Source organism: Nocardia sp. NPDC059228, assembly GCF_042754245.1.
Classification (GTDB): Bacteria; Actinomycetota; Actinomycetes; order Mycobacteriales; family Mycobacteriaceae; genus Nocardia.
On the sequence record NZ_JBHZAL010000013.1, the window covers coordinates 1 to 110,639 of the forward strand.

Annotated in this window: 123 protein-coding genes, 2 pseudogenes and 1 riboswitch (1 of these 126 running past the window's edge); of the genes and pseudogenes, 56 read left to right on the top strand and 69 right to left on the bottom strand. The window is 68.8% G+C overall.

The features are described 5' to 3' along the window. From ACFXKA_RS20615 to ACFXKA_RS20635, 5 genes and pseudogenes are all read left to right on the top strand, one after another. Positions 1-324, top strand: a 324-nt coding sequence (locus ACFXKA_RS20615) for a hypothetical protein (protein WP_379428446.1), incomplete at its 5' end; no start/stop codon positions are given. 501 nt (positions 325-825) lie between these two features. Beyond that, positions 826-1,014 (top strand): annotated as a pseudogene (locus ACFXKA_RS20620) (DUF4158 domain-containing protein); the annotation flags it as partial. A gap of 152 nt (positions 1,015-1,166) precedes the next feature. Next, positions 1,167-1,430: a hypothetical protein gene (locus tag ACFXKA_RS20625; protein ID WP_379428447.1), complete on the top strand. Its 264-nt coding sequence runs from the start codon at positions 1,167-1,169 to the stop codon at positions 1,428-1,430. Positions 1,431-1,493: 63 nt separating this feature from the next. Continuing rightward, entirely contained in the window at positions 1,494-2,105 is a 612-nt protein-coding gene (locus tag ACFXKA_RS20630) for a hypothetical protein (protein WP_379428448.1), read from the top strand. Positions 2,106-2,255: 150 nt separating this feature from the next. Then, on the top strand, positions 2,256-2,765 hold the full coding sequence (locus ACFXKA_RS20635) for a hypothetical protein (protein WP_379428449.1): 510 nt from the start codon (positions 2,256-2,258) through the stop codon (positions 2,763-2,765). A 221-nt stretch (positions 2,766-2,986) separates the two neighbouring features. Here the strand turns inward: ACFXKA_RS20635 and ACFXKA_RS20640 are convergent, their stop codons facing one another. Continuing rightward, entirely contained in the window at positions 2,987-3,577 is a 591-nt protein-coding gene (locus ACFXKA_RS20640; RefSeq protein WP_379428450.1) for a hypothetical protein, read from the bottom strand. A gap of 152 nt (positions 3,578-3,729) precedes the next feature. Between ACFXKA_RS20640 and lspA the strand changes: the two genes are divergently transcribed. Further along, entirely contained in the window at positions 3,730-4,368 is a 639-nt protein-coding gene (gene lspA, locus ACFXKA_RS20645; protein WP_379428451.1) for a signal peptidase II, read from the top strand. A gap of 57 nt (positions 4,369-4,425) precedes the next feature. Then, entirely contained in the window at positions 4,426-4,575 is a 150-nt protein-coding gene (locus ACFXKA_RS20650) for a hypothetical protein (RefSeq protein ID WP_379428452.1), read from the top strand. Positions 4,576-4,805: 230 nt separating this feature from the next. Here ACFXKA_RS20650 and ACFXKA_RS20655 read toward each other — a convergent pair whose 3' ends face one another. Then, positions 4,806-5,414 carry a recombinase family protein gene (locus ACFXKA_RS20655; RefSeq protein ID WP_379428453.1) on the bottom strand — a complete coding sequence of 203 codons (609 nt, stop codon included), beginning with the start codon at positions 5,412-5,414 and terminating at the stop codon, positions 4,806-4,808. A 164-nt stretch (positions 5,415-5,578) separates the two neighbouring features. On the opposite strand from ACFXKA_RS20655, the gene ACFXKA_RS20660 reads away from it, so the two are divergent. Continuing rightward, complete coding sequence (locus tag ACFXKA_RS20660; RefSeq protein WP_379428454.1) at positions 5,579-5,767, top strand: hypothetical protein; 189 nt, start codon at positions 5,579-5,581, stop codon at positions 5,765-5,767. Between the two features lie 76 nt (positions 5,768-5,843). Here ACFXKA_RS20660 and ACFXKA_RS20665 read toward each other — a convergent pair whose 3' ends face one another. The 9 genes from ACFXKA_RS20665 to ACFXKA_RS20705 form a co-directional block, all read right to left on the bottom strand. After that, on the bottom strand, positions 5,844-6,749 hold the full coding sequence (locus ACFXKA_RS20665; RefSeq protein ID WP_379428455.1) for a phosphatidylinositol mannoside acyltransferase: 906 nt from the start codon (positions 6,747-6,749) through the stop codon (positions 5,844-5,846). A 278-nt stretch (positions 6,750-7,027) separates the two neighbouring features. Next, complete coding sequence (locus ACFXKA_RS20670; RefSeq protein WP_379428456.1) at positions 7,028-7,393, bottom strand: MerR family transcriptional regulator; 366 nt, start codon at positions 7,391-7,393, stop codon at positions 7,028-7,030. 648 nt (positions 7,394-8,041) lie between these two features. Further along, on the bottom strand, positions 8,042-8,266 hold the full coding sequence (locus ACFXKA_RS20675; RefSeq protein ID WP_379428640.1) for a hypothetical protein: 225 nt from the start codon (positions 8,264-8,266) through the stop codon (positions 8,042-8,044). Positions 8,267-8,470: 204 nt separating this feature from the next. Further along, complete coding sequence (locus tag ACFXKA_RS20680; RefSeq protein ID WP_379428457.1) at positions 8,471-9,253, bottom strand: tyrosine-type recombinase/integrase; 783 nt, start codon at positions 9,251-9,253, stop codon at positions 8,471-8,473. 271 nt (positions 9,254-9,524) lie between these two features. Next, positions 9,525-9,818, bottom strand: a complete 294-nt coding sequence (locus ACFXKA_RS20685; protein WP_379428458.1) for a hypothetical protein — start codon at positions 9,816-9,818, stop codon at positions 9,525-9,527. A gap of 1,113 nt (positions 9,819-10,931) precedes the next feature. Next, a complete protein-coding gene (locus ACFXKA_RS20690; RefSeq protein ID WP_379428459.1) occupies positions 10,932-11,312 on the bottom strand; it encodes a DUF2784 domain-containing protein in 381 nt (126 codons plus the stop codon). Positions 11,313-11,331: 19 nt separating this feature from the next. After that, positions 11,332-12,108 (bottom strand): O-methyltransferase, encoded by a 777-nt coding sequence (locus ACFXKA_RS20695; RefSeq protein WP_379428460.1) that lies wholly within the window; start codon positions 12,106-12,108, stop codon positions 11,332-11,334. Positions 12,109-12,401: 293 nt separating this feature from the next. Beyond that, positions 12,402-13,862 carry an SDR family NAD(P)-dependent oxidoreductase gene (locus ACFXKA_RS20700; RefSeq protein WP_379428461.1) on the bottom strand — a complete coding sequence of 487 codons (1,461 nt, stop codon included), beginning with the start codon at positions 13,860-13,862 and terminating at the stop codon, positions 12,402-12,404. Between the two features lie 115 nt (positions 13,863-13,977). After that, a complete protein-coding gene (locus tag ACFXKA_RS20705) occupies positions 13,978-14,355 on the bottom strand; it encodes a hypothetical protein (protein WP_379428462.1) in 378 nt (125 codons plus the stop codon). 27 nt (positions 14,356-14,382) lie between these two features. On the opposite strand from ACFXKA_RS20705, the gene ACFXKA_RS20710 reads away from it, so the two are divergent. Both ACFXKA_RS20710 and ACFXKA_RS20715 read left to right on the top strand, forming a co-directional pair. Next, entirely contained in the window at positions 14,383-15,528 is a 1,146-nt protein-coding gene (locus ACFXKA_RS20710) for an acyl-CoA dehydrogenase family protein (RefSeq protein WP_379428463.1), read from the top strand. Then, positions 15,512-16,177, top strand: coding sequence for a TetR/AcrR family transcriptional regulator (locus ACFXKA_RS20715; RefSeq protein WP_379428464.1), 666 nt, complete (start codon positions 15,512-15,514; stop codon positions 16,175-16,177). Before ACFXKA_RS20710 ends, ACFXKA_RS20715 begins: the two co-directional genes overlap by 17 nt. 84 nt (positions 16,178-16,261) lie before the next feature. On the opposite strand, the gene ACFXKA_RS20720 is transcribed toward ACFXKA_RS20715, so the two are convergent. Then, positions 16,262-17,314 (bottom strand): saccharopine dehydrogenase family protein, encoded by a 1,053-nt coding sequence (locus ACFXKA_RS20720; RefSeq protein WP_379428465.1) that lies wholly within the window; start codon positions 17,312-17,314, stop codon positions 16,262-16,264. Positions 17,315-17,447: 133 nt separating this feature from the next. Here ACFXKA_RS20720 and ACFXKA_RS20725 point away from each other — a divergent pair, with 133 nt between their 5' ends. Continuing rightward, positions 17,448-18,317 (top strand): AraC family transcriptional regulator, encoded by an 870-nt coding sequence (locus ACFXKA_RS20725; protein WP_379428466.1) that lies wholly within the window; start codon positions 17,448-17,450, stop codon positions 18,315-18,317. Here ACFXKA_RS20725 and ACFXKA_RS20730 read toward each other — a convergent pair. Continuing rightward, complete coding sequence (locus ACFXKA_RS20730) at positions 18,314-19,225, bottom strand: NADP-dependent oxidoreductase (RefSeq protein ID WP_379428467.1); 912 nt, start codon at positions 19,223-19,225, stop codon at positions 18,314-18,316. The genes ACFXKA_RS20725 and ACFXKA_RS20730 overlap by 4 nt on opposite strands. A gap of 267 nt (positions 19,226-19,492) precedes the next feature. Here ACFXKA_RS20730 and ACFXKA_RS20735 point away from each other — a divergent pair, with 267 nt between their 5' ends. Together ACFXKA_RS20735 and ACFXKA_RS20740 are read left to right on the top strand one after the other, a co-directional pair. Continuing rightward, positions 19,493-19,903, top strand: coding sequence for a winged helix-turn-helix transcriptional regulator (locus ACFXKA_RS20735; RefSeq protein ID WP_379428468.1), 411 nt, complete (start codon positions 19,493-19,495; stop codon positions 19,901-19,903). A 22-nt stretch (positions 19,904-19,925) separates the two neighbouring features. Continuing rightward, on the top strand, positions 19,926-20,762 hold the full coding sequence (locus tag ACFXKA_RS20740) for an LLM class F420-dependent oxidoreductase (RefSeq protein ID WP_379428469.1): 837 nt from the start codon (positions 19,926-19,928) through the stop codon (positions 20,760-20,762). Positions 20,763-20,822: 60 nt separating this feature from the next. On the opposite strand, the gene ACFXKA_RS20745 is transcribed toward ACFXKA_RS20740, so the two are convergent. Next, positions 20,823-21,401 carry a YdeI family protein gene (locus tag ACFXKA_RS20745; RefSeq protein WP_379428470.1) on the bottom strand — a complete coding sequence of 193 codons (579 nt, stop codon included), beginning with the start codon at positions 21,399-21,401 and terminating at the stop codon, positions 20,823-20,825. A 77-nt stretch (positions 21,402-21,478) separates the two neighbouring features. Here ACFXKA_RS20745 and ACFXKA_RS20750 point away from each other — a divergent pair, with 77 nt between their 5' ends. Continuing rightward, positions 21,479-22,717: a serine hydrolase domain-containing protein gene (locus ACFXKA_RS20750; protein ID WP_379428471.1), complete on the top strand. Its 1,239-nt coding sequence runs from the start codon at positions 21,479-21,481 to the stop codon at positions 22,715-22,717. Between the two features lie 806 nt (positions 22,718-23,523). Then, positions 23,524-24,114 (top strand): TetR/AcrR family transcriptional regulator, encoded by a 591-nt coding sequence (locus tag ACFXKA_RS20755; RefSeq protein ID WP_379428472.1) that lies wholly within the window; start codon positions 23,524-23,526, stop codon positions 24,112-24,114. A 215-nt stretch (positions 24,115-24,329) separates the two neighbouring features. Here the strand turns inward: ACFXKA_RS20755 and ACFXKA_RS20760 are convergent, their stop codons facing one another. Continuing rightward, positions 24,330-24,455 (bottom strand): hypothetical protein, encoded by a 126-nt coding sequence (locus tag ACFXKA_RS20760; protein WP_379428473.1) that lies wholly within the window; start codon positions 24,453-24,455, stop codon positions 24,330-24,332. Positions 24,456-25,317: 862 nt separating this feature from the next. Here ACFXKA_RS20760 and ACFXKA_RS20765 point away from each other — a divergent pair. After that, complete coding sequence (locus tag ACFXKA_RS20765; protein ID WP_379428474.1) at positions 25,318-25,476, top strand: hypothetical protein; 159 nt, start codon at positions 25,318-25,320, stop codon at positions 25,474-25,476. 47 nt (positions 25,477-25,523) lie between these two features. On the opposite strand, the gene ACFXKA_RS20770 is transcribed toward ACFXKA_RS20765, so the two are convergent. Further along, positions 25,524-25,892: a hypothetical protein gene (locus tag ACFXKA_RS20770; protein ID WP_379428475.1), complete on the bottom strand. Its 369-nt coding sequence runs from the start codon at positions 25,890-25,892 to the stop codon at positions 25,524-25,526. Between the two features lie 154 nt (positions 25,893-26,046). Beyond that, on the bottom strand, positions 26,047-26,220 hold the full coding sequence (locus tag ACFXKA_RS20775; RefSeq protein ID WP_379428476.1) for a hypothetical protein: 174 nt from the start codon (positions 26,218-26,220) through the stop codon (positions 26,047-26,049). Positions 26,221-26,863: 643 nt separating this feature from the next. On the opposite strand from ACFXKA_RS20775, the gene ACFXKA_RS20780 reads away from it, so the two are divergent. Continuing rightward, a complete protein-coding gene (locus ACFXKA_RS20780) occupies positions 26,864-27,112 on the top strand; it encodes a hypothetical protein (protein ID WP_379428477.1) in 249 nt (82 codons plus the stop codon). 608 nt (positions 27,113-27,720) lie between these two features. Here ACFXKA_RS20780 and ACFXKA_RS20785 read toward each other — a convergent pair. From ACFXKA_RS20785 to ACFXKA_RS20795, 3 genes are all read right to left on the bottom strand, one after another. After that, the gene (locus ACFXKA_RS20785; protein ID WP_379428478.1) at positions 27,721-27,909 is read right to left on the bottom strand and encodes a hypothetical protein; all 189 of its coding nucleotides are present in this window, start codon (positions 27,907-27,909) and stop codon (positions 27,721-27,723) included. A 393-nt stretch (positions 27,910-28,302) separates the two neighbouring features. Continuing rightward, positions 28,303-28,614, bottom strand: coding sequence for a hypothetical protein (locus tag ACFXKA_RS20790; protein ID WP_379428479.1), 312 nt, complete (start codon positions 28,612-28,614; stop codon positions 28,303-28,305). A 333-nt stretch (positions 28,615-28,947) separates the two neighbouring features. Next, the gene (locus ACFXKA_RS20795; RefSeq protein WP_379428480.1) at positions 28,948-29,718 is read right to left on the bottom strand and encodes an alpha/beta fold hydrolase; all 771 of its coding nucleotides are present in this window, start codon (positions 29,716-29,718) and stop codon (positions 28,948-28,950) included. 143 nt (positions 29,719-29,861) lie between these two features. Between ACFXKA_RS20795 and ACFXKA_RS20800 the strand changes: the two genes are divergently transcribed. Continuing rightward, on the top strand, positions 29,862-30,689 hold the full coding sequence (locus ACFXKA_RS20800) for a helix-turn-helix domain-containing protein (RefSeq protein WP_379428631.1): 828 nt from the start codon (positions 29,862-29,864) through the stop codon (positions 30,687-30,689). Between the two features lie 71 nt (positions 30,690-30,760). Here the strand turns inward: ACFXKA_RS20800 and ACFXKA_RS20805 are convergent. Beyond that, positions 30,761-30,901, bottom strand: a pseudogene (locus tag ACFXKA_RS20805) (DUF4158 domain-containing protein); the annotation flags it as partial. Positions 30,902-31,035: 134 nt separating this feature from the next. Here ACFXKA_RS20805 and ACFXKA_RS20810 point away from each other — a divergent pair. After that, positions 31,036-31,176: a response regulator transcription factor gene (locus ACFXKA_RS20810; RefSeq protein WP_379428481.1), complete on the top strand. Its 141-nt coding sequence runs from the start codon at positions 31,036-31,038 to the stop codon at positions 31,174-31,176. Positions 31,177-31,290: 114 nt separating this feature from the next. On the opposite strand, the gene ACFXKA_RS20815 is transcribed toward ACFXKA_RS20810, so the two are convergent. From ACFXKA_RS20815 to ACFXKA_RS20830, 4 genes are all read right to left on the bottom strand, one after another. After that, a complete protein-coding gene (locus tag ACFXKA_RS20815) occupies positions 31,291-31,566 on the bottom strand; it encodes a hypothetical protein (RefSeq protein WP_379428482.1) in 276 nt (91 codons plus the stop codon). Continuing rightward, positions 31,563-32,726 carry a Rieske 2Fe-2S domain-containing protein gene (locus ACFXKA_RS20820; RefSeq protein WP_379428483.1) on the bottom strand — a complete coding sequence of 388 codons (1,164 nt, stop codon included), beginning with the start codon at positions 32,724-32,726 and terminating at the stop codon, positions 31,563-31,565. Before ACFXKA_RS20820 ends, ACFXKA_RS20815 begins: the two co-directional genes overlap by 4 nt. A gap of 138 nt (positions 32,727-32,864) precedes the next feature. After that, the gene (locus ACFXKA_RS20825) at positions 32,865-34,007 is read right to left on the bottom strand and encodes an NADH:flavin oxidoreductase (RefSeq protein WP_379428484.1); all 1,143 of its coding nucleotides are present in this window, start codon (positions 34,005-34,007) and stop codon (positions 32,865-32,867) included. 224 nt (positions 34,008-34,231) lie between these two features. Then, entirely contained in the window at positions 34,232-34,963 is a 732-nt protein-coding gene (locus ACFXKA_RS20830) for a GntR family transcriptional regulator (RefSeq protein WP_379428485.1), read from the bottom strand. Positions 34,964-35,324: 361 nt separating this feature from the next. Here ACFXKA_RS20830 and ACFXKA_RS20835 point away from each other — a divergent pair, with 361 nt between their 5' ends. Further along, positions 35,325-36,668: a hypothetical protein gene (locus ACFXKA_RS20835; protein ID WP_379428486.1), complete on the top strand. Its 1,344-nt coding sequence runs from the start codon at positions 35,325-35,327 to the stop codon at positions 36,666-36,668. Positions 36,669-37,132: 464 nt separating this feature from the next. Here ACFXKA_RS20835 and ACFXKA_RS20840 read toward each other — a convergent pair whose 3' ends face one another. Continuing rightward, the gene (locus ACFXKA_RS20840; protein ID WP_379428487.1) at positions 37,133-37,735 is read right to left on the bottom strand and encodes a hypothetical protein; all 603 of its coding nucleotides are present in this window, start codon (positions 37,733-37,735) and stop codon (positions 37,133-37,135) included. Positions 37,736-38,091: 356 nt separating this feature from the next. Here ACFXKA_RS20840 and ACFXKA_RS20845 point away from each other — a divergent pair, with 356 nt between their 5' ends. Continuing rightward, on the top strand, positions 38,092-38,385 hold the full coding sequence (locus ACFXKA_RS20845) for a hypothetical protein (RefSeq protein ID WP_379428488.1): 294 nt from the start codon (positions 38,092-38,094) through the stop codon (positions 38,383-38,385). Here the strand turns inward: ACFXKA_RS20845 and ACFXKA_RS20850 are convergent. The 10 genes from ACFXKA_RS20850 to ACFXKA_RS20895 all read right to left on the bottom strand — a co-directional run bounded on the left by ACFXKA_RS20850 (position 38,382) and on the right by ACFXKA_RS20895 (position 44,596). Further along, the gene (locus ACFXKA_RS20850) at positions 38,382-38,678 is read right to left on the bottom strand and encodes a hypothetical protein (RefSeq protein ID WP_379428489.1); all 297 of its coding nucleotides are present in this window, start codon (positions 38,676-38,678) and stop codon (positions 38,382-38,384) included. The genes ACFXKA_RS20845 and ACFXKA_RS20850 overlap by 4 nt on opposite strands. Beyond that, the gene (locus ACFXKA_RS20855; protein WP_354833076.1) at positions 38,675-39,013 is read right to left on the bottom strand and encodes a hypothetical protein; all 339 of its coding nucleotides are present in this window, start codon (positions 39,011-39,013) and stop codon (positions 38,675-38,677) included. The genes ACFXKA_RS20850 and ACFXKA_RS20855 overlap by 4 nt, the downstream gene beginning before the upstream one ends. Next, on the bottom strand, positions 39,010-39,396 hold the full coding sequence (locus tag ACFXKA_RS20860) for a hypothetical protein (protein ID WP_379428490.1): 387 nt from the start codon (positions 39,394-39,396) through the stop codon (positions 39,010-39,012). The genes ACFXKA_RS20855 and ACFXKA_RS20860 overlap by 4 nt, the downstream gene beginning before the upstream one ends. After that, positions 39,396-40,007 (bottom strand): hypothetical protein, encoded by a 612-nt coding sequence (locus ACFXKA_RS20865; RefSeq protein ID WP_379428491.1) that lies wholly within the window; start codon positions 40,005-40,007, stop codon positions 39,396-39,398. The genes ACFXKA_RS20860 and ACFXKA_RS20865 overlap by 1 nt, the downstream gene beginning before the upstream one ends. A gap of 30 nt (positions 40,008-40,037) precedes the next feature. Further along, entirely contained in the window at positions 40,038-40,379 is a 342-nt protein-coding gene (locus ACFXKA_RS20870) for a hypothetical protein (protein WP_379428492.1), read from the bottom strand. Positions 40,380-40,581: 202 nt separating this feature from the next. After that, positions 40,582-41,646: an ATP-dependent DNA ligase gene (locus ACFXKA_RS20875; protein ID WP_354833068.1), complete on the bottom strand. Its 1,065-nt coding sequence runs from the start codon at positions 41,644-41,646 to the stop codon at positions 40,582-40,584. Then, positions 41,643-42,743: an ATP-dependent DNA ligase gene (locus ACFXKA_RS20880; protein WP_379428493.1), complete on the bottom strand. Its 1,101-nt coding sequence runs from the start codon at positions 42,741-42,743 to the stop codon at positions 41,643-41,645. Before ACFXKA_RS20880 ends, ACFXKA_RS20875 begins: the two co-directional genes overlap by 4 nt. 51 nt (positions 42,744-42,794) lie before the next feature. Next, positions 42,795-43,190: a cold-shock protein gene (locus tag ACFXKA_RS20885; RefSeq protein ID WP_379428494.1), complete on the bottom strand. Its 396-nt coding sequence runs from the start codon at positions 43,188-43,190 to the stop codon at positions 42,795-42,797. 43 nt (positions 43,191-43,233) lie between these two features. Further along, a complete protein-coding gene (locus ACFXKA_RS20890; protein WP_354833064.1) occupies positions 43,234-44,337 on the bottom strand; it encodes an SPFH domain-containing protein in 1,104 nt (367 codons plus the stop codon). A gap of 37 nt (positions 44,338-44,374) precedes the next feature. Beyond that, on the bottom strand, positions 44,375-44,596 hold the full coding sequence (locus tag ACFXKA_RS20895; protein WP_354833062.1) for a hypothetical protein: 222 nt from the start codon (positions 44,594-44,596) through the stop codon (positions 44,375-44,377). Between the two features lie 160 nt (positions 44,597-44,756). Between ACFXKA_RS20895 and ACFXKA_RS20900 the strand changes: the two genes are divergently transcribed. Both ACFXKA_RS20900 and ACFXKA_RS20905 read left to right on the top strand, forming a co-directional pair. Beyond that, positions 44,757-44,930 carry a hypothetical protein gene (locus ACFXKA_RS20900; RefSeq protein WP_354833060.1) on the top strand — a complete coding sequence of 58 codons (174 nt, stop codon included), beginning with the start codon at positions 44,757-44,759 and terminating at the stop codon, positions 44,928-44,930. 89 nt (positions 44,931-45,019) lie between these two features. Continuing rightward, entirely contained in the window at positions 45,020-46,597 is a 1,578-nt protein-coding gene (locus ACFXKA_RS20905) for a DHA2 family efflux MFS transporter permease subunit (protein WP_379428495.1), read from the top strand. 81 nt (positions 46,598-46,678) lie between these two features. Here ACFXKA_RS20905 and mraY read toward each other — a convergent pair whose 3' ends face one another. Beyond that, on the bottom strand, positions 46,679-47,767 hold the full coding sequence (gene mraY, locus ACFXKA_RS20910; protein WP_379428496.1) for a phospho-N-acetylmuramoyl-pentapeptide-transferase: 1,089 nt from the start codon (positions 47,765-47,767) through the stop codon (positions 46,679-46,681). A gap of 82 nt (positions 47,768-47,849) precedes the next feature. Here mraY and ACFXKA_RS20915 point away from each other — a divergent pair, with 82 nt between their 5' ends. The 3 genes from ACFXKA_RS20915 to ACFXKA_RS20925 all read left to right on the top strand — a co-directional run bounded on the left by ACFXKA_RS20915 (position 47,850) and on the right by ACFXKA_RS20925 (position 50,155). Next, on the top strand, positions 47,850-48,689 hold the full coding sequence (locus ACFXKA_RS20915) for a helix-turn-helix transcriptional regulator (RefSeq protein ID WP_379428497.1): 840 nt from the start codon (positions 47,850-47,852) through the stop codon (positions 48,687-48,689). 187 nt (positions 48,690-48,876) lie between these two features. Beyond that, the gene (locus ACFXKA_RS20920; RefSeq protein WP_379428632.1) at positions 48,877-49,278 is read left to right on the top strand and encodes a nitroreductase family deazaflavin-dependent oxidoreductase; all 402 of its coding nucleotides are present in this window, start codon (positions 48,877-48,879) and stop codon (positions 49,276-49,278) included. Positions 49,279-49,390: 112 nt separating this feature from the next. After that, positions 49,391-50,155 (top strand): glucose 1-dehydrogenase, encoded by a 765-nt coding sequence (locus ACFXKA_RS20925; protein WP_354833050.1) that lies wholly within the window; start codon positions 49,391-49,393, stop codon positions 50,153-50,155. 67 nt (positions 50,156-50,222) lie between these two features. On the opposite strand, the gene ACFXKA_RS20930 is transcribed toward ACFXKA_RS20925, so the two are convergent. Together ACFXKA_RS20930 and ACFXKA_RS20935 are read right to left on the bottom strand one after the other, a co-directional pair. Continuing rightward, the gene (locus ACFXKA_RS20930; protein ID WP_354833048.1) at positions 50,223-50,936 is read right to left on the bottom strand and encodes an MgtC/SapB family protein; all 714 of its coding nucleotides are present in this window, start codon (positions 50,934-50,936) and stop codon (positions 50,223-50,225) included. A 201-nt stretch (positions 50,937-51,137) separates the two neighbouring features. Continuing rightward, positions 51,138-51,313: riboswitch (M-box (ykoK) riboswitch) on the bottom strand. Positions 51,314-51,385: 72 nt separating this feature from the next. Next, positions 51,386-52,609, bottom strand: a complete 1,224-nt coding sequence (locus ACFXKA_RS20935) for an MFS transporter (protein ID WP_379428498.1) — start codon at positions 52,607-52,609, stop codon at positions 51,386-51,388. 87 nt (positions 52,610-52,696) lie between these two features. Here ACFXKA_RS20935 and ACFXKA_RS20940 point away from each other — a divergent pair, with 87 nt between their 5' ends. After that, the gene (locus ACFXKA_RS20940; protein ID WP_379428499.1) at positions 52,697-53,038 is read left to right on the top strand and encodes an ArsR/SmtB family transcription factor; all 342 of its coding nucleotides are present in this window, start codon (positions 52,697-52,699) and stop codon (positions 53,036-53,038) included. On the opposite strand, the gene ACFXKA_RS20945 is transcribed toward ACFXKA_RS20940, so the two are convergent. Next, positions 53,035-53,655 carry a TetR/AcrR family transcriptional regulator gene (locus tag ACFXKA_RS20945; RefSeq protein ID WP_379428500.1) on the bottom strand — a complete coding sequence of 207 codons (621 nt, stop codon included), beginning with the start codon at positions 53,653-53,655 and terminating at the stop codon, positions 53,035-53,037. The genes ACFXKA_RS20940 and ACFXKA_RS20945 overlap by 4 nt on opposite strands. 60 nt (positions 53,656-53,715) lie before the next feature. Here ACFXKA_RS20945 and ACFXKA_RS20950 point away from each other — a divergent pair, with 60 nt between their 5' ends. Then, a complete protein-coding gene (locus ACFXKA_RS20950) occupies positions 53,716-54,225 on the top strand; it encodes an SRPBCC family protein (RefSeq protein WP_379428501.1) in 510 nt (169 codons plus the stop codon). Positions 54,226-54,282: 57 nt separating this feature from the next. On the opposite strand, the gene ACFXKA_RS20955 is transcribed toward ACFXKA_RS20950, so the two are convergent. Then, positions 54,283-54,909, bottom strand: coding sequence for a TetR/AcrR family transcriptional regulator (locus ACFXKA_RS20955; RefSeq protein WP_354833038.1), 627 nt, complete (start codon positions 54,907-54,909; stop codon positions 54,283-54,285). Between the two features lie 97 nt (positions 54,910-55,006). Between ACFXKA_RS20955 and ACFXKA_RS20960 the strand changes: the two genes are divergently transcribed. Next, positions 55,007-55,393, top strand: coding sequence for a DUF6221 family protein (locus tag ACFXKA_RS20960; protein WP_379428502.1), 387 nt, complete (start codon positions 55,007-55,009; stop codon positions 55,391-55,393). A gap of 96 nt (positions 55,394-55,489) precedes the next feature. Here ACFXKA_RS20960 and ACFXKA_RS20965 read toward each other — a convergent pair whose 3' ends face one another. After that, positions 55,490-55,894, bottom strand: a complete 405-nt coding sequence (locus ACFXKA_RS20965) for a hypothetical protein (RefSeq protein WP_379428503.1) — start codon at positions 55,892-55,894, stop codon at positions 55,490-55,492. A 601-nt stretch (positions 55,895-56,495) separates the two neighbouring features. Here ACFXKA_RS20965 and ACFXKA_RS20970 point away from each other — a divergent pair. Continuing rightward, positions 56,496-56,936: a hypothetical protein gene (locus ACFXKA_RS20970; RefSeq protein ID WP_379428504.1), complete on the top strand. Its 441-nt coding sequence runs from the start codon at positions 56,496-56,498 to the stop codon at positions 56,934-56,936. Positions 56,937-56,965: 29 nt separating this feature from the next. Here the strand turns inward: ACFXKA_RS20970 and ACFXKA_RS20975 are convergent, their stop codons facing one another. Together ACFXKA_RS20975 and ACFXKA_RS20980 are read right to left on the bottom strand one after the other, a co-directional pair. Next, on the bottom strand, positions 56,966-57,280 hold the full coding sequence (locus ACFXKA_RS20975; protein ID WP_379428505.1) for a transcriptional regulator: 315 nt from the start codon (positions 57,278-57,280) through the stop codon (positions 56,966-56,968). Further along, a complete protein-coding gene (locus tag ACFXKA_RS20980) occupies positions 57,277-57,741 on the bottom strand; it encodes a hypothetical protein (protein ID WP_379428506.1) in 465 nt (154 codons plus the stop codon). The genes ACFXKA_RS20975 and ACFXKA_RS20980 overlap by 4 nt, the downstream gene beginning before the upstream one ends. A gap of 242 nt (positions 57,742-57,983) precedes the next feature. Between ACFXKA_RS20980 and ACFXKA_RS20985 the strand changes: the two genes are divergently transcribed. Continuing rightward, positions 57,984-59,240, top strand: coding sequence for an MFS transporter (locus ACFXKA_RS20985; RefSeq protein ID WP_379428507.1), 1,257 nt, complete (start codon positions 57,984-57,986; stop codon positions 59,238-59,240). On the opposite strand, the gene ACFXKA_RS20990 is transcribed toward ACFXKA_RS20985, so the two are convergent. The 8 genes from ACFXKA_RS20990 to ACFXKA_RS21025 all read right to left on the bottom strand — a co-directional run bounded on the left by ACFXKA_RS20990 (position 59,216) and on the right by ACFXKA_RS21025 (position 69,059). Then, positions 59,216-61,084 (bottom strand): Na+/H+ antiporter, encoded by a 1,869-nt coding sequence (locus ACFXKA_RS20990; RefSeq protein WP_379428508.1) that lies wholly within the window; start codon positions 61,082-61,084, stop codon positions 59,216-59,218. The genes ACFXKA_RS20985 and ACFXKA_RS20990 overlap by 25 nt on opposite strands. Positions 61,085-61,202: 118 nt before the next feature. After that, complete coding sequence (locus ACFXKA_RS20995; protein ID WP_379428509.1) at positions 61,203-61,568, bottom strand: hypothetical protein; 366 nt, start codon at positions 61,566-61,568, stop codon at positions 61,203-61,205. 310 nt (positions 61,569-61,878) lie between these two features. Further along, positions 61,879-62,769, bottom strand: coding sequence for an alpha/beta fold hydrolase (locus ACFXKA_RS21000; RefSeq protein ID WP_354833020.1), 891 nt, complete (start codon positions 62,767-62,769; stop codon positions 61,879-61,881). A 294-nt stretch (positions 62,770-63,063) separates the two neighbouring features. Further along, on the bottom strand, positions 63,064-64,398 hold the full coding sequence (locus ACFXKA_RS21005) for a pyridoxal-phosphate dependent enzyme (RefSeq protein WP_379428510.1): 1,335 nt from the start codon (positions 64,396-64,398) through the stop codon (positions 63,064-63,066). Then, entirely contained in the window at positions 64,398-65,825 is a 1,428-nt protein-coding gene (locus ACFXKA_RS21010; protein WP_379428511.1) for a decarboxylase, read from the bottom strand. The genes ACFXKA_RS21005 and ACFXKA_RS21010 overlap by 1 nt, the downstream gene beginning before the upstream one ends. Then, entirely contained in the window at positions 65,822-67,072 is a 1,251-nt protein-coding gene (locus ACFXKA_RS21015; protein WP_379428633.1) for a heavy-metal-associated domain-containing protein, read from the bottom strand. Before ACFXKA_RS21015 ends, ACFXKA_RS21010 begins: the two co-directional genes overlap by 4 nt. A gap of 2 nt (positions 67,073-67,074) precedes the next feature. Further along, the gene (locus tag ACFXKA_RS21020; protein WP_379428512.1) at positions 67,075-68,355 is read right to left on the bottom strand and encodes an aminotransferase class V-fold PLP-dependent enzyme; all 1,281 of its coding nucleotides are present in this window, start codon (positions 68,353-68,355) and stop codon (positions 67,075-67,077) included. Between the two features lie 128 nt (positions 68,356-68,483). Continuing rightward, positions 68,484-69,059, bottom strand: a complete 576-nt coding sequence (locus ACFXKA_RS21025) for a DUF2599 domain-containing protein (protein ID WP_379428513.1) — start codon at positions 69,057-69,059, stop codon at positions 68,484-68,486. A 237-nt stretch (positions 69,060-69,296) separates the two neighbouring features. Here ACFXKA_RS21025 and ACFXKA_RS21030 point away from each other — a divergent pair, with 237 nt between their 5' ends. Next, positions 69,297-69,755, top strand: a complete 459-nt coding sequence (locus tag ACFXKA_RS21030) for a hypothetical protein (protein ID WP_354833010.1) — start codon at positions 69,297-69,299, stop codon at positions 69,753-69,755. A gap of 90 nt (positions 69,756-69,845) precedes the next feature. On the opposite strand, the gene ACFXKA_RS21035 is transcribed toward ACFXKA_RS21030, so the two are convergent. After that, positions 69,846-71,576 carry a GMC oxidoreductase gene (locus ACFXKA_RS21035; protein ID WP_379428514.1) on the bottom strand — a complete coding sequence of 577 codons (1,731 nt, stop codon included), beginning with the start codon at positions 71,574-71,576 and terminating at the stop codon, positions 69,846-69,848. A 100-nt stretch (positions 71,577-71,676) separates the two neighbouring features. Between ACFXKA_RS21035 and ACFXKA_RS21040 the strand changes: the two genes are divergently transcribed. After that, positions 71,677-72,354, top strand: coding sequence for a MerR family transcriptional regulator (locus ACFXKA_RS21040; protein ID WP_354833006.1), 678 nt, complete (start codon positions 71,677-71,679; stop codon positions 72,352-72,354). A 20-nt stretch (positions 72,355-72,374) separates the two neighbouring features. Here ACFXKA_RS21040 and ACFXKA_RS21045 read toward each other — a convergent pair whose 3' ends face one another. The 4 genes from ACFXKA_RS21045 to ACFXKA_RS21060 form a co-directional block, all read right to left on the bottom strand. Then, positions 72,375-73,745 (bottom strand): family 1 glycosylhydrolase, encoded by a 1,371-nt coding sequence (locus tag ACFXKA_RS21045; RefSeq protein WP_379428515.1) that lies wholly within the window; start codon positions 73,743-73,745, stop codon positions 72,375-72,377. A 322-nt stretch (positions 73,746-74,067) separates the two neighbouring features. Continuing rightward, the gene (locus ACFXKA_RS21050) at positions 74,068-75,387 is read right to left on the bottom strand and encodes a family 1 glycosylhydrolase (protein WP_379428516.1); all 1,320 of its coding nucleotides are present in this window, start codon (positions 75,385-75,387) and stop codon (positions 74,068-74,070) included. A 7-nt stretch (positions 75,388-75,394) separates the two neighbouring features. Continuing rightward, positions 75,395-76,219, bottom strand: coding sequence for a class I SAM-dependent methyltransferase (locus ACFXKA_RS21055; protein WP_379428517.1), 825 nt, complete (start codon positions 76,217-76,219; stop codon positions 75,395-75,397). Beyond that, a complete protein-coding gene (locus tag ACFXKA_RS21060) occupies positions 76,216-76,734 on the bottom strand; it encodes a hypothetical protein (RefSeq protein WP_379428518.1) in 519 nt (172 codons plus the stop codon). The genes ACFXKA_RS21055 and ACFXKA_RS21060 overlap by 4 nt, the downstream gene beginning before the upstream one ends. A 108-nt stretch (positions 76,735-76,842) precedes the next feature. On the opposite strand from ACFXKA_RS21060, the gene ACFXKA_RS21065 reads away from it, so the two are divergent. From ACFXKA_RS21065 to ACFXKA_RS21075, 3 genes are all read left to right on the top strand, one after another. Further along, positions 76,843-77,601, top strand: a complete 759-nt coding sequence (locus ACFXKA_RS21065; RefSeq protein ID WP_379428519.1) for an RNA polymerase sigma factor — start codon at positions 76,843-76,845, stop codon at positions 77,599-77,601. A gap of 116 nt (positions 77,602-77,717) precedes the next feature. Continuing rightward, a complete protein-coding gene (locus ACFXKA_RS21070) occupies positions 77,718-78,167 on the top strand; it encodes a helix-turn-helix domain-containing protein (protein WP_379428634.1) in 450 nt (149 codons plus the stop codon). Between the two features lie 84 nt (positions 78,168-78,251). Continuing rightward, positions 78,252-78,995, top strand: coding sequence for an aquaporin (locus ACFXKA_RS21075; RefSeq protein ID WP_379428520.1), 744 nt, complete (start codon positions 78,252-78,254; stop codon positions 78,993-78,995). On the opposite strand, the gene ACFXKA_RS21080 is transcribed toward ACFXKA_RS21075, so the two are convergent. Both ACFXKA_RS21080 and ACFXKA_RS21085 read right to left on the bottom strand, forming a co-directional pair. Continuing rightward, entirely contained in the window at positions 78,992-79,963 is a 972-nt protein-coding gene (locus ACFXKA_RS21080) for an aldo/keto reductase (RefSeq protein WP_379428521.1), read from the bottom strand. The two genes, ACFXKA_RS21075 and ACFXKA_RS21080, sit on opposite strands and share 4 nt — an antisense overlap. Positions 79,964-80,051: 88 nt before the next feature. Further along, entirely contained in the window at positions 80,052-80,801 is a 750-nt protein-coding gene (locus ACFXKA_RS21085) for an IclR family transcriptional regulator (RefSeq protein WP_354832991.1), read from the bottom strand. A gap of 206 nt (positions 80,802-81,007) precedes the next feature. Here ACFXKA_RS21085 and ACFXKA_RS21090 point away from each other — a divergent pair, with 206 nt between their 5' ends. The 12 genes from ACFXKA_RS21090 to ACFXKA_RS21145 all read left to right on the top strand — a co-directional run bounded on the left by ACFXKA_RS21090 (position 81,008) and on the right by ACFXKA_RS21145 (position 92,519). Next, entirely contained in the window at positions 81,008-82,045 is a 1,038-nt protein-coding gene (locus ACFXKA_RS21090; protein WP_379428635.1) for an NrtA/SsuA/CpmA family ABC transporter substrate-binding protein, read from the top strand. 1 nt (position 82,046) lies between these two features. Next, positions 82,047-83,033 carry an ABC transporter permease gene (locus ACFXKA_RS21095; protein WP_379428522.1) on the top strand — a complete coding sequence of 329 codons (987 nt, stop codon included), beginning with the start codon at positions 82,047-82,049 and terminating at the stop codon, positions 83,031-83,033. Next, positions 83,030-83,800 carry an ABC transporter ATP-binding protein gene (locus ACFXKA_RS21100; RefSeq protein ID WP_379428523.1) on the top strand — a complete coding sequence of 257 codons (771 nt, stop codon included), beginning with the start codon at positions 83,030-83,032 and terminating at the stop codon, positions 83,798-83,800. Before ACFXKA_RS21095 ends, ACFXKA_RS21100 begins: the two co-directional genes overlap by 4 nt. Beyond that, positions 83,797-84,822, top strand: coding sequence for an ABC transporter substrate-binding protein (locus ACFXKA_RS21105; RefSeq protein ID WP_379428524.1), 1,026 nt, complete (start codon positions 83,797-83,799; stop codon positions 84,820-84,822). Before ACFXKA_RS21100 ends, ACFXKA_RS21105 begins: the two co-directional genes overlap by 4 nt. Before the next feature lie 97 nt (positions 84,823-84,919). Then, positions 84,920-86,149: an LLM class flavin-dependent oxidoreductase gene (locus ACFXKA_RS21110; protein ID WP_379428525.1), complete on the top strand. Its 1,230-nt coding sequence runs from the start codon at positions 84,920-84,922 to the stop codon at positions 86,147-86,149. Beyond that, on the top strand, positions 86,146-87,315 hold the full coding sequence (locus ACFXKA_RS21115; RefSeq protein WP_379428526.1) for an LLM class flavin-dependent oxidoreductase: 1,170 nt from the start codon (positions 86,146-86,148) through the stop codon (positions 87,313-87,315). Before ACFXKA_RS21110 ends, ACFXKA_RS21115 begins: the two co-directional genes overlap by 4 nt. A 46-nt stretch (positions 87,316-87,361) precedes the next feature. Continuing rightward, positions 87,362-88,309, top strand: coding sequence for an ABC transporter substrate-binding protein (locus tag ACFXKA_RS21120; protein ID WP_379428527.1), 948 nt, complete (start codon positions 87,362-87,364; stop codon positions 88,307-88,309). A gap of 397 nt (positions 88,310-88,706) precedes the next feature. Further along, complete coding sequence (locus ACFXKA_RS21125) at positions 88,707-90,236, top strand: ATP-binding protein (RefSeq protein WP_354832978.1); 1,530 nt, start codon at positions 88,707-88,709, stop codon at positions 90,234-90,236. Next, positions 90,233-90,667, top strand: coding sequence for a roadblock/LC7 domain-containing protein (locus ACFXKA_RS21130; protein ID WP_354832976.1), 435 nt, complete (start codon positions 90,233-90,235; stop codon positions 90,665-90,667). The genes ACFXKA_RS21125 and ACFXKA_RS21130 overlap by 4 nt, the downstream gene beginning before the upstream one ends. After that, a complete protein-coding gene (locus ACFXKA_RS21135; RefSeq protein WP_354832974.1) occupies positions 90,664-91,011 on the top strand; it encodes a DUF742 domain-containing protein in 348 nt (115 codons plus the stop codon). Before ACFXKA_RS21130 ends, ACFXKA_RS21135 begins: the two co-directional genes overlap by 4 nt. Then, on the top strand, positions 90,986-91,582 hold the full coding sequence (locus tag ACFXKA_RS21140) for an ATP/GTP-binding protein (protein WP_354832972.1): 597 nt from the start codon (positions 90,986-90,988) through the stop codon (positions 91,580-91,582). Before ACFXKA_RS21135 ends, ACFXKA_RS21140 begins: the two co-directional genes overlap by 26 nt. A gap of 145 nt (positions 91,583-91,727) precedes the next feature. Further along, positions 91,728-92,519, top strand: a complete 792-nt coding sequence (locus ACFXKA_RS21145) for an alpha/beta fold hydrolase (protein ID WP_379428528.1) — start codon at positions 91,728-91,730, stop codon at positions 92,517-92,519. Here ACFXKA_RS21145 and ACFXKA_RS21150 read toward each other — a convergent pair whose 3' ends face one another. Further along, on the bottom strand, positions 92,520-93,308 hold the full coding sequence (locus ACFXKA_RS21150) for a helix-turn-helix domain-containing protein (protein ID WP_379428529.1): 789 nt from the start codon (positions 93,306-93,308) through the stop codon (positions 92,520-92,522). A 293-nt stretch (positions 93,309-93,601) separates the two neighbouring features. Here ACFXKA_RS21150 and ACFXKA_RS21155 point away from each other — a divergent pair, with 293 nt between their 5' ends. From ACFXKA_RS21155 to ACFXKA_RS21175, 5 genes are read left to right on the top strand one after another with little or no spacing between them, the layout of a single operon-like run. Then, positions 93,602-94,783, top strand: a complete 1,182-nt coding sequence (locus tag ACFXKA_RS21155) for a 2-deoxy-scyllo-inosose synthase (RefSeq protein WP_379428530.1) — start codon at positions 93,602-93,604, stop codon at positions 94,781-94,783. A 7-nt stretch (positions 94,784-94,790) separates the two neighbouring features. Continuing rightward, the gene (locus tag ACFXKA_RS21160) at positions 94,791-96,092 is read left to right on the top strand and encodes a DegT/DnrJ/EryC1/StrS family aminotransferase (RefSeq protein WP_379428531.1); all 1,302 of its coding nucleotides are present in this window, start codon (positions 94,791-94,793) and stop codon (positions 96,090-96,092) included. Beyond that, on the top strand, positions 96,089-97,294 hold the full coding sequence (locus ACFXKA_RS21165) for a GNAT family N-acetyltransferase (RefSeq protein WP_379428532.1): 1,206 nt from the start codon (positions 96,089-96,091) through the stop codon (positions 97,292-97,294). The genes ACFXKA_RS21160 and ACFXKA_RS21165 overlap by 4 nt, the downstream gene beginning before the upstream one ends. A gap of 27 nt (positions 97,295-97,321) precedes the next feature. After that, a complete protein-coding gene (locus tag ACFXKA_RS21170) occupies positions 97,322-98,461 on the top strand; it encodes a cytochrome P450 (protein WP_379428533.1) in 1,140 nt (379 codons plus the stop codon). A 28-nt stretch (positions 98,462-98,489) separates the two neighbouring features. Continuing rightward, positions 98,490-100,109, top strand: coding sequence for an MDR family MFS transporter (locus ACFXKA_RS21175; protein ID WP_379428534.1), 1,620 nt, complete (start codon positions 98,490-98,492; stop codon positions 100,107-100,109). Positions 100,110-100,446: 337 nt separating this feature from the next. Here ACFXKA_RS21175 and ACFXKA_RS21180 read toward each other — a convergent pair whose 3' ends face one another. From ACFXKA_RS21180 to ACFXKA_RS21195, 4 genes are all read right to left on the bottom strand, one after another. Further along, positions 100,447-100,656, bottom strand: coding sequence for a hypothetical protein (locus tag ACFXKA_RS21180; RefSeq protein ID WP_354832956.1), 210 nt, complete (start codon positions 100,654-100,656; stop codon positions 100,447-100,449). 307 nt (positions 100,657-100,963) lie between these two features. Next, entirely contained in the window at positions 100,964-101,536 is a 573-nt protein-coding gene (locus ACFXKA_RS21185; RefSeq protein WP_379428535.1) for a dihydrofolate reductase family protein, read from the bottom strand. A 61-nt stretch (positions 101,537-101,597) separates the two neighbouring features. Next, the gene (locus ACFXKA_RS21190) at positions 101,598-102,332 is read right to left on the bottom strand and encodes an SRPBCC domain-containing protein (RefSeq protein ID WP_379428536.1); all 735 of its coding nucleotides are present in this window, start codon (positions 102,330-102,332) and stop codon (positions 101,598-101,600) included. Between the two features lie 2 nt (positions 102,333-102,334). Beyond that, a complete protein-coding gene (locus ACFXKA_RS21195) occupies positions 102,335-102,952 on the bottom strand; it encodes an ArsR/SmtB family transcription factor (protein ID WP_379428537.1) in 618 nt (205 codons plus the stop codon). A gap of 465 nt (positions 102,953-103,417) precedes the next feature. Here ACFXKA_RS21195 and ACFXKA_RS21200 point away from each other — a divergent pair, with 465 nt between their 5' ends. Next, positions 103,418-104,596, top strand: coding sequence for an NAD(P)/FAD-dependent oxidoreductase (locus tag ACFXKA_RS21200; RefSeq protein WP_379428538.1), 1,179 nt, complete (start codon positions 103,418-103,420; stop codon positions 104,594-104,596). Positions 104,597-104,622: 26 nt separating this feature from the next. Here the strand turns inward: ACFXKA_RS21200 and ACFXKA_RS21205 are convergent, their stop codons facing one another. After that, positions 104,623-105,846, bottom strand: coding sequence for a site-specific integrase (locus tag ACFXKA_RS21205; protein WP_354832944.1), 1,224 nt, complete (start codon positions 105,844-105,846; stop codon positions 104,623-104,625). Between the two features lie 23 nt (positions 105,847-105,869). On the opposite strand from ACFXKA_RS21205, the gene ACFXKA_RS21210 reads away from it, so the two are divergent. After that, positions 105,870-107,087, top strand: a complete 1,218-nt coding sequence (locus ACFXKA_RS21210) for an epoxide hydrolase family protein (RefSeq protein ID WP_379428539.1) — start codon at positions 105,870-105,872, stop codon at positions 107,085-107,087. A 113-nt stretch (positions 107,088-107,200) separates the two neighbouring features. Here the strand turns inward: ACFXKA_RS21210 and ACFXKA_RS21215 are convergent, their stop codons facing one another. After that, entirely contained in the window at positions 107,201-107,629 is a 429-nt protein-coding gene (locus tag ACFXKA_RS21215; RefSeq protein WP_379428540.1) for a nitroreductase family deazaflavin-dependent oxidoreductase, read from the bottom strand. A gap of 57 nt (positions 107,630-107,686) precedes the next feature. Next, entirely contained in the window at positions 107,687-107,881 is a 195-nt protein-coding gene (locus ACFXKA_RS21220) for a hypothetical protein (protein WP_379428541.1), read from the bottom strand. Positions 107,882-107,992: 111 nt separating this feature from the next. Here ACFXKA_RS21220 and ACFXKA_RS21225 point away from each other — a divergent pair, with 111 nt between their 5' ends. Further along, positions 107,993-108,865 (top strand): class II glutamine amidotransferase, encoded by an 873-nt coding sequence (locus tag ACFXKA_RS21225; RefSeq protein WP_379428542.1) that lies wholly within the window; start codon positions 107,993-107,995, stop codon positions 108,863-108,865. Between the two features lie 29 nt (positions 108,866-108,894). On the opposite strand, the gene ACFXKA_RS21230 is transcribed toward ACFXKA_RS21225, so the two are convergent. Continuing rightward, on the bottom strand, positions 108,895-109,692 hold the full coding sequence (locus tag ACFXKA_RS21230; RefSeq protein WP_379428543.1) for a HugZ family protein: 798 nt from the start codon (positions 109,690-109,692) through the stop codon (positions 108,895-108,897). A 36-nt stretch (positions 109,693-109,728) separates the two neighbouring features. Beyond that, a protein-coding gene (dinB, locus tag ACFXKA_RS21235) for a DNA polymerase IV (protein WP_379428544.1) crosses the window boundary here: on the bottom strand, positions 109,729-110,639 show its 3' portion. Its footprint extends 319 nt past the window's final position; the window shows 911 of its 1,230 coding nt (coding positions 320-1,230); the start codon falls outside the window, past its right edge; it ends in the stop codon at positions 109,729-109,731.

Genomic DNA, 110,639 nt, shown 5'->3' on the forward strand with positions numbered 1-110,639 from the left:
GCTGGCGCGCTCGCCCCGGCGGCGAACGCCACGGACCTGGCCGAAGGGGTGTCGTGCAACGATCGCAGTTGCCGCAACGACACCGACGACGTCTATCGCGTGCAGGCCCGGGTGCGGTGCACGGGCACCGTTGGCCCGCACGAGATCTCGTTCTTGGTCAACAGCCACTCCACCCAACAGGTGAGTGCTTCATGCCCGGATGAGTGGTTGTTACGCCACCACGGAACCATGGACTGGAACAGTGTGACGGGCATCGACTACCTCAGCGCCACGGTAGACAACAGCAGCCGCCGGCGCCCCGCCCCAGAGTCCAGCGGGTCCTGATCCGGGACGAACTCCACCAGGGATACGGGTTCCCGCAGCATCACGATGCTGCGACCGATCGGTGTCTTTCCAGCGCAACTGACCCTCCGGCCGCGGGCGGTCGGCCAACGTTGTCCCAACCCGATTCGAGGCAGGCCACCGCTTCCGCAGCGGCGTGGCGAAAGGCCTGATCAGGCTGCCGTGCCTACGCTATTTCTCGGTCACCTCTCCGCTGGTGGCCATCTGTGAAGTGGGTGGATACCCGCCCGCCCGGTTCTTCTCCCGGAGGCCGGGCGGGGCCACAGACCGCCTCTGCCGGATCGATGACCGTCGATGCTTGTCAGCATTGTTCGGGATGCGTAGCGGCGACCGGTGTTTCACAATCTTTGCTTACCGGCGTTTTAGGCCCGTGAGGCCCAGTGGCGAGAAAAGTCACGCTTAGCCGTTGGTGGGGCGGGACCGATCGTTATTGTTCGGTGAACTGCGAGCGGTGTTGTGGCGCTGGTGGTTTCATGTGCGGCTGTGCGTGATGAGGGCGCTGTGGAGTACGGCCGGTTTCCGGCGCTGTCGCGGGTGGAGCTGGAGCGGTTCTTTCATCTGGACGATGAGGACCGCAAACTGATCGCCGACCGCCGGCGCGACTACAACAAGCTCGGATTCGCCGTGCAGTTGGTGACAGTGCGCTACCTGGGGATGTTCCTGCCCGACCCCCTGCTGGCCATCCGATTCGCGGCCGGATCGACCAGGGTGTGCTGGCTCGCCAGGTTCAGGTGGCCGAGCTTCCCGAAGTGGTCAAGTTCCTGGCTCTCGGAGCCTCTGACATGCATGCTCTTGCCGCGGCCGGTCGCGAGCTCGGGGTGACCGTGAACCATCATCTGGATGAAGGAATCATCGACTTCGCACCGGGGTCCACCACCAAGTGGGAAGCGTTGCGCGCAGCGGGAATTACGCGGTACATCGCTTTCGGCAACGACCTCAACGACATCGAGCTGCTGGGCAATGCCACCCGGGCGATCCGGGTCGGCGCACATCCGAGCCTCGACGATGTGGCCCACACGACTGTTGGTGCGGATCCTGAATCAGTGGCCCGGGAGATCGTGGGTATCGCCGACAGCGTCCTACTCTGATCACTGTTACCGCTGCGGCTGGTGTGGCTCGGGTGAAAGAAGCGGCTACAGTACTCTGCCCGTGTGGACGGTACGGATGAGGTGAGGAGTCTTCCCGACTGGCGGGTGCTCGTCGTCGGGGGCGCGTCGGGGATGGGGAAGACCGGTGTCGGCCGGGCATTGGCACGACGGTATGACGTCCCCGTCGTGGAGGTCGACGACATCGTGGAGGCCCTCCTCGCGGTGACACTGCCCGAGCACTTGCCGGAGGTCCATTTCTGGCGCACTCACCCGGAGGCCGCCCGTCAGGCGCCCGAGTCGGTGGTCGAGCGGCAGATCGCGATCGCCGAGGCGCTTGCGCCTGCGATCGAGGCGGTGGTGGCCAACCATGTGGGCACCGACACCCCGGTGATCCTGGAAGGGGACTACGTCCTGCCCGGACCGGCGACGCCCGAAGGTCCCGTCCGTGCCGTCTTCCTCCACGAGGACGACGAGGGGCAGGTGACGGCCAACTACCTGCGCCGGGAGCCGAAGGCCGGACCGCAGCGCCATCGCGCACGCGTCAGCGTGCTGTACGGCCGGTGGCTCGCCGCGCAGGCGCGGGCGGCCGGCGTGCCGGTCGTCGCGCCGCGTCCGTGGGAGGACCTGGCCGGCCGTGTCGCCGAGACGGTGGGGGTGCCTCTACTAACACCGTGACATCGGCCCGAACCGCCGCTACCCAGAGTCTTCCGAGGAGCCCGTCGGCTTGATCGATCTGAAGGTGATGGTCAGCACCTTCACCCTTGGTCGGCCCGAATAGACGGTCCCTTGCTGCAGAACACGACCACGACCAGTACCGCCCATGCGGTGCCTTCGAACAAGCGTTTCGGCGAGACTGCGCGGGCCGAGATCGGGCAGCTGCTCGCCGACCGGGCCCGCCAGGCCGGTGAGCAGTTCATCAAGCAGCGCTACGCCGCACGGCTGGTGCGCCCGCGCAGCGAGATCTTCCGGTTCACCCCCGCCGAGGTAGTTGGCGTGCTGTCCGCCGCGCAGGAGTACGTGGAGCGGGAGCTGCCGCGTGAGAAGGCCGACAAGGCCGCGGTGGCACAGCTCGAAGAGGCGCCCCCGGACGAGGAGGTGCTGGCGCCGACCGCGGACATGACGATGCTGCACCGCCAGCTCCACAACATGCTCACCGAGAAGGCCCGGCTGGAGAACCAGGTCAAAGACGCCGAGAACGAGATCTCCCGGATGACCTCGGCGTTGAAAATCGCGATCGGCAAGACCAGTGGCATCGCGATGTGGCGGATGGGCAAGTCTCGGGCGAGGTTCAACGCCGAGCGACTCCAACGCGAAGCCCCCGATCTGCACCAGTAGTATCAGACCCTGCAGTTCGACGGTGCCCGCTTCAAAGCCGACCAGCCGAAGGAGTACGAGAAGTACATGGACACCACGCCAGTGAGGGTCTTCGAACTGCTCGACGAATCCTGACCCTCCCCTCGTCCCCGAAATACTGTGCGCGCCCGGCCGATCCCTCGGCCGGGCGCGTTGCATTCGGACAACCCGGTTCACCGGCCAACGCCGTGTGGCACCCTGGCCTACGGGCTGTCGGTTTGCGTGGCGGTGAAGTCGACCGGTTCGAGCAGGGGAAACTTGCTGGCCCATGCCTTCAACGCACCGGGCTCGCTCACCAGTCGCCTCGCCAGTTCCCGGCCGTAGGGGTGCACGATCTCCGCGGCCACTGTCACCGGCAACGAGTTCGCGTCCTCACCGGGGAGAAACCATTCGTGGTCGATACCAGTGACGAGCAGCGAGAGCTCTTCGCCGGGTACGCCGGTGATCTCCAGCCGCTCTCCGATCCGTGGCAGCACCTGACCGTAGGCGTTGAACGAGATCCCGTCTTCACCGTCAGGCATTTCGACCAGGATCCAGACCCGGTAGCGCAGCAGCCCGTCGGTGCTGAATGTGCTGTCAGACATCGCCTCCCCCTTCGTGTCGAGTGCAGCATGCCACTCACGCAGTCGCTGTTCAGGAGAACGAACCGACTCCAGCTTGTCGAGGTGGTGGGTGAGTAGTCCGGTCAAGGCTTCATCGGCGGGTTCCGGGCCCGCCACGCAGGACCGGTCAGTGAAGTCGGCGAAGTCCTCCTCCAGGCTTCGCATTTCGCGCACCCCTCCCTGATCGAACACGACTCGTCCAGGGCAGGCCCCAGCCCTCTCGGTTCAGGGCTCGCTGCGCCGGGCGGCCCGCTGCTCGCACGCGCACTCCGGATAGTCCAGTGGCGGGGTGTACACCGTCGCGCCACAGGTCCGGCACTGCATCAATAAGGAATGATGTCAGGGTGAGTACCGATCGGCCGCGCGAATCCGGCGCAGAGGAACCAGACACATCGCCAGGGGAGATCAGCCCCGCGGCCGATGCCGGGACTTCCCCCGCGCAGCCGTTGCGTCTGCCCGTGCTCCTGCTCATCGCGGTGGTGCTGCTGGGCCTGGATCTGCTGACCAAGACCATCGTGGTCGCGACCATGACGCCCGGTAAGCCGATCTATCTCATCGGCGACAGCGTGCGCCTGACCCTGTTCCGCAATCCGGGCGCCGCGTTCTCCATGGCCACCGGCATGACCTGGCTGCTGACCCTGGTCGCGGCGGCCGTGGTGATCGGTGTCATACGCATCGGCCGGACCCTGCGCTCGCTGCCGTGGGCCATCGGCCTGGGCATGGTGCTGGGCGGCGCGCTCGGCAATCTCATCGACCGTCTGTTCCGCGCGCCCGGCCCGCTGCAGGGTCATGTGGTGGATTTCGTGGCGGTCGGCTGGTGGCCGGTGTTCAATGTGGCCGATTCGTCGATCGTGTGCGGGGCCATTCTGCTGGTGGCGCTGACGGTGTTCGGGTTCGAACCCGACGGCACCGCGACGCCATCGACGGCGTACCGCAGGCGGAACAGGCGTTCGCGGTCGGAAATGGGCGTACCGACACCCTAACGCCGGATCGAACACGTGTTCGTCTAGGCTCTGGCGCGTGGCGCAGTCGGTGATCGAGTGAAGCTGGTGGCCGGCGGGGTGTCGGTGTTCGAGGTCCTCGCCGTCGAGGGCGAGACCGCGACGGTGGAATCGGTCTCGACCGATTCGCCTGGCCGCTACCCATTCCTCGCACGTGCTGCGGAATTGGTTCCGGCCCAAGCAGACTGACGTCCGGCGGCTGGTAGCGGGGCATACGCTCATTGGAATGCAGACGATTGCGCGTTCGGCGAGGCTGAAGTTTCCGCGCCAGCTCAACGGTGGGGATATCCCCGGTATGTTCGCCCGCTTCGGTTTGGTAGCTGTGCCCGACAAGGGCGACACGTGGTACGTACATGCAGAACCAAACCGTCCCCTCGTCACGGTCCACGCTCTCGCCGGTCCTCAGACGCCTTCCCGGTTCAGCATTGTGATGCTGGCGCAGGTGTTGGGACCGGTACGTCGGAGGTGTCGAGTTCGGCGGCCTTCACTTCTGCGTGGACCACAGCGAGGCTGACGCCCACACCGCGGGAGATCTCGCGCAGGGACTGGCCCTCGGCTCGGCGGGCGAGGATGGCGCGGCGCTTGTCGTCATCGACCACACGCGGGCGGCCACCGAGGTTGCCGCGCCGGGCGGCCGCCTCCAGTCCGTCGCGGGTCTTGCGGACGATGTCGCGGCGGCGGTCCTCGGCCAGCGCGAGCGCCAAGTCCAGGAGGAAGTTTCGTTCGGTGTGTTCGCCGGCGGCGATGCCGTCGAGGATCTTCACTGCAATGCCCTGTTCGAACAGGGCCGCGAGCACGGTGAGGCCTTCGAGGAGGTTGCGGCCGAGACGGTCGGCTTCCTGGACGGTGAGCATGTCGCCGGGGCGCATGTAGTCCAGCGCGGCCTGCAGGCCGGGCCGTTCGGCGAGTTTCAGCTTCCCGGAGCGCTTCTCCTCGAAGACCTTCACGCAGATCGGATCCAGGGCGTCGTGCTGGCGCGCGGTCTCCTGCGCCGAAGTGCTGACCCGGACCAGGCCGACGAGCGCCATCTTGCCTCCCGAACGTTCAGAAAACGTGTTCGTTAACCGGTTCCGAGCCTACCAGTTGATGAACGGGTTTCCGAACGATCGGCGATCGAGAAGTCCCTGTTCGCCGCTCGCGGCGGGTTGATCTTGTTCGGGTTCGTCAGACGATTGACATCGAGCCGGGGGCGATGCTGGCCGCCGTGGATGCCGGCGCGGCCGGATACATCCTCAAGGACCTCAGCGAGCTGGCTCTGGCCGACGCGGTCAAGGCCATCGCCGCGGGCCAGTCACGTCTGGAATCGCACACCGCGCCGATGCTGATGCGCCAGGCACGCGGCCGTGGCGATCATCGGCGCGGTCCTGATAAGCCCGCTTGAGGATCCGGTGCAGGCAGCGTCCGCGGGACCGGGGCCGGGTCAGGTCGGGTGCGCGCTGATGGACGGTTGGGCCGGATCAGTGGTGCGGATTACTACGCGCCTGCTCGCGGATGAGCTGGTCGGCGGTCCACAGCGGTTGCAGCATGTGCCAGTCGGCGGGGTGCGCGGCGATTGCGGCGGCGAACCGGTCGGTCAGAGTCTGTGTCGTGGGCTGCACGCCGCCGGCAGTGTCGATCGCAGCGCCCACGTGGAAACCCCAGCCGTCGGGGGTGAACCAGCAGTGCACCGGCAGCAGCGGCGCACCGGTGTCGATCGCCAGCCGGGCCGGGCCTGCCGGCATGCGGGCCGGTTCGCCGAAAAAAGTGACCGACACACCCGCACCGGTCAGGTCGCGATCAGCGAGCAGCCCGACGATCCGTCCCTGCTGCAGCCGCGCGGTCAGCTGCGCGAACGGCGGTGCGGCGCCGCCGGTGAGCGGGACGATTTCGTATCCCAGGCGCTCACGGAACCGGACGAAGCGCCGGAACAACGACTCCGGTTGCAGCCGCTCGGCGACGACGGTCGGTGTGCAGACCCGCTGTACCAGCCACACTCCCGCCAGATCCCAATTGCCGCTGTGCGGCAGCGCCAGCACGGCCCCGTGCCCGTGCTCGACTGCCTCGTGGACGTGTTCGAGCCCGGTGGCCGCGGTTTCGACGATCGCGGCCAGCCACACCGGATCCATCGACGGCAGCCGGAACGCTTCGCACCAGTAGCGGGCGTAGGAGCGCAGGCTCGCGCGCACAATTTCGTCGGGCACCTGCGCCGGGGTGGTGGACAGCACCCGGGCCAGATTTCGGCGCAGCTGAACCGGTCCACCTCCCCGGGCCGCGCGGTCGGCCGCGACCTCGAACGATCGCATCGCCCACCGCTGCGGCAGGGCCCGCACCAGGCGCCAGCCAGCCGCGTACCCGAGATCCCACGCGCGGGCGGTCAGGGTCACTGACCAGCACCGGCCCCTGCTGAACACCGGCAGATCGTGGTGGCATCCGGCTGTGCACAGGTGTCGGTAGGTTCGGCGAGGTCACCGAACAGACGCGGGCACCGACGATTGTCGCCTTCCATCTCTCGAGTGTCCTCCCCATCATGTGGAGACGGCGCTACACAGAACCGGGCAATGGCCGTGGATCGGGGCCTGGGTTGTATGCATTCTGCCGGTGTCACTCGCGCAGGCACCAGGCGGTGGCTCGACCAGTCCCCGCCCGAGCGGAGGAGTCTCGATCAGTGCCCTGGATCGTGTGTTTCGTGCTCGTCGAGGGCGTGTTGCAGGGTGGTGTTGAGGGCTTGGGCCTCGGCGAGCTGGTCTTCGAGGATCACGATTCGGCACGCCCCTTCCAAGGAATTGCCGGCGTCGATCAGCTCGCGCACGCGCGCGGCGATACGCAGCTGATAGCGCGAGTAGCGGCGATGCCCGCCGGCGGAGCGTTGCGGGGTCAAAAGGCGTGCGGCGTCGAGGGTGCGCAGGAACGCCTGGGTGACGCCGAGGATCTCCGCCGCGCGGCCCATGCTGTAGGCGGGGAAATCTTCGTCGTCGAGTCTGTCTGTCCCACCCGCGCCGCCGGTGGGAGTCGTATCTGGTTGCTGCACAGCACCTCTCGGGGTTGTGAAACGACGGGAGGCCCCGGCGCGGGTGCGCCGGGGCCTGGGGTCTACATGAATGAAAGGGTCGAACTGTTCATCGGCCTCCACAGGCCGATGGCGTACACCGCACCCGAGACGTCTCGGGTCGCGGAACAGGATTGTCGACTACTCAGTGGCCACCACCTCCATACGTTCGGGTCCTGCCTGCGAAAATCGTTGCCTTGCTGTGCCCCGCCCCTCCGGCGGCGGTCCAGCAGCCAGAGGGCCAGCCGGATTCTCGCCTGCCCCGGAGGGGGCGGGGGTACCGCATACCAGGCAGTTCACCTGCCCAGTCACTCGATCTCTCACTTGAACGACAGTGAAATTACACAGCCACATACGGAATGTCTAGAGTTTCCACTACAGAATTTTTTCCGGGCACTGCCGATCGGCCAGCGGACGTCGCGCTGCTCGTGCGTGAGGTGCTGTCCAGTAGTAAGCCGCGTCGTATGCCGCCGCAACCCGCACGGTTCGAACCAGCCGCGGCAGTATCTCGAAGATCAACATCGCCAGTAAACGCACTACTTTGCCGCATACCGCGCTGACCGAACCGGCCAGCGCTGGGCATCGGAAGATCAACGGGCAGAGCGTCGTACGACCGCCGGCAGTGCACGCTCATGCCGATGAGCGAGTGATCCGAGTGGCTAGGGCGATGAGTACTGGCTGCGCCTTGCCTGGTGTGTCGGCGGGCGTTTCAGGGCTGGTATAGGCCTTTGAGGAATGCGACCGCGCCGGGTCGGCGTTGCCGATCGCGGCCCACTCACTGTCGTAGTCGTCACGGTGATCGATGACCAACCGGATCGCCTTGGTCCTGGTCGCTTCGTCGTACTTCGCAGGCATGATCTGCCCATCCTTCCCAAGAAAGAAGGTGAGCACCAAAGCCGGGGCGATTCACCGTGCCACACAGCCCCTCTCACCGGTTGACGGTCCTGTCGAGTTGAGTGTTCGTCGCTACGGCACTGCCTCGGCCGCAGCGAACCGGCCGAGGCAGTGGCGATGGGATCGGATCGCTGGATGCGTCCGGTCGGTTGCGGTGTCGGTCACTCACCTCGAGTCGATGGCTCGGATGTGCCTGTCCACGTTCGACACCAGCGGGTGCGGCTCCGCGGTGAGGATCGATAGGGCGGCGGCGACCTCGAGAACATCGGACTTCACATACGTCGCGGTCGTGCCACCTGCCTTGCCGTTATGTCCCGCATAGGCCCGGGCCACCGCGAAACCGAAGGTGCGTTCCACCCACGTCAACGTGGTGTGCCGCAGCCAGTGCCTGCTGATGCCCTGAACGGCCACCCAGGGCAGGATCTCGCCGACTCGGGTCCAGATGTAGTCGTATCGACGGGAACTGATCGGACGACCGTTGCGATAGCGCAGCAGCTGCCCGGATCGAGGAGCACCACGCTCTTGGGCATGGGCGAGCAGGTGACGCATCAAGGTCGGTGACACCGGCTGCCAGTGCTCGGTCTGGCCCTTCTCGCGCAGCAGGACCAAGCATTGGTCCTCGTCCAGATCATGGGGCCGCAGAGCCAGCGCACCGCCACGGCGGCAGGCGGTTTCGATATGCAGGCGCAGAACGAGTGAGTCGAGTTCCGGATCGTCACCGGAGGTCGCCGCGGCTGTGCAGATCTCAGCGAGCCGGTGGGGCGGGATCGCGTAGCGATGCGAGGGCTGACGAGCAGGTTTCGGCACCTGCCGGGCTGGATTGTCCGCACGCCGTATCCAGCCGCTGTCCTCGGCATAGCGATACACACAGCGGACCGCGCCGACGAAATGCTCGACCGCGCTACCTCCGCCCCGTGACGCGCGGCTCGCACGCGCGCTGGCCTGCACCTCGCGCGCTCCTCGAGGTCGAGCTTGGAGATCTCATCGAGTCGGCGGTCGTGCCAGTGCTTTTCGAGCCAGGACAGGTGGGTGTCGTAGGTGCGGAACGTGCCCGGTGTCAGCGTCGTGCGGACCTTCGGGACGACCTCGGCGAACGTCGGGGCCGAGGACCTGCACACCAGATCTGCGGGGGCGATGCCCATATGCGACAACAACAGCCGAGCCGCCGCCACCGTCTCCGCAGACGCACCCGCCGACGCGGTGGCGGTGCCGGGCGCACTCATCGGGACAGTCCGTCCAGAACAGGACCGAACACCTCGGCCAGCGCCACCGGCGTGTAGATAGCCAGACGCTTGCGGGATGGGTTGGCGAGCAACAGAACCTGATCACCGAGGAACAGATTCACCCGCCGCCGCCCGCGATACGGGATCCGGACGAAACCGGCCCGGACCATCATTGTCGCGCCTGGTGTCACGTCCGTCGCGGGCTCGGCGACCAGCACCGCGCCCTCGGTGCGCAGGCCCAGCCGGTGCCCTTCGGACCAGCCCAGCGCCGCGAAAAGCTGCCGGTCCACAATCCGGCCCCGTGACCGACCGTCGAGAGCCCATAGGCCAGATCCGACGGACGAAGCGGGGAGGCGGCGGCGCGATCATCGGGCCGTGCAGCAACTCCTGCAACGGCGCCTGCGGTGGCACCAGCAGCGGGATCATCGCGCGACTCCGGCCGCGCACAGGCACGCGAGCGCCGCGCCGGCAGTGGAGGTTCGGGGCATACCTGACAGATATCGTTGCAGGTCAGGGGGATTCGTCATGGTCATCCTCCGCGTGTGCGAGCGCACTCGAACACGCATTCCTCGGATGTGTCACCCATGCCACGATCTTGTGCGCGAGGCGGGACTTGAACACGTGCGGAGCAGGCGGGAAGTCGACGCCCAGGCGTGATTGCTTCCCCGTCGAGCTCTGGGCCTTCGGAATGCGCCACTCCGGCAGGCACGCTGTGAATGGGGAGTCAGGCCTGGAGTTTGGTCAGGAAGGGCAGGCAGAGTTTGCTGAGATGGTCCTGCCGGATCTGCGCGCAGTAAGGTCTGGACCAGAGGCTGGTGGCCAAGTTGGCCGCGCGGGAACAAGCTGGTGCGGGCTCGCCATAGTCGGTCGGGTCGGGTGCGATTGCTGAATCCGCCTGCTCGCCGACCATGAGGTTGTTGCCGTGCAGGACGATCCGGCGCTCCTGTAGAAAACCGGAAACTCCCGAAAAGCTCTCGCTCGGCTCCTACCCGGGCCACTCGGATGTGATGCGGCATCACGGGCCCCAGCGTCGGCTTCTCGCCCGACACTGCTCGCTTGGCACTCGACTTGGCTTGCTGACCGTGGGCTGCCGGTCTTGTACAGATCCGACCCATCCATTCGGTGGTTCGGGCAGACGAGCGGACTCGCCAAGGAGTCTCTGTTCGGCCAGCTCAGATGCGGTTTCCATCTTGCCAAGAACTTGCCAAGACAGCGCTGAACAGGTCGGACTGAACGGCACTGGACGGACGGAACGCTTCCGGCGCGCCGCCGATCCGTGCGCCCCTCCGCGTATCGAATCCGCGGCCTGCGGCGGTGATCCAGAACTCCGGATCACCGGTCCATCGGGCTGGCGCCCTCAGCCCGCAATGGGACCGAATGATGTGTCTAGCTGCGCAAACGTGTCAGTTCGTCACGGTGTTTCTCGCGCCGCGGCGGCGTCTGAACCACGCCAGCCCGGTCCATGAAGCCAGCACGCACAGCGCCACCAGGATTCGCACCAGGTCGAGTGCGTCGCGCGGGTAGAGCACGCCGGTGATGTAGTAGTCGATGAACCCGCTCGAGGGCAGGCCCGCCTCGCCGGCCCGATGCCGAGCCCAGTTCTCCAGATTCGTCAGCGGGCACTCGATGGTGAACAGCACCGTGCTGAATCCCCAGCCGAAGGCGAGCAGGTGCAGCCAGATGGTGCGCGGCCAGCGCCAGGCGATGAAACCGCCCACCACCACGTAGGCCACGAACAGGAAGTGCACGATCGCGGTCGTGTCGGCCAGCAGCCGGTAGCCCATGACCCCAGGATAGAAGTGATCAGCCCAGGTACTCCGATTCCAGGACAAGATCTTTGAGCAGCGACTGGTATTCGACATGGGTGTCGTGCTCGATGGTCCGCCAGCTCGCGCCCTCGGCCTCGTGCAGGTAGCGGCGGTACTCCGGGGCGCCCGGGATACGCACATTGTCGGCGACCGCGATGCTGCCCGGATGCAGCCAGCCGGCCGCCAGGATGGTTTTCAGATCGGGCAGGTACGCGCTCTTGTCATGATCTATGAAGATGAAATCGAGTGCGCCGGAACCGAATCCGTACTCGCTCGCGAGCCGCTCGACCGTCTTCCCGCCGTCGCCGATCGTGCCCACCACCACGCTCACCCGGTCGGCGAGCCCGGCATGTGCCAGCAGGGTCCGGGCGATCTCGGCATTGTCGGGATTGAGCTCCACCGACACCAGGCGCGCCCCGGGGGAGAGGGCCCGCCCGATCCGGACCGCGCTGTACCCGCAGTAACCGCCCAGCTCGAGCGCCAGTTTCGGCGCGGCCCGCTGCACGGCGGCGTCGAGGATCAGCCCCTTCTCGTCCCCGACGTTCACCAGCATGCTCCGCGTACGGGCGAAGCCGTCGTAGGCCGCGAGCACGCTCTCCGGATCACCCGCGGTGGAATGGGTGAGTACGTAGTCCCGGGCGGCGTCCTCGCGGCCATCGCCCACCTGCCCGGTCCGCATGAAAGTCGGCCCGCCCAAGGCGAATCGAATCACCGACCAGCGCAGGAACGGCAGTCGCTCCCGCAGCGTGGTGGTCAAGGATTTTCCACTCATGAGATCGTCCGTTCTCGTAGTGGGGGAGTGCGTCGATTATGGTCCTGCGCTGGGACGTTGGGGTAGGGCGGGGTGCTGTCCGAGAGGCCTGAGCACGGATAGGGAGTCTCCTTCGGCGGGAAAGGGGGCCTGAACCGGCATGGCGTCGTTGAATAGTGGATAGAACATATCGATACGGACATATGCGCATCTAAACATGAATAATCCCCTCATTAGAAAAGTCCTGAACCAGCCCCATCACCCTCAAAAGCAGCCAAGAGGGGAGGTGCCAGGGCAGGCCCAGGTGGGGTGAGTTACCAGTTGGAGGGTTCGTAGTCCTTGAGGAAGCATCCGTAGAGGTCGTCGCCGGCTTCGCCGCGGACGATCGGGTCGTACACGCGGGCCGCGCCGTCGACCAGGTCGAGGGGTGCGTGGAAGCCTTCCTCGGCCAGGCGGATCTTGGTGTAGTGCGGCCGCTCGTCGGTGATCCAGCCGGTGTCGACGGCGGTCATCAGGATCTTGTCGCCCTCGAACATCTCGCGCGCGCTGGTGCGGGTCAGCATGTTGAGTGCGGCCTTGGCCATGTTCGTGTGCGGGTGGCCGGCGCCCTTGTAACCGCGTGCGAAAACGCCTTCCATGGCGGACACATTCACCACGTACTTGCGCCGGGCCGACGCCGCGGCCATGGACGGGCGCAGCCGGGAGATGAGGATGAACGGTGCGACCGAGTTGCACAGCTGCACTTCGAGCAGTTCGGTGGCGTCGACCTCGCCGACGGTCTGGACCCAGCTGTTGGTGTGGGCGAGGTCGGGGACGAGTCCGCCCGCATCGATGGCGACGCCCTGCGAAATGCGTTCCGGCGTGGCCGATCCGGCGACCAGGGCCAGGTCGGTGATGTCGGCCGCGGTGAGGTCGGGTGTGAGGGAGGCGGTGAGTGCGGTGGGGTGCGCCTGCATGGTCTTGCCGAAGCTGATCACGTCGGGCAGTTCGCCCGCGGGTAGGGGCCCGTTCTCGGCTTCGACCAGGGCGCTGTAGGCCCCGGCGGTGCGGCGCACGGTCTGTGCGGCGTTGTTGATGAGGATGTCGAGTGGGCCCTGTGCGGCAATGTCATCGGCGAGTGCGACGACCTGTGCGGGGTCGCGGAGGTCGATGCCGACGATCCGGAGCCGGTGCAGCCAGTCGGCGCTGTCGGGCTGGGCGGCGAAGCGGCGAATGGCGTCGTTGGGGAAGCGGGTGGTGATGGTGGTGTGTGCGCCGTCGCGGAGCAGGCGCAGGGCGATGTACATGCCGATCTTGGCGCGGCCGCCGGTGAGGAGGGCGCGTTTGCCGGTGAGGTCGGTGCGGGCGTCGCGTTTGGCGTGGCTCTTGGTGGCGCAGTCGGGGCAGAGCTGGTGGTAGAAGGCGTCCACGCGGGTATAGCGCTGTTTGCATATGTAGCAGGGGCGCGGTCGCAGCAGGGTTCCGGCGCTGGCTCCGGTGGTGGTGGAGCTGATCGGGATGCCGGCGGTTTCGTCGTCGATGCGGTTGGGTGAGCCGGTGGCGGTGGCGGCCACGACTTCGCGGTCGGCTTCGGAGATGGCGTCGCGGGCGGCGATGCGCTTGTTGCGCTTGAATTTCTTGAACATGTGCGCGACGGCCCGCTGCACGGTGACGGAGTCCGGGTGTTCCTTGTCGAGCTGTCCGGCCTGTTCGAGGACGCGCAGGCAGATGGCGAGGTCGCCGGGGTCGATGGCCGGTGCGTCGGACTGTGGTACCGGGGTGGTCTGCTCGGCCATCGGAAGCTGCGGTGATCCTTCGTGCGCGGGGTGGTGGACGAGCCATTCTCTCAAAGGGCCGGATATGGGAAACGCCCGGCCGTTGCGGGGCCGGGCGTTGTGGTGTGGGGTGCGGTCAGTTGGCTGTTGTGCCGAGGGGTGCGAGGGCGTCGGCGTCGTCGTCGCGGCCGAGTTCGCGGGCGCGTTCGGCGAGCCGGGTTTGCAGGCGGGCGGGGATCTCGTCGCGGACCTGAATGAGGGCGTGCCACACCGTGTCCGGAGTCTCAGTGGTGAGGGCGGTGAGGAATTCCTCGATGTAGTCCATGTCGTCGATGAGGGCCAGGACGCGGGTGCGGCCCTCATGGTCCTGGGCGGGGGGATCGAGGCGAGTGGGGACACGCGGATCTTCTCGACCTTGGCCGAGGTGAATCAGTCCCGGTCGGGCGATTGTTGACGCATTGTTGACACGCCGCCAATAGCCGTGCACGCTGAGGGGCGAGGCGCTCAGGCGCACCCTTTTCAGGCAAGCGAGGAACGGACGATGGCACGCCCCGCATGGAGCGACGACGAGGTCGAGGCGGTACGAGGATTGGCGAGCACCTTCTTCGAGAAGGAGGTGATTCCGCACGAGGAGAAGTTCATCGCCCAGGGGCATCCCGACCGCGCGCTCTACAACCGCGCCGGTGAACTGGGCCTGCTGTGCGCGGCCATCCCGTCCGAATACGGTGGTGGCGGTGGCACTTTCGCCCACGAAGCGGCGATCATCGAGGCCCAGGCGCACTGCGGTGACGGTTCACTGGGCATGTCGGTGCACTCCTCGATCATCGCGCCCTACCTTCACGAGTTCGGGTCCGAGGAACTCAAGAAGCGGGTGCTGCCGAAGGCGGCCAGTGGTGAGATGGTGCTCTCGATCGGCATGACCGAACCGGGAACCGGCTCGGACCTGCAGAACATCAAGACCCGCGCGGTGCGTGAGGGCGACGAGTACGTCATCACCGGGTCGAAGATCTTCATCTCCAACGGGTGGCTGTGCGACGGCATCATCATCGCCTGCAAGACCGACCCCGCCCTGGGCGCGGCCGGTGTCTCGCTGATCTTCGCCGAAGTGGGCGACGACACTCCGGGTTTCACCCGCGGCCGCATCCTGTCCAAGATCGGCGGCAAGGGACAGGACACCGCCGAGCTGTTCTTCGACGGCCTGCGGGTGCCGGTGTCGAACCTGCTGGGCCCGGCCGAGGGCCAGGGCTTCTATCAGATGATGCAGATGCTGGCCCAGGAACGCCTGGTCACCGCGATCATGGCGGTGGCGATGACAGAGAAGGCGGTCGAGCTGACCGTCGACTACACCAAGGGCCGCGAGGCGTTCGGCAAGCCGCTGTTCGCCATGCAGAACACCCGTTTCGAGCTGGCGGAGTGCGCGACCATCGCCAAGGTCGGGCGCGTGTTCCTCGACGACTGCATCACCAAGCATCTGCGTGGTGAGCTGGACATCCCCACCGCGGCCATGTCGAAATACTGGTTGACCGACCAACTCGGTAATGTGGTGGATCGCTGCCTGCAGTTCTTCGGCGGCTATGGATACATGACCGAATACCCGATTTCCCAGCTGTACACCGGCGCTCGGGTCCTGCGAATCCTCGCGGGAGCCAACGAGGTGATGAAGGATCTCATTGCCCGCTCACTCTGATATCGACATCGAGCCGCCCGCGTCCGAGGACGCGGGGGACGCGCCGTCGCGGCGTCGCCGGCTCGAACCCGACGAACGCCGGGCGCAGATCCTGTCCTGCGCCATCGACATGTTCGGCGAACGTCCGTACGCGGCCGTGTCCACCGCCGAGCTGGCCCAGCGGGCCGGGGTGGCGCGCGGGCTGATCAATCACTACTTCGGCAACAAGCGGGACCTGTATCTCGCGGTGGTGCGGCGGATGGTGACGCTGCCGCGGCCGGAGAAGATGATCGTGCCCGCCGGGACCACCCGGGAGCGGGTGGACGCCAGCGTCTCGTGGCTGCTGGACACCATCGGTGAGCACGGCAGCACCTGGGTCAAGGTCACCGGGCACGAGGGCGTCGGCGACGACCCCGAGGTGCAGCGCATCCTCGACGAGGCCGACTACGCTGCGGCCGACCGCATGGTGCAGATGATGGGGCTGAGCGAGTCGCTGCACTCGGCCGAATTGCGGGCGCTGGTGCGCTGTTACGGCGGGCTGGTGAAAGCGGCCGGGCGCGAGTGGATCGTGCGCGGCAGCCTGACCCGCGAGCAGGTGCACCACCTGCTCGCGGACGCGCTGCTCACGCTGGTCAGCGACACCTTCCCGAAGGTCGACGCGGGACGCTGAGTGCGATGTCCGGCACCGATCGATCGCGGTGCCGGACATGGTGATCGCGGTGCCGGGCACCGGCGTCCGGGTGCGGCACGGAGTTCAGACGGCGGCGAGCTCCTCGACCTGCCAGGTCACCCCGGTGGTGGCGAGGTGGTCGAGGAAGCTCGCGGCGTCGAATGCTTGTGCCGGGGCGAGGGTTCCGGCGGGAGCGCCGTCGGCGACCAGTCGGCGTGCGGCCTCGACGGCGATGACCGCGGTGGAGGCGTAGGCGTTGAACCCGGTCACCCAGCCGCGGGCGCGGCGGCCGTCCACGCCGGTGGCCTCGGCGAGCATGAACCAGCGGGCGGCGTCGAGCGCGGCCGCGTCGGGGACTTCCGGAAGGCTTTCGGCGACTTCGGAATTCAGGCTCGCGAACAGCTCGCCGACCTCGCTGCGGATCACCCCGCGCACGCGGGGCGTCTCGAGATGACGGGGGATGGTGTAGACGCCCGGCAGCGCGAGAGTACTCATGGGCACTGGCTCGGCCTCGCCCGGTTCGAGCAGGGTGGATTCCGGTTCCTGCACCGATTGCCAGCTGCCGTCGCGATATTCGATCTGCTCGGTGACCATGATGGCGGCCATCGAGCGTGCGGTGCCCCGGGACGCGGCGCCGGGGCGGCGCAGGTCGGCGATGACCACCTCGGTGATCGGCGCCCCGAGGCGGGCAGCGGTGAGCGAGGCGATGAGATCACCGGGTACGCCGTCGTCGGTGACGGCCGGAATGACCGTGACCCCGGCCTGTTTCGCGGGTTCGTCGTAGGTGGTGAGGATCTTGTGCAGGTAGGCGGGCTCGCCGGTGGTGTCGAGGTAGGGGCGGCGGGCGGCGATGGCGGCGCGCACGACCGGTTCGCCCCAGCGGGTGAAGGGTCCGGCGGCATTGATCACCGCGTCGGTGCTCGCGAACGCGGCGGTGAGGGCGGCGGTGTCGTCGAGGTGGGCGACGTGGATCTCGGCGTCCGGGATCGCGGCCTGGTCGGCGATGCGGCGCAGGCGGTCCGGGTCGCGGCCGACCAGGACCGGGGTGAGGTCGCGGCGGACGAGCTCGGCCGCGACGAGAGAACCGGTGAAACCGCTGGCGCCGTGCACGGCAATACGCATGGGAGACAACTCCATCGAGTGAAGGGTGCGAGCCGCTCTATCGGCTCGCAGTTCACGCTATGGATCACGATCCGGACGATCCATGCTCGAAAGTCCGGTCCCGATATCCGATCGTCCGGCGACGGTGGAATGGCGGTACGGTTGGGTGGTGGACATTCTCAGCGACGCGGTCGCCGCGATGCGGCTGGGCACCCCGCACTCCAACCGGACCGTCAAGCACGCGCCCTGGCGCACGCATTTCCCGGCGCAGGGCAACAGCGCGGGATTCCATGTGGTGCTGCAGGGTTCGTGCTGGCTGCTGCCCGACGGCCGGGAACCGGTGCACCTGCAGGTCGGTGACGTGGCGTTCATGCCGCGCAGCCGCGGCCACGCCATCGCCGACAGTCCCGAACCCGGACGTGACGGGGGCGAGTCCGGCGCGGAGACCGTATTGCTGTGCGGCGCCTATTCTCTCGACGACTCGCGCCCGCACCCGGCGCTGGCGGAACTGCCCGAGGTGATCCATCTGCCCGCCCGCGTCGGCCATCACAGCCCGTTGCGTGCCGCCATCGATCTGCTCGGTCACGAGCTCGACACCCAGGACGGGTCCGGGGCGATCGCGCCGCTGCTGGAGGTGTTGTTGCTGTTCATGCTGCGCGCCTGGCACGATGCCCACCCCGTCGGCACCGGATGGGTTGCGGCACTGCGGGATCCGGCCGTGCACACCGCCCTGCAGGCCATTCACGCCGAGCCGGGCGCGCCGTGGACGGTGCAGTCCCTCGCGGCCCGCGCCGGGGTATCGCGCTCGGTGTTCGCGCAACGCTTCACCGCTACCCTCGGCACCGGCCCGCTGACCTACCTGACCTGGTGGCGCATGACCTGCGCGGCGCGGCTGCTGCGCGAGTCGGACGCCCTGCTGCGGGTGGTCGCGGAAAAGTCCGGCTACACCTCCGAATACGCGTTCGCCAAAGCATTCAAACGCGAATTCGGGGTGGCTCCCGGACAATTCCGCGCCCAGGGCCGACCCGAAGCCGCCTAGGGGAGCAGCACCAGCCGCCCGCGCAGGCCGCCTTTCTCGAAGCGAGTGTGCGCGGCGGCGGCCTCGGCCAGTGGGAAGGTCTCCGCGACGCGCAGGGTGAGCGTGCCCGCCTCGACCAGATCCACCAGTTCGGCCAGGCGGCGGCCGTCGGGGGCCTGTTGCACCGTCGTCACTGTGATCCCGCGCTCGGCGGGCGGGGTCACCGGCGGCAGCAACGCCACGAACGCGCCGCCGTCGCGCACCAGCGGCAGCAGTGACGCACCCAGCAGCGCGGCATCGATGACGGCGTCGACGCCGCCCGCGCCCACCCGCTGCCCCAGATCCTCACCGCGCGTAGCGAATTCGCTCGCACCCAGTGACGTCACCAGGTCGTCGTCCCCGGGCCCGGCCACGGCGATCACCGTCGCGCCCCGTGCCGCGGCCAACTGCACCGCGTATCCGCCGACACCGCCGGCCGCGCCGGTCACCAGCACCCGGGCTCCGGGGGCCGCCGCCACGGCCAGGTCCGCGGTGATCGCATTGAGCGGCAGGGTCGCCGCGGCGGTCAGATCGACGCCGGTCGGGGCGGCGGCGACCAGCTCGGCCGCGATCGTCACGTACTCGGTGTAGGCGCCGTCGAAGGTGGCCAGCCACGGAATCAGCCCGACCACCGGCCGACCCGGCTCGGCATCGGCCACACCCGGACCGGCCGCCTCGATCCAGCCGGAGAATTCGACGCCGGGCACGTAATGGTCGCGCTCGGGCAGCAGCGCGGCGAACGCCCCGGCCCGCGCCCCGATATCGACCGGATTGACCGGGGCGGCAGCGATCTTCACCAGCACCTCACCCGGTCCCGGGACGGGTACGGGGGTGTCGATCAGGTCGAGGACCTCCGGACCGCCGAAACGGGAGAAAGCAACAGCACGCATGGGAATGCTCCTGTGACTGCGAAGGAATGAAGGTCCACCGGTGGGACGCCGCCGCGCCGGGTGGGGCGGGGCGTGGATTCACCGTAGGCCGGTGTCCGGGCGCCCGGCCAGTAGGCACCGAAAAGTACCCAGGTCACCGGTGAGAGCGCGGATCGCGACCCGGACCGGTCCCGGCGGGCGGGAATGCGCACGCCACCGCGTCGGCTGTACCTGCACAGCCAGTTGTCGATCCGGGCTCGCGGGCGGGCCCGCACCAGGGGAGTGACGATGCCGACCACCACCGCCGCGCAACGCCGGGAACAGGCCAAAGTCGAGTACAACGCCTTCCTCGCCGCCTGCCCCACCAACCAGATGCTCGGCACCATCGGCGACAAGTGGACCTGCCTGATCCTGGCCGCGCTCGGCCCGGGACCGCGCCGATACGGCGAGATCGGCGCGACCGTGGCCGCGGTCAGCAACAAGATGCTCACCCAGACCCTGCGGACCCTCGAACGCGACGGCCTGGTGGCGCGGCGCATGACCGCGCAGGTACCGGTGCGCGTGGACTACTCGCTGACCCCGCTCGGGCAGAGCTTGCTGGTGATCCTGACCCGGCTGCAGCAGTGGGCCGAGGGCCACATGGAGGAGGTGCTCGCCGCGCGCGCCGAATTCGACAGCGCCGGCGGGAATGCGTCGTGATCTTGATGTGTTGGCCGCTGATATGGCATTCGACTACCTGGGCAAGTTCGGTGCATGGCAGTTCTACACGCAGTTCACCCCCGAAGCGGTGCGTGAACTCGAAGAGTTCGGCTACGGCGCGGTCTGGCTGGGCGGATCACCGCCGGCCGACTGGGACGGTTACGAGAAACTGCTCGCCGGGTCGGAATCGATCGTCGTGGCCACCAGCATCGTCAACGTGTGGGGCTCCACCGCCGAGGCGGCCGCGGACACCTACCTGCGGCTCGCGGAGAAATTCCCCGGCCGGTTCCTGCTCGGCATCGGCGTCGGTCACCCCGAGCACACCGGCGCCTACACCAAACCCTATGACGCCCTGGTGAACTACCTCGACATCCTCGACGCTCGCGGCGTCCCGCAGGAGGGACGCGCACTGGCCGCGCTGGGCCCGCGGGTGGCGGGACTCGCGCGCGAGCGCAGCGCCGGCGCCCTGCCGTATCTGACCGTGCCCGAGCACACCGCCGAGCTGCGCGGCATCCTGGGCCCCGACAAGCTGCTGGTCAGCGAGCACAAGGTGGTCCTCGACGAGGACAGCGCGCGGGCGCGGGTCGCCGGCCGCGAGAAGGCCGGGTTCTATCTGGGCCTGGTCAACTACGTGAACAACCTGCGCCGCTTCGGTTTCGACGAGACCGACCTGACCCAGCCCGGCAGCGACCGGTTCGTGGATGCGGTCGTCGCGCACGGCAGCGCCGCCCAGATCGCCGACCGGCTCGCCGAACACGTGCACGCCGGTGCGAACCATGTCGCGCCGCAGGTCGTGGGCGGGGACTATCTCGAGGTGCTGCGCACCCTCGCGCCGCTGCTGGCCGAACGACTGAACTGAATCCGGCACGAACCGATTCTGGGTGCCCGCTATGATCCGGGCACCCGGAATCGGCTGGTTTCAGTGTGATTCGAGGCTGTCGAGCGTCTTGTCGAGGCGCGAAGCGCGGGTTGTCGCGGTTCTCGCCCGCAGCAACTCCAGCACGATCGCATACTGGCGGGTCCGGTCCAGGGCGTCGAACACCTGCCGGGCGCGGGGCCGATCGGCCAGCGCGGCAGCCAGATCCGGCGGCACCGTGAAGTTCGCCTGCGACGGGTAGGCCGCGGCCCACCGCCCGTCCGCGCGGGCCGCTTCGACCTCGGCGAGTCCCGGCGCGCGCATGCGCCCGGCGGCGGTGAGGTGGGCGACCTTGTCGACATTGACCTGCGACCAGTGGCTGCGCGGGCGGCGCGGCACATACTTCTGCAGGTAGTAGTCGGCGTCGATGGCCTTGCGCTGCCCGGAGATCCAGCCCCAGCACAGCCCGACCTCGACCGCCTCGTCCTCGGTGAGCGTGGCGATGCCCGAGCCCTTCTTGGCCATGCGGATCCAAACCCCTTCCGGGCGTGCGTGATTGGCTTCGAGCCAGGTGTCGAAGGCGGCGGCGTCGGGGAAGGTCACCGGATCCATGACCGTCACTGTGGCAGACGGCACCGACATTCGAACTCTCCACCACGCCGGAAAATTGTCCCAGACAGATCTGGTCGCGGTGGCCGCCGCGCCGCTACCGTGGATCGATGACGACCTCCAGCTCCGCCGCCGCTGCCGGACTGCCCACCGGGGTGCACGGCACCGCCGAACCCCGATTCGACTCCGCCATCACGACTTTCGCCCGCGTCTTCGCCGGCCGCCGCGGCAACGGCGGCGCACTGGCGGTCTACCAGCACGGCGAACCGGTCGTCGATGTCTGGGCCGGCGCCGCCGACGCCCACGGCACCCCCTGGACCGCCGACACCGGCGCCATGGTCTACTCCGCGTCCAAGGGTGTCTCGGCGACCGTGCTGGCGCGGCTGGCCGACCGCGGCCTGCTCGACTACTCCGCGCCCGTCGCCGAATACTGGCCCGAGTTCGCCGCCAACGGCAAGGCCCGCACCACCGTCACCGAACTGCTCAGCCACCGCGCCGGCCTGTCGGCGCTGCCCGCCGCCACCCCCGGCGAGGTCCTCGACCACGAACTCATGGAAGCGCGCCTGGCCGCCGCGAAACCCGACGACCTGCTGGGCACGCCGATCTACCACGCCCTCACCATCGGCTGGCTCATGAGCGGGCTGGCCCGCGCCCTCACCGGCCGCGACATGACCCAGCTCTACCGCAGCGAGGTCGCCGACCCCCTCGGCGTCGACGGCATCCACCTGGGCCGCCCGCCCGCCGGGTCCCGCACCCGGCCCGCCCACCTCGTCGGCTCCCTGAAAACCCTTGCCGAACGCAGCATCCCGGCCCCCGTCGCCGCCGCCGTCCCACGCCTGCCCCGCCTGCTGCGTGCCCCGCTCTCCTCGATCTACGTGCCCGGCCTGGAATCCATCTTCCGCGGCGACGACCCCGCCATCCTCGACACCGCCCTGCCCGCCGGCAACGCCGTCTGCACCGCAACGGCATTGGCGAAAATGTACAGCGCCCTGGCCTGCGACGGATATGTCGACGGCCGCCCCTACCTGTCCACCCCGACCGTCCGCGAACTCGAACGCATCCGCACCTACCGCCTCGACCGCAGCCTGCTGGTCCCGTTCTGGCACCTGGGCTATCACAGCCTCCCCGCCGCGCGGGCACCCCGCGGCTACGGCCACGTCGGGGCCTTCGGCTCCACCGGCTGGACCGACCCCCGCTCCGGCATTTCCGTCGGGTTCGTCCACAACCGCATGTCCCTGACCTGGAGCCCCCTCGACCAAACCCTCGTCGTGGCCCTGCTCCACCTCATCCTGCGCGCCGCCCGCGAACCCGCCCTCGACATCGGGCAGCCCACCGCCGGCGCCGCCTGAGCAGGCCGCGACGCGAAAAGCCCTACGACACAACACGATCGGGGGTCGGATCGTGTCCGCGACCGGAATCCTGGCAGCCCCGCGTCTCTGTCGCTCGGGCCGTGTCACCGCCAGGCGTCCGTGGTTTCGGTGCGAGGCCTCGGGCCGAGCGGTGGGCAGTTGCGGCAAGGGAATCACCTCGGTTCGTCATCGATGTGCACACCGATCACCCTGCAGCGCAGGAACTTCTCGATGGCGGTAGTGCCCGCGACGAGCTGACGCTGCGGGTCGGCGAAGTCGAAAGGCTTGGCGTGTCATGTTGATTCACCCATACCGTGTCGACGTCGACGCGTTCGGCAATCGAGGTCGCGTAATCGGCATGGCGATTCCATGCCGAGGCGCCGAGGCGGTGTGAGCGTCCTTCGAGCAGGTGGAGACGGTTTCCGGGTCGTCGTAGCACTGCCGGAAACACCGGTCCACAGTGTTTGTTACACGGCGGCGGCGTGATCACGGGCCAGTGTGGGCTCGAGGAAGTGTCCGGGTGTGCTGGTGCCCCGGGCCGCCCGACTGCGAGCAGGACCGCGCCGCGGCGCAGTGCTGCTCGCAGGCGGCTCTGTGCATGGCGCAGATGACCCCGGCTGCACAGAGGTCCCATCGATGTCTTCGGGTCTCTGCCGCCACTCTAGGCTTTACGTAACGGTGTGTTACATAACTACTCGCGTGGTGGTAGGTGGTCTGAACAGGCCATATCTGCGAGGTTGCCGACCTCTGCACCCGGTCGCTGCCCGATTCAGGCCCAGAGAAACGTAGCGTGATTACATGCAACTATGAGTGAGGGAGCGGGGCCGCGGATGGGCTGTCCACGGGACGAATCGAAGGATCAGGCCGTGCTGGTGGCGGCTCGTCGGCTGCTGGCCGAGGTCGGTTACCAGCAGACGGCGATCGCGGCGATCTCACGGCAGTCGGGTGTGAATACGCCGGCGATCTACCGCCGCTGGCCGACTCGGGAGGCGTTGATCGAGGAGGCCGTGCACGGCCCCGGCGGGCATCCGCTGCCGATGGAGACCGGTGACCTGCGCGAGGATCTGAAGACCTGGGTCCAGATCTTCCTGGCCCGCGCAGCGCGCCCCGCCGCGCGCGCGGGCTTCCCGGGTCTGTTGGCCGACACCCGGACCGAACAGGCACGGGCTCGATTGACCGCCCTGGGTGCGCCTGTGCGACAAGCATTTTCGGACTTGATCGACCATGCCGTGCAGCGCGGCGACATCAGCGCCGATGTCGACACCGAGTTTCTGTTCGATCTCCTGGCCGATTCCACATCCATGCGCGGGCTGCGACGCGGGCTCGACGACGCCGACGCCTACGTCGAAACCCTCGCCGGCGCACTCTATGTGGTCGCGGCACGACACGGCCCATGAGGGGCCAGTGACGAGAAAAGTCACGGTTAGCGGCTGTGGGCGTGGCCGGCAGAACGTGCCGGCGGGCGATGAAGACATCGATGCTGCCGTAGCGCGCAAGGATCTGCGCGAGCAGTTCGTGCACGGTCGATCCCACCAGATCGGTCATGTCACCCCATTACGGTTCACCGACCGGCCGGGCAGGTTCTGTGCGGCATGCTGCACGACAATCTCGATCAGGCAGCCAATTCCGAGAAATCGGTGACCTTCCGTGCCTGGGCACTCTTGATTCGTGCCACCAGCGCGGTAATCCCGCGTCGCTGGACGGCGATGACGAGGCCCTGACCGGGTACGTCGGCCAAAGTACATCTCGTATGCCCCCAATTACTGCCGAGGACCCTCAGCTCCACTGCAACCCCACCTCACCAGCAAGAACAGAGTGTGTTGTGGGTCGCCATTCACCGCCGTACCCGCACCCAGCCTGCACCGCAGCTCACTCACCAGCATCGCCACATACGTCAGCCCTTCAATCGAGAGGTCCTCGCAAGACTCACCGATTTCAACGACCACCTGCCCAGAGTCGTCGCACATCACGCTGGCGACAGCCACGAATCCAGCTGGCGGCGCAGGGATTGAAAAGTTGACCAAACCTACCATGGAGGGCGCGGTGACGACCCACCTTCGAAACCACCAGTCGCCCTTCCGGATCGGCGCAGGATGAGGAGACACCTTCACGCGTTGCGCAGCTCTCAGATACTGATCGTCATCTTCACCCATCGTCTCCACCATCCCCGTACAGAACTGCCTACCAGGCCAACTGCCAGCGCACCACACGACGGAGATTCTCGGCACAGCCGTTCCATGTTCATCAGATCTAGGAGAGGAAGGCCCCGTCACCGCCGTCATGGCTCGTGAGGGCCAGTGACGCGAAAAGTCACGTTAAGCGGCCCGCAGGCGCCCCTTGGATTCCGGAATGCGTTGCCTGGCAGCATGTTCCTTCGCAGTTCGCGGCATGCGACATCGACGCTGCCCACCGGTGTCGGCAGCGGTCAGCCCGCTTCGTTGTTGGGATTCTCAGGCCCGGAGGAACCCGGTAGGGCCTGCCGCTGGTGCGCGCCGCACAGCTCGCGCATCCGATGGCCCGATCGTACTGTCTCGCACCGACATCGGTGTACCCGCCCCGGCGCCGCGGTGATGCGGCCACGACCACCGACGACGGCCTCGATGTCGCGCAACGCACGCTCGGCCGGGATCGACCATGGCGGATGGCTCGAATGCTGGGTAATGCCGGTCGAGCAGATCGACAATTACGACATCCTGCAGATATGGCTTCCGCCGCACGCAGCGGATGCCCTCGTAGTCATTTCGGCCGAGCAGGGCTAGCAAGCAGAAGGGCCCGCGCTGCCGACATGGCTGCCGCGCAGACTGATTCAGCCCTTCAGGTCGTGTGCGACCTGGACCAGGAATGCGGCTACCGCGTAGACATCGGCGGTCCCGAGGAGTTCTTGCTCGGGGCTCTGCTTCACGAAACTCATTTCCAGGGTCCATGTCCCGTCATAGACACGGACCTCCGTCCAATTCGGGAACGGCGTGCCCACACGGGCCTTGTCCTCGAAACCAGCGACAGGTCGGCAGTCGGTGTCCACGTCCGGCGGCCCGTCGTCGATCCGATCGTTGACCGCCTGGAGCATGCCGATCCGGTCCTTGCCGTCGTGGAAGCTGCCGCAGATGGTCGACCAGCCGACGATCCCACCAGGCTCGGTGTTGCCACCGGGGCCGTCCGTGCGCGCGGCGTCCATTCCCAGCCCATGGAGGGGAAGGACTCGTAGCGGCTACAGAGCGTGGCGGCGTCGTATTTGGAGGGCTGGGTGAAGTGAACCGACGAGCCGGACGGCGAGCAGCCGACGATCCCGAACAGCACCGAAATGACAAGAACGACAACGCGTGTGGCTCTCATCGGCGTCGCCGCGGTCGCCGCCGGGGCGATTGCTTGCTGAACTGGTCGATCAACTGCTCGTAGGCCAGGCGCTGTTCGGCGGGCAGGTCGCTGATGTACCGGATCGACCCGCCGGCGCGTTCCTTTTCGCGCTGCTGCCACAGCAGATCGAACCCCGCCCCCGGATCCACACCGTGCCTGCGCTGTACCCGAGCAAGCTCGCCCGGGCGGCCCCTCCATTCCAGCTACGTCCAGAAGCTCAAACCCCGCCCCTCGTATCGTCGAAGCCCGCCGGTCGCGGATCATCGACCCGGATCGTAGCCGCCGCACCGTGATCCGGTCACCCGCGCAAGCCCACCGGCAACCGCCGGAAGCCCGACGTTGTGTCCGTCCGGACCGAATGCCGGTAGGTCAGTGCTCCGCGCCCGGATCGCCCCGATCGGGGCCGGATTCCCCCTCGAGAAGATCTCGCTCTATTTCGCCGCCCCGCTGGTGGGTCACGACGGGATATTGCCGCCTCACCCCGGATAAGTGCGGTTATCCCAGGTAACCCGCCCGGATGCCCTGGTCACCCGGTTTCCGGGCCGGATTCTGCCCGACCGGCACCACCCGGGGCCCGTTCCTGCAGGACGACCCGTCACGGTGACGGAACCGCCGGGGCTCCGGGGACGATGCCCGACCGGGCCGGTGACGGCGTTCGGGCCGCCACTGCCGCGTCTCCACACTGGGCACGCCCGCGGATTCCCTCCAAGTCAGAGACGAGTAGTGCGCTACGCATCCGGTCGAGACGGCCAACTGCTGTGATTGAAGGGCAACCAACACCAGGAGGGGATCATGGCCAACGTTCAGGACACTGTCACGGGCCACAAGCTGTTCGAGAAAATGATCAAGGTGCCGGGGATAAACCGGTTCAACTCGGTCTTCGCCTCGATAACGGAGATCGACACTCAGGGCGTACCAGGCATGGGACTGGCGACTCTGGCCATCAACCAGGTTGTCCCCATTGACAACGCGGTGATTGTTCGTGGCTTCATCGAATGGGATAGCGACCTCATGGTTCGCATCAGCGTCCTCGCGCCGTGACTCAGACAGTCGTGTGCAGCGCCTGATCAGGCCGCGTCGCGGAGAGTGCGCCGGCTGCTGTGGTGCAGGGCCAGCACGTCCCCCACCCGGAACACGGTCCCCCACTCCTCCACGCAGCCGTTGCGTCTCTCGCGTCGGCGCGGTCGCCGGCGCTACGGCTGCCTGCGAGCCCTTGCGGCCGGAGGTCGGCGTGGTCGATCAACTGCCGTTGGCCATGCTGCTGATCACTTGAAAGTTCGCCGGTACCGCGTCCCGGACGGCGCTGTCGGCGCTGCCGAAGTATTCGCGCATTCGCGTACGCGCACGGACATAGGCGGTTGCTGGTGGCACGAGTGTCGTTACACGCCGCCTCGCCTGGTGGCTCATTGTTACGAAACTCCAGGCCGAGCGCGGCGGGTTCGGGGTTCGGTCCGCACTGGTCGGCATCCGGTGATGGTGCGCCGCAACCGATCTGGCCCACATCTGGCACAGCGTTCGGTACGACCGCCGACGCCAGCGCGCGGACGTCGATGTTGCGATGCGCCTGCACGTGTGTCCGATTGTGGTGTCCGAAGGATGGGCGCGGGAAGCCGCATCGACCCCAGGAGTGATGGTTCCGGGCTTTGTTCCTAGAAATGTTCTCCTGACTCGCCATTCGAGTCGGCCCATGAGGGCCAGTGACGAGAAAAGTCACGGTTAGCGGCTGTGGGCGTGGCCGGCAGAACGTGCCGGCGGGCGATGAAGACATCGATGCTGCCGTAGCGCGCAAGGATCTGCGCTAACAGCTCGTGCACGGTCGATCCCACCAGATCGGTCATGTCACCCCATTACGGTTCACCGACCGGCCGGGCAGGTCCGACTCGGTGCGCGTCGTCCGGCTGTCGCGGGCATGGACTCGACGGTCCGCCGCGGCGGCGGCCCGGCGCGTAGACGTGTCGTGATGCATCCACCCGATATCCGGCGCCGAAGCCGCTACGACCGGATATCCCTTCGCATCGGCCACCTGCGTGTTCGGGGATCCGTGCGATGGCCCGGGGTACCGGACTTGAATCGCCGAAAGTCCAACGGATTTGCCCGGCAGGGGAATCGACCTGCGGTCCCTGCCGCCGCGGCGGATGGGGATCTTGTCGGGTGTGTGGAATCTGGTCCGGTGAGGTGGTGAGCTTGGTCTACTTGAGCTTGGAGATTCGCCTTGGACGACGACTACGACATCAGCGCAGCGTCACCGACGGTTCGAAGCTCGGTGGCGGTGCGCTCACAACAGTGAGGACCAGACCATGGCTGAGTTGACCGACGGCACATACGAGATCGTCAACAAATCGATAAATCTGGCGATAGGGCTCGACCGGGGGGACGGGGTCAGTGTGGTCCCTATGGAGCCCGGTGAAAACGACGGGCAGCATTGGCAGCACTGAACGGTTCAGCTGACCAAGGGAACCTCTGGTTTCCAGATCACCAACAAACAAACAGGCGCCCAGCTCGCACTCGCTGCAGTTCAGGAAGGCGCCCGTGCCGTGTGTCATAGTCAGAGTTTTACGTGGGGGATCGACGGCGAGCCAGGCCCTGATCAGCCGCTGATTGTGGGTGTGCCGGGCACTCGGCTGTTTCTGTGCCCCTGGCCGGCGGACGCGGACGAGCACACTCTGGCTATCGAGGTCCGGTCACCTTCTGGAGAAATGTCCGCCTACTGGCGCTTCCAGCCTGTTGGTTAGTCGCCACGGGCAGAACGCATCGAAGATGTAGCACCGATCGGGTAGACCGCCGCCGGCCGACCGCCGTCGTTGCGGGTCGACGGCGGCACAGAGACAGGCCCACCTCGTCAAGGCCGGCGCCGGTCTGACCGAGCCCATCGCCGGTCAGTCGAGGAACTCACGGACCAATTTGACGAAAACCGCTGGTTGCTCGGCCGTGAGCATGTGGCCGGCGTCCACCTCGGTGTAGGCGGCCCCCGGGATCAGCGCGGCCATTTCGCGGGGGTTCGCCACGGAGACCAGGGCGTCGCGAGTGCAGGCGATGACCAGTGTCGGGGCCTGGATTTCGGGCAGGACGTCGCGAACATCGAGGCGCAGATCGAAGTCGAGCTGGCGCAACCGGCCCGGACGGGGCTGGTAGGCGGTGGCCAGTTCTTCGACGCCCGCGGGATCGAGGGTCGCCACATGGGCGGGGCTGAAGGCGACCAGCATCGCGTAGCGGGCGAACAACTTCGGGTACGGGGCGAGACCGCGGAACACGGTGATCGCATTTCGGAAGTATTCGTCGCCCTGTCCCGCGAAACCCGCGACCAGGATCAGTCGGCGCACCAGGTCGGGCCGCCGGGCGGCCAGCGCGGCGACCACCGGTGCGCCCATCGAATGCCCGACCACATCGGCGGGACCGCCGCCGACCGCGGTGATCACCGCGGCCAGCTGGTCGGTGAGGATGTCGACGGTCAGCTCACCGCCGTCGTCGCGGGCGGCGTCGCTGCCCGAAAGATCGGGCAGGACAACCGTATTGGTCTCCTCGAGGGACTCCGCCACACCGTCCCAGCCCCTGGAACCGCGGCTGGTGCCGTGCACCAGCACCAGCGGGCGGCCCGCACCCAGCGTCCGGTACGGCACCCGGGCGGTCCCCACTGCTATCTCGTTCATGTCCATCTCCGTTCTCGTTGCCGACGACGGCAACGTTGCCAGCAGGAGGCGGCCACGACGAGGGGAGCGGAGTCCCTAGGACGCGGGCTCCTAGCCTGCGCGGCAAGATCATCGGGCGGGTCGCCAAGATGGAGGACATGACGATCGACCGCGCCGAACTGGCCGACTTCCTGCGCCGCTCCCGCGAGCGACTGCGGCCCCACGAAGTCGGATTGACCGCGGGGCCGCTGCGCCGCACCCCCGGTCTGCGGCGCGAGGAACTCGCGCATCTGTCCGGCGTCTCGGCCGACTACGTCATGCGTCTCGAGCAGGCGCGCAGCTCGCAGCCGTCGACCCAGATCCTGGCCGCACTGGCTCTGGCCCTGCGGCTGACCGCCGACGAACGCGACCACCTGTACCTGCTGGCCGGGCATCGTCCGCCCGAAAGTCCGCGCGCGGGAACCGAAATCCGTCCTGCCCTGCGCTATCTCCTCGACCGGCTCGGCGACACCCCCGCGCAGTTGCTCACCGACTTGGGCGACCTATTGGCCCAGAACCAGCTGGCGGAGGCTTTGTTCGGCCGCGTCCTCGAACTCGATCCGCTGCACCGCAACATCGCGTGGCGCTGGTTCACAAACCCGTCGGTTCGCGCGGCGTACCCCGCCGAGGATCACGACCATCAAAGCCGCCTCCGGGTGGCTGACCTCCGTGCGGCCGCGGCCCGGCGCGGCTATGACGAGCCCGCCACCGCGCTCATCACCCGCTTGCAGAGCGAGAGCGAAGAATTCGCGGCTCTGTGGTCCCGGCACGAGGTGGCCGTCCGCCGCGAAAGCCGAATCCGCATAGTCCATCCCACGGTCGGGGCGATCGAATTCGACTACGAGATCCTCCACACCAATTCCCCCGACCAGCGCCTGCGCCTGTTCACCCCGCCGCCCGATTCGCCGACCGTGGAGGCGCTCGAGCTTCTCACCCGCGCTCTCGACCGTTAGGCGCAGCGGCCGGCCAGCAGGTGCGGCAACAGCGGGGCGGTGCCTGTCTGCCAGGCCAGGATGTCGGTCGCGGCGAACCCGAGCCGGTTGTAGTCGCGGCGTCGCGCCGCGATCAGCCGACGATCCTCGTCGTCGAGATGGAAATACCGCTCCAGCTTCACCCCCGACAACACCCCGAACCGGCCATACGCCGACGAGCCCTCATCACGCACAGCCGGACATGAAACCAGCAGCAGCCCAACGCCGTTGCAGATTTCACCCGACCGCCGTCAGAACAAGCAGACCGCTCCGTAGACCGCTAAGGCTACTTCTTGCACGGCTGTCCCTGAAGGGCCGCATAGCCAGGTTGCCGAGTTGGTGGCCCTGGGGCGACAGCAATAAGCGCATTGCCAGCGAACTGGTCATTTCCGAGAGGACGGTCGAGACCGACATCGAACACATCCTGGTGAAGCTGGGATTCACCACCCGCACCGAGATCGCCCGGTAGGTCCACACCCGCACCTCGTAGCCGCCCGCCGGGCATTCGTTCCCCGCGCAGCACGAACGATGAGCCGGGCGACCGCTGGCCGCCCGGCCCATCGGGAGGTGCTAGAAATACCGATCAGCGCGTGCTGTGTTCGTCGGCGGACTCGGGGTCTAGAACCGGCAGCGTGCCGGAGAGGGCGGCCGCGTCGATGCTGGCTTTCAGCGGGGTGCACGTTGCCGAGTCGGGTGTGGTGGATTCACGCGTCAGACACGCGAGCCGGGAAGCTTCGCTCCACTGGATGCTGGTTTGCTGCCAGCTGCTTTTGCGGACGTGCACGACCGCATCGCAGGCCTGGCAGCGTATCGGGTTCATCGGCGTGGTGGCGAGCCGGTTGTCTGCTCGGATAGTCACGACACGACCTGCTGAGCGGTGTTACCCGCGAGGTTGTCGGCCACTTCTCGGCGCCAGATCTCGTTGGGTCGGCTGGTATCGAGTTCGAATTCGAATCGTTGAACCATCTCCGGTTCGATGTCGGAGACGTCCACGTAGAACTGCTGGTACCAGCGGCGCAGCTGGTACACGGGCCCGTCCTCCTCGCATAGCAGCGGGTTGTCGATGCGGGTCTTGTGCCGCCAGATCTCGATGTCCTGTTCGAAGCCGAGCCGCACGGTGTCGACCATCTTCTGCGCCAACGTCGCTGCGGCCTCTGGGTCGTTGTCCATGTCGGCGGGCTTCTGCATGCTGATCCCGTACTGGAGCACGAACCTGTTCGCGTCGACCGGATAGTGGCAGTTGATCAGAACGGTCTTGGCGTCGCCGTGCTCGTAGTGGTAGAGCAGGTCGTCGATCATGAACGACGGCCCGTGATAGGTCGCCACCGACGTGTTCCCCAATCGACGCGGCGCGTCGATCGCCTGCTCCTGCGGCCGTAGATCGTCGCGGCCGACACCGTTTTGCAACTGCACCGCGGTGTGGCCTTCGAAAATGTTCTTGAAGTACGTCGGGAACCCGTAGTGGATGTAGAAGAAGTGCGCCATGTCGACCATGTTGTCGATGACCTCACGGCAGTTGGTGTCCACGACCTGCTCGTACCATGCCCAGCTGGTCCATTCGGGCGTGCCCGGTCCCTCGATGTGGGGGATCGCCTGCTCGGAAATCGGCGGGTTGCCTTCGGGGTCGTGCCAGACGAACAGCATCCCGTTCTGCTGCATCGTGTGCCATGCCCGGGTCCGAGCCAGCGGCGGGACCCGGCGCGCGTAGGGAATCTGTGTGCAGCGGCCGTTGCCCGCCCACCGCCAGTCGTGGAACGGGCAGGCCACCTCATCGCCTTTGACGGTGCCGCGAGACAGATCTCCGCCCATATGCCGACAGTAGGCGTCGAGGATGTTCACCTTCCCGGCAGTGTCGGCGAAGACAACCAGTTTGGTGCCGAAGGCTTGCACCGAATGTGGTTTCCCGTCACTGTATTCGGCCACCAGGCCGAGGCAGTGCCAGCCCCGCGCGAACCGGGTCGGCGCTGCCCCGGCGTCGATCTCGCGTACTTCGTTGGTGGTTTCGGTGGTAGCGGTCATCGATTATCACTCCCTCGGTCGGTGCCCACACGACCTGTCGTCGCGGGGCTGCGATTTCCTGTGCGGCAGTGGACGATTGTGGCCACCGCCGCGATCGGCATCGCGGATCTGCGAATTCGAAACAGCGGGTAGACCGCTTCAGGTGAGGACGGCTTCGTGGACGGCCCGGTTGTAGGAGGGCAGCTCGGTGCGCTGTCGTAGGGTGCTGGCCAGTCGGGGGTCGGCCAGGTGGAGCCGACCGATCGCGATGAGATCGAATTCCCCAGCAGCCATGCGCCGCTCGAGTTCCGGGATGTTGTCGTGGCTGGTGGCTTCGCCGTCGATTCGGCTCTCGCGCAGCGACTTTCCGAGTCCCACACTGCCCACGGCCATCGTGGTGGCGCCGGTCAGCTTCTTGGCCCACCCCGCGAGGGACAGATCGCTCTCGCCAAATGCGGGGATGTCGAACCGGCGTGAACTCGCATCCAGAACATCGGCACCGGCGTCGACCAGGGCCCGCAGGATGATGGCGAGCTCGGCGGGGTCCTCGGCGATGCGGGCGGTGTAGTCCTGCTGTTTGTGCTGGGAGAACCGGAACACGATGGGCAGATCTGGGCCGACCTGTTCACGGATCGCAGCGACCACCGCGGCGGGGAATGCGGTCCGGCGGACGAGGTCTCCGCCCCAGGCGTCATCGCGGGTATTGGTCGACCGCCACAAGAACGCGTCGAGCAGGTAGCCGTGGCCGCCGTGGATGGCGACGCCGTCGAATCCCAGGGCGCGGGCGTTCTCCGCGGCTGTGGCATATGCCTCGATCACTTCTACGATGTCGGCTTCACTCATGGGGGCGGTGGGCTCGAGTGCCCGGCGGACATAGTCGTCCGGATACGACGTCGTTCCCATCGTGCCCCACACCCCCGACGGCCGCATCGGTTTCAGCCCTGGTTCGACCGGCCCCATCGCACCCCACAACGGGCCGACGTGCCACAGTTGGGGGACGATCTTCCCACCCGCCTCGTGCACCGCGTCCACCACTCGCCGCCACCCGTCGAGGGCATCTCGACCGTGCAATCGGGGAACCGAGGGCGAGTCCACCGAAGTCTGATGGCCGATCGCCACACCTTCAGTGACGATCAATCCGGTGCCCCCTTCGGCGCGGCGCCGGTAGTAGTCGGCGACATCTGCACCGGGCACCCCGTTAGGTGAGTGCGCCCGCGTCATGGGTGCCATCACGATCCGATTCGGCACCTGTAGTGCTCGTATGTTCAAGGGGCGGAAGAGCGGGGACAACGCACAGTTCATTGTTCGCATTCACTTTCACCGACAGACTCAGCCAGGCCGTTGCGGGACCCGTCGATCCCGATGGCGGGACCTCGGCACCGGTCGAGCGCCTAGTCATCTAGACATCTAGATGTCATAACTCTGTGGGTGTTCAAGTGGCGCGTCAATCAATTTCCCACTCAGTGAGGCACAGCAGAGCGCTGCCGGCTCACGGCCGGGCGTCGTCCCCGGGGCGACCGCTGCGACTATCGAGGGAAATTCAGAACGAAGCTCGCGCTGTCACCCTTGATGCGTCGACGGGTGTAGAGAACCGGCGTCCCGTTCGGGCCGCTCGATACACCTTCGCGCACGAGCAACGGGCTTCCCGTGGGCACATTGAGGTGTTCCGCGTCATACAGATCGGCGCCGACCGCGCTGAACTCGCGCCAATCGGCCCACAATTGAAAACCCAGCATCTCGGCCACCGATACCGCGACGTTGCCCCGCGTCCGTGGCGGCCGGAAGTCTGCCGGCACAAGCGATTTCGGCAGCCAGTAACTGTTGACCGACCAGGTCCGACCCTCTATCGAGGCCAGGCTGTCGATCCGGACGAGTTCGGAGACATCACACCGTAGGTGCTCACCTGCACGACGATCGAGCACCGAGTCGGAACCCTCGACGTGCGCGAGCACCTGCTCGTCCGCACCAGGCCATCCCGACACCGGCAACGCCATCGGGCGCTGCCCGACCATCGACTGCTGGGTCTCGGCGTTCACACCGATCGTGGTTCGTACGGTGGGCTCTCGGACGAACGTTCCAACACCGCGGCGAATCACGATCGAACCTGCCCGGTCCAACTCGGCCACGGCCTGGCGTGCGGTGAGCCGGTTGACGGCGAACTCCGCCGCCAGTTCCGACTCACTCGGCAACCGGCTTCCCGGTTGCAGCTCTCCGGAATCGATCCGTGCTTGCAGGGCGCGCGCCATCGCCAAATACACCGGCGCACCGCCTCGTCCTCTCGACACAGCCGCATCCTACGGATGCACCCTCCTATCCGGCCGGGCAGGCCATCGAGGCATTTGCCGCCCAGAAACGGGTGAGCGGTCCCGCTGAGCGGGAGCGATGCAAGAGACATCTAGACATCTAGCTGTCGGGGCGTGATTCTGGTCGCGTTCAGCGGCAGCTCATGGCGAGCGAACGCCACTCACCATCGCGTCAGGATCACCGCCCGAAGGCGTTGACCTTGACGCTGCCGACCCGTTCGACCGAAAAGGACATCGCGTGAGGAACAGAATGAATAGCCGACAGCGAAGTCGGAGCCAGAATTCGGTCCGCAGGGCCGCGATCACCGCACTGGCGGTGAGCTCCCTGGTTGCGGGGCTCGGCACTCAGGTCGCCGCAATCGCCGGCGCCGATCCCAGTGGACACGGGAACCCGAGTGCCCTGACGACCGGCGCTCAGAAGGAAGTCGAGGCCCATGCACGCCAGGTGCTGGCGACGCCCACCATGCAGGCCGCGATCGAGAAGGTCAAACAGCTCTACGCCGCCGATCCGGTCGGCTCCACGTCCACCGGAAAAGCGACCATCGACCGAGCCGCCAACTCGATCGGCGCCGCAGCCGTGATGTCGGCCATCCCCTGGTCCCGTACCAGCAAACCGGTTCCGGTATGGGCCACCACCGCCGCGCACGACTACCGCGGACTGTCCATGCCGAACTCGGGCTTCGGCATCGAGAATCCTGACAACGTGTATCGATACGCGGCCTTCGATCCTCAATCGACATACGAGATCCACGGCGTCCGGCACAACCCGGGCCCAGTGCAACTCAACTTCGAAATGCGCGACGGCATCGCGGGCACCACCGCCTTCACCCCTGAAGCGGGCACCCAGGTCGACTCACTCAGCGACGACAACATAACTTTCGCCACCGACGGCAGCTTCACGATCACGGTCAGCGCCGACGGCCGATCCGGCACTCCCAACCACCTACTCATCCAGAAGGACAAACCCTCCTGGCTGATTGTGCGCGACCTACTCAACGACTGGGCCACCGAGAACCCCGTAGACCTGGAAATCAAGCGGGTATCGGGGAAGGCGGCACCGTCGGACCCCTCGACCGACGACCTTGCCAACCAAGCCGCCCAGATTCTGTCGACCATCGCGCCGTACTGGCTGAAGTACTTCAACACCTACATCTACCCCCAGCCCACCAACACGCTCGCCCCTGTCCGGGTCCGCCCCGGCGGGCGCGGGCAGTCCACCTACGGATCTTTCGACCTCGACGACGACCAAGCGATGGTGATCACCCTCGACCCGACCGGGTTCAAGTCGATGGGCATCCAACTCACCGACCCCTGGGCGGTGGCCTACGAATACCGCACCAAGACCAGCAGCCTCAACACCACCCAGGCCACACCCAACCCTGACGGCACCTACACCTACGTGATCAGTAAAAACGATCCCGGCATCGCCAACTGGCTCGACCCCGACGGGCACCCCGCAGGCCTACTCTCCCTGCGATGGCAACAGTCCATCCCCGGCCAAACCACCTCGCCGAACCAGGCCGTGCGTGACCTGGCGATCGTAAAGCTGAGCGACCTGCCCTCCAAGCTGCCGCCCGGATCCCCCACGGTGACACCGCAGCAGCGCGCTGATCAGCAAGCCGGCCGCGCCACCGCCTACGACCACCGCATCACGGGATAACCCGATCCGCAAATGTGACGAAACCCCACCCGGATCACCGGGTGGGGGTTCAGTACGTTTCGCAAAAGCGATACGTTGAATCGGAATTCGACAACTGCCCCAGCACCCGCCACCGATGCCCGGTCGGTTCACACGCCACCGTCACACCCGCGAAACCAGCCCTGACAGCGTGCTCGGCCGCCCAGTCCAGGCCAGCACCAAGATCCCAGGCACGACACCGCCAAACGCGCATTCCGGGTGCGATCACCCCGGGACACGCCACTACCGTTACCCATGGAACGTCCCCCTACCGCGATGGGACACCAAGCCCGACAAGCGCACCAGGAGGACGTTCCCCACGTCCACACAACCGAGGCGCAGAACGTCTTTCCATACCGAATCGAGGGCGTTCCGAGCAGGCGACCAAGAGGCAGTATTGATCGCAGCGGCGTCGTCCTTCCCCGTCGGCCCTACTACCGATCGTCTCACGGCCCGTCGACGTACCAGGCCGGCGCCGGTTCGACGGACTGCAGCAGACCCCAATCGATATAGGCGAAATAGCGCTGCCGACACCCCGCGTCGGGATCGGTTGCCGTGAAAGCGACTACGTCTCCGACCGCACCGAATCCGTCAACGTAGTCGACTGGGCCCACGCTGGAATCTCGTAACTCGTCGGACGTGCACGACCAGGGAGTCAGATCTGCGACAGAGTCGATCCGCGGCTGTGGTAGCTCGGGTCTGCGAAGCAGTCGCCTGAACATGTTGTATCCACGATGGAGTTCCATGAACTCGACCTGCAATCCCGACCAGAACGAGAGATCCCACCGCGCATAGCGGATCTCACGGCCGTTGTGGCGTTCGGTCCGATTCGAAGTCGGTGCGCCCCAGGCCGTTACGTACTCGTCGATCGATCTGAAGTTGTTGATCGCCTCTCCGTGGAACCAGCGCTTCTGGGCGATCGCGGAATCGATTCGGGTCGCGCCGATTCGATCGAGCAGATCCGCGGCCTGGTCAGGAGCGCTCCTACACATCGGGTGAAGCATCGCTAGTTGATAGTCATGCAGCGTCGTGACAGGTTCGCCGGCCATCGTCCCTCCCCGTCGGCAGAATCCCCACCGAACCTACCAGCGGGGCGACGCACACTGACATGCCGCATACCGCCCTGATTGAAGCGGCCAAAGCCGCCGGCCGGTGCACCGAACAGCTCCGCACAACGATTGAGCCCCCGCCCGGCAACCGGATGGGGCTCAATCAGCTCTCGGGCCTCTCGCCAGCCTCAAGCGCTACCTGCTCTTAGACGGTGAAGCCGCTCCGCCTCGGAACTCGACTGTGATTCCACCCTGTCTCCACACGGACAACTCCCACAGCGCGCCGGCGGTGTCGAGATCGGCAGGCCCGGTGGTGGCGGTCGGTTTGTCGGTGACCAGACCTATCGTGTGGGCGTATGACCGATATCGCTCCTCTAGCCTCCGCCGCGCGGGCGGTGTTCGGCGACCCGGGTGTGCACGCCGTCGTGCGGTCCGGGCGCACCGTGCACGCGGTCAGCCTCGGGCACTGGGTCGAGGGTGAGGAGGTTCCGGAGCTGTTGTGCCACACCGGTGTTGCCGGGTGGTCGCCGACTGCGCTGGAGCCGACCCGGGCGGAAGTCACGTGCGCCCGGTGTCTGCGCAAGATCGGGGGATCGGTCGCTTCGTCGCGTCAGCTCGCCCTGTTCGGGGACGGCAGCCAGGACGGCTAGGTGAGGGTGTCGCTGAGGTGGGCCAGCAGTGCGGCGCGGTGGCGGGCGGCGGCGGTGGTGGCCGCGGTGATGGTGGCCAGGATGGCGGCGGCGGCCTGGTCGGGTGGGTGGGCGGTGATCGACTCGGCCAGTGTCAGGGCGGTCAGGGTGCCGTCGCCGGCAACCGCGGCGGTGATGGTGCCGTGCAGGCCGGCGGCGTGGCCGGTGACCCGGGCCAGGCCGTCGGCGGCGAGGGTGAGGGCCTCGAGTTGGTCGCCGACCTGGGCGATGAGGGCTTGCATGTCGGCGCTCATAGGGCACGCACCCAGCTGTGCGGGGTGGTGTCGGCGGTGGGGGCGTCCAGGCGGGCGAGTTCGGCGGCGACGGTGTGGGGGTCGGGCAGGCCGAGGCGGTCCAGGAGTACGTCGGCCAGGCCGAAGGCGGCCAGGGCCTCGCGGCGGCGGGCGCGGGCCAGCAGCGTGCAGCGCTGGGCCAGGCGCACGATCTCGGCGGCCAGGGCGGCGGCGCCACGGCCGTATTCGGCGGCCTCGAAACGGAGTTCGATGATCTGGCCGGCATCGGTGGCGGTCACGGTGATGGTGCGGTTGCTGCTGGTGGTGGTGAACACCGGAACGTCGGGGTCGGTCATGGCTGAGCCTTGATCTGGATCGTGAGAGTCACCGAATACTCGGCGGCGGAATGCTTTTCGATCTCGTGGTAGGTGGTGTGCGTATCGATGCGCGCGGTGCCCGCCTCGGTGGTGGTGTCGGCCCCGAGCACCGGATCGGTGGCCGCGAGCGGGCCCTGCAGGGCCGCGGCGTGCTCGGGATCGTCCCACAGGGTGGTCCGGTGGCCGGGCTGCGCGGTCGGCAGCTCGTCCCAGCTGTGATCGCGGATATCGCCGGTGACCTCGAATTCCTCGGTCTCGGTCGGGGCCGCGTCGGGGCCGGGCGTGGGCACCGCGACCGGGGTGCCGGGCGGGGGCACGATCGGTCCGCCCGCGAAGCCGGGCAGGTCGCCGAACAAATTCATCAGATCGTGCCCGCCTGTCGGTCGCGCTGTGTGGTGATGTCGTTGTCGAGCGGCAGGCCGGTGGGCACGGTGACCCCGGCCTGGTCGATGCTGGTGATCCGGGCGGTGAGGGCGTCCATGCGGCCGTCGGCGGCCTCGGCCACGCTCACCCCGTCGCGCACGTAGTCCGCGGCCAGGCTCACCACCGAGTCCAGATCCGCTTGCGAGCGTGCGGCTTTCACCAGCGGCGTGGCCTGCGCCCGGAAATCGGCGATGAGGACGTCCAGGTCGGCGGCGGCCTCGTCGCGGGTGGCGTAGGCCGAGGTCACCAGCGGCGCAAGGGTTTCCGCCACGTCGGCCAGGGCACCCACCTCCTCGCCCGTTCGCTTCAGGACCGGCACCGCCGCCGCTGCGGTCTCGGAGGACGCCAGCGGCGTGATCCCGCCACGGTGGGCGTCCACGGCCGCGCGCACGGTGCCCGCCACCGCCGCCAGCGCCGCCAGCGCCGTCCCGCCGGGGCGGGTCCCGTCGCCCAGGGCCGCACGCAGCTTCACCAGCGGCGCGACCAAGGCTGTGACCAGAGCGGGTTCCTCCACCGCGGTGAGGTCTCCGCCCTGAATGCCGGTCTGCATATCGGTTGTCCCCCTGATCCTCTGACGGGCCTACGCCTGGATCTCGTCGGTGCCGGGGACGGCGCCCGCAATCGTGGCCGCGGACTCGGTGTCCACCCCGCCGAGCACGGTCCCCCAGGTGGCGATGGCCTGGCCGTAGGTGCTGGTGAGCGCCGACGCGGTCTGCAGGTGGCCGCCGTGGGCGCTCCAGGCCGCCGCCCAGGCCGCGGCGAACCCGTTGCCGAGGGTCCCCAGCCCGGACAGGTCCATCCCGGCCACGGCGTGCGCGTGATCCTTCGCGGTGCCCAGCAGGGCCGCGGCGGCACCGGCCGCACGCACGTACCCGGCGGCGGCCGGGTGGTCCCACGCCACGCGTTCGATATTGCCGTCCATCGAATGTCCCTGCCTGTCGGTGGTGTGTCGGAAGCTGTTCGGACAGCACGACATTCCAGATATAGCCCGAGCCGTCGGCGTTGTCGCCGATGACGGTAACGCCACAACCCGCCGTCCGCCACCAAGAGACATCTCACAACCGCGCAGCCCCGGCGAGTGCGGCTCGTCGGGGCTGCGCGGTGAGAGTGCTACCGGCACACCGCTATTCGGCGGTGTCCTTGCGGGCCTTGCTCGGCTGCACGCGCGGCGGCTCGCCCGGCATCTTCGGATAGACCGGCGGCCAGGGCGCGTCCATCAACCCTGCGGCCATGTCCTTCTCCGACATCTCCAGCAGTGGTTCCAGGGACTGGGGGACACGATCGGCCCAGGGGTCACCCAGTTCGGCGACCCGGGCCGGGACCGTCGCGATGGTCAGCTCGTCGGGGACGATCGTCTCCAGCGCCTCCCACGAAATCGGGGTGGACACCTGCGCGCCGACCTTCGGGCGGACACACCAGGCACCGAAAACCGTTTTGTGCGGGGCATTCTGGTTGAAATCGACGAACACCCGCGAACCGCGCTCTTCCTTCCACCAGGCGGCGGTGATGCGGTCGGGGTGGCGGCGCTCGAGCTCACGGGCCAGCGCGACCGCCGCGGCACGGACCTGATAGCCGTCCCACTCCGGTTGCAGCAGCGCGTACAGGTGCAGACCGCGCGAGCCGGAGGTCTTCACGCGCACATCGATACCCAGTTCGGTGCACAGCTCGCGGGTGGCGAAGGCGGCCGCGCGCAGATCGTCGAAACCGATGCCGGGGGAGGGGTCCAGATCGATACGCAGCTCATCGGTCACACCGGTCGGCGGCAGGACAGTGCCGGCCGCGTCCATGACCGGCGGAAACGTGGAGGCGGCCTCGGCGCCGGCACGGGTGGGCCAGACGTGGAAACCCAGGCAGCCCAGGTTCACCGCCCACACGATGTGCGCCATGTCGACTGCGACCAGCGCGTCGCTGGTGGTCCCGTTCGGCGTCGACACCACCGTGGTCTGCAACCAGTCCGGCACCGACTTCGGCACGCGCTTCTGGAACCAGGACTTCCCCGAGGCACCATCCGGATACCGTTCCAGCAGCACCGGCCGCCCGCCGATGGTCCGCATGATCGGATCGGCAACGGCCAGATAGTAGTTCACCAGATCGAGCTTGGTTTCCCCGCGCTTGGAGAAGTACACCTTGCCCGGATTGGAGACGCCGACCGTATGCCCGGCCACCTCGAGCTCCACCGAATCGCTCACCGCGCAGTCCCTTTCGCGTTCCTGGCGTCGGCGAAGATGTCGGCCAGCTCGGCGGGGGCCACCTCGTCGAGCTGGGCGTAGGTACACGATTCGGGGGTGCGGTCGGTGCGGAACCGCACCAGCCGGCCACCGTGGCGCAGCCGGCCCGCCATCACATGCTCGTAGCGCACCTCGGCCACCAGCTCCGGGCGCAGCGCCTCCCACGACAGATCCTTGCCGCCGGTCCAGCGGCTCACCCCGCCCGGCATCTTCCCGTCCGCCTTGGCCTGTGCGGCCGCATCGGCCCACGACCGCCACGGATGCTGTTCGAGCGCGTTCTCGCGCAACGGTTCCAGCTCACCCACCAGTTCGGTGCGCCGCGCCGCGGTGAAACTCGACGCCACCCCGACGTGATGCAGATTCCCCTCGTCGTCGAACAACCCCAGCAGCAGCGACCCCACCCCCTGCCCGTCCTTGTGCCAGCGGAACCCGGCCACCACGCAGTCGGCGGTCCGCTCGTGCTTGATCTTGAGCATCACCCGCTTGTCCTGCAGGTACGGCAGATCCGCCGCCTTGGCCATCACCCCGTCGAACCCGGCGCCCTCGAACCGGGTGAACCAGTCCGCCGCCACCTGCGGGTCCTCGGTCATCGGCGTCAGATGCGTGCCCGGGGCCTGCCCGTCGAGCACGGTTTCCAGCATCCGCCGCCGCTCGGCGAAGGGCCGATCGGTCAGATCCTGCTCGCCCAGCGCCAGCAGGTCGAAGCCGACGAAGCTGGCCGGTGTCTCCACCGCCAGCTTCTGCACCCGCGAGGCCGCCGGATGCAGCCGGTTCTGCAGCGTGTCGAAATCCAGGCCGTTCTCGGTGACGACCACGATCTCCCCGTCCACCACGCACTTGTCCGGCAGCGCCCGACCCAGTAGTTCCACCAGTTCGGGGAAGTACCGGGTCAGGGGCCGGTCGTTGCGGGAACCCAGTTCGATCTCGTCGCCGTCGCGGAAGACGATGCAGCGGAAGCCGTCCCATTTCGGTTCGAACAGCAACCCCGGGTCACGGGGCAGCTCCGAGACCGATTTGGCCAGCATCGGTTTGACCGGTGGCATGATGGGCAGTTGCACACGACCTCCTCGGTTCGCGATGGACCCGAGACCGATCGTAATGCGAACCGGTCAGTTCTCGATCCACCCGTGCTGATCGGCGAAGGCGGTGAGCCGGTCACGGATGGTGATGATCTCCGCCGCGGTCAGCTGCGGCGAGGCATCCAGCAGCAACTCGGTGATCAGCCGGCGATGCTCGGCCGCACTCATCTGCCCCGACCCGCGATGATCCTTGCCCTTGGCGTGCCGCACCGGAGCCGACTGCCCCGGCACCACCGACAGGTTGATCGCCTTGGGGCCCCGATCACCCTCGGTCACATCGAATTCGAACACCCGCCCCTGGCGCAACTCGTCCTCGTCCAGCCCGATGTCGTTGACGTGCACGAACACATCCGGACCACCGTCTTCCGGACGGATGAATCCGAAACCCCGAGAACTGTCGAACGACACCAATTTCCCGATGGACACCTAAACACCCGCTCCTCGTCGCCGCGTCCCTCTGGCGGTCACTCTAGTCCGCGGGCTGATCATTGTTGGAGGAAAGTGCCTTTTGCAACGAATTGAAGACCGTCAGCCCCTGGCCCACCATGCCGTTCACGATCTCCGAGACCCCGTCGGGGCCGTTGAGCACGGTCAGATTCGCCTTCGACAAGCCCACCGACGCCTGCTTGACGATCTCGGGCAACTGCTCGATCAGCAGCTGATCCAGCGCGATCCGGTTGTTCGACGCCGCCGCCTCGGCCTGGATGCGGGTGCGATCGGCCTCGGCCTCGGCCAGGATCCGCACCCGATCCGCCTCTGCCCGAGCCGGTTTCACCACCTCGGCCTGCAACTGCTGCTCGCGCAGCTCGGCCTGCTTGCGCGCCTGCTCAGCCTGCGCGGACAGCACCTCCTGCAGGGCGGTGGCCTGCGCGAGCGGACCCGCCTGCGCCGCTTCGGCATTGGCCTTGTCGATATCGCGCTGATACTGCGCCTTGAGGATCGCGGTCTCGCGCTGATACTCGGCCTGCTTGCGCTGGGACTCCTGCTCGGCCTGGGCCGCCAGCTGCGCGGCCGCGGCCTGCGCGATCTGCGCGTCACGCTTGACCGCGGCATTGTGCGGGGCGGCCAGGGCCGCGATGTAGCCGAGGTTGCCGTCGTCGATGTGCTGGATCTGGAACGAGTCGACCCACAGTCCGATATTGCTCATCTCCACCTTGGAGGCCACCAGCACCTCGTCGGCCAGTTTCTGGCGCTCTCGGATGATCTCCTCCACCGTCATCGAGCCCACGATCGAGCGCAGATGCCCGGAGAAGATGCGCCCGGTCAGCACGCTCATCTCGCGCTCCTGCTCGGACAGGAACCGTTGTGCCGCATTGACGATCGACTGCGTGTCGTTGGCGACCTTGAACGCGATCACCGCCCGCACATCGAGCTGGATGGCCTGCTTGGTGACGCAGCGTTCGCCGATCTCGGCCTCGAACATGGCCAGCGACAGATACCGCACCTTGCGGAACAACGGCACCACCCACGCGCCGTGCCCGATGATCACCCGGAACGGTGCGTTGTCCTTGCCGCCGCGGCCGCCGCTGACCAGCATCGCCTGGTCCGGCGCCGGAACGTGGTACCCGAGCATCGCTGTCTCCCTCTACTCATGGAAAGAAGTTCTCGATCTATCGATCGCCCGGAAGGGGAATCCACGCAACAACATCGACGATGCGCCCCGGATGCACGGCCACGACGAGCACGGTCGCGCCGGCCGCCAACGGCTCCTCGGCGCGGGCGATGTAGAGCTCGGTTCCCCCTCGAATAGCGACCTGCACTTCACCGAGGAGTCCCTTGCCCCGGATCGGCGAGGTCAGCGTACCGGTCAGGCCCACTACCGGGTCGGTCATCGCGAATGATCTCCTCGACTGGATCGCTCGAGAACGCCAGCGTACGCGCGCCGCGGGGCCCGACCGGGGCGCCCGGGAAATCGCCGGACATTTGCTACTGCTGGGTATGATCGGTTGATCCGGCTCCTGGCGACCGTCGCGCTGCAGAGAGGATCCCCTCGTGAGCACCGATCGCATCCCCGTCGATCCCGTTGATTCCGAGGGCAGAAGCGATGTGCGCGAACCGGATCCGGGTGACCCCTCCGAGTTCGAGATGCGGGCCGAGGCCGCCGCCGACGCGGCCGCGGAGAACTTCTACGACAATGACGACGGCTGGCCGCCGCCGGCGGAATGAGACGCGATGGCGATGCCGCCCGGATGCGGCCGAAACGCCGATATCAATATGTGCTGGTTTCGTAACCGACCGGCTGGCAGGCTGAAGCGGTGACCACCCCTCCGGATACCGTGGCGGCCGATTCCGCCGACGACAAACTGGACATCGGCGTCTTCAAAATCGCCGGTGTCGTGGTGCTCGGCGCCATCATGTCGATCCTCGACGTGACCGTCGTGACCGTAGCGATCCCCACCTTCCAGCACGACTTCGACACCACCTACGCCATCGCCGCCTGGTCGATGACCGGCTACACCCTTGCCCTGGCGACCGTCATCCCGCTCACCGGCTGGGCAGCCGACCGCTTCGGCACCAAACGCCTCTACATGATGGCGCTGGTGTTCTTCGTGCTCGGCTCGGTGCTGTGCTCGACGGCCTGGAACATCGAGTCCCTCATCGCCTTCCGCGTCCTCCAGGGCCTGGGCGGCGGCATGCTCATGCCGCTGGGCATGACGATCATGACCCACGCCGCGGGCCCGCAGCGCATCGGCCGCGTCATGGCCGTACTGGGCGTGCCCATGCTGCTGGGCCCGATCGGCGGCCCGATCCTGGGCGGCTGGCTGATCGAATCCTTCAGCTGGCACTGGATCTTCCTGATCAACCTGCCCATCGGCATCATCGCGCTGATCCTGGCCTTCGTCGTCTTCCCGCGCGACAACCCCGAACCCTCGCAGAGCTTCGACTTCCTGGGCATGCTGCTGGCCTCACCCGGTCTGGCCGCCTTCCTCTACGGCGTGTCCTCGATTCCCGGTGAGGGCACCGTCAAATCGGCCAAGGTGCTCATCCCCGCGATCATCGGCCTGGCGCTGCTGATCGGATTCGTCTTCCACGCCCTGCGCACCGAGCACCCGCTGATCGAACTGCGGCTGTTCCAGAACAAGCCGCTGCGCTTCGCGGTGATGACCATGACCCTGTTCGCCATGGCGTTCTTCGGCTCCGGTCTGCTGCTGCCGTCGTATCTGCAGCAGGTGCGCGGGGAATCGACCCTGGCCGCCGGTCTGCTCATCGCCCCGCAGGGCCTGGGCGCCATGCTCACCATGCCGATCGCGGGCCGGCTGGTCGACAAGATCGGGCCCGGCAAGATCGTGCTCACCGGTATCACCGTCATGGCGGTGTCCATGGCGTTCCTGACCCAGGTCAAGGCCGACACCCCCTACACACTGCTGTGCGGGGTGCTGTTCGTGATGGGTCTGGGCATGGGCTGCACCATGATGCCGACCATGACCGCCGCCATCCAGACGCTGACCCACAGCGAGGTCGCGCGCGGGTCGACGCTGATGAACATCGTCAACCAGACCGCCGGATCCATCGGCACCGCAACCATTTCCATGGTGCTGACCAGCCTGCTCAACCGGGGCGACACCCTGGGCGACAAGGGCGTGCAACTGCCCCCGGGCGCCCCCGACCCGTCGCTGGCCAACGCGGCCATCGGGTCGCGCTACAGCGGCCAGCTCGCGCAGCTGCCGCACACCCTGCTCGGCGAGGGCTTCGACCTCGCCGCGCGCGCCTTCGCCCACACCTTCGTGGTGGCGCTGTGCCTGCTGGCGGCCACCTTGATCCCGGCGTTCTTCCTGCCCCGCGCCAAACCGGCCGCACCCGCCGAGGCCGACGTGCCCGTCGCGGTGCACTGACCCGAAAACCCGTGTGGCCCATCCGGAAACGCTTCCGGATGGGCCACACGGCCTTCCCGGGTCCCAGGGCATGTCCGGGTCTCAGGGCAGCCGGGAGCCGGTGGTGGTGAGGTGCTCACCGTAGAAGGCGATCAATCCGGTGGCCGAGGCGATCGCGGCCAGCAGCCAGAACCGGATGATGACCGTGGTCTCCGGCCACCCGGTCAGCTCGAAATGGTGATGGAACGGCGCCATCTTGAACAGCCGCGTGCGGGTGGTGCGGAACATGACGATCTGCAGCAGCACCGACAGGATCTCGGCCACGAACAACGCCCCCACCGCCACCATCAGCAACTCGGTGCGGGTGGTGATCGACAACCCCGCCAGCAGCCCGCCCAGCGCCAGCGCCCCCGTGTCACCCATGAAGATCTTCGCCGGAGCCGCGTTCCACCACAGGAATCCGGTACACGCCGCCGTCCCGGCCGCGCACACCAGCGCCAGATCCAGCGGATCGCGCACCGTGTAGCAGCCCGGCACCGCCTTGACCGCGCACGAATGGGTGTACTGCCAGAACGTGATCAGCACATACGACCCCAGTGCCAGACCCACCGAACCCGCCGCCAGGCCGTCCAGGCCGTCGGTGATGTTGACCGCGTTCGACCATGCCACCACCAGGAAGATCGCCGCCAGCAGGAACCCGGTCAGCCCCAGCGAGACCGTGGAGATGTCGCGCACGATCGACACCTGCCGGCTGCCCGGCGTCAGCCCCGAACCGCCCCGGAAATGCAGGGCCAGCACCCCGAAAAGCACAGCGGCACTGACCTGCCCGAGATACTTGCCCGACGCGGTCAGCCCCAGGCTGCGCTGCTGGGACAACTTGATGACATCGTCGAGGAAACCCACCGCGCCCAGCGCGGTCGCCAGCCCCAGCACCAGCAGCCCCGACGCGGTCGTGCCGGTCCCCCCGTAGGACATCCCCACCAGGTGCGCGGCCCCGTACCCGCACCACAGCGCGATCAGGATCGCCAGCCCGCCCATGGTCGGGGTGCCGCGCTTGGCCAGATGGCTCGCCGGGCCGTCCGCCCGGATCTGCTGCCCCAGCCGATGGCGGGTGAACACTCGGATCAGCAACGGCGTCACCGTGATCGACACCGCCAGCGCCACCATCGCCGCCACCAGAATCTGCCGCATCCGCCCCCCTCGAGACCCGAATTCGGTCACATGCTAACCGGGACCCGAACGAAACGAACCTGCGTGATTGTTAGCGTGAAGTATGGACACAGCGGGCCGACGACGCGACCACCTGCGAGAGTTCCTGCGCGACAGGCGCTCCCGCCTCACCCCCGATCAGGTCGGACTGCCCGCCGCGGGCCGCCGCCGCACCCCCGGCCTGCGCCGCGAGGAAGTCGCGGTCCTCGCCGGCGTCGGCGTCTCCTGGTACACCTGGCTCGAACAGGGCCGCGACATCACCGTCTCCACCGACGTTCTCGACGCCGTCGCCGCCGCCCTGCGGCTCACCGCCCCCGAACGCGCTCACCTCTACGTCCTGGCCGGCCTCAACCCGCCCTGCGCCGCCACCGACAGCGGCACCGGCATCAGCGCCGAGACCCGCAACCTGCTCGACGCCTGGAATCCCCGCCCCGCCGTTCTGCGCGACCGCTACTGGAATGTGCTGGCCTACAACGACACCGCCCGCGCCGTCTTCGGCTACGACGGCCCCGGCGGCAACTGCCTGGTCACCTACTTCACCAGCCCGCGCTACCTGGCCATGCCACAGACCTGGGCCGAGGCCGCACCCGCGGTCGTGGCCGCCTACCGTGCCGACTCCGCACTCTGCCCCGGCGACCCCGGCTTCGACTCGGTCATCACCGAACTCGCCTCGCGCAGCCCGGAATTCGCGCGCCTGTGGTCGCGCCACGATGTCGGCCCGGCCCAGCAGGCGGTCAACGCGCTGGCACACCCCGAGGCCGGCGCACTCCACTTCGACGCCACCACCCTCATTCTCGCCGACCAATCCGACCGCCACCTGGTTCTCTACAACCCCCGCGCCGGCACCGATACCGCCGCCCGTCTCGACCAGCTCCACCGCCTCCGCCTGGCCCCACCCGCCTGAGCCCGCCGGAACCGTGTCCGTGTCGTCCTCGCGGGCCGCAACCCAGCAATGTTGACCCTGCTCACATTTCTGGTAATGTATGCAGCGCTAACTCGACTCCGGCGGCCATCGTAGAAGGCTTCAATGCACCAGGGACAAGGGGCAGGCGTTGCACAAGTACGCACTGAAAGACGGCGGGGCCAAACTGATGAACCTCGCCCACCGGGTCGTCCTCACCGTCAGCGGGAACAAACTGCTGGCCAACCCATTCGGGATGCCGGTGGTCGAATTGCACACGGTCGGGCGGAAGTCGGGACTGCCGCGTTCGTGCTACCTGACCGCGCCGGTCCATGACGCCGACCGGGTCGTGCTGGTCGCCTCGAAGGGCGGCGACGACCGGAACCCCGACTGGTACCGCAACCTGCAGGCGCACCCCGATGCCGAACTGGTGATCTACGGCCGGCGGCGAAAAGTGCACGCACACACCGCGGATCGCAGCGAGCGAGCCGAACTGTGGCCGCAGATCACCTCGGCATACAAGGGCTACGCGAACTACCAGGAGCGCACCACCCGCGAGATCCCGGTCGTCGTCTGCGAGCTGAGGGACTGACATCGGTCACCATCGGCGGCGCCGGCGCGAGCCGTGCTCGGCAAGGTGGTGGTGACACACCCACGATAACTGGGCACTGTTTACCCATCGCGCGGCCCGGCAGGCTGAAGCCATGACACACAACGGGTTCCGGTTCCAGGACAAGGTCGCGCTCATCACCGGCGGTAGCAGCGGGATGGGGCTGGCCGCCGCGCGGCGGCTCGTCGCGGAGGGGGCGTGGGTGATCGTGACCGGGCGTGACAAGGACCGGCTGGACACCGCGGTGGCCGAGCTGGGGGAGCGGGCGATCGGGGTGGCCGGGGACGCCACCGAGCCCGAGGATCTCGCGGCGCTGGCGCGGGTGGTGTCCGAGCGGTTCGGGCGGTTGGACGTGGCGTTCGTGAATGCGGGAATCGGTGCGTTCCAACCGGTTTCGGCGGTCACCGGCGACGAGTTCGATCGGGTGGTGGGAATCAACTTCAAGGCCGCGTTCTTCACCGTGCAGCACATGCTGCCGCTGCTGGTCGACGGAGGTGCGATCGTCCTCAACGCCTCCTTCGCCCCGTATCGGGGCGCGCCCGGCGCCGCACTGTATTCGGCGACCAAGGCGGCGGTGCAGAATCTGACGCGGACGCTGGCGGCGGAGTTGGCGCCCCGCGGGATCCGGGTGAACTCGGTCAGCCCCGGCTACATCGACACCCCCGCCTACCGGGCCGAGGCCTCCGCCGACGCGCAGGCCACCGCGGGGTCACGGGTGGCGCTCGGGCGGGTCGGCGACAGCGACGAGGTCGCCGCCGCCGTCGCATTCCTGGCCTCCGTCGACGCCTCCTACATCACCGGTCAGGACCTGCTCGTCGACGGCGGCCTGACCACGGTGATCCCGTCGGCGATGGTGTGACTCGGGACGCGCGCAGATCGGCGGCCGGGTCGGCGGTGATGCGGCCGGGATACGACCGCAGCGCGGTTCACTCCTCGGCCTCCACCCGCAGCGGCACGGTGCGCCACCCGACGCTGGTCACCGACGGCTCCAGGCTCAACCGGCTCACCGCCGCCTCCATCTGCCGGTCGTCGCGGCGGTCACCGGTCAACTCCGCCCGCACCTGCACCCGGCCCGGGGAGGTGTCGTGGCTCGAGATCGACACCAGCCGGAAATCGGTGCGCGTCAGCGACTGCACCAGCAGCGCCCGCACGTGCGCCTCGTGCGCGTCGTCGGTGTCGGCGTGGAAGGCGTACAACGCCTCCTGCGCCTCGACCTCGTCGACACCGGGACGATCCACCGTGCGCGCCACCGTGCGCAGCGCGGTATTGACCACCACCACCGCCACCGTGCCCGCCACCGCGGTCGAATACATGCCCGCACCCGCGAGCGCACCCACCGCCGCCGCACACCACAGCGTCGCGGCGGTGTTCAGGCCGCGGATATTGAACCCGTCGCGCAGGATCACCCCCGCGCCCAGGAAGCCGATACCCGAAACGATCTGCGCCGCAACACGAGTCGGATCCGCCGAGGCGCCGCCGAAGCCGTGCGCGGACAGCAGTACGAACAAGGTCGCCCCGGCGGCGACCAGCGAATTCGTGCGCAGTCCGGCCATCCGGGCCCGGAACTGACGCTCGAACCCGATCACCGCGCCCAACCCGACACCCGTGCCGAGCCGCAGCAGCATTTCCCACATGGTCATCTCGATCTCCCCGCGGAGGACGGCGCGCTCCGGACTCGGACGCTACCGGGGTAGGGGCAGCGGCCAGGAGAGGGCAGGAGTGACGCCGAGTGAACGATTGGCTAACGGAACTCGATCCGGTCCATCGGGCACGACCACCACCTCCTCGACGCCACACGCACGCATGCCGGGGGAGTGGGACCGGCGCGACATCGCCGGTACGGGTACCACCCCTCGTAAGACCTTCAGCACTCCACGGCGTAAACCCGCCACGGGTGGCGGGAGCCGGTCGGGGCATCCCCTTAGCTCGGGGAAACCTGTCCTGATCCGGGGCGTCTCTCGACGTTCGGGATCGCCGGCCTGTATCCGTGAAGGAGCCTCAGCTAACGACGGCACCTTGCGACCAGAAGTAAACACCCGCCCGCCGCGATCGGCAACCCGACGTGAGCGCCGTCGCATTCGCGCTCCCGTCAGCGTCGCGCCTCGACCGCGACCCGCGCCACCAGCCGCACCACACACAGCACCGCCACCACCGCCGCGAAGATCTGCACCGCGGCCAGCAAACCGGTCGCGCCCGCCAGCAGGCCGACACCGATGACCGGGCCGCCGCTGCCGCAATAGGCCATCACGAAATAGGTCGACAGCACATCGGCGTGCCGATCGGCCGGCGCGGCCGCATTGATCGCGGTCAATCCCGACAGGAACACCAGACCATGACCGGCCCCGGCCAGCACCGTCGCGAACAACAGCAATGGCAGCGAGGAGACCGCCCCCGCGACCGCCAGCAACACCAGGCCCACCGCCAGCAGTGGGAATCCCGTGAAGTCCAGGGCCCGTTCGGGTTTGCCGTAACCCACCAGCTGCGCCACCGCCCACGCCGCGGGCAGCAGCGCGGCCGCCGCGCCACCGACCACCAGATTCGCACTGCCCGACAGGGTCGCGGCATAGGTCGGGATCAGCGTGAGGAAGACGCCGACCACCGCGAAACCCAGGAACGCACCCGTGCCCGCGGCCGCGAAGACCGCACCCATCCCGGCCGGGATACTCGGCCGCCGCGGCCGCCACCGGGTGACCGTCGCGGTCTCGGGCAGCGCCGCCACCGCCACCGCGGCCGGGACCAGCAGCGCGAGCTCCACCACGAACGGTGTCACGTACGGAGCCGGAAGATATTGCGCCAGAACAGCTCCCAGCACCGGGCCCAGGCCCATGCCGCCCGCCGAGGCCACCGCCGACACCAGGGCCGCGCGGCGGCGCTCACCGTGCGGTTCCAGCTCGGTCAGCGCGGCGGTGAGCGCGCCCGAGGCCGCCCCGACCGCCATCCCCTGCAGGATGCGGGCCGCGAACAACCACACCACGTCGGTGGCCAGCGCGAAACCCAGCGTGCCCAGCGCCGCCAGCGCCAGCGCGGGCAGCAGAATCCGGCGCCGCCCCAGCACATCCGAGGCCGGACCGGCGATCAGCAGCGCGGGAATCAGCACCCCCATGTAGACCGCGAACACCAGCGTCATCACCAGCGGTGAGAACCCGAACCGATGCGCGTAGCCGTGGTACAGCGGCGTGGCCACATTGGTTCCGGTCAACAGGATCAGCAGCGTGTAGGCGGTGCCCCAGAACCGCGTACCGCTCCCGGGCGGTGAATCCTGCGGGGCGGCAGCGTCTTCGGGGACGGCTGCGGGGGATTGCTCGACGGTCATGGCGTCCTCCCGGCGCAGACATGTTCGATAATTCCGAACATAACAGGATGTTCGGAATTTGTGAACATGTGGACTAGCCTGGACACCATGGCAAGCCGGACCGCGACCGAACTGGTTCACCCCGCCCGCGACGAACTGCGGTTCAGCACCGTGCTGGCCGCCCTCGCCGACCCCGTCCGGCTCACCATCGTCACCCGCCTGGCCGCCGCCGAGAACGGCGAACTGGCCTGCACCACCTTCGACCTGCCGATCAGCAAATCCACCCAGAGCGGGCACTTCAGAACCCTGCGCGAAGCCGGCGTCATCCGTCAGCGTGACGAGGGCACCCGCCGCCTCAACCGGCTGCGTACCGAGGACCTCGAGGCCCGCTTCCCCGGGCTGCTCGACCTGGTGCTCACCCACGGCCGCGGTGCGGCCCTGAGCGTCTAACCCGAATCTCGCGGCGACTCCGCGCCGTCCGGCGCCGACTCGTACGCGGTCGGACTCGGGGCGGTCAGCACCCGCCAGATCTCGTCGACGTAGGACTCCCAGGCCTCCTGGTCGGCCGGCAGCGTGCCGCGCATCGTCCGCCACAGCTGGCCCGTGCCCAGGTATGCCGAATATGCCAGTGCCGCACGATGTTTCGCCACCGGTGCGGCGAAACCGAGCCGGATGAACAGGTCGGCCAGATACTCGATGCGCCGCACGGTGACCCGGGTGAGCACCGGCTCCACCAGCGGATCGGTCGCCCCGGCCAGCAGCACCGCGAGCTTCTCCTGCGGATGCGCCAGCGCCGCGCCCAGCAGCGTCCGCAGCCCGACCGCCGGATCGGGTTCGGCCGACACCAGCGCGATCACCGCATCGGTCTCCTCGTGTTCCCAGCGCTGCAGGGCTGCGGCCAGCAACTCGTCCCGATTCGCGAAATGCCAGTAGGCGCTGCCCTTGGTCGCGCCCAGCCGCGCGGCCAGGGGTTCGATGGCGACCGCGCCCACGCCGCCCTCGCCGAGCGCCGCCAGCGCGGCCGCGACCCAATCGTCACGGCTGAGCCGTCGCCTCTTCTCCGCCATAGCTCCGTACGGTACCGTATGGAACCGGAACATACGGTACCGTACGGAACGGGTGAGTCGATGATCTGGAACATTCACCAGCGAGAACTACCGGTGTCGGCGCAGCAGGCCGGAGCCCTGCTCGACGCGGTGGCCGAGCCGGGCAATCCGCTCTGGCCCGGCGAGCACTGGCCGCCCCTGATCCTGGATCGGCCGCTGCAGGTCGGCGCCGACGGCGGGCACGGCAGCATCCGCTACGTCTGCACCGCCTACGAACCCGGCCGCGCCGTCGAGTTCACCTTCGCGCCGAGCATGCCCTTCGCCGGCACGCACACCTTCGAGATCATCGATCGCGGCGAACGGGGTTGCGTGATGCGGCATCTCATCGTCGCGCGGGCCCGCACGCCGCGGGGCCGGCTGCTGTGGAGCCTCGCCATCCGCTGGCTGCACGACGCGGTGCTCGAGGAGCTGCTCGATCGCGCCGCCACGGAAATGGGGCACCCGCCCGCCCAACCGGCCCGATGGTCACCGTGGGTGCGCATACTGCGCCGATCACTCGACCGCGTCCACGCCGCGGTTCCGGCCGCCTGACCGGCCCGATCGAACCCGCTGCACCGCAAGCGGATCCGGGCGGGCCAGCCGCCCGGGTCAGCCGCGGTACACGCCGCGATAGGCGTCGATGGTCTCCACCAGATGGTCGACGATCTGCTCGCGTGTGGCGCGCAGCGTGCCATTGAGCCACGCCGAGAACATGCCCGCATTACCGCTGGCCATGGTGACCGCCGCCAGCCGCCGCCGCACCGGATCCTCGATATGGGCGAACAGGTGATCCTGGATCAACCGGGTGAACGCGGGCATCACCGCGATCGTCGTCTGCCCCAGGCCCGTCGAGGAATACGGCTCCACCAGAAACAGCCTCGACTTGCGCGGATCCTCGAGCACCTTCGCCACCAGCGTCTCCGACAGCGCGCGATCGCGGTCCGGATCGTCGGCGACCGCGAAGGCCGTCATCGGATCCAGGAACTCCTCGGCGATCTGGCGGTAGAGCACGTCGAGCAGTTCGTCTCGGCTGGCGAAGGATTCGTAGAAATAGCGGTCGGTCAGGTTGGCGCGCCGGCACACCGCGCGCATGGTCACCGCACCCGCCCCCGACTCGCCGATCAGATCCAGTGCGGCCTCGAGCAACGCGGCCCGGCGCGCCTCACGGCGTTCGGTGAGGGTCGTTCCACCCCAGATACGGGGCTCGGCGTCGGAGGGAGGCTGCTCGGTGTGCACCGGGTCAAGAGTAATGCCCGGTGCCGGGCGGTATCGCGCACCCGGCACCGGCGGGCGGATTCGCGGCGATGTCGGCAGTGCCGACTACCGTGGGTGGATGGATATCAGCGCGTTCATCGCGGGCCGCCTCGACAAGCAGCAGGAAGCCGCCGAATTCGCTCTGAAGCTCGAGCGCGACTTCCAGGACACCGGCCGCGAGATCAAATACGAATGGGTGCGTCACGTGCGCCGCCGCGGCAGCCGCACCGCCCCGTCGTCGGTGTTCCTGCCCGGCGCACCGACCCCGAAGGAACTGTTGCGGCACCAGGCGGCGCTGCGGCTGATCCTCGGCCAGCACACCCCCGACACGGGCGGGCATTGCTCGGTGTGCCGGCAGCCCGACTCCCGTGGCGGCCAGGAACCGGCGGCGTGGCCGTGCCCCACCATCCGCGCGGTGGCCGGCATCTGGTCCGATCACCGCGACTACCCGCTCCCGCGTGATTGATCGGCGCACCGGGCCGAATCCATCGACCCGGTGCCGGATGCGATCGCACACCCGGCACCGGACCACCGGGTACTCGCGCGGACCGGGCCCGCGCCGCTAGCCGGTGACCACGCAGGCGCTGCCGAGGTTGATGCCGGCGTTGACCGTCACCAGCGCCCACTGCGAGCCGTTGTAGGTCCAGGCCTGGATGTAGTGCACCCCGGTCGAGGTCGGCGTCCAGCTCGAGGTGCCGGTGCCGCCGCTGCCGAGGCTGAACTGCTGCTGACCGAAGGTGGCGGTGTTGCTGTCGTAGAGCCAGACGTATTCGTACGGGCTGCCGTTCACGGTGACCGTGTAGGAGCAGTTGGTGCCGTAGCCGCCGCCGAGACCGATGCTCGACCCGCTGGACACGCTGACGCTGGTGACATACGCCGACGCTTGCGGCGCGGCGAGCACGAGCGCCGCGGCTGCGGCGGCGAAGGTGGTGAATGCGGTGAGGGCCGACTTCCGTGACCGGATCATCGTCGATCATCTCCCCAGATATACGGAGGAATGGGATCTTTCGCGCCAATGGCGCATTCCACCAGTGTCGGCGTCGAGGACCCCCGGCACGCGCGTATCGGGCTACTCGTTCCGGACCATCCGGGTGGTCGCGGCGGCCTCATGATCAGCGGTTATCGTCCAGCTGCATCCGATCGGCCCGAAAAGTCCGATGCCCCTAACGATCCCCTAATTCTCGTGCTCACCGAGCGGCGCAGCTACCACGTCGCTACCGTTCTTGTTGTCCGAATCGTGCCCGGGCGGACACGCGCAGACGCCCACGGCACCGGATGCCCGCGCGTCTCTTCCCCGAGGCTCGCACCCGCGTCCCCGCATCTGGCGGCGCCGCGAACACGGCGGCGCCGAGGCCACCCCCGATCCCGGCCTCGGCGCCGCCGCACCGCAATTCGAGGCCGCGACACCTGCCCGGCATCGCGACTGTGATCGACCACGATTCCGCCGCAAAACCATCGGAAACCGGCCGCTGCTGCAATGATCGACCCGGATTTGTCTTCAGTTCGGGTCGGCACCGCGAATCAACCTGTGCCCGTGGACTGTTCGAGGTGCAGAAGGATCGACCTGTATGACCGCAAGCCGGTACGCCAGCAAACCCGTCGTCGCCGAGGTCCCCGAGCCCTCCAGCTGGGGACGGCATCTGGGAATCAACGAGGACGTCGCCGACGGGCTCGACGCCGGGCAACTCGGCGCACTGATCTTCGTCCGGAAACTGGTGCGCTGCTGGTACATCGCCAATGTGCTGCTGGCACTGTCGATCTGGGCCGCGATCACGCTGTGGGCGCGCCTGTACGGGCAGGCCACCTTCGGTGACTGCGCCGCGGTCACCGGGTTCACCAGCCGCTGCGATCCCGGCCTGCAGTCGCTGATCATGGGGCTGGTCAGCGGATTCGTGGTCGCGACGGCGGTATTCGTGCTGACCTCGCTGCCCTGCTTCATGATCGGCTACGCCATCCGCTGGTCGGCACGCGCCATGGCCGACCGCAACGAATGGCGAATCACCGACTGACCGCGCACACCTCGCCCGCCCGGTAGCGCCTAGCCGGCGGGAGTCCGCGGTGGCGTCGCCCCTGCGACGATCTCCCGCAGCGCCGCGATGTGCCCGTCGAAGGCGTCGCGCCCGACGCGGGTCAGGCGGGCCCGAACCCGGCGGCGGCTGCCCTCGAGACGGCGCTCGGTCGCGACATACCCGGCGTCCTCCAATGTCGCCAGCTGCTTCGACAGCGCCGAATCCGACAGAGTCAGCCGCTCCTTGAGGAAGGAGAACTCCGCCCAATCCGCGGCGGCCAAGGTCGCGACCAGATTCAATCGCGTACTCGGATGGATCAATTCGTCGAAGCGGGCCACGCTCATGCGCGCACCCAGCGACGTCCCGCCCGCAGCAGCTCCGGCCCGCCGAACCCGATGACGGCCGCGATCAGCACCGCCGACCAGGTCCGCGGATGCCCGGCCCCATCGGCATCCAGCAGCAGGGCCGCCACCACGGTCAGCGCGACCAGGACCAGCAGCATGGTGATCACGATCAGCGGTGTGCGCCGCCCGGCGACCTCCGCGCTGACCTGAACCCGGCCGGTGCGATGGCGCCCGTCCAGCAATCGCGACGCCAGCGCCGAATGCCCCGCGCCGAACACCAGCGTCGCGACCGCCGTCAGCCAGCCCGGCCCGAAATCCCCGATCACCCCCAAAACCACCCAGCCGCAACCCATTCCCCACCAGTACCCCCGCGGCAGCCCGACCTCCTCGGCCACCTGCCGCCGCGCCCGCCCCGCCGCATCCAGCGCCGCACGGGCCTGATCCGGAGTAATGCCGTCCATGCCGACCCCTCACTTTCCTACTCGGAAAGTAAGCGTCCACTTTCCCAGTAGGAAAGTCAAGGGTGGCCGGTGACCGACCGGGCTGTCCGGGTCCGGTGCCGCGAAGAACGTTGCGCACGAAGACGATCGACCGGTGCGGCCGAACGCTGCGACGTCCCATCCCGTGCGCCGGCCACCCATGTCGCGACGACCCGCTCGCGACCACCCGGGCCGAGGGCGGCCGACGGGGGAGACTGTCGGTCATGGCGGATGGGATCGAGTGGGGGCCGGCGGATCGAGCGGCCGGGGTGAATCGGTTGTCGCCGCTGCGGTTCGTGATGGCGTTCGGTGTGGTGAGCATGCTCGCCGACGTCGTCTACGAGGGGGCGCGGTCGATCACCGGCCCGTATCTGGGCACCCTGGGCGCCTCGGCGGCACTGGTCGGCTTCGTCACCGGGGCCGGGGAGGCGGTCGCGCTGGTGTTCCGTCTCGTGACCGGCACGTTGTCCGACCGCACCGGCCGGCACTGGGCATTGTCGATCGCCGGGTACACGCTGACCGTGGTGTCGGTGCCGCTGCTGGCGCTGGCGACCTGGCTGTGGCCCGCCGCGGGCCTGGTGGTCGCCGAACGGTTCGGCAAGGCCGTGCGCGCCCCCGCACGCGACACCATGCTCGCCCAGGCCGCCGGATCGGGCATCGGGCGCGGAAGGGCCTTCGCGGTGCACGAGGCACTCGACCAATCCGGGGCGCTGCTGGGACCGCTGCTGGTCGCGGGCATGATCGCACTCTCCGGCTTCCGGCTCGCATTCGCGGTACTCGCCATTCCCGGCGCGTTGGCGCTGCTCACCCTGGCCTGGCTGCGGCGTGCGGCGCCCCGGCCGGTGGCCTACGAAACCGACCATCACGACGCCGGGACCACCGTGCGAGCCGACGGCCGGTTACCGGGCCGATTCTGGCTCTACGCGGCGTTCACCGCGACCTCGATGGCCGGGTTCGCCACGTTCGGGGTGCTGTCGTTCCACCTGCAGGCCCGTCACGTGCTGCCCGACAGTTTGATCCCGGTCACCTACGCCGCCGCCATGGGTGCGGCGGCACTGGCCGCACTGGCCTCGGGACACCTCTACGACCGGATCGGGTTGCGGGGGCTGGTGATTGCGCTGCCGCTGTCGGCGGTGGTGCCGCTGCTGTCGTTCTCGACCCATGCCGGTCCGGTGTGGGCGGGAGCGATCGTGTGGGGCGCGGCGATGGGCATCCACGAATCCACCCTGCGCGCCGCGGTCGCCGACATGGTCCCCGCCGCGCGCCGCGGCACCGGATACGGCGTGTTCACCGCCGTCTACGGTCTGGCCTGGCTGGCCGGGTCCACCCTGATCGGCGTGCTCTACGGTCATTCGGTGACCGCGGTCGTCGTGTTCACCCTCGCCACACAGTCGATCGCCCTGATGTTGTTCGTGCCCTTGGCCTTCGGCCGTCCATCCCGCCGTCGACCTCGCCGTCAGCCCAGCAGTTCGTCCAGATAGCACCAGCGCCAGGATTCACCGGGCTCGACGCTGCGCATGACCGGGTGACCGGTGTTGTCGAAGTGCTTGGTGGCGTGATTGCCGGGGGAGGAGTCGCAGCAGGCGACATGGCCGCAGTCCAGGCACATGCGCAGGTGGACCCAGACCAGGCCCTCGTCGAGGCATTCGCCGCAGGCGTCGGGGGTGTCGGGAGTGCGGACGCAGGGGGCCTCGCGCAGGTGCTCGCAGGCGCCGGCGGTGACCGGGGAGCTCAGGGGGGTGCCATCGTCCTCGTCGGCCTCGGCGACCCGGTCGATGGTGGACTCCTCGATGTCGAGGGTGGCCATGACCGCCTGCAGGACCTCCTGATCGACCTGGCCCGAATCACGGATGCGCAGCACGGCTTCGCGTTCGGCGGCCAGCATGGCCAGGCGCAGGCGCCGGTACTCGCCGCTGGGGGTGACGCGCTGGGATTCGGAGCGGCCCAGCAACTCCCACGCCGCCTGGGCGCGCACCACCACGCGGTTGCGCAGGGCGTCGACCACGTCCGGCGGGGTCTCGGGGGCGATGTTCTCCTCGAGCGCCTTCAGTCCCGCGACAGTGGCCTGTTGCAGCAGATTCGCTTCCTGCAGGAGGTCTTCGGCCTGACTGGGCCCGCGCAACCGCAGCAACCGCACCAGCCACGGCAGCGACAAGCCTTGCAGCAGCAGCGTTCCGCCCACCACCACGACCGCCAGCAGCCGCAGCGTCGCCAGCTCCGGGGTGTCACCGGGCAGCAGCAGCGCCGCGGCCAGCGTCACCACCCCGCGCATGCCCGCCCACGCCACCACCGCCGGACCGGTCCACTCCGGCTTGGGTTTGCCCTGCCGCCGCCCTTCGACCCGCCAGGCCGCGTAGGTCGCCGGGAACACCCACACCGGGCGCACCACGATCACCGTCACCAGCACCGCCGCACAGGTCCACAGCAGCGTCGAATGCGACAGCCCGCTGTGCCAGGCATCCTCGACCAGATGCCGCACCTGCAGGCCGATCAGCAGGAAAACCGCGCTCTCGAGCAGGAATTGGATGGTGCGCCAGTTGGTGTGCTCGGCGATGCGCGAGGCCGCGCTCTGCCACTGCGGGGCGCCGTGACCCAGGATCAGGCCACAGGTCACCACCGCGATCACACCCGAGGCGTGCACCCCTTCGGCGGGCAGATACGCGATCCACGGCGCCAGCAGCGACACGCTCGTGTCCAGCACCGGATCGCTGATGCGCCGGCGCAGGAACGCCAGCACCATCGCCGCCACCCCGCCGATGAGCGCGCCACCACCGGCCGCGCCGACGAAACTCGCCCCCGCCTCCCACATCGTCACGCTGCCGGCCATGGCGGCCACCGCGGTGCGCAGGGTCACCAGCGCGGTCGCGTCGTTGAACAGCGACTCACCCTCGAGCAGCGTCACGATCCGGCGCGGCATCCCGACCCGGCGCGCCACCGCCGTGGCCGCCACCGCATCGGGCGGGGCCACGATCGCCCCGATCGCCACCGCCGCCGAGAACGGCACCGGCAGCAGCCAATACACCACCCCGCCCACCGCGAACGCGGTGAACAGCACCAATCCCACCGACAGCAGGGTGATCGTGGTCTTCTTCGGCCGGAAGTCCACCAGCGACGTGCGGATCGCCGTCGTGTACAGCAGCGGCGGCAGCAACCCCAGCAACACCAGCTCGGGCGCGACATCGAACTCCGGCACCAGCGGCAGATACGAGCCGATCACCCCGGCGACGGTGAGCACGAACGGCTCACCCAGCCCCAGCCGGCGCGCACCGGCGGCCAATGCGACCGCCACCGACACCAGCAATACGAGTCCGAACGCCCACTCCACGAGATCATCGTGCCAGCCGCCATGACCGATTCCGTCATCGGCTCGCCACCAGCGAACAACCCCGCCCGCCATCGGCGTGCACGGACCCGGCCGGAGTCACCCCGCCGGGCGACCGGAGCTACTCCGCGTGCCCGGACCGCGACCGGGTGATCGCGAAAACCCCGAACCGGGCGGCCAGCGCCACCAGCCACAGCACCACACCGACGAGGTTGAACACCGTCCCGGCATCGGTATAGGTACCGATCAGGATGGAGACGACACCCGCCGAGAAACACACGACGGTGGCGGCATGACAGACGGTCAGAGTGATGCGCAGGTCGGTGTCCGGACCGGCGGCTGGCTCGATGCTGATGGTGAAACTCCTGGCAACGCTGGTGAATTCGACCCCCGGCACCTTAGCGCCCCGCACGCCGAAGTGCAGATTCCACGAGTTCACCGACTTCGCACCGACGCCCGCCCCGATCCCGGTTACCCTGTTGCTCAACACGATTCACCGGCGGGGACCGATGCACGAGGACATCGATCACTACCGGCCCTTCTCCAGTCCAGCCCGTGGCCTCGGCGGAGTGGTGGTCATCGATATGGACCACATGCACAAGTGTGGAGTCTGCCCAGCCGAGGGTGCAATCGGTCAGGATGCCGGGTCCAAAGAGGCGCCACCGCTGGACAAGGGTTGCGGTAGTTATCGCGTGATGGTTCTTTACAGTGGTCGAAGTCGTGGTGGCTCGGGCGTCAGCCGGATTGGTTGACGGGACCACCCGTAACGCCGCCAACCACACGGTTGTGTCGCTGGTTCAACCTTCGCCGTCGCGTTGCGGCGCCCACTCCCGGATCGCGGCGATGATCTGCTCGGGCGCGTCTTCCTGAATGTAGTGGCCCGCGCCCTCCAGGATGACGGTGCGATGCTGGGGAAAGACCCGCTCCCAGCGGCGACGCTCCGGTTCGCGGAACGCCACATCCTTGGTCGGCCACACCAGCAACGCGGGCTTGTCACCCAGGGCGGGCAGCCCTCGCTCGATCTCGGCGAGAAACGGTCGGCTGCCCAGGATTTCGCGAGGGAACACGTGCATCGGACGCCTCGACTCGGACGTCGGGAACGGCCCACGATAGGCGTCCATCACCGACTCCGACAGCTTCCGGCGCCGGACACCGAGCGGTATGAGCCTCTCGACGAAGAAGTTTCGACGCAGAATCAGATAGCTGCCGATCGGACCGCCCAGCGTCCGGGAGAACACCTGCGTTCCCAGATCCGATTTCGGCCAGGCCCAGGTATTGCCGATCACGAACGCGGCGAACCGATCCGGATGCCGCGTCGCGACCGCGAACCCGATCGGCCCGCCCCAATCCTGCACCATGAGCGTCACGCCCGACAGGTCGAGCTCGGTGACGAATCGCTCGACGACCCTCGCGTGCTCGGCGGGCGTGAAACCGTATTCAGGGCCCGGGCGTGAGAGGCCGAACCCGGGGTAATCCAAAGCGATGCAGCGAAATTGGCCGCTGAGATGGGTGATCAACTCACGGTAGAGAAACGACCAGGTGGGGTTACCGTGCAGAAGTAGCAGCGGTGGACCGATGCCTTCGTCGACGTAATGGACGCGAGCGCCGCCCAGGTCGAGATAGCGGTGCTCGAAGGGGTATGAGTCTCGGGGCACCCAGGACGGAATTGCCGGTGTGTCATCGGACATGTCCACCTCCTCGGGCGAAGCATACGGAGTAGCTGCTGCGGATCACGTTCGCGAAACACCCACTCGACCTGATTGATCACCATTGAACGGACTGCAAGCTGAAAACCCGCCGCCGCAAAGAGGCTTTCATGACCGAAAGCGGTGGGTTCCCGACGAAGTAGCTTCAGTCCGGCTGAACCCACGGGAAACGCGCCAGTAAGGAACGTGTCACCAAGTACATGAGCGCCGTAGGCGCTGTGCCCGTGGCGCGGTGCCCCACCGGTCGGGGCCGCCGAGGAGCGGCTGCCCCGTGACTCATTCGGGTCGCGGCGCGGATTCCATGGGTTTGCCCGCATCCCGCCACGCGGTGATGCCGCCCGCGAGGCTGTGCGCGTCGTACCCGGCGCGGCGAGCCAGGGCCGCGAAGCGCCGCGATACCTCACCGACCGGGCAGACGAAAACCACGGGGCGCGAACGCGAGAACGGGATGCCCTGGGTGAGCATGTCGTCGAGGTGGTCGTCGCGAATGTTCAGCGCGCCCGGCACGTGCGCGATCCGGTAGGCCATCGCGCCCCGGGTATCGACGATGGTCGGGCGGGCCGTGCGGTCGAGCTGCTCGAGCTCATCGGGGGACAGCACCGGGGTGGCCCACAATTCGGCCGCGGTCGGGGCCGGCGCGCGCCCGGGTTTGCCGAACAGTTCCGGGCGGCGCTTGCGGATGTAGGACAGATACGGTTCCAGGCGGTCGCAGACGATGACCACCGCGACGAGCGGATCGGCCTGGGCGGCAGGCTGTTCCAGGGTCCCGAGGAACTCCAGGGCCGCGGCATAGGTCGCGCCGCTGGTGGGTCCGGCGAGCACACCGTGCCCCGTGGCCAGTTCGAGCGTCGCGTCGACCGCGCGCCCGGCCTCGACCGCCATGATGCGGTCGTAGAAATCGGGCTGGAACAGCCCCACATCCCACATCTCGGTCTCCGAGCGGATACCGGGAATGAAATCGGAGCGCTCCGACACCACCGCGATGGTCTTCAATTCCGGATTGTGTTTGCGCAGAAACGTCGCCGTGCCGCGCGTCGACCCGGTGGTGCCCAGCCCGCCGATCAGATAGTCGACCCGGGTGATGCCGTCACGCGCCAGATCCTCGTGGATCTCCCGCCCGGTCCCGTGATGGTGCGCCTCGATGTTCTTCTCGCTGGTGTACTGCGACGGGTGATACCAGCCCCCGGGCGTGCGCGCCATGGTCGATTCGATGACCGAGTACACGTCGTTGGGCGCGGTCGGATCCGGGCACTCCGACAAACCGGGCAGCTCCTCGATGTCGGTGCCCAGCAACTGCAACAGCTCCCGCACCTCGGCGACCCTGATCCGATTGGTCACCGCCCGCAACCCGATCCCGTGCATGGCCGCCAGAATGCGCAGCGCCTTGGCGGTATTGCCGCTCGAGGCCTCGATCAACGTCTTCTTCTGCGCGACGATGTCGTCCAGATCGTCGCGGATCATGCCCCACGCCACCCGGTCCTTCACCGACCCGAACGGGTTGTAGAACTCCAGTTTCGCGTACAGCTCCACGTGCGCGAGCCCGTGCACGGCCGGATCCAGCCGCAGCAGTGGGGTATTGCCGATCAGTTCGGTGATGTGGTCGTAGCGCATCAGTGCACCTCGTGCCAGTCGACGTCGCGGCCCACCGAGAACGTCCCGGACCGCTGTACCACCGCCAGTTTCGGCGGCACCGGATGCATGGACGCACGCGCTGCCGACAAATCCATGTGGTAGGCAGCGGTATTGGGGAAGACCACGAAGTCCCCGGGAGCGGGCAGCCGCGGCAGCCACACCTTGTGATTGGTGATCAGATCCCGCTCCAGGCACAAACGCCCGGCCAGGAACACCCCCGCCGCACCGGAACTCGGGTCCGGGACATCGCGGGCGGGGACCAGGATCGGGTCCACCATCACCTCCTGATCGGCCGGGGTGACGGTGTCGCGACTCAGATCCAGATTCACCAGCGTACTGCCGTCCGCGGTCTCCTTCACGAATTCCACCCGCGCCACCGTGATTCCGGCATGATCGACCAGCGCCTTGCCCGGCTCCAGCCAGATCTCGATCGAGTTCTCCCCAGCCACCTGTGCAAAAGTGCGGCCCCCTTGCGATTCCAGCCCCGTATCCAGCAGGTCTGCCAGCATCCGGTCGGCACTCACAATGTTGGCGTATTTGTGAAAAACCGGTGTCCCGTGCACCGCGCCGTCCTCGAGATGGAACCCGAAGGTGTTGCCGCCCCATGTCATCGGCTCACCACGCCCCACCAGCGATTCCCGCAACGCGTGCACATACGCATCGAACGCATCCGCGTCCGCGGTGAACACCTGCCGGAACCCGCCCCCGATATTCAGCACCGACGGCGCGAGCCCGTACCCGTACGCGCGCTCAGTTAACATCAGGCAACTCTCCACCGCCCGCACCCGCTCGGCCGGTTCCCCCGAATCCAGGTGAAAGGCGAACCCGCGGAACTCGATCCGCTCCCGCTGCGCCGCCAGCAGCGCCAGCACGGCATCGACGCGATGCAGCGGCACCCCGAACCGGCTGACCGGAGTCCCCGCGAACCCGCACACCCGCACCAGCACCGGCACCGGCACCCGCGTCGGCGCCAGCGCCGCAATGCGTTCCAGCTCCCACGCATTGTCCACGTTGATCGTCACCCCGCTGCCCACCAGCTCCCGCACGAACCCCTCACCCTTGGGTCCGGTCACCTCGATCCGCTCGGGCTCGAACCCCGCCTTCAGCGCACTGTCGAGCTCCGCCGCCGAGGCCACATCGATCCCGGCGCCCGCCGCCCGCGCCGCCTCCACGAATGTCCGAGACTGATTCACCTTGTGCGCGTAGCAGATCCGGAAACCCGGCACCCGGGCGGCCAGCTCCGTACGCAACCGCTCCAGGTTCTCCGCGAACACCTGCGGAAACACCAGATGCGCGGGCGAGCCGAACTCGGCCACCGCGTCGGCCACCGCGTGCGGCGCGGCCACGAACTCCCGCACCAGCGCATGCATCTTCGCCGGCAGTCCCGGCGGTGCGGCAGCCGTCATACGGCGGATTCGCTGGTCGCGGGTGTGACCGCGGTCGGGTTGTAGCCGCTGTCGCGCAAGGCCTCGAACACGCGATGGCGGTTGCGGGGGCTGCGGAACTCCGCGACCACCCGCTTGCTGTTCAGGTCGATGTCCTGCACGCCCACGCCCATCGACTCCAGCACCCCGGTGATGGTGCGGATGCAGTGCTTGCAGGTCATGTCGGGCACATAGAACACCTGGTCCTCGGCGGTGAGTTCCGCGGTGTCCGAACCGGTGTCGGCCGCCACCTCGGCGACGGTGACCCGGTCCACGATGCGGGTGAACACATCGGTGAACGTGTCGATCACCACCGGCAGGATGCTGTAGTGCTCCCCGTCGAGCTGATGCGGCATGGCCGCCAGGCACGCCGGGCGTGTCCCGGGCGGCAGCAGTGCGTACTGGCGCGAGATCAGATCCAGCTCGTCGTGGTATTTCGTGATGGCCTCGGCCACGGTCAAACCCTCGGTGTGGGTGGCGCGGCGCATGACCCGGTGCGCGTCCTCGATGGTCATGTCCTTCATCGCGCGCAGCGTCGCCACCGTCTCGGCCGAATACCGTACGGTCCCATCGGGTTGGGTGGACAGCCTCACCGCGATCATGCCGCGCCGGTAGCTCGAGGCCTGCAGCTCCCAGAACCAGCGCGTCGCCACCGCGCCGTAGATCCCCGAATCCCGCATGCCGACCGCGAATTCGGCCGGCGTCCGATACGGCGTCCACCGCGCCAGCAGCGCGTGCTGGGCCAGCGCTCGCCCCGCCGCCTCGATGCCCACCCGGAAGATCTCCAACGGCTCGTGGTCGGTGGTGGTGCCCTCGAGTACCGCCTCGTCGCGCGGCGTCAGCTCCGAGATGCGCCGGGCCAGTGCGGTATCGGCCTGCAGCGCGTGCCACAGCGTCAGCACCGTCTCGCGCATGGCGATGGGCACGATCGCGCCCAGGCCGCCCACCCGGTAGTGCCCGGTATTGGGGATCCCGTCGCTGTCGGTCCAGGCGATGCGATGGGTCGCGCTGGTCACCTGGTCGGCGCGGCACGGGCGCATGAACCGTTCCAGGTACAGCCGCTGCGACAGCGTCAGGTGCGAGCCCGGTTCCGATTGCAGTGCCGCGCACGTGTATTCGATGTGCCGCGGCGGCGGCAGCACCGGGGGCGCGCCCAGGCCGGGCCGGGCCAGCGCGGCCAGCACCCGGGAGGCGGCACGCCGGTCGTAGCGGGGTTCGGGGCCGGACATGGTCAAGAGACCTCCTCGGCAATCGTGGCGACACACTCGGTGAACCGGTCGATCTCGTCGACGGTGTTGTAGACATGGGTGCTGACCCGCACCGAGTCCTCGTCCATCGGCACATCGTCGGCGGGCACGCAGTGCGCACCGGTGCGCACCAGGAACCCGAGCTCGCTCAGCACGAACCCGAGATCGGTGGCGCTGATCCCGTCCAGGGTGAAAGACACTATCCCGTAGCCGGTTTCGCACGGCGCATGCGCCGGACCCGGCAGGAACTCCACACCCGGGATCGGGCGCAAACCCGCGATCAGCCGCTGCGTCAGCGCTCGATTGTGGCCCGCGACGGCATCCAGGCCCAGGTCGTCGAGCACCTCGAGGGCAGCGCCGAGCGCGAGGATGCCGGGGATGTTGTGGGTGCCGCCCTCGAGCAATTGCGGCATCGAACCGGCCAGCAGCCCCGAATCACCCAGCGACACCGCCGAATTGCCGCCCGGCAGAAACGGTGTCAGTTCATCGTGGCGCCGGCGGCGGCAGTACAGCACCCCGGTCCCGGGCGCCCCGAACATCTTGTGCGCGGAGAACACCGCGAAATCCGCGTCCAGCTCGGCCACCCGCACCGGCAGATGCCCGCCGGACTGGCTGCAGTCGAAACACAGCGCGATCGCCGGATCGATGCGCCCGCGCAACTCCTCGAGGGTGGTCAGCGCCCCGAACACATGATGCAGATGCCCCACGGTGATCAGCCGGGTACGGGGCGTGATGCGCGCGGCCACATCCTCGACATCGGCCTCGCCCAGCTCGGTGACCCGGTAGGGCACCAGCCGGATCGTGCGCCCGAACCCGCCCAGCAACCGCCGCAGGTGATGCCACGGGTACACGTTCGAGGCGTGATCGCGTGGGCTGTAGAGGATTTCGTCGCCGTCGCGCAACGTGGTCAGCCCCCACGACAGCGCCACCGCATTGAGACCGGCCGTGGACCCGCTGGTGAACACCACCTCATCCGCTGCGGCCCCGATGAATTCGGCCATCCGCTCCCGCACCGTCTCGATGCGATGGGTCAGGCTGCTCGCCCACGGGTAGGTGCCGCGTCCGGCATTGGCGGTGCGTTCACTGTGATAGCGGTGCACCGCGCGGATCACCGGCAGTGGCTTCTGGGTGGTGGAGGCCGAATCGAGGTAGATGTTCGAGGTTTCGGTCAGCGCGGGGAAGAGCCCGCGCAGAGGCGGGCGCGCCGGTCCCCGGGCGGCGGCGGGCGGCGTGGGCGTAGAGGTCGCGGCTGCGGAAGCGCGCACCGGAACCCTCCCTCCCAGGAGTTCGCGCTGGACGTCACCAACGATACGCACATTTGCCGGTGCGCTCGAAGGTTCTCGCGGGCAACCGCTTTCGTCGGTACGGCTTCGTTACCGCATCGAACGACCGCTCAGCGGTCGGGCCCGCCCGGATTGCACAGGGCCGCCACGGTCGCGTCGTACCCCACCGCGGGCCGCCACGGTTCGAGATTCCAGCTGGTCTTGTCCGGTTGGACCACTCGTGCCCACTCCCAGTGGCAGCGGAACTGGTCGTACATGCCGGGGGAATCGGCGTCGGGCGTGGAGGTGAGCACCTCCTGCCAGGCCCGCCCCAGCGCGGCGGGGAAGGTGTCGGAGCGCCCGGCCTGGGTCGGATAGACCCGCAACCGGCGGCCGTCGGAATCGTCGGACCACTGGGCGTGGTCGATGAGCGGCTGATCCGCGAACGGATCCGCCGCCGGCACCCCGGGCGTGGTCGGCGACGGATTCGCGATCGGCGCGGACGAACCGGTGGGCTGGAGTGTGTCGGTGGCCTGGGCGGAGGCGGTGGGCGGGGAACCGGCGACGGTCGAGGGGTGCGGCGCCAGCGTCAGCGAACTCACCACCACCGGCGGCGAATCCTCGGCCGCCCCGCAACCGGTCAGTACCAGTGCCAGCGCGAGCACAGGTGGGCCACCCGCGAGCTTCCAGCGCCGCCGCATGGGCATTCGCCCCTTTCTTCCGATCCGTCGGGCCTGGATCCGACGCTACCAGCGGAGATTACGCACATACCGTACTCGCGAGTAGATAGGAACTTCGGCGTTCCGAGTCCGCCCGCGCTGGTGCATTGGCCCAGACAGCACCTACGATGTCACGCGCAGGGCGGTTCGTGAAAGACAGGACCGTCCGGCACCCTTGGTACCGGATGGTTGCTGACTGGCAGGGGAACAATGAACGCCGCGACTGTGAAATTGCTTGTGTGGGAGTGCGACAACACCCTGTGGGACGGGGTGGTCTGCGACTCCACCGCAGGCGCGCTGCGCGCCGAGGCCGCGCGCTCGCTGCGCATCCTCAACGAGCGCGGCGTCATGCACGCCGTCGCCTCCCGCGGCGAATGGGCCTGGACGGTAGAGCAATTGCGCCGCCACGGCGTGGCCGAGCGCTTCGCCGCCGTCGAGGTCGGCTGGGGCCGCAAGTCCGCGGCCATCACCCGCATCGCCGAAACCCTGGGCGTGGGCCTGGACCAGGTCGGCTACATCGACGCCGAACCGCTCGAGCGCAGCGAGGTCGCCCACGCCCTGCCGCAGGTGCGCTGCTACGCCGCCCGCCACGTGGATGTGCTTGCCGCGCTGCAGGAATTCCGCGCTCCCGTCGGCGACGTCCCGCCGCCCACCTCCCCGATGGCCCACATCCACGCCCGCTGACCAGCGCGCTGTCGCCGGCACCGACCAGCGCGACGTCACAGGCCCGCCGATCGGAAACGATCGACGGGCCTGTGCTGTAGCCGGTGTGGATCAGGCGGGGGTGGATTCGGTCCCGCCGCTGCGGATCTCGACGATGGGCAGTATCAGCGCCGCCGGGGCGGTCGCCGGGACCATCGGCTGCACCGGTGCAACGGGTGCAATACGGGCGTAGCCCGCGGCCTGCGACGGGCGGGTGTCGGCCTCGCCCTTGTTGGGCCACAGCGCCGCCGCGCGCTCGGCCTGCGCGGTGATGGTCAGCGACGGGTTCACGCCCAGGTTCGCCGAGACCGCCGCACCGTCGACAACGCTCAGGGTCGGATAGCCGTAGACGCGGTGGTAGGGGTCGATGACACCGTGGTCGGCGTCCGCGCCGATCGCCGCGCCGCCCAGGAAGTGGGCGGTCAGCGGGATATTGAACACCTCACCCCAGGAACCGCCGGCGACACCGCCGATCTTGTCCGCGACGGCGCGGGTGACCTGGTTGCCGACCGGGATCCAGGTCGGATTCGGTTCGCCGTGGCCCTGTTTGGAGGTCAGCTTGCGCCCGAACAGGCCCCGCTTGGTGTAGGTGGTGATGGAGTTGTCCAGATGCTGCATGACCAGCGAGATGATGGTGCGCTCGCTCCAGTTGCGCACCGACAGGAACTGCAGCAGCGTCAGCGGGTGTAGCAGCACCGTCCACAGGAACCGCAGCCAGCGCGGGATCTTGCCGCCGCCGTCGACCATGAGCGTCTGCAGCAGGCCCATCGAGTTCGAGCCCTTGCCGTAGCGGACCGGCTCGATGTGGGTGTCGGGGGTGGGGTGGATCGAGGAGGTGATGGCCACGCCGCGGGTGAAGTCCACATCCGGGTTCACCTTGCGGGTGGCCGCGCCCACGATGGACTCGGAGTTGGTGCGGGTCAGCACGCCCAGCCGCGGCGAGAGCTGCGGCAGCACGCCCTTGTCGCGCATGGCGAACAGCAGCTGCTGGGTGCCGCGGGTGCCGGCGGCCAGCACCACGTGCTTGGCGGTGTAGGTCTTGGGCTGTTTGCGCAGCCAGGCGCCGGTGCGCTCGGTCTCCACGTCCCAGGTGCCGTCGGGCAGCGGTCGCACGGTGGTGACCGTGGTCATCGGGAAGACCTGCGCGCCACCCTTTTCCGCCAGGTACAGGTAGTTCTTGACCAGGGTGTTCTTGGCGTTGTGGCGGCAGCCGGTCATGCACTCGCCGCATTCGATGCAGCCGGTGCGGTTCGGGCCCGCGCCGCCGAAGAACGGGTCGGGCACGGTCTTGCCCGCCTCGCCGAAGAACACGCCGACCGGGGTCTGCACGAAGGTATCGCCCACCCCCATGTCCTCGGCGACCTGCTTGAACACCTCGTCGGCGGGGGTCATGTGCGGGTTGGTGACCACGCCGAGCATCTTGCGGGCCTGGTCGTAGTAGGGCATGAGTTCGTCGTGCCAGTCGGTGATCTCGCGCCACTGCGGGTCCTGGAAGAACGGGGCCGGAGGCACGTAGAGGGTGTTGGCGTAGTTCAGTGAGCCGCCGCCCACGCCCGCGCCCGCGAGGATGAGGACATCGCGCAGCGGGTGGATGCGCTGAATCCCGAAGCAGCCCAGCTTCGGCGCCCACAGGAACTTGCGCAGGTCCCAGCTGGTGTCGGGAAGCTGGTCGTCGGCGAAACGCTGACCGGCCTCGAGCACACCGACGGTGTAACCCTTCTCGGTGAGGCGCAGTGCGCTCACGCTGCCGCCGAATCCTGACCCGACGATGAGCACGTCGAAATCGGTGTCGCGTTGGGTCATGGATTCTCCCTTGTCGTCGTCGACAGTGTGGCGGCGGTTACGCTAATGCGGACAGTTGTAGCTGTCAACGTTCGTCGATAGTGGTATCTATGCTGTTCGGGTGGATCGATACAGCCGCCTGCAACTCGCCGAACTCAGCGGTGTGGCCGCCCGCACCATCCGGTACTACCACTCGGTCGGCGTGCTGCCCAGGCCCGGCCGGGCCGGCAAGGAAGCTGTCTATGGTCCCGAACACCTCGAACGGCTGCACGCCATCACCGCCATGCAGGCGCGCGGGCTGCGCCTGGACGCGATCCGCGAGGTGTTCGAGGCCGAGGTACCCGGCGACGGCGACTGGCGTGAGGTCTTCGATCCGCGCTACAGCGCCGAGGCCGACACCGGCACGATCCTCGACGACGAGGCCCTGACCGAACTGCTCGGCGATCGCCGCCCCGAGATCCTCGACGATCTGCTCGCCGCGGGCTACCTCGAGCGCGCCGGCGAGCGCTGGCGGGTGCCCGAACCGGCCATGCTCACCGGCGCGCTCGTCCTCTACGACGTGGGCACCGACATCGCCCTGTCGGGCGTGCTGCGCAAGCTGATCCGCGCCCATATCGCCACCCTGGCCGACGAGATGATCCGCGTCGTCCGAGAGGCCGCGGGTGCGGAGTACAGCGGCGAGGGCGTGGACCTGGATCTCGATCGCTTCCGCGACCGGTTCCGGGCCGCGGCCCGGGAGGTCGGCGGGGTCACCCTGGTGGAGGAGATCGAACGCGCGGTGCGTGAACTCGACCGCTGAACCCCGCCGCGGCGGCTGTGTCAGGGCGCGGGGGCCGGGACCGCGCTGGGGACGGTGACGGGGGAGTCGCAGCTGGCGGGCGGATCCACCAGGTGGCAGTCCGAGGGGAGGCGCACCGGCTCGTAGCCGGCGGGCACGCCGCCCGCGGTGATGATCTGGCGGTAGGTGCCCACGGCGTCGGTGGGCTTGCGGGTCAGGCTCGGATCGGTGAGCACGTCGACGGTGTAGAGGCCGAAACGCGGTGTGTAGGAACCCCACTCGTAGTTGTCGGTGAGGCTCCAGTAGTTGTAGCCGACCAGGTTCATGCCGTCGGCCTTGGCGCGCTGCAGCCAGTAGACGGTGTCGCGCAGGTGATCCGAGCGGGTGTAGCCGTCGGCGCGGGGTTTGCCGTTCTCGGTGGGCATCCCGTTCTCCACCACCCACAGCGGCTTGCCCGGGAACTTCTGCGAATAGTGTTGCAGCGCGTAGTAGATGCCCTCGGGCCGGATGGGCAGCTCCCACATCCCGGGCGGCGGGGCGGCCGAACCGTCGGGCAGGTTGACGGCATTGGTCTTCGGCGGCTCGAGGCCGAAGTAGTAGTCCACACCGATGAAGTCGAGCTTGTCGCCGATGCGGTCCATGAGCGGGCCGTTGACCTGCGACTCCGAACCGGCCACGTACCCGACGTTGCTGGTGACCAGCGCCTTGGGCTGCACCTGGTGGATGTAGTCGTAGATCTGGTTGTGCACCTGGGCGACCTTGTCGAGCATCTGGTCGGCGTCGGTGTCGTTCTGGCGCACCTCGTGCATGATGTAGGCGACCGGCTCGTTCACCGTGACCCACACCGGATTTCGCGAGGCGTAGCGGTCGACCACCTTGCGGGCGTTGGCCAGCCAGTCGTCCACCATGCCGGGATTGCGCCAGCCGCCGCGCTCGGCCACCCAGCCCGGATACACCCAATGGTCCAGTGTCAGCATGGGTTCCATGCCGTTGGCCACGATGTCGTCGACGAGCCGGTCGTAGAAGGCGAACCCGTCCTCGTCCCAGACCCCGGGCTCGGGCTGCAGCCGCGCCCATTCGATGCCGATGCGGAACACCTTCGACCCCAGGCTCGCGGCCAAGGCGACGTCACCGGGGTAGCGGGAGCGGAAGTCGATGGCGTCGCGGTAGCGGTCCCAGCCGGGATTGGCGTCGATGTAGCGCATCCAGTTGCTGTCGGGCGCATGCCCCTCGGACTGGAATCCCGATGCGGCCACGCCCCACAGGAAGTCCGGGCCCAGGCTGCCGCGCGTGCCGGCCGCGGCGGCGGGCGGGGGTGTGGCCGGGGTGGCGTAAGCGACGCTCGCCACCGGGAGCAGCATCGCCGCGGCCGCGAGCCCGGCCAGGACGAGGCGGTGCAGTCGTCTGCGCATCGGGGCTCCTCCTCCGGGACGGGTGGTCGGAATGTCCCGAATCGGAGCGTAGCTGCCGGTTAACTGAATTTCGGGGCAGCGGCGGGCGTGTCGCGCTGTGCGACCGGTCTCCCCGAGCCGCGATCGGTGTCCGGTTTTCCGGTCCGGAAAACCCGATCGGGGCCGTCACCAGCCACTTTACCTGTCTGCGCGCGGTATGAGGTGGCGGTGCCGGTCGGTGGACGCCTACCGTTTCGAGTCGTACCGGCCTGTGGCCCAAGCAGTTCCACGAGGGAAAGTCGCAGTCCGGCGCAACCAGCCGGCTGTCGAGTGTGTTGCGGAGTCAACGGGGCAGGGTGACCGGGTCGGCGCAGCTGTCGAGGGCGTCCACCAGCGAGCAGGACGCGGGCGGCCGGGTCGGCAGGTAGCCGGCGGGCACGCCGGAGTCGTGGGTGATGGCGCGGTAGGCGTCCACGGCATCGGTGGGGCGGCGCGTCAGGCTCGGATCGGTGCGCACGTCCACCGTGTAGAGGCCGAAACGTGGTGTGTAGGAACCCCACTCGTAGTTGTCGGTGAGACTCCAGTAGTTGAAGCCGATGACGTTCATGCCGTCGGCCCTGGCCCGCTGCAGCCAGTAGACGGTGTCGCGCAGGTCGTCGGCGCGGGTGTAGCCGTCGGCGCGGGGTGCGCCGTTCTCGGTGGGCATGCCGTTCTCCACGATGTAGAGCGGCTTGCCGGGGAAGCGGTGGGCGAAGTGGCGCAGCGTGTAGTACAGGCCGTCGGCCTGCAGCGGCAGCTTCCACAGCGCCGAGGCGGCGAAATTGGTGTACTCGGCGGCCGTGTCGGGCGACAGACCGTAGTAGTAGTCGATGCCGACGAAATCCAGCTTGGCCGCGATCGCATCGAGCATGGCGCCGTTGACGATCGGGTCCGCGGCGGGCACGTAGGCGACATTGCTGGTCACCATCGCGTCGGCCTGGCGGGCGTGGATGTAGTCGTAGATGCTGTTGTGCGCCTCCGCGAGTCGCGCCTGCATGGCCGGTACGTCGGCGGCGGGCAGCCCGCCGTTGCGGACCTCGTTCATGAGGTAGGCGAAGGGCTCGTTGATGGTGACCCACATCGGATCGTCGCCGGCGTAACGGTCGACCACCGTGCGCATGTTCGCCATCCAGTCCTCGACCATGCCCGGATTCGCCCATCCGCCGCGATCGGCTTCCCATCCCGGGTACACCCAGTGGTCGAGGGTGATCATCGGCCGCATCCCGGCGGCCCGGATGGCCGCGATCACCCTGTCGTAGAAGGCGAATCCGTCCGCGTCCCACACCCCCGGCCGCGGCTGCACCCGCGCCCATTCGATGCTGAGCCGGTAGGTGTCGACGCCCAGATTCGCGGCCAGCGCGATATCGGAGGCATACCGGTCGTAGAAGTCGACGCTGTCGCCGTAGCGGTCGTCATCCGGGTGGGTGTCCACGTACCGGCGCCAATTGCTGTCGGGCGCACGGCCTTCGTTCTGGAACCCCGCCGCGGCCACACCCCAGTGGAAGTCGGGGCCCAGCGCGGGCAGGTCCGCTGCCGCGGGCACCGCGCCGGCGGGAGCGCCGGTCGCGAACAAGGCCGTGGCGGCGGCCAGGACGACGGCATGGCGGCGGGAGTGCGTGCGCATGGGCTCCTCATTCGGCGGGCAGCGAATCGGGCAGGCGTCCGGCATTATTGCCGACGCGCGCCCACACAACCCGAGGTTCGACCGAATAGTCCGGTCCGGGCGCGACGCCGAGATAGCGGGAGGCTAACGCGCCGCCGGTCAGATCCGCCAAAACCACCCACCCCGTGTCGCGCAAGAGCCGTTCGACACCGGTCGAAGCCCACGGCGGCATATCGAAGACGATCTCGGCACCGCCAGGGCACTGCGACAGCATCCGCAATACCGACTCGACCGCCCCGCCCTGGCAGTGGGTGAAGCCGCCGGAGCCGAGGCTTCCGCCGCCGATACGACGCCGCCGCATGCCCGGCACTTCATGGAGACCATCGAATCCCGATGCGCGCCGGGCAAAGTCGGCCGCCTCGCGTGCCGCCGCCTCGCCGACTCCTGCACGAGTGCCCGGATCCTCGGAGCGCGGATCCGCGAGGACGATGACGAACACGGACTGCTCGGGACGGAATCCCGGTGTGTGTCGCGGGATTTCCGGCATGCCGGTCCCGGACGTCGCGTCGTTGCGCGACGAGGCGGAGCGAGACCGGACGAAATCGTTTGTCGCCGCGTTGCTTTCGAAATCCTCGGCGGTGGCTCGGTAGACGTGGAGGCCGGGATAGGGATTGTGGGCGGCGAACGTGTCCAGTGCCGTGCCGAACACCACCACCTGGCGCGTCCCGGCGGAGACGGCGTCGGCGAGCCGATCCTCGGCGTAGCGCTGCCGGGCGGCCGCGAGCAGCCGCCGGCGCGCCCGGTCACAGCGGGCGCGCGGGGTCTCGGTGGCGGACACGGCGAGGACGCTCACTCGGCGGGCTGGTCGCCGTGCGGATTCGGGCCCCAGCCCGGGCGGCCGGGGCCGCGGTGCTGCGGGTGGTCCGGACCGCCCGGTTGCCCGGGCCCGCCGAAGGGCCGGCCCGGAATCTGCGGCATGCCGGGCATTTTCGCCCAGTCGGGCGGCTCCGGCATGGGTGGCAGCTGTGGCATCTCGGGCATGGGCGGGATCGGTGGCGCCGGCGGGATCTGGATGCCCGCGGCGGGCCCGCCGAAGCGCTGGAACGCGGCTTGGCGTGAGGTGCCGAAGATTTCGCCGATCTCGGCCCAGGTGCGGCCTTCCTCGCGGGCCTGGCGGACCAGGGAGCGCAGCACATCGTCGACGACGCCGTCGAGGCTGCGGGCCGCACGCAGTGCGGCCATGACCGACGGCGCGGGCTCGCCGTCGCCGGGCCGCAGCACCTCGGCGACGAAATCGGCATTGGTGGACAACAGTTTTGCCAGGACCGCGCGTTCGTCGGCGGGGTCTCTGTGCCGGGGATCAGTCATATGTCAATGCTGCCTTTACATGAAATCTCCTGTCAAGAAATGATTTACACGCTCGCGGATACTGGTCATTAGCTGAAAGAGGGGCGGCGGGTTTGCCACACCTATAACGTGGTCGTCAGAGATCAGGAGGTGCTGGGTGAGGACGCCGACGACATGACCGATCCCGAGAGATCTGCGGCCGAGCATGAGCTGTTCGAGCTGGTCCGCAAGGCCGGATTCGAGGGGCCGGCCTGGAAACTGCTGGCGGACAGTCTGGTTCGCCACGCATTGGCGGTGCTGGGGCCATGGGTGCGCACCGGCTGGATTTTCTCGGTGGCCGAGCAGAAGCGCATGCCGCTGCGCCCGACCACACAGGAACGACTGCTGGTGGAGACCCGCTTCGCCGAGGACTTCGTGCAGGAGACCATCACCCGCGCGCTGGAGCGCTTCCGCCGCAATGCCCGCGACGGCGACGGCTGGAGTGCCGACGGTGGCCTCAGCCTGGGCAGCTACTTCATCGGCGCGTGTGTGCTGGCCTTCGTCGAGCACTTCCGCCGCAGCCGCCGCACCGGCGACCTCTATCAGTTCCAGGCCGCGGCCTCGGTGACCATCGTGACCGAGAACAGCCCGGACCTGATGGAGGTGCTGGCCTCCACCGAGGACGTGGCCGGTGCGGTGGTGGACCGGCTGGCCTTCCGCAGCCGCCTGGCCGGGCTCGGCGACCGCGACCGCGGGCTGGTGTGGGGCAAGGCCATGGGCCTGACCGGCCGTGAAATCCAGCACCTGTTCGACTTCCCGTCCGTGAAGGCGGTCGAACAGCGCTGGGCCCGGCTGAAACGCGACCAGGGCTGGATGACCGGCCTCGACAGCAAGGAGGCGGCCGAATGAGCCCCGACCACGCCCCGGACCCGGTGGCGCGCGTCGCCGAGCTGCTCGAGCGGTCCTCGCTGAACGAGCCCGCGCTGCAACGGCTCTACGCCCGCATCCCGCACCGCGCCGCCGAACTGCACGCCACCCCGGCCACCGCCCCCGCGCCCGCGTCCGGATTCGCGGCCCGGCTCAACAGGCTCTTCGAGGTCGTGCATGCCCCGGGCGAGCGCCCGCACACCAACTCCGAGGTGGCCGCCCAGCTGACCGCGTGGGGCCACCCCATCTCCAAGCCCTATCTGAGCCAGCTGCGCTCGGGCGTGCGCACCGATCCCTCCCGCGAGACGATCGCCGCGCTGGCCCGCTTCTTCCGGGTCCGGTCGGCCTATTTCGCCGACGACGCCTACACCACCGCTGCCGACCGGGACTCGGACTTGATCGCCCGGCTGCAGTTCCACGGCCTGCGCAAACTGTCCACGCGGGCCTTCGATCTGAGCGAGGAGTCCCAGAACCTGCTGACCGCCATGGCCGATCGCCTGCGCGTCACCGAGGGGCTGCCCGAGGTGGGCGGCCGCGGGGTCGATTGATCGCCGAACCCGGCCGCGCCTGATATACGAGATATCTTGCGGCGACGCGGTGCTGCGCAAGCGCCGGTCTGTCACTGTGTCCGGGTGCCGAACCGCGACCGTCCGCTGATCGATCCCGCCCCCGACACCGTGCCCGCCGAGGCCGGAGTGTCGCTGGGGCGGCGCTCGGTGGCCGAGTTCGCCGGAACCGCGGCGCTGGCGGCGGTCGTGATCGGTTCCGGGATCGCGGCCGAACAGCTCTCGCCCGGCGATCTCGGACTGCAGCTGCTGGAGAACTCCACCGCCAGCGCCCTCGGCCTGGCCGTGCTGATTCTGGCGTTCGGCCCGATCTCGGGCGCCCACTTCAATCCCGTGGTGTCACTGGCGGATTGGCTGGGCGGACGGCGGCAGCACACCGGGCTCGGCACCCGGGAACTGGGAGCCTATGCGGCCGCACAGTGCGCGGGCGCGATCGTCGGCGCCCTGCTGGCCAACGCCATGTTCGACCGCACTCCACTGCAGATCGCGAGCCACCATCGCGTCACCGGCGGCCACCTGCTCGGCGAAATCCTCGCCGCCGCCGGCTTGATCGCCGTGGGCTTCGCGGCCGCCCGCCACGGCCGCGGTGCGAGCGCCGCAGCCGTGGCCGCCTACCTCGGCTCGGCCATCTGGTTCACCAGTTCGGGTTCCTTCGCCAACCCCGCACTCACCGTGGGCCGCATGCTCTCCGACTCCTTCACCGGCATCGCCCCGGCCTCGGTGCCCGCGTTCGCCGCGGCCCAGATCGTCGGCGGCCTGGCCGGCTCGAGCCTGATGACCCTGCTGTACCGGTCGGCCGGGGCCGACTAGGGGTTGCGCGTCGTCGAGGGGACCGCGAAGGAGGTGCGGTCGCCCGACCAGCCTTCGGGCGGGACCAGCTTGTCGAGTTCGGCGAGATCCTCGGCACCGAGCTCGACCGCGGCGGCTGCCGCATTCTCCAGAATGCGCGCCGCACGGCGGCTGCCGGGAATCGGCATGATGTCCGGTCCTTGTGCCAGCAGCCAGGCCAGCGCCAGTTGCCCGGCCGAGATGCCCAGGCGCGCGGCCAGGTCCCGCAGCGCCGCCACCTGTGCGAGGTTCTCGTCGAGATGCTCGCCCTGGAAGCGCGGGTCGTTGCGTCGGAAGTCGCTGTCCGCGACCGTGGCCGAATCCAGTGTGGCAGTGAGCAATCCGCGTCCGAGTGGGCTGTATGGCACGATTCCGACCCCGAGTTCGCGTGCCACCGGGACGATATCGCGCTCGGGCGCGCGCCACAGCATCGACCACTCGAACTGCACCGCCGCGATCGGATGCTCGGCCACCGCCTCCCGCAGTTGCTGCGGGGTGGCCTCGGAGATGCCCAGGTGCCGTACCTTGCCGGCCTTCACCAATTCCGCCATGGCTCCGACGGTCTCGGCCACCGGCACCTCCGGGTCGATCCGGTGCAGGTAGTACAGGTCGATCGTCTCGCGCCCGAGCCGCTGCAGCGATTCCTCGCAGTACCCGCTCACATGCTCGGGCCTGCCGTCGAGTCCCACGCCGGTCTCGGTCCGCACGATCCCGAACTTGGTGGCCACCAGGGCGTTCGTCCCCGCCAGCGCCTGCCCGACCAGCCGCTCGTTGTGCCCGCGCCCATAGCTCATCGCCGTATCGAACACGGTGATTCCCGCCGCCGCCGCGTCCCGGATGGCCGCGGCGGACTCCGCGTCGTCGGCTGCCCCGTACCCCTGGGAGAACCCCATGCACCCCAGGCCGATCGCCGACACCGTCAAACCATTCCCGAGCCGCTGTTCACGCATGCCGCCCATCGTGTCAGCCGCGCCCACCGTCCACCAATCGGAACTCGAATGAAATCCATTGATTGCCAGATGGATCGGTGCATCGGGGTCAGTCGGCGGCGGTGAAACGGGCGGCGATGTCGGCGGCGGTGATCTTGGCCAGATCGACCAGGAACGGGAGCCGTTCGGGAATCATGAGCGTGGTCGTTCCGCGCAGCCCCAGCGCGAACCGGCAGGGCGCGCCGGGTGTCAGGATGGGCACGGCCAGCGTGCGGAAGCCCGGATCGAGCTCCTCGTCGTTGTAGGCGTAGCCGCGTTCGCGGGTGCGGACCAGCTCGCGCCGGAGTTCGGCCGGGGTGGACACGGATCGGGCGGTGCCCTCGTCGTAGGGCAGCGCGGCCAGCTCGGCGTCGCCGGCGTCGTTCCATGCCAGCAGGGTCTTGCCGAGCGCGCTGGCATGCAGTGGCAGCCGGACGCCCTGGAGCCGGTGGCCGTCGGTGTCGCGCCAGCGGCTGGTGGCCAGCAACACGGCGTGGATGCTGTGGCGCAAGGCGATCGAGACGCTGGCGCCGGTGGTCGCGGCGAGCTGTTCGAGCGCGGGTTCGGCCAGATAGATGCGGTGCTGGCGATAGGCGATCTGACCGTACCCGGCCAGTGCGCCGCCCATGCGGTAGCGGCCGGAATCCTCGCTCTTGTCCAGGAATCCGGCCTGCACCAGCGCGGTGAGCAGCCGGTGGGTGGTGCTGACCGCCAGTCCCTGCTGTCGTGCGACCTCCGAGACGCCACGCTCCGCACCGTCGCGGAAGCAGTCGAGGACCGACAGGGCACGGGCGACGGTCTGCACTCCGGAGGCTTCCACGGTTGGGACGGTAGCACGGCGTGCCGGTCCGGCAGACCCGAGCTTTCCACTATTTGGAAAGATGAAAGGAAAATGGCCATAAGGCCTTCGGGGGAGGCCTGTCAACCCTTCCAATCCTCGGAATGGATTACCTCGCTCCGGTCGCGTGGGATCCCTACTGTCCCAGGGCATCGCTGGACCGTTTCCGAATCGAAGAGGTGCCCACCATGTTCCGCACGCGCCGGCCACACCGTTGGCGTCACGCCCTCGTCCTGGCCCCCGTCGTCGCCCTGCTCGCCGCGTGTGGCTCCGGCTCGACCGGCACCGGTTCCGGTGAGGTGGTGCTCAAGGTCGTCGACCCGGGCAATGCCGGGCCGCTGGCCGTCGGCAAACGCGACGGCACCTTCGACAAGGCGCTCGCGCCACTGCACGCCCGCGTCGAATGGGTCACCACCACACCGGGTTTCAGCTCCATGCTGAAGCTGTTCAACACCAGGGAGCTCGACGTCTCCGACGCCGCCTTCAGTCCGGTGGTGGGCGCGCTGTCCAAGGATGTCGCCGTGCGCATCGTGTCGGTCTCCGATCCGGCGGGCAAGGATCAGAGCGGCATCCTGGCCGCCCCGAACGCGGGGATCCACTCCGTGGCCGATCTGGCCGGCAAGCGGGTCGCGGTGAATCCGGCGGGCAAGGGCGAGTACATCCTGCTGCAGGCCCTCGCACAGGCCGGGGTGCCCGCCGACAAGGTGACGCGAGTCCCCTTGCAGCAGAAGGACGCCGCCACCGCCTTCGCCACCGGCAAGGTCGACGCGTGGGCCTCGTTCCTGGTGCCCTATCAGGAGGCCAAGGCCAACGGCGGCGTCGAGATCGCCACCGAGCAGTCCATCGGATCCAAGGACAACACGGTGTTCGTGTTCCGCACCGAGGTCGCCGACAAGCACCCCGACATCGCCGCGAAATTCCTGCAGACGGTGCAGCAGCTCACCACCCAGCAGCGTGGCAATCCCGCCGACTTCCAGAACGTCTTCGACAAGACCGGCCCCCGCGCGCTGAGCGGCCCGCGCCTGACCGACGCCATCCGCCTGGGCGGCGAGGCGACCGTGCCGCACCTCCCGACCGACAGCGACGCCGCCGACCTCGCCACCATCGTGAAGCTCTTCCGCGACAACGGCGTCATCTCCCGCGACATCACCGCCGGCGACATCTTCTACGACCTGAAATCCAAACTCACCCCGGAGCAGCTGGCCGGGCTGCAGCCGGGACGCTGACATGGCCACTTCCGCCGCGCCCGCCCCGCAGCGGGCCTCGGGAATCGACGACGACCCGCCCGGCACGACCGAGCATGAGAACCATTCGGCCGCAGCCGATCCCGCCTCGGACGCGATCGGTGACAACGCGGCCGGACGTGCGACCGCGACCGCGGCCGCCCCGGACCCGGGCGCGGATCGATCCGGATTGGCCCCGCCCCGGGCGCGGGTCGAACGGCGCAGGCCCGCATGGGTTTCGCTGCCGCTGCGATTCGTGCTGCCCGCGCTGATCATCGCCGCCTGGTGGATCGGCTCGGCCACCGGGGCATTGTCGCCGCAGGTACTCGCCGGTCCGCCCAAGGTGTGGTCGGCGCTGCTCGAGCTGGCCCGCAGCGGCCAGCTGACGGACTTCGCCCTCGCGTCGTTCACGCGCGCCGCGCTCGGCGTCGCGCTCGGCGTGACGGTCGGGATGGCGCTGGGCCTGCTGGCCGGATTGTCCAGTCTCGGTGAGGAACTGGTGGATTCGACCCTGCAGATCGTGCGCGCGGTGCCGTTCCTGGCGCTGGTGCCGTTGTTCATCGCCTGGTTCGGCATCGACGAGCTGTACAAGGTACTGCTGATCGCCGTCGCGACGGTGGCCCCGATGTACGCCTACACCTACCTCGGCGTCCGCAATGTGGACCGCAAGATGGTGGAGGCCGCGCGTGGTTTCGGGCTCACCGGAGTCCGGCTGGTCGCCGAGGTGATCCTGCCCGCCGCGCTGCCGGGGGTGCTCATGGCCCTGCGCGTGTGCCTGTCCATCAGCATCACCGGCCTCATCGCCGCCGAACAGGTGGGCACCACCGAGGGCGTCGGCTATCTGGTGACCCTCGCCCAGGAATACAACCGCACCGACTACATGGTGCTGTGCGTGGTCCTGTACGCGCTGCTCGGACTGGTCTTCGACGGCGCGGTGCGGCTGGTCGAACGGCTGGCCATGCCGTGGCGGCGACAGGTGGCCATGCGATGACGACCCCGCGCGCGACGACCACCCCGCACGACCCCGCGTCGCCACTGGCGGTCTCGATCACCGGACTGCGGAAAGCCTTCGGGGAGAAGGTGATTCTCGACGGTGTCGACCTGACCATCCGCCGCGGCGAGTTCGTGGTGCTGCTGGGCCCCAGCGGCACCGGCAAGACCACCCTGCTGCGCCTGCTGACCGGACTCGAGCAGCCCGACGCCGGCGAGGTGCTGGTCCCGCCCGCCCGCACCACCGTCTACCAGGAGCCGCGCCTGGTCCCGTCCAAGCGGGTGCTGGCGAATGTGACCATCGGGCAGCGCCGTTCGCGTACGACACGCGAAGCCGGGCTGCGCGCGCTGGCCGAGGTGCAGCTCGCCGGCAAGGCCCGCCAATGGCCCGCCACGCTCTCCGGCGGGGAGGCCCAGCGGGCCGCCCTGGCCCGGGCGCTCGTCCGCGAGCCCGATCTGCTGCTGCTCGACGAGCCGTTCGCCGCACTCGACGCCCTCACCCGCCTGCGCATGCAGGACCTGGTCGGCGACCTGGTGGCCCGCCACCGCCCGGCGGTGCTCATGGTCACCCACGACGTGGACGAGGCGGTACGGCTGGCCGATCGGGTGCTCATCCTCGACCGCGGCCGCTTCGCCGTGGATCGGGCCATCGACCTGCCGCGACCACGCGACCGCACCGATCCGGCCGCCCTGCGTCACCGGTCCGCCTTCCTCGCCCAGCTCGGCGTCGACCGTCCGGACACCGAAAACCCCAGGAGCACTTCATGACCGACACCCTCTGGTACACCCGCTGCCCGGTCCCCACCGCCAGCGGCCTCGCCCACAGCCTCGGCTGGCTCGGCGACACCGCCGAACGCAACGGACTGGCCTTCGGCGTCCTCCAGGACGCCGCACCCGAACTCGCGCTCCGCCACTTCGACCACGATCTGCCCGGCCTCATCCGCGAGGGCGGCAATGTGCCCGCCCTGGCCGCCCGCGCCCAGGGCTCGCCGACCCGGCTCATCGGCCTGACCTGGATCGACGAGGCGCAAGCCATTGTGGTGGGCCCGGATTCGCCGGTCACCTCCGCCGCCGGGTTGGCCGGGCTGCGTGTCGGCATTCCGGCCTGGGCGCGGGACCGGGCGCGCAGCTTCCCGCGTGCGATGGCGCTGCACGGTTTCGCCAGTGCCCTGCGCCTGGGCGGCCTGACGCTGGCCGACGTGCGCGTCATCGAGCTCGGCGTGGAATCGAATCCCCAGGTGCGCACCGAGATCCAGCAGCGCGACCGGAGCCTCACCTGGGGCGTGGCGGAACTGCTCGACGGCGCCGTGGACGCCATCTACGTCAAAGGCGCACGCGCACAGGAGGTCGCCCAGCAGCACGGGCTGCGGATCGCGGTCGACCTCGACGCCACCGAGTCCAAGCGGCTACGCGTCAACAACGGCACACCCCGCCCGCTGACCGTCCACCAGCACCTACTCGACACCCGCCCCGACGTGGTGATCGGCTTTCTCGCCCAGACCCTGCGCGCTGCCGACTGGGCCACCACCCACCGCGACGACGCCGCCGAGGTCCTGCAACGCGAAACCCTGTCCGGCCCCGAGGGTGTCACCGCCGCCTACGGCACGGACTTCAACATCGGCCTGCACCCGTCGCTGTCCGATGAACGCCTCGAGTTGCTCGCCGTCCAGCAGCAGTTCCTCTACACCCACGGCTTCCTCGCCGCCGACTTCGACCTCGGCTCCTGGATCGCCCCCGAACCCCTCGAGCAGGCGCGCGCCCTCGTCGCCGCCGGACAGGCCGCAGCATGACCGAACCCCGATGGCGCTCAACCGCTCCCGCCGACCTCGCCGCGCGCCACAAGCGCGGCGCGCGCAGATCGACCAGCGCCGCCGCGGAGGTGCGGGCATGACCGAATACCTGTGGCGGCTGCCCAGTCGCGGCGACGGCCGCCGCGCCGATGCGGGGCTGCGGCACCGCGGCCGGAGCGGCAGACCGATCCCCGCCGTCGATGCCGAGCGGAATCGCGCCGGGCGCAACGGTATCGGCAGCACGCCCGACAACGGCCGAGCACCCGCTCTCGGTCTGGCTGATCCGGCCGAGGTGGGCGGCTCGGCGAGCGTCGAGGCCCGCACGGTGGATCGTGCCGTGACCGATGTCCGGGCCGGGCGGTTCGGGCCGTTCGACGACCTGCACCAGGTGGTGCACGCCGCCGAGTTGTCCGGTCTGGACGGGGTACTCGCGCCCTACGACCCGGCGGGCGAAGAGTCGTGGATCGTCGCGGGCGCGGCGCTGCGGGCCACACGGCACACGCGCGTCGTCGTCGACTTTCATCCCGGCTTCGGGACGCCGGTCTACGCGGCGAAGGTTTCGGCGTCCCTGCAACGGTTCTCGGCGGGGCGACTGGGTTGGCGGCTGTCCGTGGACACCGATGCCGACGACGCGCGACAGCGTGGTGACCGCGTCACCGGGGACGATCGGTACGCGCGTGCAGCGGAATTCCTCACCGTGGCACGCGGTGTCTGGAACGAGAACCCGGTGCCCCCGGCCGGATTCCGCGGCACCGGGTACGACTACGCGGGGGAGTACTACGACGTCGTCGACGGCGGATTCCGGGGAATCCTGTCCGGCCTGCCCTTCCCGGTGGTGTACCTGAGCGGGGATTCGACCGCGGCGCTGGAACTTTCGGCACGGCACGGCGATGTGCACGTCTTCACCGAGACGCCGCAGGGCCTCGACGCGTCCCTCACCGAACTGCGGGCGCTGTCCGCCGCGGCCGGGCGCACCGTGCGGGCGGGCGTCGAGGTGCCCGTCATCGCCCGCGCGACCGAGACCGAGGCGTGGGCCCGGGTCGAAAGGCAATGGCGCGAACTGTATCCGGACGGACCGGATGCGGAGGCGCTGGATCTCGGCGACGGGCGCTGGGCGGGCTTCACCCAGCTGGGATATCCGCAGGCCGTCGGCTTGGTCGGCAGCTACGAGCAGGTGGCGCGGCGATTGCGGGCGTACGCCACGGCCGGCGTCGACACCGTGGTGCTGTCCGGGCACCCGCACCTCGAGGAGGTCTACCGCGCCGGGGAGCACCTGCTGTTCCTGGCCGACCCGACCGGCCGCACCCTGAAGGAGGCCACCGCATGACCATCGACATCTATTGGCGCATCGGCATGGAGGGCGATCACGCCTCGCTGCGCACCCCGCGCCGCTACAACCGCGGCCACGCGGGCGGCTACGGTCCCGGCAATATCGCCCCGGCCGTGCGCGCGGGCGAACTCGACGGCTACAGCTACCTCGATCACGCCGCGGCCGTCGCCCGCGCCTCGGAATCGGCCGGGTTCCTCGGTGGCCTGCTGCCATCGTTCCCCATCACCGAGGACCCGTGGGCGGTGGCCGCCGCCCTGGCCCGCGAGACCACCACCTACCGGTTCATGGTCGCCTTCCAGCCCGGATTCCTGCACCCGGTGCAGGCCGCGCGCATGTCGGCCAGCCTGCAGCGCGCCACCGGCGGGCGGCTGGTCTACAACATCATCAGCGGCGGCGGGGGACCGGCCCAACTGTGGTGGGGCGACAAGGTTTCCCACGACGACCGCTACGCCCGCACCAGCGAATTCCTCGAGGTGCTGCGCGGGGTGTGGGACGGCGACCCCCTCGACCACGAGGGCCGCTTCTTCCGCACCGAGGGCGCGGCGCTGCCGCCCGCCCTGGCCGGGCAACCGTTCCCGGAGGTGTACTTCTCCGGCTCCTCGCCCGCCGCCGTGCGGGCCGCGGGCCGCCACGCCGACTACTACCTGTCCTGGCTCGAGCCCTTCGCCGACTTGCGCGCCAAATTCGACGGCGTGCGCGCCCACGCCGAACGCACCGGCCGCACACCGAAGTTCGCCGTCCGCATCGACATCGTGGCCCGCCACACCGCGGAGGCCGCCTGGGCCGAGATCGAGCAGGGCTGGGCCTTCGTCGATCGGGACGCCGCCAACCGCGCCGCCCAGGGCGACTCGGTGGGTGCGGCCCGCATCCAGGGCTGGGTCCCCGAAACCATTACCGGCTACCGGGATCTGGAGGTCCAGCCCAATGTCTGGTGCGGGTTCAGCCTGATTCGCGGTGGCCCGGCCTTCGGCCTGGTCGGCAGCTACGAGCAGGTCGCCCAGCGCCTCGACGAACTCATCGACCTGGGCGTGGACGCGTTCATCCTGGCCGGGAACCCGCACCTGGAAGAGGCCTACCGGGTCGGTGAGGAGGTACTGCCGCTGCTCGGCCGCTCCCGCCTCACCATACCCGGCCCGGCCGCCGCTCTCGCCGCCACCCGCTGACCACCGTGACCACATCCCCGAAAATCCGCATTCACCAGGAGATTTCATGAGCATCCGGGTCGGGTACTTCCCGCACAACAACTCCCTGTTCGTCCTGCGCCACCGCGGCATCCTCGAACGCGCTCTGCCCGAGGTGGAATGGGTCGATCTGCGGGCGCTGCCCAAGCCCTCACCTGTCGACGTGAAAGCCGCCCTGCCGTCCCAGCATTCGGACTGGCTGTTCGCCGAGGGCGGCTACGACTTCATCGGCACCGGCTTCACCCCGCCGATCACCGCCCTGGGCAACGATCGCGACATCGTCTATGTCGGCATCTCCGGCCCGCGTATCGAGAACGGCCGCCTGGTCGCCCCGGCCGGTAGCGGCATCGAGACCGTCGCCGACCTGAAGGGCAAGCGGGTGGGCATCGCCCACGGCTCCTGGCAGACCACCCTGCTGCTGTTCGCCCTGGACCGCGCCGGCCTCGGCTGGGCCGATATCGAACCGGTCGACACCGATATCCACGATGGCGGAAACCTGCTGCGCACCGGTGAACTCGACGCCTGGGTCGGCGCCTACCCGGCGCTGGCGGCGCTCGAGGCCACCACCGAACTGCACACTCTCGTCGACACCGAATCGGTGTTCAGCCACCCGTCACTGTGGTTCACCCGCCGCGGGTTCGCCGAGCAGCACCGTGCGGAACTGGAGACGATCATCGCCGCCCTGCAGGAATCCGACGCGTGGATCGCCGAGAACCCGCGCGCGGCCGCACAATACTTCGTCGACGATATCGTCGCCCGCGGCGGCACCGCCGATCTCGATGCCTGGGAGGCCGCCCTGCGTGGCCGGCCCTTCGGTGTCGGTCCGGTGACCGCGGAGTTCCTCGATGAGCAACAGCGTGCGGCGGATCTGCTGACCGCCAACGGCTTGCTGCCCCGGCGGATCGATGTGCGCGCGGCGGTCGTTCCGTGGATCGCCGATGCGGTCACTGCCACGACGGTGGCCACCGCCGGCTGAGGTCCGCGCGCGCAGTGCCGGTTGCCGCGTGGCATCCGGTGGAGACGATTTGCTGTCGCGGTCTCCACCGGGTGCCACGCGGTGTTCTGCTGCGGGAACCGGGAGGTTGCTGGCGTGCAGGCAGGGCTGGGGGCGCAGGTGAGGGGCGGGGACAGCATGGAATCCGGGGCGATGGTCGAGTGACCAGTTGTCGGGCCGTGGACCTCGGGTTCGGGTCGCCCGGGTGACCGGGTTCTTCCGCACCGGGGCTTCGGGGTGCAAATCGCGGTGAAATGCTGTGAGCTGCACGGGCTCCGGGTTGCGGTTTGCTCGGAGATACCGAAAGGTTAGGGGAGACAGAGGATTCTGCTATGGTGGCTCCGCCGATTTCAGGATCGGCCGGACGACAAGAGAATTGATGAATCAAGACAACGCCGTGCTGCTTTCCTGGGTTCTCGCTGCCGCGCTCCTATTCGCCGTGGTCGGGCTGCTGTTTCTGTGGCGTGCCATGCGCGCTGAACGCGGGCGGGTTGCCGCCCTGCGTGCGGAGCAGGCCAACCGCGACGTCGCGGTCGAGGACATGATCGTGAACCTGACCGAGAACGTCGTGCCCGCCATCGGTGCCGCCGTCCGACGCTCGGACCCCGACAACCCCACCGTGGACCTGCCGATCGTGCTCGAGCAGTCGCGTATCGCGGAGCTGGTGTGGCAGTGGACCGCCCGCTGCGGCGAGGAGCTGCAGAAGGTGGCCGCCGAGACCCGCGACCGGGTCCGGCGCGAAGCCGAGACCGAAGCCCAGCTGGCGGTGGCGCAGGCCGAATCCGAGCGGGAGACCGCGGTGGCCCAGGCCGAGGAGGTGGCCCAGCTGGCCATCGCCCAGGCCGAGGAGGCCGCCCGCGTCGCCGTCGCGCAGGCCGGGGAGGCCTCGCGCAGCGCGGTCGCCGAGGCCGCCGACACCGCCCGCGCCCAGGTGGAGGGCTCCGCCCGTGAGGCCACCTCGGCCGCGGTGCGCGCCTTCGGCGCCTCGGTGGTGAGCCTGGGCGCGGACGTCAGCCAGGTGCTCAGCGCCGCGCTGCGTCAGCACCGCAACGACGAGACCTTCGAAACGCTCACCCGCATCGACCATTCCGTGCAGCAGATGATCCGCCAGGCGCAGTCCTATGTGATCGTCTGTGGTGGTCTGCCCGGCCGGCGCTGGCCGCAGCAGACTCTCACCGACGTGGTGGGCGGCGCCACCGGCCGGGTCCGCGACTACACCCGGGTGCGCGCCACCGAGCTGGACCGCCCGGTCGTGAGCCGCGCGGTGGAACCGCTGGTGCACACCGTCGCGACGCTGCTCGACAACGCGCTGCGCTACTCGCCGCCGACCTCGTACGTGGACATCGGTTTCCAGGAGGGTCACCACGGCATCACGGTGATCATCGACGACGCCGGTGTGCGGATGAACCCCGAGCAGCTTGAGGAGACCCGCCGCGTCCTCGCGGGCGATCAGCTCGTCGACATCCACGCGCTGGGCCCGACCCCGCGCGTCGGGTTCCCGGGCGTGGCAGCGCTCGCGCGCCGCTACGGCTTCTCCGTCTACATCGACGGCCCCAATATGTACGGCGGCATGCGCGCCATGGTCTTCATTCCGGAGACCCTGCTGGCCGCGCCTGCCCCGACACCCGTGGCCGTTGCCGCCCCGACCCCCGTGCCGGCGCCCGCCCGGATTCCGGCACCCGACCCGGAACCCACGGTGGTGGCCATGGATTCGGCGCCTCAGGAACTTACTTCCGGTGGCCTGCCCAAGCGGCGCCGCCGCTCGGCGTCGGTGTCGGTGGCGGCACCCGTGCGCCCGGTCGTCGTGGATGAGACGTCCGCGCGACCCGATATCGCCGCTGCCTGGCACAGCGGCTCCCAGCGCGGTCGAGCGGCCGCGTTCGACCACTCCGAAGGGATGACATCGTGACCGGTACGCCCGCGACGGCTGTCAGTGACACCAACCGGCTGGCCTGGTTGCTCGACGATCTCGAAGCGCCAGGGGTCCGGTTCGCCGTTCTGCTATCGGAGGACGGCCTGCGCATCGCGCACACCGGTGGCGTGAGCATCGACGACGCCGAGCGTTTCGCCGCGGCCGCCTCCGGCCTGCGGGCCCTGGGCAAGGCGCTCGCCGAGTTCTGCGGCGGCACCTCCGACAATGCGGTGCGCCAGAACATGACCGAGTACGCCGACGGCATGATCTTCATCACCGCCGCCGGGGCCGGTGCGCTGCTGGGTGTTTCGACCACCCAGGACGTGGATGTCAGCCTGGTCGCGCACCGGATGAACGAACTGGCCCTGCGGGTCGGGCGTGAGCTCGGCAGTATGTCGCGGACCAGGGCGGATCTGCCGCGCTCATGAGCCGGCCGCGGCGCGACCCCGATCTGGTCCGGGCGTATGTGCGCACCGGCGGCCGATCGCGCCCCACGCGGGTGCTGGATCTGGTCAGTCTGGTTGTCGCGGTGGCCGATCCGGCCCCCGGCGCGTCGGCCGACGCCCGCCGCATCATCCAGCTCGCCCGCCGCGGCGTGCTGACGCTGGCCGAGCTGGCGGCCTATCTGGACCTGCCGCCTTCGGTCGTGAAGATCCTGGTGGCGGATCTACTGGACAGCGGTCATCTGGCCGTCCCGACCCCGGTGGAAGCGCTGCCGGGCAAAGCCCTCTTGGAGGAGGTACTCGATGGACTCCGCGCTCTCTCCGCATGAGCGCGTCGTCGACTATGTGCCGCAGACCGTCACCCGCACCGTAAAGTTGCTGGTGGCGGGGAACTTCGGCGTCGGGAAGACCACGTTCGTGGGCAGCGTGTCGGAGATCCGGCCGCTGCGCACCGAGGAGACGATCACCGAGGCCAGCGTCGGCGTCGACGATATGGCCGGGCTGCCGGGCAAGACCACCACCACGGTGGCCATGGACTTCGGCCGCATCACCCTGAATCCGCGTCTGGCGCTGTACCTGTTCGGCACGCCCGGCCAGCGCCGGTTCGTGCCCATCTGGGAGGACCTGGCCGTCGGTGCACTGGGCGCGCTGGTGCTGGTCGATACTCGCCGGCTGGAGAAGGCCGACGAATCGCTGTCCATCCTCGAGGAGCGCGGTGTGCCGTTCGCGGTGGCCGTCAACGACTTCGAGGGCGCGCCCAAGCATCCGCTCGACGAGGTCCGCGATGCGCTCGACCTCGACCAGGGCACGCCGCTGATGCGGCTCGACGCCCGGGACCGCAATCCGTGCCTGCAATCGCTCATCACCCTGGTCGAGTACCTGTTGGAGCCGCGCGTCTAGCCGTATTTTCCACGGGCAGAACATCATTCGTGGTGAAAGGCCCGGCCGGGCCGCTGGCGTGACGCATCTCGCAACGCCATCCATCCGAGCTGGAATCTGCGCTACGGTGAGCGCTTCCTGCCGGGTGAAGCGAAAGAGTTTCGGAATGCCGTTTGCGAGCCGCGGATCGGTCAAGATCCACTACACCGATACCGGCGGGCCGGGGCCGGCGGTGGTGTTCGGGCACAGCCTGTTCATGGACCAGGAGATGTTCGCCCCGCAGATGGACGCGCTCGCGCCCGACTACCGGATCATCGCCATCGACTCACGCGGGCACGGGGCCAGCGAGGACGACGAAACCCCGTTCAGCCACTGGGATCTCGCCCGGGACGCGTGGGCGGTGGTGGACGAGCTGGGCCTCGAGCGCGTCGTGGTGGGCGGGGTCGCGCACGGCGGGTTCACGGCCGTGCGCATGGCGCTGCTGGCGCGGCCGCGGGTGGCGGGGCTGATCGTGATCGGGTCGAGCGCGGCGGCCATGACGCCGCGGCGGCGTGCCGGGTACCGCGAGGTGCTCGACATGTGGGCGAGCAGCGCGACCCCGGGGCCCACCATCAGAATGGTGTGCTCGCTCATGATCGGGGGCACCGCCGCCGATCAGCAGCCGTGGCGGGCGAAATGGGCGACCGCGCCGCGCAATCGGATGCGGTTGGCGGGCGAATGCCTGGTCAACCGTGACTCGGTGCACGAGCTGCTCGGTGACATCGACTGTCCGGCGCTGGTGATCCGCGGGCTGGCCGATCAGGCCACCAGTGCCGAGGAGGTCGCGGAACTGGCTGCGGCGCTGGGCAGTCCGGCCCCGGTGCACACCATCGCCGGGGCCGCCATGACACCGAACCTCACCCACCCCGGCGAGTTCAACGCACTGCTGCGGGAGTTCCTCGCCGCCCTGCCGTCCTGATCAGGTCTCGATCAGTCCGAGGAACAGCTGGTGCGCCGGTCCCGGCGCGGTCCCGCGATAGCGCTGCACCCGCACGTCGAACACGGTGGCGGTGCGCGGATCGCGCAGCGTGAAGGTGGGGTCGTGGCGGCCGATGTGCACGTGTCCTGCGGTCCACAGCCGCTGGAAATCGGGCTGCTCGCCCAGTTCCCGTAGCAGTTGCTCGATCTCGTCGCGGTCGCGGGACCCGGCGGCGTAGGCGCGGAAGCGCCCGACCATCAACTGGGCCTCGCGCTCCCACTCCTCGACCACGAGGCGTGCCCGCGGGTCGGTGAACATCCACCGCAGCACGTGGCCGTGCCGCGACAATCCCGGCAGCGCCGAGTCGAAGGCGCTGTTGCACGCCACCACATGCCAGCCGTCGTCGAGGGCCGCCGCCAGATGCGGCAGCAGCGCGTCCAGAATGGCGCGCACCGCGCCCACCGCCGGATCCCCGACGCGCAGCGCCCGCGCGGACGAGGCGGCCGGGCGCTGCTGGGCCAGGTGGTAGAGGTGGATGCGCTCGGCCACATCCAGCTCCAGCACCGCCGCCAGCGAATCCAGAATGGCCGGGCCGGGATTGAGCGCCTCACCCTGTTCGATCTTGGCGATATAGCCCAGGCTGGCGTGGGTGGCCTCGGCCAGCTGCTTCCGGGTCAGCCCCGCCGGATGCCGGCCCGTGGCCCGTGCGCGCCGCTCGCGCACGAACTCGGCCAGCGTAGGCGCGCGCAGCCCCTCGGCGGTAGGCAGCCCGAACTCGTTGTCGGCCAACGGCATCCCCTCGAACAGATCAGCGTGCCTCCACCCTAGGTGCCCGCCCGCCGCCGGGTGCGGTGGAACGACGAGCCGGGGTGCCCGGATGCGGCGATACCACCGCCGGTGGTCGCGGTGCGGAAACCGGTTTCGCGCAGTGGTGCTCGCGAATTCGCCTGCTCATGACTGGGGTATCCGAGCGGTTGCCAAGCGGGGAGCTCGCATTCGATATTGGCCGTGCGAGGGACGGCAGCGGCGCCGGCCGGGGAGTCGATGGGGGTATCGGCGAATAGCGAGGAGCGGCACCGGAAATGGCCAGTAATTCATTGTCGGGCGACGAATCGGGGCTGCGGTCGCGCCCGATAGTGATCGGGGAACAATCGTTTCCCTATTATTTCGGCCGCGACTGCACCACCGAGATCGGTGCGGCCATCGCCGCGCTGGGCGCGGACCGGCTGGTATTCGTCACCGATGACGAGGTGCTGTCGCGCTACCGCCGTGATATCGACCGGCTGGCCGGATCGATTCCGTCCCTGATCCTTTCGCATCCCTCCGGCGAGTCGATGAAAACGCTGACCTGCCTGTCCGGCCACCTGGAAGCCGCCTTGCGCGCGGGCATCACGCGACGGTCGGTAGTGGTGTCCTTCGGGGGTGGTGTGCCCGGCAATCTGGCGGGGCTGATGGCGAATCTGCTGTTCCGGGGTGTGCGGCTGGTGCACGTACCGACCACGACCATCGCGGCGATGGATTCGGTGCTCTCGCTCAAGCAGGCCATCAACAGCGGAGTGGGCAAGAACCATCTGGGCACCTATTACGCGCCCGAGGCGGTATTCACCGACGTCGAGTTCTTCACCACCCTGCCCGAACGTGAATTGCGCTCGGGCCTGTGCGAAATGGCGAAGAACTGCCTCGCCATCGACCCGTCCGCATTGGCCGGGTTGCGAGCGGTGATCGGCAACATGACCGCACCGGATTCGCTGCTGTGGCTGCTGGACGCCAGCATCGCCGCGAAATCCGCGGTCACCCGGGACGACACGTACGAGCGCGGCGCGGGGCTGGTCCTCGAATACGGTCACACCGCCGGCCACGCCATCGAGATCTGCGATCATCGCGTGCGCGGCGCGGCGGGCCTGCCGCACGGCGCCGCGATTGCGCTGGGAATGCTGGTGGCCGCGCACATCTCGCACGCGCGCGGGTGGCTGTCCGACGACGAGGTGAGCGTCCACTACGAGATCGTCACCGGTCTGGGGGTGGAGCCCGCGCTGCCGGATTCGGTGCGTATCGACGATGTGCTCGCGGTGGTCGCCGACGACAACAAGAGGGGCTATCTGCCGCCTCGGCCCGATGCGGTGCCGTTCGTGCTGCTGCGCGCTCTCGGACGCCCGGAGTGCACCGGCGGCCTGCCGCTGGTGCCGGTGGCGGTGCGCGAGATCCGCGCCGCCCTCGACGTGATCGCTCAGCCGTCGGCGTCCGCGCCGGTCGTGGTCGGGTAGGCCCGCCGTGCTCGCGATACTCGGCGGCCCGCCGGTGCGCGCGGCGCGCCCGTGGCCACGCTGGCCCCAGTACGACAATCGCACCGCCGCGGAACTGCTTGCGGCACTGCACTCGTCGCGGTGGTCGGTCACCTGGTACAGCCCGAACGGCGGCAAGTCCCGGGAGCGGATGTTCGGGGAGGCGTTCGCCCGCTACAACGGCGCGGACTACGGGGTCAGCGTCGACCACGGCTCGAGCGCCCTGGTCATCGCGCTCGAAGCGCTCGACGTCGGCCCCGGCGACGAGGTGATCGTGCCCGCCATGACCTGGGTTGCCCCGGCCACCGCGGTGCTGCGGGTGGGCGCGGTCCCGGTGCTCGTCGACGTCGATGCCGCCACCGGCTGCCTCACCGCCGACCACCTCGGCGCCGCGGTCTCACCACGCACCAGAGCGGTCATCGTGGTGCACCTGGCCTGTACCGCAGCCGAACTCGACCGGATCACCGCGGTCACCGACGCCGCCGGGCTCGCGCTGATCGAGGACTGCTCGCAGGCCCACGGCACCCGATGGGCCGGACGCGCGGTCGGTACCTTCGGCCAGATCGGCGTCTTCAGCCTCGGGGCCGCCAAATCCCTCGCCGCCGGGGAGGCGGGGGCCGCGATCACGGGCAGCCCGGAGCTCTACCGGCGAATGCTCATGCTGCGCGCCGACTCCCGCGGATACACCGACGACGGTCCCGCGCCCGGGGAATACGAGCTCGTCGAGGACGGCACGGTCATGGGCGCGAACTATTGCATGTCCGAACTGACCGCGGCGCTGCTGCTCGACCAGCTGCCACGCCTGGACGACCAGCACACGATCCGGGAGACGCGCGCCAAGGAACTCGAAGCCGGCCTGCCCGGAATCCCCGGCCTGGCACCCATTCCGGTGCCCGCCCCGGTGGATCGGCGAGCCGTCTATGAATACGGAATCCGTTTCGAGCCCGGCACTTTCGGTGACGCCACCGTCGACCAGGTGGCCGCGGCCCTCACCGCCGAACTGGGCACCAGGGTCTACCCGCCGCGCGCGCCCCTGCACCGCAGCGCCCTGCTGCGCCCGCACACCAAACCCCGCTTCGCGCGCTGGTGGGCCGGCGCCGTCGAACGCGCCGCCGGTCGCCCCCTCCCCGGAGCCGACCACTACCGCGACCACACCCTGCTGCTGCACCACAGCGTGCTGCTGGGCCGGCGCGGCGACGTCGACGACATCCTGACCGCGCTCGACAAGGTGCGCACCCACGCCGCCGACCTGCCCGCGCACCCCGCTCCCGACCCGAAAGGCATGGCATGACATCGGAACTCATGGCGGACTGGGAGAGCCGCATCATCGACGGCATCATCACCCGCCGGGCCGTCGAATCGGACTGGGACGAGCTGCGCGGGCGGTATGCCCGCGCATTCGGCGGGGTGAAGACCCACGATTTCGAGGCATGGAAGCGACAGTTCCGGCTCGAGGACATCGCGGTGGTCGAGGACGTCTCGATGGCGCGGCAACCGCGCATCGTGGGGACCGCCGCGATCATCCGCACCACGGTGACCGCGCCCGGCGGCGCGCAGTTGTCGGTCGCGGCGTGCGCGCAGGGCATGGTCGCCACCACCCACCAGAAGCGCGGCATCTACGCCAAGGTTCAGGCCGAGCTCATGACCATCGCCATGGAGACCGAAGCGGACGTGCTGGCTGCCATGCCCGGCCCGGGCGGCAGCTACGCCTATGTCGGGGTCACGACGCACACCCGGCACCTGCGCATCGACCGGGGACGCGCGAAACTGCGGGTCTCCGAGCGGGATTCGGCCTCGGTGCGCGAGGTCGGGCTGGCGGAATCGGTGGGGGAGCTGCGGCGGATCTACGCGCTGTGGCAGCAGGCCACCCCGGGCGCACTGGATCGCGGCGAATCCTGGTGGGCGAGTGCCATCAGCCCGCAGTCCTTCATCATCGTGCACCCGGACGGGTACGTGATCTACGACCTGGCCGGGAATGCGGTGCTGGTCAAGGACTTCTGCGCACTCACCGTCGCCGCGCACCGGGAACTGCTGCGGTGCCTGCTCGGGCAGGGCGAGTACACGGAGATCCGGATGGACACCGCGCTCGACGACCCCACCCCGCTGCTGCTCGAGGACTCCCGCGCGGCCGCGGTGACCGGAATCGACGCGGGCATGTGGATGTGGATCCTGAACCTGCCCAAGGCCATCGCGTCGCGGGAGTTCCGCGGCGACTTCCACGGGGTGGTCGAGGTCGCCGATCCATGGGGCCTGAGCTCCGGCGCCTACCTGCTCGATATCGCGGGTGGTCGCAGCAGCTGGTCGCCCGTCGAGGAGGCCGTGGCCGATGTCCGCATCGGCCCGCTGGAACTCACCACCGCCTACTTCGGCGCACACACCCTCGGCGAGCTCGCGCGCGCCGGCCGCGTGGAGGAGATGACCACCGGTGCCCTCGAGGCGCTGGACCGTGCCTTCGCCCCCGCGCGGAAACCGTTCAACACCACGCCGTTCTGATCGAACTCCCCTGAGGACAGCACCGCCATGACAATGCCGCTCCCTCCGTCCATCTGCCCGGTGACCGGGGTCGTCGGATCCGGGGTCACCCGGGTCACCACCCCCACGGGCGATCCGGCCTGGCTGGCCACCGGTTACGAGCTGGTGCGCGACCTGTTCACCGATCCGCGGCTGGGCCGCGCGCATCGCACGCCGGAAACCGCGGCGCGGCTGGGGGAGTCGGCCTTCTCGGGCGGGCCGATCGGCAATTTCGACACCGAGCTCGAAGATCACGCGCGCATGCGCACCCTGCTGCAGCCGCACTTCTCGCCCAGGCGGATGCGGGAGTTGCGGCCGCGGGTCGAGCAACTCACCTCGGAGCTGCTCGACGCGATGGCCGAGCAGGGCTCGCCCGCCGATCTGCAGGCCGCGCTCGCCCTGCCGCTGCCGCTGCTGGTGATCTGCGAGCTGCTCGGGGTGCCGTACACCGACCGGAACCTGTTCCGGGACTGGGTCGACGCGGTCGGCAATGTCGCCGACCGCGCCAAGGTCGAGCAGGGGGTGGCCGAGCTGTTCGCCTACTGTCTGGAGCTGGTCGGGGAGAAGCGCCGCGATCCCGGCGACGACGTCGTGTCCCGGCTGTGCGCGATCGACGGCGTCGCCGACACCGAAATCGCCACGCACGCCATGGTTCTGCTGTTCGCCGGGCACGAGACCTCGGCGGTGCAGATCGGGGTCGGGGTGCGCATGCTGCTGGAGAATCCCGGCCAGTGGCGGCTGCTGCACGAACGGCCCGAACTGGTGGCCTCGGCCGCCGAGGAACTGCTGCGCGCCTGCGACGCCAGCAGCCTGCCCCGGTACGCGCGCAGTGCGCTCGAAGTCGCCGATGTGCAGATCGCGGCCGGTGATCTGGTGCTGCTGGGCATCGCCTCCGCCAATCACGACCGGGCGCTGTTCACCGATCCCGAGCGCGTGGACATCACCCGGCAGGAGGCCGCACACTTCCTGTTCGGCTACGGCCCCCGCTACTGCCTCGGTGCGCCGCTGGCCCGGCTCGAATTGCAGGTCGCCTTCGGGCAACTCGTGCGCCGATTCCCCACCCTGACCCTCGCCGTCGACCCGGCCACCCTCGCCGAGCGAGACGAGGTCTTCACCGGCGGACTGACCGCGCTGCCCGTGCGCTGGTGACCACCCTTCAGCACCGAGGACTCACGAAATGGCTCTCGCCACCACCGATTCCGCGCCCCTCGTCATGACACAGCGGCGCATCTGGCTCATCTTCGCGGCCCTGTCCGCCGGACTGCTGCTCGCCAGCCTCGATCAGATGATCACCGGCGCGGCCATGCCCACCATCGTGGGTCAGCTCGGCGGCGTCCCGCACATGGCCTGGACCACCACCGCCTACCTGCTGGCCACCACCCTCGTCATGCCGCTGTACGGCAAGTTCGGCGACCTGTTCGGGCGGCGCCGGCTTTTCCTGTTCGCCATCACCGTGTTCACGGCGGCCTCCTTCGGTGCGGCGGTGTCGACCGGGTTCTGGGAGTTCATCGCCTTCCGGGCGCTGCAGGGCGTGGGCGGCGGCGGGCTGATGATTCTCGCCCAGGCCACCATGGCCGATGTGGTGCCCGCCCGGGAACTCGGCAAATACGGTGCGCCGATGGGCGCGATCTACGGGCTCACGGCGGTCGGCGGACCCATCCTCGGCGGCGAGTTCGCCGATCACCTGGGCTGGCGATGGTGCTTCTGGATCAATGTGCCGATCGGGTTGGCGGCCTTGATCATTGCCGCACGATATCTGACCTTGCCCAGCAAGCGGCCGGCCGTGCGGCCGGACTATCTCGGCGCGGCGCTGATGAGCGCGGGCACCACCCTGCTCATCCTGATCAGCGACTGGGGTGGCAAGCGCTACGGGTGGGGCTCGCCGACGATACTCGCCATGATGGTGACCGTGGCGGTGGTGATCTCGGTATTCATCGGCGTGGAATCACGAGCCGCCGAACCGATGCTGCCGCTGCGACTGTTCCGCAACCGCACCTTCGCGACCACCTCGCTGCTCGGTTTCATCATGGGGCTGATCATGTTCGCGTCGGTGGCGTTCGTGCCGACGTTTCTCCAAATGGCCACGGGCGTCTCGGCATCGGCGTCCGGGCTGCTGTCGATCCCCATGACCATCGGCATGTTCCTGACCGTGTCCGTCACCCTGGGTGCGGTGACCCGCACCGGCCGCTGCCGGGTCTACCCGCCACTGGGCGTGGTCATCATCGCCGCCGGCATGATCTGGATGACGCGCCTGGACGCGCACACCCCGGCGTCGGTGGTGTCGACGATGCTGTTCGTCATCGGACTGGGGCTCGGCATGGTCATGCAGCTGCTGGTGCTGCTGGTCCAGAACGCCGTTCCCGCAACGGATGTCGGGACCGCGACGAGTGCGAACAACTACTTCCGTGAGATGGGCGGCGCGCTGGGCGTCGCCATCTTCGGTTCCATCTTCACCCACCGTCTCACCGGCAACCTGGACACCGCCTTCCGGGCGCACCCCGGCGAGGTGCTGTCCACCGGGGCCAACCCGGCGGCCCTGCCGCCGACGGTCGTCGACCACCTTCCGGCGCCACTGCGCGATGCCATCGTCGGGTCCTACGCCGATGCGCTGGTTCCGGTATTCGCCTACCTGCTCCCCGGCCTGGCCATCGCTTTCATTGTGGCCCTGCTGATTCCGCACATCCCCCTGGCGGACGTATCCGGCCTGGTCGCCCGCAACGAGGCGATCCACGACGCCGACCGCGATCCGCGCGACGAGAAGGAACCCACCACGATCCTCGGCACCCCGCCCGCCTGACCCGATCCCGCGCTCCGAATGGCCATCCGCCGGCAACTGCTGGCCGTGACTCGGACTCGAGAATTCGCCGATCCGGAGCTCAGACTCCAGCCCCACAGCGGCAGTCAGTAGTACAACTACGACATGGGAAGAGCGCCAACAGTCGTTCTCTACGTCCTCGCGCTGATAGTCGTAATCGTCGGCGTGGACATCCTCTTCTTCCGAAACCATTTCTGGGAACGCCTGATGGTGAACATCGGCATCGTCCTGATTTTCGCAGCCTTCTACCTCAGGTTCTTGAAGAGTTGACGCCGTGCGAGGCGGGCTGACCCACCTGCTGCGGACTGCGCGGTGCGGGTCAGACGAGTTCGACCTCGTCGAAACGGACGGTGAAGCTGTGGCGGCGTTCGCTCAGGACGCCGCCCTCCCGGTGGACCAGGCCTTCGCTGAAGTCGATGCGTAGTTCTTCCCGGTGCTCGTCGACGGTGCGCACGACGGCGCAGATTCCGATGAACGGCCCCTCCGGGAAGTACACGACGTCGCCCGGACCATAGTCGGTAAAGCCCACGCGGCCACAATAATCCACGCCGCTGTTCTTTGTCTGTGGGCGCGCTGGCGTGGTCGCCACCGGTGCGGCCGATCGATATGACATGGTGGACCGATGGCCACCTGGAGAGAGTTCGAGCATGCCGCGCCCGAACTGGCCGCCGCCGTGCGGGGCCTCGACACCCAGTCAGCCGGTGTGAGAACGGTCTTCGTGCCACTGCTCGACAGCAGTCTGCACAGCCAACTCATCTTCTTTGGCGTGGGCACCCGAGGCCCCCGCCGCGCCGCCCAGAATCACCTAGGGAACTGCCGGATCCGGGCCGGATGCCTCAGCGGACGACGTCGAAAATATTCTTCTGGATTCCGTTGGAGTAGGTGGCGGCCTCGACCAGCTTCAGCTTCTGGGCGTCCTTGTCGGACTCGGAGAACAGGCGCTTGCCCGCGCCGAGCAGGACCGGGAAGACCAGCAGGTGGTAGCGGTCGATGAGGCCCGCGTCGGAGAGGGCGCGGTTGAGCGAGGCGCTGCCGTGGATGATGATCGGGCCGCCGTCGGTGTCCTTCAGGGCGGCCACCTCGTCGAGGGTGCGCAGGATGGTGGTCTCGCCCCAGTTCGTCACCAGGTCGGCATCGGTGAGGGTGGTGGAGACGACGTATTTCGGCATGCCCTTGTACCCGGCGAAATCCGCCATGTCCGGCCACACCGGGCTGAACGCCTCATAGCTGACGCGGCCCATCAGCATCGCGGTGGCTTCCTCCTGCTCGCGTCCCTTGAGTTCGTAGGCCTCGGGAACGAATTCGACATCCTTGAAGGTCCAGCCGGAGTTCCGGTAGCCGGGTTCGCCACCCGGGCCCTCCACGACGCCGTCGAGGGAAATGAAGGCGGTGCTGATGAGAGTGCGCATGCTCTGCTCCTTGATATGTGTTGTGTCGGTTGGTGATTCGAATGGTTCGGCCGGGTCCGCTTCAGCCCAGCAAGCTGGTGAGCCACTGTTGCCAGGCGGCCTCGGCCCCGGCGGTGTCGGGACCGAACAGGTGATGGAACATCAGTGCCAGCCCGGTGGGCGCGTGGTGGAAGGTGTAGAGCCCGTCGGCGGTGCGGATCTCGAACCGCTCGTCGTCGGCCCAGACCACCTCACCGTCCAGCGGCGGCAGGCCCGCCGGTTCGGCCTGCACCCGCGCGCCCACCACCACCGGGTCCGGTAGCGCCAGCGCCCGGATGAGCGCCGACCGCACCGCCTGCCCGGAAGAGCCCATGGCGACGGCGAATACGGGAGCTGCGATCCGGCCCGGGAAGTGCGTCAGGTATTCGCGCAGCGTGTTCAGGTGGAACGGCCAGCCGCGGCGCAGGGCGTCGTATTCGTCTTGCCAGTCGTCGCCCAGCATGCCGCTGTGGACCACACGCAGCACGGTGCTGCCGCCCTCGCGTCCCTCGAGTAGATACTCGAAGGCCATGAACCGGCCGTCCTCGTCGGTCCCGGTGCGGGTGGCAAAGTGCTTGCCCGGCTCGTACGCGGTGATCACCGACTCTTCCCGCCGGCCACCGGTATCCATGGCAGCGGTCCCGCCGGTCCGTGCCTCGACCTCGTTGCGCCCCATGAACCAGGAGTCGATTCCCGGCCCGGTCGCGATCGCCTCCCAGACCTGGTCCGGGCTCGCGGGCAGGGTCGCCTCCAGCTCGATCTCGAACGGATGCCCCATGGTCAGTTCTCCTGTCCTGCTTCGGATTCGGTGTCTTTCCGCGCTGTGGGTATCTGGTGCATGCCGACAACCACCCGGTGGCCGCGCCCGCCCGGTGCGGACTCGTCGTGGTAGCGGCTGACCAGTGTGGTCACTGCCTGTGCCAGCTCCTCGGCGAACGCCGCCCGGTCGGCCGCCGAGGCGAACCGCACCTGCGCGTCGATTCCGAAGGTCGCGACCCGCCGCTGCGCCCGGGCCGCGCCGGTCAGCAGCGCCCCGACCTCCTGCACCAGCCGCGCGCCCAGCGCCACCAGCCACCGCGCCGACAGCTGGTCGGGTGAGCGCGCCGGATCCGGGCTGACCGCACCCAGCGCGCTGGGGGAGATCACGTAAGAGGCTGCCGTGGCCCGGAATACACGCTCGGTGACATTGCCCTTGCGCCGTTCCTCGACCAACTCGACCAGCCCGTGCCGCTCCAGCTCCTTGAGGTGGTAGTTCACCTTCTGCCGCGGTAGCCCGAGCCGACCGGCGAGCATGGCGGCCGAGCCCGGCTCGGCGAGAGCGGCGAGGATCCGGGACCGGATCGGGTCCAGGGAAGCCTCGGCCGCCGCGGGTTCTTCGATCACAGCGACGTCCAGCACCAACCCAGAATCCCACCGACAAAAATATTTGTCAAGGAAGGCGAAATTGTCGGTTGTCGAGTGCCGCGGGTCCCGTCCGCGGTCGCGTGACACCATCCAACCCTCCCGAGGTGGTCCGGCTGCCCGCCCGATTCCCGAGTCGTCGGCCCGGCTCCCGCGCGACGTCGGGTCGCGCCGACTGATCCCCGGTGCCGACGGCACCATCCGCTGGGCGTACCGCCGCATGACGGGCCGGCGCGTATCGCGTGAGAGCCTGACCGCGGCCATCACCCGCCACGCTCCGCGCATTTCGGTCAGAGACGGTCCGCCCTGACCTGATCCGAAGCGCTCGCGGCCCGCAAGCGACGGCCTCGGTGACGTGGGTGTCGCGGTGAGCCGCGTCACCCGACACGCGCCGCGATGTCACACATTGGGCTCGAATGGTGTCTTCATGTCCGATACCACCAACGGTGAAGGAGGGCGGACATGGAGCGGGTCGTCAGGGTCGTCGTGGTCGGCGGCGGATATGCGGGGATCATCGCGGCCAACCGGCTGCGGACTCGGGAGGATGTGAAGATCACGGTTCTCAACCCGCGGCCGCAGTTCGTGGAGCGAATTCGGCTGCACCAGTTGGTCGCCGGTTCCGGTTCCGCCGGGGTCGAGTACGACGCGCTGCTCGGCGCGGGGATCCGGCTGATCGTCGATGAGGCGACGGTGATCGATGGGGTGCGGCGCAGCGTGGCGCTGAAGAGCGGAGGCAATGTGGCCTACGACTACCTCATCTACGCCGTCGGCAGCCACGGGGCGGCCCCGGCCGTCCCGGGCGCAGCCGAATATGCCTACGACATCGCGGAATTCGAGCATGCCGAGCGGCTGCGCGATGCGCTGGCCGGTGCGGATGCGGCCGCACCGGTGACCGTGGTCGGTGCCGGGCCCACCGGCATCGAAACCGCCGCCGAGCTCGCCGAGCAGGGCCGCCCGGTCACCCTGGTGTGCGGGGGCCTGCTCGGCCCGTACCTGACAACCGCCGCCCGCCGCTCGGTCGCCCGGCAACTGACCGCACTCGGCGTGGCCATCGTCGACGGTCCGGATGCCAAAGTCACCGCCGTTCACCCGCACAGCGTCGTGCTGGCCGACGGTCGCGAACTGCCCAGCCCGATCACGGTGTGGACGGCCGGTTTCGGCGTGCCGGACCTGGCTGCCCGCAGCGGCCTGAGCACCGACGCCGTCGGCCGCCTGCTCACCGACGAAACCCTCACCAGCATCGACGATCCCCGCATCCTGGCCGCCGGTGACGCCGCCGCCCCCTCCGGCCAACCCCTGCGCATGAGCTGCCAGGCCGCCATCCCGCTCGGTGCCCATGCCGCCGGAACCATCCTGAGCCGCCTCGCCGAATCCGAGCCCGCCGCAATCGATATCGCGTTCATCGGCCAGTGCATCAGCCTGGGCCGCAAACGCGCGACCGTGCAGCTGGCCCACTTCGACGACACCGCTCGTCGGGCCTACCTGGCCGGCCGCGTTGCCGCCACCGTCAAGGAGGCGATCTGCAAATCCACCGTGTGGGGCCTCGCCCGCGAAGCCCGCAAACCGGGCTCCTACACCGCCATCAAGGGCGGCAAACGTCAGCAGCGCATTGCGGCCGCCGCAGCGATGGCCGATCAGTAGAGGTAGCCGGCCCGTCGAAATCGCCGCTACAAGCCCAGCTTCGTGACGGCGTTGTCCTCGAGCGGGTTGGCGGTCCGGATGTAGCCATGGACGGTGCGGGGGTTGGACCAGCGGCCCTGGCGCATGATCTCGCGGTCGCTGGCGCCGCCGAGGGCGGCCTGGGTGGCGAAGCCGGCGCGCAGGGAGTGACCGGAGAAGAGGGTGGGGTCGAGGCCGGCACGCGCGGCGTAGCGTTTGACGAGTTCGGCGACCGCGCGGCCGGACATGGCCGTGGCGGCGATGCCGCCGTGGCGTGAAATGGTCGGGAACAGCGGCAGATTCGGGTCGGTGAGGGTGGTGCCGGTGAAGCCGTGGCAGCGGTGGATGTGGGGGTCGGGCGGCGGGGTGGCGTCGAGCCAGGCGCGCAGGTCGGTGGCGGCGTGTGCCTCGCGCAGGCGGGTCCAGTCGGCGAAGGCGCAGACGGGGCAGGTGTGCGGGCGCTGACCGCGGGGCAGGGCGACGCGTTGTTCGTTGACACCGGTGGCGTCGGTCTTGGTGGCGGGCAGCTGGATCAGCAGCAGCGGCTCGCCGGTGGTGTGGTCGGTGGTGACCGCGACATCGGCGACCCGTAGCGCGGCGATCTCGCTGCGGCGCAGCGCCCCCGCGAATCCGACCAGCAACAGCAGTGTGTCGCGGCGGCGGGCCGGCTCGGTGGGCCACTGCGCGTCCGGCAACTCGTTCAGCAGCTGATCGAGGGTGTGCAGCAGCACCGGCCGCTTCCGCTTGGGCCGGCTGCGCCGGGTGCGGCGGATACCGCGCAGGGTCAGCCGCACCACGTCGCCACGGGTGGGGGAGGGCAAGCCGTTGGCGGCGTGCACGGCGGCCAGCGCCGCGGCCTTGCGCTCCAAAGTGGCGGCGCTGAAGGCCCATTCGCCGTTCTCCCGCCGCGCGTCCGCCGCCGCGGCCAGATACACCGCCACATCCAGGGCGTCCGCAGGTAGTGCCTGCCGCGCTTCCGCCGCGCACCAAGCCGCCCACGCGATCCAGTCGGTTCGGTACGCGCGCAAGGTATTCGCCGACTGCGACGCCTCGAGATATCGCCGCAGCGATCCGGCCTGCACCTCGTCGAAGCGATCGCGCACCAGCCGCAGCGCCGCCGCGTCGACCAGCACACTGCGCACCCCGCGTCGCAATTCGCCGCGCACCTCGTCGGGCACCGCGATCACCGCGGCCTGTTCCACCGGCTCGGTGACCTCCGTCGGATCTGGCATGTCCCCGACCCTAGATTGAATACGTGCTCCCGTTGCAGCAGACCCCGATTCACGTGTCCGACGACATCCTCGACGACCTCCGGCAGCGTCTGGCCCGGACCCGCTGGTTCGACGACGACGGCAATGCCGACGGCCACTACGGTGTGCCCACCGCCTACCTGCGCGAGCTGGTCGACCACTGGCGCACCGACTTCGATTGGCGCGCACAGGAAAAGGCCATGAACGCCTACGAGCACCACCGCGTCGAGGTGGACGGCGTCCCCATCCACTTCCTGCGCAAACCCGGCGTCGGCGACAACCCGATTCCGCTGATCCTCACCCACGGCTGGCCCTGGACCTTCTGGCACTGGTCCAAGGTGATCGATCCGCTGGCCGATCCGGCGGCACACGGCGGCGATCCCGCCGACGCGTTCGACGTCATCGTCCCCTCGCTGCCCGGTTTCGGCTTCTCCACCCCGATCCCGTCGCGCCCGGATCTGAACTTCTGGAAGATCGCCGACCTCTGGCACACCCTCATGACCGATGTGCTGGGCCATCGCACCTACGCCGCCGCCGGATGCGACGTCGGCGCCCTGGTCACCGGCCAGCTCGGCCACAAATACGCCGACGCCCTCTACGGCATCCACATCGGCTCGGGTCAGCGCCTGGACCTGTTCAACGGCGAACGCGCCTGGGACATCACCGGCGGCCGCCCGATTCCCGAAGGCTTGCCCGGCGACGTGCACGCGCGAATCATCGAGCTGGAGAAGCGATTCGCGGTCCACCTGACCGCCCAGATGCTCGCCCCCGCCACCCTGGCGCACGGCCTGTCGGATTCACCCGCGGGCATGCTGGCCTGGATCCTGGAGCGCTGGATGCGCTGGAGCGACCACCGCGGCGGCGACTTCGAATCCGTGTTCAGCAAGGACGAGGTGCTGACCCACGCGACCATCTACTGGGCCACCAACTGCATCGGCAGCTCGATGCGCCTCTACGCCAACCACAATCGCTACCCCTGGACCCCGTCCCACGACCGCTGGCCCGTGATCGAGGCCCCCACCGGCCTCACCTTCGTCGCCCACGAGAACCCGCCCGGCGTCACCACTGCCCAACGCGCGCGGCACTTCCGCGACAGCGACCGTGGCGCGTGGTACCACCTCGTGAATGTGACCGCCCACGACCACGGCGGCCATTTCATCCCCTGGGAGGTCCCGGCCGAGTGGACCGATGACCTCCGCCGCACCTTCCGCGACCGCCGCTAGCCTTGCGCCCCCTCTGCGATGGGGCTTGCGGGGAGGTCGCTCGCAAGCTCCCACGGAACGGCGGCGGACATCGGGTCAGGGGTCTTGCCGTGATCCGGCGAAACGCGACATTTTCACGCTGCGGCCGTGCGGGTCAGCACGACGACGGGAATCTCCCACGCCACTTTCGCTTGGAAATCCGCGATGAAGGGCGTCACCTCGAGCTGCCGGTCCCACAGCCGCGCCCGCTCGTCCCCGCTCGCGACCACGGCGATGACCGGCCAGGTCTCGGTGCCCACCTCGACCGTCCCGGCCGGGTTCGCCACCAGGTTGTGATACCAGCCCGGCCGGTGCGGCCGGCCGCCATTGGCGGCGAAGACCACCAGGCGGTCGCCGTCGCGCTGATAGGCCAGCGGCCAGGTGCGCTCCTGCCCGGTGCGGGCCCCGGTGGTGGTCAGCAACAGGAGATCACGCTCGGCGAACTGCCCGCCGACCTGTCCGCCCCCGGCCCGGAATTGCTCGATCACTTCTTCGTGCAGTCGCTGACGCGCAACGTCGGTCATGGTCGGCATCAACTGTGTTGCCGCCGTGGGTATTCCACTCCCGGCGGCGAATCCGCCTCAGTGCTGCAACCGCCATTCCGCATCCGGTTTCGGAAGCGGCCAGCTCCACCGGTTCTTCATGCGCAGCTCCAGTAACTGCTGTCGGCGACCACACGACTGCTCGGTGTCACCGTCGCCCTCGACGCAGTTGCGGTGGATCCACATCATCGCTTCCACCGTGCCCGAGAGGCGCATGGCGTCATGCTCGGGCATACGATGATGCTCGAGTACCGACGGCGTGTCCGACATGGCCCAATCATCCCCCAGCCCGGCCGTGCTGTCGTCCAGTCCACGCGTCTTCGCCTCTCGTGAGAGGAGTTGGTCATGTGTCGTCTGTTCGGACTCTCGGCCGCGCCGCAGCGGGTGCACGCCACCTTCTGGTTGCTGAAGGCGCCGGACAGCCTGTCCCAGCAAAGTCACCGCGAACCCGACGGCGTCGGCCTGGGCACCTTCACCGCCGCGGGCGCGCCGCTGGTGGAGAAGCAGCCGATCGCCGCCTACGAGGACAAGCTCTTCGCGGAGGAGGCCCGCGAACGCGAATCCGAAACCTTCGTCGCGCATGTACGCTTCGCCTCCACGGGCGGACTGATGATGCGCAATACCCATCCGTTCGAGCAGCACGGGCGCCTGTTCGCGCACAACGGAGTGCTGCAGGGGCTCGACGAGCTGGACCACGAGCTCGGTGACTATCGCCGACTCGTCCACGGCGACACCGACTCCGAGCGCTTCTTCGCCCTGATCACCGCCCGGATCGACCATCATGCGGGCGATGTCACCGCGGGCATCACCGACGCGGTCGGCTGGATCGCCGACCGGCTGCCGCTCTACGCGCTCAACCTGATTCTCACCACCGCGACCGAGCTGTGGGCCCTGCGCTATCCCGACACCCACGAGCTGTATGTCCTCGAGCGCGCCGCCGGTGGCGCACAGGGCGATCGGCGGCTCGACCACGCGAGTCACCGTCACAGGGGCATTCGCACCAGCAGTGGCGCGCTGACCGACTATCCCGCTGTCGTCATCGCCAGCGAACGCATGGACGACGACCCCGGATGGCGGCTCCTCGCCTCCGGCGAACTGCTCCACGTCGACGGGCGTCTGGACGTGCGGTCCAGCATCATTCGGGATTCCGCACCCCGCCACCTGCTTTCGCTCGCCGATCTCGACGAGACCGCCGCCGCCTCCCAGACCGCGCACTGACGATCACCGCTGCGGCATGGTCCGGTCGGTCACTCCGGTCGCGATACCCGGGCCAGATCGACAGTGGCCGTACGCAAGTCGGCGATGCTGTCGATCGGTGCGAGATAGCCGATACGGGTGACCGCGATGCCACGCGGGGTGGTGACCCGCAGGTCGAGGCCGAAGCGGTCGGCGCGTTCACAGACCGCGGCGGTCGCGTCCGGATAGCCGCCGCGGGCGTGGGCCATGTCCAGCAACGCGTCCGCGTGATCGTCATTGAGGTGTGCGATGGCACGGGCCGCACCGGGGATGATCGGATCGGCCTGGGCGGCCGCGTATTCGTCGGCGGTCGCGGAATCCATGCGGCCGTACCCGCCGACCCAGCGGGCCCGCTGCACACGCAGCACCCACACCGTGAAATCGCTGAAGTCGATGTAGGTCTTGGCCGCCGGGACCGCGGCCAGGTGGGCCTCGCGGGCCGCTACCGCCTCCTCGCCCTGCGGGCGTTCCGCGACACCGGCGAGCGTCAATCGCGTTCCGGCCAGCGGGTCCTCCGGTAACTCCGGGGTCACGATGGACAGGCTGGCGCGCGGATCGGCCGCCAGATTTCGGCCGTGCTCGGCCATCCGGGACACACACAGGACCGGTTGTCCCGCAAGCAGTCCATACGTGACGAAACTGGCCCAGGGGCCACCGTCGGCCGACAGGGTGGCCAGGGTGGCCGTATTCGTCGCCGCGGCAACGGTTCTGGCCTCATCCGCCGCGGACGGCCGGGTGGTGATCGCGATGGGGGTCAGCGGCGGGGGAGTCGAGGGCGCGTCGCCCGGGTCGCCGTGGTCGAGAGCCATGCGTCACAGGCTACCCGCGCCGCCGAACAGGACCGATCAGTCGGGAAGGATTGGCACCGACAGCCCTTCACCCTTCCGCAGCAGGGCCGCACGCGTGACGGTGCCCGCGCCGAAGCGATCGCGCAGTGCGTCCAGGGTCGAATCGAGGGTGGATTCCGCACGCGGCTCGAACGGCAGCGACAGCTGCATGGTGTCGGCGTCGTCCAGATTGGTAAGGGACAGGCCGATGAGAGTGAGGCCGCCGCGCTCCCGGATCAGCGGCATGGTCGCGGCCAGCAGAGTACGTGCCGCCCGCAGAACGGTCTCGCCGCTGTCGGTCGCCTCGGCCAGCGTGTGCGAGCGGGTGGCGCGCGTGAAATCGTCGAAACGCATGCGCAGCACCACCGTTCGGCACACCCGCCGGGCTTTGCGCAGCCGGTGCCCGAGCCGGTCGGCGAGTCCGTGCAGATACGCCTCGAGCTCCTCGTCGCTGCGATGGCGGCGGCCCAGCGCCCGCTGCGCGCCGATCGAGCGACGGCGTCGCCCGGTGTCCACGCGGCGCGGGTCCCGCGCCCATGACAGGGCGTGCAGATGCCTGCCCGTGGCCGGACCGAGCACCGCCCCGAGCGGCCCCTCACCCAGGTCCGCAAGCTGCCCGACCTTGGTGATGCCGCGTTCACGCAGCTCCCGCGCGGTCACCTCGCCGACGCCCCACAGGCGTTCCACCGGCAGAGGATGCAGGAATTCCAGCTCCCGGTCGGGCGAAACCTCCAGCAGCCCATCGGGTTTGGATACCGCGCTGGCCACCTTGGCCAGAAACTTCGTGCGCGCCACCCCGACCGAGATGGGCAGTCCGACCTCCGCGCGCACCCGCGCCCGCAGCCCGCGCGCGATATCGACCGGAGTGCCGGCGATCCGCCACAGTCCGGCCACATCGAGAAACGCCTCGTCGATGGAGATGCCCTCCA

Coding starts and splice junctions, on each gene's coding strand:
- ACFXKA_RS20655 (WP_379428453.1), bottom strand. CDS start 5,414: ATGGCGCTCGTCGGCCTGGTCCGGGTCAGCACTTCGGCGCAGGAGACC.
- ACFXKA_RS20660 (WP_379428454.1), top strand. CDS start 5,579: ATGCTGGCCGCCGTGGATGCCGGCGCGGCCGGATACATCCTCAAGGAC.
- ACFXKA_RS20675 (WP_379428640.1), bottom strand. CDS start 8,266: ATGCCTGCGAAGTACGACGAAGCGACCAGGACCAAGGCGATCCGGTTG.
- ACFXKA_RS20690 (WP_379428459.1), bottom strand. CDS start 11,312: ATGGGCTACCGGCTGCTGGCCGACACGACCGCGATCGTGCACTTCCTG.
- ACFXKA_RS20695 (WP_379428460.1), bottom strand. CDS start 12,108: ATGAGTGGAAAATCCTTGACCACCACGCTGCGGGAGCGACTGCCGTTC.
- ACFXKA_RS20700 (WP_379428461.1), bottom strand. CDS start 13,862: ATGGCCGAGCAGACCACCCCGGTACCACAGTCCGACGCACCGGCCATC.
- ACFXKA_RS20710 (WP_379428463.1), top strand. CDS start 14,383: ATGGCACGCCCCGCATGGAGCGACGACGAGGTCGAGGCGGTACGAGGA.
- ACFXKA_RS20720 (WP_379428465.1), bottom strand. CDS start 17,314: ATGGAGTTGTCTCCCATGCGTATTGCCGTGCACGGCGCCAGCGGTTTC.
- ACFXKA_RS20730 (WP_379428467.1), bottom strand. CDS start 19,225: ATGCGTGCTGTTGCTTTCTCCCGTTTCGGCGGTCCGGAGGTCCTCGAC.
- ACFXKA_RS20735 (WP_379428468.1), top strand. CDS start 19,493: ATGCCGACCACCACCGCCGCGCAACGCCGGGAACAGGCCAAAGTCGAG.
- ACFXKA_RS20740 (WP_379428469.1), top strand. CDS start 19,926: ATGGCATTCGACTACCTGGGCAAGTTCGGTGCATGGCAGTTCTACACG.
- ACFXKA_RS20745 (WP_379428470.1), bottom strand. CDS start 21,401: ATGTCGGTGCCGTCTGCCACAGTGACGGTCATGGATCCGGTGACCTTC.
- ACFXKA_RS20750 (WP_379428471.1), top strand. CDS start 21,479: ATGACGACCTCCAGCTCCGCCGCCGCTGCCGGACTGCCCACCGGGGTG.
- ACFXKA_RS20755 (WP_379428472.1), top strand. CDS start 23,524: ATGAGTGAGGGAGCGGGGCCGCGGATGGGCTGTCCACGGGACGAATCG.
- ACFXKA_RS20765 (WP_379428474.1), top strand. CDS start 25,318: ATGTCGCGCAACGCACGCTCGGCCGGGATCGACCATGGCGGATGGCTC.
- ACFXKA_RS20770 (WP_379428475.1), bottom strand. CDS start 25,892: ATGGACGCCGCGCGCACGGACGGCCCCGGTGGCAACACCGAGCCTGGT.
- ACFXKA_RS20780 (WP_379428477.1), top strand. CDS start 26,864: ATGGCCAACGTTCAGGACACTGTCACGGGCCACAAGCTGTTCGAGAAA.
- ACFXKA_RS20785 (WP_379428478.1), bottom strand. CDS start 27,909: ATGACCGATCTGGTGGGATCGACCGTGCACGAGCTGTTAGCGCAGATC.
- ACFXKA_RS20790 (WP_379428479.1), bottom strand. CDS start 28,614: ATGACACACGGCACGGGCGCCTTCCTGAACTGCAGCGAGTGCGAGCTG.
- ACFXKA_RS20795 (WP_379428480.1), bottom strand. CDS start 29,718: ATGAACGAGATAGCAGTGGGGACCGCCCGGGTGCCGTACCGGACGCTG.
- ACFXKA_RS20820 (WP_379428483.1), bottom strand. CDS start 32,726: ATGACCGCTACCACCGAAACCACCAACGAAGTACGCGAGATCGACGCC.
- ACFXKA_RS20825 (WP_379428484.1), bottom strand. CDS start 34,007: ATGAACTGTGCGTTGTCCCCGCTCTTCCGCCCCTTGAACATACGAGCA.
- ACFXKA_RS20840 (WP_379428487.1), bottom strand. CDS start 37,735: ATGGCCGGCGAACCTGTCACGACGCTGCATGACTATCAACTAGCGATG.
- ACFXKA_RS20845 (WP_379428488.1), top strand. CDS start 38,092: ATGACCGATATCGCTCCTCTAGCCTCCGCCGCGCGGGCGGTGTTCGGC.
- ACFXKA_RS20850 (WP_379428489.1), bottom strand. CDS start 38,678: ATGAGCGCCGACATGCAAGCCCTCATCGCCCAGGTCGGCGACCAACTC.
- ACFXKA_RS20855 (WP_354833076.1), bottom strand. CDS start 39,013: ATGACCGACCCCGACGTTCCGGTGTTCACCACCACCAGCAGCAACCGC.
- ACFXKA_RS20860 (WP_379428490.1), bottom strand. CDS start 39,396: ATGAATTTGTTCGGCGACCTGCCCGGCTTCGCGGGCGGACCGATCGTG.
- ACFXKA_RS20865 (WP_379428491.1), bottom strand. CDS start 40,007: ATGCAGACCGGCATTCAGGGCGGAGACCTCACCGCGGTGGAGGAACCC.
- ACFXKA_RS20870 (WP_379428492.1), bottom strand. CDS start 40,379: ATGGACGGCAATATCGAACGCGTGGCGTGGGACCACCCGGCCGCCGCC.
- ACFXKA_RS20890 (WP_354833064.1), bottom strand. CDS start 44,337: ATGCTCGGGTACCACGTTCCGGCGCCGGACCAGGCGATGCTGGTCAGC.
- ACFXKA_RS20895 (WP_354833062.1), bottom strand. CDS start 44,596: ATGACCGACCCGGTAGTGGGCCTGACCGGTACGCTGACCTCGCCGATC.
- mraY (WP_379428496.1), bottom strand. CDS start 47,767: ATGCGGCAGATTCTGGTGGCGGCGATGGTGGCGCTGGCGGTGTCGATC.
- ACFXKA_RS20915 (WP_379428497.1), top strand. CDS start 47,850: ATGGACACAGCGGGCCGACGACGCGACCACCTGCGAGAGTTCCTGCGC.
- ACFXKA_RS20920 (WP_379428632.1), top strand. CDS start 48,877: ATGAACCTCGCCCACCGGGTCGTCCTCACCGTCAGCGGGAACAAACTG.
- ACFXKA_RS20925 (WP_354833050.1), top strand. CDS start 49,391: ATGACACACAACGGGTTCCGGTTCCAGGACAAGGTCGCGCTCATCACC.
- ACFXKA_RS20930 (WP_354833048.1), bottom strand. CDS start 50,936: ATGACCATGTGGGAAATGCTGCTGCGGCTCGGCACGGGTGTCGGGTTG.
- ACFXKA_RS20935 (WP_379428498.1), bottom strand. CDS start 52,609: ATGACCGTCGAGCAATCCCCCGCAGCCGTCCCCGAAGACGCTGCCGCC.
- ACFXKA_RS20940 (WP_379428499.1), top strand. CDS start 52,697: ATGGCAAGCCGGACCGCGACCGAACTGGTTCACCCCGCCCGCGACGAA.
- ACFXKA_RS20945 (WP_379428500.1), bottom strand. CDS start 53,655: ATGGCGGAGAAGAGGCGACGGCTCAGCCGTGACGATTGGGTCGCGGCC.
- ACFXKA_RS20950 (WP_379428501.1), top strand. CDS start 53,716: ATGATCTGGAACATTCACCAGCGAGAACTACCGGTGTCGGCGCAGCAG.
- ACFXKA_RS20960 (WP_379428502.1), top strand. CDS start 55,007: ATGGATATCAGCGCGTTCATCGCGGGCCGCCTCGACAAGCAGCAGGAA.
- ACFXKA_RS20965 (WP_379428503.1), bottom strand. CDS start 55,894: ATGATCCGGTCACGGAAGTCGGCCCTCACCGCATTCACCACCTTCGCC.
- ACFXKA_RS20970 (WP_379428504.1), top strand. CDS start 56,496: ATGACCGCAAGCCGGTACGCCAGCAAACCCGTCGTCGCCGAGGTCCCC.
- ACFXKA_RS20975 (WP_379428505.1), bottom strand. CDS start 57,280: ATGAGCGTGGCCCGCTTCGACGAATTGATCCATCCGAGTACGCGATTG.
- ACFXKA_RS20980 (WP_379428506.1), bottom strand. CDS start 57,741: ATGGACGGCATTACTCCGGATCAGGCCCGTGCGGCGCTGGATGCGGCG.
- ACFXKA_RS20985 (WP_379428507.1), top strand. CDS start 57,984: ATGGCGGATGGGATCGAGTGGGGGCCGGCGGATCGAGCGGCCGGGGTG.
- ACFXKA_RS21000 (WP_354833020.1), bottom strand. CDS start 62,769: ATGTCCGATGACACACCGGCAATTCCGTCCTGGGTGCCCCGAGACTCA.
- ACFXKA_RS21005 (WP_379428510.1), bottom strand. CDS start 64,398: ATGCGCTACGACCACATCACCGAACTGATCGGCAATACCCCACTGCTG.
- ACFXKA_RS21010 (WP_379428511.1), bottom strand. CDS start 65,825: ATGACGGCTGCCGCACCGCCGGGACTGCCGGCGAAGATGCATGCGCTG.
- ACFXKA_RS21015 (WP_379428633.1), bottom strand. CDS start 67,072: ATGTCCGGCCCCGAACCCCGCTACGACCGGCGTGCCGCCTCCCGGGTG.
- ACFXKA_RS21025 (WP_379428513.1), bottom strand. CDS start 69,059: ATGCCCATGCGGCGGCGCTGGAAGCTCGCGGGTGGCCCACCTGTGCTC.
- ACFXKA_RS21035 (WP_379428514.1), bottom strand. CDS start 71,576: ATGACCCAACGCGACACCGATTTCGACGTGCTCATCGTCGGGTCAGGA.
- ACFXKA_RS21045 (WP_379428515.1), bottom strand. CDS start 73,745: ATGCGCAGACGACTGCACCGCCTCGTCCTGGCCGGGCTCGCGGCCGCG.
- ACFXKA_RS21050 (WP_379428516.1), bottom strand. CDS start 75,387: ATGCGCACGCACTCCCGCCGCCATGCCGTCGTCCTGGCCGCCGCCACG.
- ACFXKA_RS21060 (WP_379428518.1), bottom strand. CDS start 76,734: ATGACTGATCCCCGGCACAGAGACCCCGCCGACGAACGCGCGGTCCTG.
- ACFXKA_RS21080 (WP_379428521.1), bottom strand. CDS start 79,963: ATGCGTGAACAGCGGCTCGGGAATGGTTTGACGGTGTCGGCGATCGGC.
- ACFXKA_RS21090 (WP_379428635.1), top strand. CDS start 81,008: ATGTTCCGCACGCGCCGGCCACACCGTTGGCGTCACGCCCTCGTCCTG.
- ACFXKA_RS21095 (WP_379428522.1), top strand. CDS start 82,047: ATGGCCACTTCCGCCGCGCCCGCCCCGCAGCGGGCCTCGGGAATCGAC.
- ACFXKA_RS21100 (WP_379428523.1), top strand. CDS start 83,030: ATGACGACCCCGCGCGCGACGACCACCCCGCACGACCCCGCGTCGCCA.
- ACFXKA_RS21105 (WP_379428524.1), top strand. CDS start 83,797: ATGACCGACACCCTCTGGTACACCCGCTGCCCGGTCCCCACCGCCAGC.
- ACFXKA_RS21110 (WP_379428525.1), top strand. CDS start 84,920: ATGACCGAATACCTGTGGCGGCTGCCCAGTCGCGGCGACGGCCGCCGC.
- ACFXKA_RS21115 (WP_379428526.1), top strand. CDS start 86,146: ATGACCATCGACATCTATTGGCGCATCGGCATGGAGGGCGATCACGCC.
- ACFXKA_RS21120 (WP_379428527.1), top strand. CDS start 87,362: ATGAGCATCCGGGTCGGGTACTTCCCGCACAACAACTCCCTGTTCGTC.
- ACFXKA_RS21125 (WP_354832978.1), top strand. CDS start 88,707: ATGAATCAAGACAACGCCGTGCTGCTTTCCTGGGTTCTCGCTGCCGCG.
- ACFXKA_RS21135 (WP_354832974.1), top strand. CDS start 90,664: ATGAGCCGGCCGCGGCGCGACCCCGATCTGGTCCGGGCGTATGTGCGC.
- ACFXKA_RS21140 (WP_354832972.1), top strand. CDS start 90,986: ATGGACTCCGCGCTCTCTCCGCATGAGCGCGTCGTCGACTATGTGCCG.
- ACFXKA_RS21145 (WP_379428528.1), top strand. CDS start 91,728: ATGCCGTTTGCGAGCCGCGGATCGGTCAAGATCCACTACACCGATACC.
- ACFXKA_RS21155 (WP_379428530.1), top strand. CDS start 93,602: ATGGCCAGTAATTCATTGTCGGGCGACGAATCGGGGCTGCGGTCGCGC.
- ACFXKA_RS21165 (WP_379428532.1), top strand. CDS start 96,089: ATGACATCGGAACTCATGGCGGACTGGGAGAGCCGCATCATCGACGGC.
- ACFXKA_RS21170 (WP_379428533.1), top strand. CDS start 97,322: ATGACAATGCCGCTCCCTCCGTCCATCTGCCCGGTGACCGGGGTCGTC.
- ACFXKA_RS21175 (WP_379428534.1), top strand. CDS start 98,490: ATGGCTCTCGCCACCACCGATTCCGCGCCCCTCGTCATGACACAGCGG.
- ACFXKA_RS21185 (WP_379428535.1), bottom strand. CDS start 101,536: ATGCGCACTCTCATCAGCACCGCCTTCATTTCCCTCGACGGCGTCGTG.
- ACFXKA_RS21190 (WP_379428536.1), bottom strand. CDS start 102,332: ATGGGGCATCCGTTCGAGATCGAGCTGGAGGCGACCCTGCCCGCGAGC.
- ACFXKA_RS21200 (WP_379428538.1), top strand. CDS start 103,418: ATGGAGCGGGTCGTCAGGGTCGTCGTGGTCGGCGGCGGATATGCGGGG.
- ACFXKA_RS21205 (WP_354832944.1), bottom strand. CDS start 105,846: ATGCCAGATCCGACGGAGGTCACCGAGCCGGTGGAACAGGCCGCGGTG.
- ACFXKA_RS21215 (WP_379428540.1), bottom strand. CDS start 107,629: ATGACCGACGTTGCGCGTCAGCGACTGCACGAAGAAGTGATCGAGCAA.
- ACFXKA_RS21220 (WP_379428541.1), bottom strand. CDS start 107,881: ATGCCCGAGCATGACGCCATGCGCCTCTCGGGCACGGTGGAAGCGATG.
- ACFXKA_RS21225 (WP_379428542.1), top strand. CDS start 107,993: ATGTGTCGTCTGTTCGGACTCTCGGCCGCGCCGCAGCGGGTGCACGCC.
- ACFXKA_RS21230 (WP_379428543.1), bottom strand. CDS start 109,692: ATGGCTCTCGACCACGGCGACCCGGGCGACGCGCCCTCGACTCCCCCG.